The organism is Vibrio mediterranei, from assembly GCF_900088415.1.
In the GTDB taxonomy this organism is placed as follows: domain Bacteria; phylum Pseudomonadota; class Gammaproteobacteria; order Enterobacterales; family Vibrionaceae; genus Vibrio; species Vibrio mediterranei.
Genome location: NZ_FLLQ01000006.1, coordinates 1 through 115,343, shown reverse-complemented (window position 1 = coordinate 115,343; position 115,343 = coordinate 1). Strand labels below are relative to the sequence as shown.

Sequence of the window (115,343 nt, the reverse complement as noted above, 5' to 3'; positions counted from 1 at the left end):
TGTTTCATTGGCTAAAAAGCTTGTACCCAGTATGGGCAAATCTCGACGAAGAGATGATGAGTGTCGCTACAGAATTGGCACTTGTCGAGCTATTGCTCTCTGGCTGTACGACAGCCTCGGATCACCACTATTTAATCCCGACTGGCCTTGAACATGCGATAGACTTGCAAGTTGAAGCCGCGCAAAAGCTTGGAATAAGGGCCATATTTACTCGCGGTTCGATGAGTTTAGGGGAAGATGATGGCGGATTACCACCGCGTCACACAATACAAACGGAACAGACCATCGTTGATGACAGCTTACGCTTGATCAATACCTATCATCAACGTGAAGATGGAGCGATGACTCAAATCGCGCTCGCACCATGTTCGCCATTTTCTGTGACCACTGATTTAATGAAAGAAACGGCACGAATCGCCAAAAATGAATCGGTGATGACGCATACGCATCTCTGTGAAACGTTGGACGAAGAAGATTTCTGTCTTGAGAAGTTTGGTATGCGTCCGGTAGATTACCTAGAGGACGTAGGTTGGCTTAATGAGCGCACTTGGTTAGCTCACGGTATCCATTTTAACAGTGAAGAGATTCGCAGACTTGGTAAAGCAGAGGTAGGAATAAGTCACTGCCCTACTTCTAATATGATGCTAGCTTCTGGTATCTGTAAAAATAACGAGCTTGAGAAAGCTGGCGTGAAAGTAGGCTTGGGTGTAGACGGTTCAGCCTCCAATGACGGTTCAAACCTAATAGCTGAGGTTCGTATGGCGATGTATTTGCAACGCCTTCGCTATGGCTCTAACAACGTAACGCACTTTGACGCGCTTCGCTGGGCAACATCAGGATCAGCGCGCGCCATGGGTCGCACAGATATAGGCGAACTCGCCGTCGGCAAACAAGCAGATATTGCCATGTTTAAGCTCGATGACATTCGCTTCTCTGGCAGCCACGATCCACTCGCTGCTCTACTATTGTGCGGAGCTCAACAGGCAGACCGTGTGATGGTTGCTGGTCAATGGCGAGTTCACGATGGTGCCGTTATGGGCGTGGATATGCCACAGCTCATTGAGCGACATAAAGCCGCCGCACTCCGCTTAAGACAAGCAGCATTAAGTATGTAGCTTATTCATTGAGTTATCACGATAGCAAAGGGTCTCACTATTAGTGAGACCCTTTTTATTTACATCAATAACTTCTAACGAGATGTGATGCGTTAAATTTCTTGCATCAACTGAATATAGTTACCGCAGGTATCATCAAGTACTGCAATCATCACAGTGCCTGTTTCTCTTGGCGCAATGGAGAACTCAACACCAAGGGCAGACATTCTTTCGTATTCCGCAGCAATATCGTCAACAACAAACGACGTCCAAGGGATACCTGCCTCTTTAAGAGATTGTTGATACAACTTGGCAGGTTCAAATGCCATGGGTTCAAGTAGTAGTTCAACACCCGATTGTTCCTGTGGAGATACTACGGTTAACCATTTGTGCTCACCTACAGGTACTTCCGTCTTCTTCACAAAGCCCAACATGTTGGTGTAGAAGTCTAATGCTTTGTCCTGATCGTTGACAGGAACACTCGTTAAAGCAATTTTAATCATTCATATTTACCTTAGATGTAATGGAATAACTAAAAGATAGCCAAGAAGTCATAGGAAAACTTATTCTAGATTGCTTTTATTGCGCTTTTGAAACTCCCTTGGTGAATAACCCGTACACTTTTTAAACACCGAAGAAAACGTCGCTACGCTTTCGTACCCCACTTCAAAGCAGGTATAGGTAATCTGGTGCCCCTCTCGCAACAAGTCTTTCGCTTTGGCAATGCGCATATCCCTGAGATAGCTTCGGGGTGTGACACCATAAAGCTTTTTAAAGATGCGCACATAGTGAAAGCGCGACATCAACGCCGCTTTAGCTAAGTCGTTCAACTCAATATTCTCTGAGTGAAATTTTTCCATGAAGGCTTTGGATTGGCGAATGAGTAAATACTGCTTGGCCTTTATGGGAGGTTCACTGTAGAGACGGTCAATCTCTTGTTCATAGAATGTTTTGTTAGAAGGTGCCACTTGGACTCTGTCCCTTTCCAAAATACTCATCAAAGTCTAACACACGACTTGGCCTTAATTGCTAGGCAAACAAATCTCAATCGGTATGATTTATGAGTACGAGCAAGTGTGTATAATCGTCGGCAGACTCTTGCTGTCAGCATGAGAAAGACAGCGAACTAAAATGGATGGAAGATGAAATTACAAACTATCGATAAGCAGTTATACCGATCTCGTTTAAACATCGTCATAATCGCTTGTATCGCGACCTTAGCAATTTCAAGTTTAGCGATTTCACAAACCCTGATTTATCTCTTCCCTTCTCCTTCTGGCTCTCACTTTCACTGGAACCTTCTAGGCGTCATAGTTAGTGCTATTGGGCTTGTTATTGTTCTTCTAAAACTCAAAGCCCAACCCAAGATGAAAGAGGTCGTTTATGTTTGGGAACTGAAACAAGCACTGAATCTCATTTATCGCAAAAATCGCAAGCTGCTAGCCGCCGCCGAACAAGGCAACACTGATGCGATGTTAGCGCTGCAGTTCAGCTACGAAGGGTCGCGCCAACTTTGGCAACTTGATGACAACACCATCACCATAAGTAGCTTAAACACTGCACAGGAAAATCTTGACGAATGGATACAAAGGTACGGCGTAACAATTAATGTCAGCGACTATGACTCAGCAATATTGAAGCAATTCTAATATTCACCTAGCTACATACAAATATCATCATCAATTAAACATCGCCTTTAAATAATATATTTAATAGGCGATACTTTCTAAAGAAACACTCTGTTTCAATAACAAACAAATCCTCAGACTTTTATTAACCCCCCATAAACCAGTGCCAACCAACTAACACACCGGTCACTTTGAAATATAATCTAACCAATTAATACACAATGACCAAAATATTATATAACTCATTGATTTATATATGACATACTTAATTTTACTTTAAGTTAACCTTCAAGTAACATCTATTTTTATTTATCCACTTCATTGGCTCTTTGAAAGTAAACCCAACCCAGTACCCACAAAGAAACTATGGGATATATTAGTTTCAATATTAAAAGTTCCGTTAATTAGTTTCTAGCTGTGTGACTGTTTGTATCAATAGATTTCTGGCACATTGATATAACGAACTTATATAACTATATTCACAAACCATAATAACTATATAAATATTTGTGCACTGGTTAATAACCTTTGTTGAAGTCAAAGTCGTTATAATACTCAAGGAAATCTCATGATTGAAATCCATTGGTCGGTCGCGCTCGCAATGAGCTTTTGCAGCTTTCTAGGCATACTAAGAGTGTATGGAAGGCGTGTTGATCGATTTATGAAGCGTGTCTCTGCTCAGATGTTAAAAATTCTCAATGGCTCGATGAAAGCCTCTAACTATGCTCAACAGCGAACAGAAACAGAGTTGTATCAAATTGGTAGTCAGGAACGCAAATACGAATTTGGTGACTATATTCGCCAGCAAACCACTCGAAATAAAGACCTTTAGCGTATCTATCGGACACAGCTGCTTCTATTCCGCTCAACATTGATGGAGCAGCTGTATGTCACATCTACCTTGTAAAAGTGCACTTATACCCGACTCTTAACACCACAACCTTGTATAACTAACTTGGTGAGAAACGTCGCCGCTTGCTCATAATCTGCATCGTCTAATTCGGGTTTATCCAAAACACTGCAAATCTGCCAATTAAAGTCAGCGTAGGTCTGAGTCGCAGACCAAATTGCGAACATAAGATGATGCGGAGGTACTTCATCCATAAAACCTTGCTTCGACCAAGTAGCAAACTTGGAAATGATCATCTGCGACTGCTCAAAAAGCTTGTCTCGAATGGATTCTGGCAACACCTTTGCCCCAGACATTACCTCACTAGCGAATACACGAGAAGCATGGGGGTAATCACGGGAAATCGTCAGTTTGGTGCGAATGTATTGAGTTAACGCTTCGACGGGATCATCTAACTGTTCGATAGGCAATGACGCTGCAAGCAATGGCTGAGTGACGGTTTCGAGCACGGCATAGTAGAGTTTGTCTTTGGAACTAAAGTAGTAAAAGACGTTAGGCTTGGGAATATCTGCCGCTTTCGCTATATCGGCCATCTTGGTGGCAGCGTAACCATGCATAGCAAACTGTTCACTGGCAACCTCGATAATAAGGTCTTGGTTCTTTCGTCTGATTCGCGACATACTGTTCCCTGCTCTCATGTGCTACTTAGTTAATCTTAATGAAAACAAAGAATAAGTCCAAAACTTATGGGGAATACTGAGAGGTAAAAAATCCCAAAACCGATACAAACAGTGCCTGTTAATGTTGAAGTTAGAAGCCCTTTAACTCCAATAACTGCCTGCACGATTTCGGGAACGCGTATAAAAGGAGACAAAACTACGCGATTTATGCGGAAATCATGGCCCTAAGTAATCATTAATCGTTACGGATTGAATGATTAGAGCGAGCCTCTATTGCTTTAATTAGCGCAGAGTGGTCCCAGTTTTCACCCCCTAAGTCGGCACACTCACCAAACAGTGCTTGCGCGTTTTCAGTGTTGGGTAACGCGACCTCAAGTTCTTGAGCTCCAGTTAGCGCAAGGTTTAGATCTTTTTGGTGAAGCGCAATCTTAAAGCCAGGGGCAAATGTGCCTTCTACCATACGCTCGCCATGCACTTCTAAAATCTTAGAACTTGCAAAGCCTCCCAATAGCGCTTGTCTCACACGCGCTGGATCCGCACCGGCTTTCGATGCAAAAACAAGGGCTTCCGACACTGCCTCAATATTAAGTGCAACAATGATTTGGTTAGCGACTTTACATGTTTGGCCTGCGCCACTATCACCAACAAGCGTGATGTTTTTGCCTAGTTTCTCAAACAGTGGGCGAGCTTGATCAAATGCTTCTTGGTCGCCGCCTACCATAATGCTCAGTGTTGCATTAACAGCACCCACTTCACCACCTGACACCGGAGCATCTAGATACTGTGCACCACTTTCTTTAATGCGTTTAGCAAATGACTTAGTCGCGATTGGCGAAATTGAACTCATATCAATCACTAACTTATGAGACGTGCTTGCCGCTAACCCCTCTTCCACTCCGCTTGCTCCGAACAATACGTCTTCAACTTGTGGTGTATTTGGCACCATTAGAATGATAACGTCAGCGAGCTCAGTCGCTTCTTTCGGTGAGTGACATACTGTTGCGCCGCGAGTAACCAGTTCAGCCGGTGGAGCATTGAAGTGATCCGACAATACCAATTCGTAACCTGCCGCTTGCAGGTTTTTAGCCATTGGCTGACCCATAATTCCGGTACCGATGAATGCAATTTTCATGATGTGTTCTCCTTAACGTATCGAATTATTGAAAAGCGTTTAACCAAGAAAGACCTTCTTCAGTGGTCGTCTTCGGTTTGTATTCACAGCCCACCCAACCTTGGTAGCCCATTGCGTCAAGTTCTCTCAATACAAAGTCATAATTGATTTCACCGGTACCTGGCTCATGACGCCCCGGGTTGTCAGCCAATTGAATGTGAGAAATTTGCGATAAGTTATTGGTGATGGTCGGAATTAAGTCGCCTTCCATAATTTGCATGTGATAGATGTCGTATTGCACCGATAGGTTCGCACTGCCGACTTCTTCAATGATGGATTTCGCTTGTTCTGTGGTGTTCAAGAAGAAGCCTGGAATATCACGCGTATTGATCGCCTCAATCACCAGCTTGATGCCTGCCGCTTCCAGTTGCTGAGCAGCATAACGAAGGTTGATTACGAACGTCGTTCTCGCGTCTTGCTCAGTCACACTTGCCGGAACAATGCCTGCCAAGCAGTTGATTTGCTTACAGCCCAGAGTCTGGGCGTAGCTTATCGCTTGGCTCACCCCTTGTTGGAACTCTTCAATGCGACTTGGGTCGACCGCAATACCACGATCTCCCGCATTCCAGTCACCAGCAGGAAGGTTAAACAAAACCTGTTCTAGATTATTGTCATCCAACACCGACTTAATGGTTTCTGCCGTGAAATCGTAAGGAAACAGATACTCCACTCCGTGAAACCCGGCATTAGCTGCTTTTTCAAATCGACTCAGAAAGTCGACTTCATTAAATAGCATCGATAGATTGGCTGCGAATTTTGGCATAATCTTCTCCTTAGGACGGTGAGTTTGACGAATCTAGCGACGACAGTGCAGTTGGCGCATCCGTTGCATTTTCAGCTAGTGGTTCAAATTCATTGATAGCGTTGATTTCGACACCCATTGAGATGTTAGTGACACGTTCTAGAATAATTTCAACCACAACAGGGACCTTGTGTTTCGCCATCAGCTCTCTTGCCTGAACGAACGCATCTTGGATGTCTTCTGGCTGCGTTACACGAATCGCTTTACAGCCTAGCCCTTCCACCACTTTCACGTGGTCAACACCATACCCTTCAAGTTCTGGAGAGTTCTGATTGTCGAACGCAAGCTGCACGCAATAGTCGATGTCAAACTGACGTTGTGCCTGACGAATTAGGCCAAGATACGAGTTGTTAACGACTACGTGGATATACGGAAGATTAAACTGCGCACCCACAGCTAACTCTTCAATCATAAATTGGAAGTCATAGTCACCTGATATTGCGACAACATCACGGTTTGGATCCGCGGCTTTCACACCCAGCGCCGCGGGAGCAGTCCAGCCAAGAGGACCCGCTTGGCCACAGTTAATCCAGTGGCGTGGCTTGTATACATGAAGGAACTGAGCCGCCGCGATTTGCGATAGACCAATCGTGCTGACGTAACAAGTCTCACGACCAAATGCTTTGTTCATCTCTTCATAAACACGCATTGGTTTAATTGGCGTTTCCGTGAAGTGCGTTTTACGCAACATACTGGATTTACGCTGCTGGCATTCACCAACCCAAGACGCACGATTAGGTAGAGTGCCTTTTGATGAACGTTCGCGAGCAACATCGACTAACAGCTCCAACGCAGATTTGGCATCCGACACAATGCCAAGATCCGGGCAGAATACGCGTCCAATTTGAGTTGGCTCAATGTCTACGTGGACAAACTTGCGGCCTTCGGTATACACATCCAATGAACCGGTGTGACGGTTAGCAAAGCGGTTACCAATACCGAATACAAAATCAGAGTTCAAAAGCGTTTCGTTACCATAGCGGTGTGCTGTCTGAAGACCCACCATACCTGCCATCAACTCGTGATCATCAGGGATAGTACCCCAGCCCATCAGCGTTGGAATCACTGGCACACCAGTCAGTTCCGCAAACTGTTGTAGCAATTCTGATGCGCCTGCGTTGATAACACCGCCACCTGAAACAATGACCGGTTTTTCGGCAGCACACAGCATATCGAGTGCTTTTTCTGCCTGCTCGCGAGTTGCGGTTGGTTTGTATGCCGCAAGTGGCTCGTAGGTATCGATATCAAATTCGATTTCAGCTAGCTGTACGTCTAGTGGCAAATCGATAAGAACCGGGCCAGGCCTACCTGAACGCATTAAATGAAATGCTTTTTGAAGTGCGCGTGGCACTTGAGCGGGTTCTAGCACTGTGGTCGCCCACTTCGTTACTGGTTTGGCAATAGATTCTATATCTACCGCCTGAAAATCTTCTTTATGCAGTCTTGCTCGAGGCGCTTGCCCAGTAATACATAGAATCGGAATCGAGTCTGCCGACGCAGAATAGAGTCCCGTGATCATATCCGTTCCGGCGGGCCCCGATGTACCAATACAAACACCAATATTTCCTTGGTTAGTTCGCGTGTAACCTTCTGCCATGTGTGATGCGCCTTCAACGTGGCGGGCTAACACATGGTCAATACCACCTAGGTGTTTCATCGCCGCATACATGGGGTTGATTGCTGCGCCTGGAACACCAAACGCAATGTCTACTCCCTCTTTCTTTAGTACGGCTACAGCTGCTTCAATTGCCTTCATTTTCGCCATTCTAATATCCCTCTCAGATTGTATACAATTCAAATCCATATTGTGTACTATGAACCATATCCAGAGAATCGCAACCCCAAAATCAACATTTTTGCAACATAGAGTTAAAGCACTAAGTGACCACTTACGCCGTAGTTCCTAACAGATAATGCTTTATATAAAATATCTTTACGTAAAAATATTTTCAGAAAAACTCGATGATAAATTAATGTTAAATACCCTTTGATCATTTGTTTGTTTTCCAATATAAGTAAGTACACGTATACAGTTTTGTATACAAAATAAGAAAGTATTGTTTAAAGGAGACGAACAATGGCACTTAATGAAGTTATGGACGCAGCACAAGCAGATTGTCTTAAGGTAATTGGAGATACCCAGTCCACAGCTTATCAAGCGATCCTAAATTCCGACGCCCTAACCTTCCTAGAGACGTTAGTGGCGCACTTTGGCAGTCGACGCACTCAACTGCTACAAGACCGCGAAACCAAACAAGCCGCCTTTGATGCGGGCGAGCTGCCAGATTTTCGCAAGGACACCAAATCAATAAGAGATGACAAGAGTTGGAAGGTTAGCCCGCCACCAGCTCCGCTATTAGATCGTCGTGTTGAAATTACCGGTCCTGTTGACAGAAAGATGGTCATTAATGCACTGAATTCCGGCGCAAAAGTGTTTATGTGTTGCTTTGAGGATGCTTCCTCCCCGACCTGGCAAAACATGGTAGAGGGACAAATTAACTTACGTGACGCCAACCTTGGAACCATCAGTTATTACGACGACACCAAAGACAAGCAATACTCATTAAATAGCGACCCAGCACTATTAATTGCCCGACCTCGCGGACTTCATTTACCAGAAAAATCTATTCAATATCAGGGCCAGCCGATTGGTGGGTGTTTGATGGATTTTGCGTTGTATTTCTTCCACAACTATCAGTCTCGAGCAGACAAAGGCTTAGGTGTTTATTACTACATTCCAAAGTTGGAAAGCATGGAAGAAGCAAAATGGTGGGATGACGTCTTTGCCTTTACTGAACGCTACTTCGCGGTACCAACAGGAACAATTCGAGCGACAGTACTTATCGAAACGCTGCCTGCTGTATTCCAAATGGAAGAGATGTTGTATGCAATGAAGGACCACATTGTAGCCATGAACTGTGGCCGATGGGACTATATATTCAGCTACATTAAGACGTTAAAGAACCACAAAGACCGAATTTTGCCAGACCGACACGGCATCGGTATGGACCAAGAGTTCCTAAACGCCTATAGCCAGCTACTGGTTAAAACCTGTCATGCTCGTGGCGCACTTGCGATGGGCGGGATGTCGGCCTTCATTCCAGCAAAAGATCCTTTGGAAATGGAACGTGTAACGGCGAAAGTCATTGAAGATAAAAAACGCGAATCGAATAATGGTCACGACGGCACTTGGGTCGCGCACCCTGCACTGGTTGATCTTGCGATGTCGGTGTTTGACGAGCAGCTTCAGGGGAAAACCAACCAACTTGATTATGTCAGTCCATCGGAGAACATTACTGCCGAGACGCTACTAAAACCTTGCGAAGGTACTCGCGATGAGGCGGGTGTACGCAAAAATATTCGTATCGCTCTCTACTACATTGAGGCATGGATACAGGGGCACGGTTGCGTACCAATTTATGGACTGATGGAGGATGCCGCAACGGCTGAGATCTCTCGTGCCAACATCTGGCAGTGGATCCACCACGGTGTCACTCTGGATGATGGCCAAGTCTTTACATCATCACTCTTTCACACTTGGCTCTACCAAGAGCTAAAAACGATTAAACAGGAAGTTGGCGATGCACGTTATGCTGCAGGACGCTTTGATGAAACAGCTGACCTTTTTTATGAGCTTTCTACAGCAAAACAGTTCGCTAACTTCCTGACCCTTCCAAGCTATTCGTTACTTTAACCAAACTGTTGGCAAAGTACGCCTAAATCCTGCTGACTTAATCCGAATAAGTGCTTAAGGCAGCAGGTACGAATAGCGCAAGCTATGAGACGAGGAGATAACATGGGAAGTTTAACTCTACAACAAGCACTGACCATTATTGATGGCACATTTGAAGCTGGACTGTCTGACGACTGTGCGCCTTTGACTGTTGCCGTTCTTGATAATGGAGGAAAACTGATTTCTTTGCAGCGACAAGATGGGGCCAGCATGATGAGACCTGATATTGCAATTGCCAAAGCATGGGGCGCATTGGCGTTAGGTTGTTCCTCTCGAAAACTAGCGCAAGACGCTGATTCTCGTCCTGCATTTATCTCCGCAGTTAACGTACTTGCCCACGGTAACATGGTTCCCGTTCCGGGCGGACTGCTTATTCGAGACGAAGAGAAAAACGTGATTGGCGCTATTGGCGTGAGTGGCGATCTCTCTGATATTGATGAGCGCTGCGCTATTCAAGGGATTAACTGTGCCAACTTATACAGCGATGAGGTAGCCGCTTAACGTATAAGGCCCTAACGAATTAGGGCCTTAATGCTTATTCATATTGGCTTAACCAAGTTTTAAACAACTGATTTGCCTGTTTTTTCTGAGAAGCCGAAAGAGATTTAACCAGTCCATCTTGCACTTCGACGTGTTCTTCGATCATTTTATCAATCAGCACTAAGCCATCTTGAGTCAATTGCACCGTAACGCTTCGACGGTCCGCTTTGCTGTGCTCTCTCGAAATCAATCCTTTGGACTCCAACTTATCCAATCTATTGGTCATCGCTCCTGACGTAAGCATCATCGTGTTAATTAGCTCTGACGGCGTTAAGCGATAAGGCTTACCACTACGTCGCAAGGTTGCCAATACATCAAATTCACCAAGTTTTAAGTCGTATTTTTTATGTAAATCCGCCACTTTGGTTTCCATATATTTGGCAATGCGCATTAGCCGCCCCATCATGGCCATAGGTTCTGTGTCGAGCTCAGGCTTCTGTTTTGCCCACTGCTCTACTACGCGATCAATCGCATCCATGTCTTATTCATCCACTGGTTAATCGTCAAGAAAAATTAGTTTAACATAAAGATACTTTACAGGCAGCCAATTTGTCGTTAGAGTGTGCGCAAATATCTTAACGTAAAGATAAATTAGATGAACATACTTTTGGCAATGATCCCCGCCTTTTTCTGGGGTACAACTTATGCCGTAACCAAATTTACGCTACCAGACTGGCCGCCGATTTTGTTAGGGGCTCTGCGAGCGCTACCAGCAGGTTTATTACTACTGCTGGTTAAGCCGACTTTACCTAAAAAAGGTGAATGGCAAGTATTACTAACACTTGGTCTTATCAACATCGCCACCTTCTTTGGTTTGATATTTGTGATGGCGCAAACCTTGCCGTCTGCCATTTCTGGCGTAGGTATGGTTTCGGTGCCTGTTTTCGCAATGTTATATCAATGGCTGGTAAAAAAACACCGTCCGAGCTGGTCACAAGCATTAAGTGGTCTAGCACTGGTATCACTGGCATTTTTCTTGTTTTCGCCAGGTTCGATCAGCCTTAACCCAATAGGTTTAGGCGCAATGCTTGCAGCGATTATGTGTATTGTCGCGGGTAGTAGTATCACTAAGTCATTGGGCACTAGAATTCACTGGTGGACAATATTAACTTGGCAGCTAATCTTAGGCGGCGCAATCTTAGCGATTGCTTCTGGCTTTCACGCCGCAATTGCACCGGAAACTTATGTCTCGGTCATCGAGAACTTTGATGGTCGAAACCTGTTTGGTTTAAGTTGGGTCGTTGGTCTCAATACCGCACTAAGTTACGGCATGTACGTATGGCTGTTACAGCGGATGACAGTAGTAGATTTCACTTTCGGTGGTATCGCAAACCCAATAGCAGGCATTGTGTGTGGTCTAATGCTACTCGGTGAGTCGTTCACTCATAGTCAATACCTTCTGATGATGGGCATGATCATTACCTCACTGATTCCACAAATGATCATGGCAGTAAAACAGCATCGTGTAACGCGACTAGCCAACCGATAGTCTTCATTGCACTGCCCGATTTATTGGTTTTCAGGCAGTGCAACTTTCCCTACCTCTCTTCTTAAAACTCCAATAAAAGCAATTTATTAGCGAACCCATCAATTATTGACTATGTTGTAAGTTACCTTTGACAACTTGAGAACACGCATGGTCGCAAAAAACCTCAGTCCTATCGGCAACGCACAAAAACTAGAAGCCACGGATGCTTATCACGCTGGCGTTTATGTCCTAGCCAAACTCGAGTTTAGAGACGTCGAAAGTGTCGGGTTAGAAGATACAAATTTCCTCGAACGCAAAATCAAAGGCTTGTTAAGTACTGTTGAAGTATCAGCTAATGCAGCCCCTGGAGAAGAAGGCGACAAGTATAAGCTACAGCGAGTCACTTACTATGACAAAGCAAAAACAACGCTATCCTCTCTTAGTAAATCCAAAAAGAAATCCAAGAGCGACACACCAAAAGTGAAAGAGCACAAAACTATCCTGCAGAAAATAAAAGAAATTCTGAAGAAGATGTGCGATAAAATCCAAGATATTCTGTTCGGTCCCGCTGGTGATATGCTACTCAAGCGCTTTTGTAGCTGGCTAGTCGAGAAAGTCGCAAAGAATTTATTCAACTTAATCAAAAAGCACTCAAGTGAATCCAAAATCGCTGGGGTCGTCAAGGGGGTCACAAAAGCGGTTACTCAAACCGCTGATATGATCTATAACTGGCGTCTTGGCTGCGGAGTGACATTGTTGAAGTCTCCTGCCCAAGACATCTGCTCGGCACTTACCAAAGCACAAGGCCAACGTATTGTTGAAGGCATTGGCGAGTCAGTGGGGTCGGCTGCAATTATTGGAGCACAGATTGCGTCAGCGTCAGTAAATCCTGCTGGTCCCAAGTTTGTCGGTGCATTAGCCGGAATTTTGTCGAAGATATTTGGCGAAATCATTAAGTTCTTTGAGATGAGAAGAATCAAAACCGCTCTGACCGATGCTAAGACCATGTGGAAGGATATTCAAACTCGACGACAGCACTTAGCTACACAAAACCTTTCCTCACAAGAGTGGGTAAAAGGAGCGCAAAGTGGTGAATATCACATCATTCCAGTATGGCTTAGAGCCTCCCTTCTCTCCTCGCCAATCCTTGCTTCGATCCTAATGGCTAGTGGATATCTGTCTCACCCCTACCGGTTTGTACAGATGATCTCGCCTCTAGATAGTGTCATGCTTCAATCGGACTTTAACAAAAGCCGCCGATATATCGATAGGCTGAAAAAGGACGCCGGACTCAATATCAGAGTTATCAAAAAATCACGGGGCTTTGTCTTTACCAGCCAGGATCCTGCCGTGTCAGCGATGTTGTTAGGTGCGCTTAAAGGAAGCGATGCACATTTAACTACGTACGATAAGTTTAAGAACTGGATGTTTGCGTAACGGTCGAACTTTACAAACCAACGAAGAACCGTACTATAGGCGGCTGTTTTTACCAAAAGAGAATCCTTGTGAAACGATTAGTACTGTATGTCTCAGACAAATGCCCTCACTGTAAAGATGCTCAGCGTTATTTGGACAGCAAGGGTTATAAATACCGCCTGACCAATGCAAAGATGCAGCGTGGTCGCAAAGAGTTAGATGCGATTGGAGCTCGTTCTCTTCCTGTACTGAAAATTGGTGACCAATATATGGTTGGTTGGAACCCAAAGAATTTCGAACGTATGTACAAAAGCAATTAATGTATCATTTCCTATACTGCCTCTATCAATGTCGGGAGGCAGTATAGTATGAACAATTGGTGGGTATTTTTAATTGGATTCGTTACCGCTTTCAGTTATGGGGACAGTCTAGAAGTCTTGGATGAAGCGAGGATCATCAATCAACGACTGTATTTAGTTCATATTGGCAGTCAGCCTTCGCCGATACACACTTGTTTCGCCACCCAAATTGCCAACCAAACGTTAATCACACCGGCTCATTGTATCTACGATTATACCTCTCGCAGCTTCTATCCACTCAGAGATATTCGGCTAACCGCGCTATTTGGCCAAGATGAACGTTATGACTTTGCTCACGCGACTTCAGTAAAGACCGACCACCAGAACGTCGAAAAGATGACGGCGCGAGATGACTGGGCCATTCTGGAAGTCGGTTCTCAGTTAGGCTGTCACCAGGATATCGCTGCTCTTGTCGACACCTCTGCCATTCAGTGGGAAAACGAGCCGATTCAATTATTGGTTTATGATCAAGCTCGTGCAGCACTTGCCATTGAAACCTGTTTTGTTGACTCGTCTATTCTGAGCGACATGACCATAAGTCAATGCAGTGATATGACTCAGGTGTTTTCTGGCACACCTATTTATGTCCAAATAGGTACGAATATGGCTTTGATTGGTATGGTAACCATTAGACAACAAGACATAAGCCATTCGGTTTATTCCGCAACGTCTATCGGACAAGTGCTCACTCGGCTACCTGCATCTAGCACTTGCATCAAAGATGCTTCTTAACAAAGTCTATAAAAGTCCTATCAGCGCGCGATAAATACCCATCTTTACGCCACGCCAGAGCAAGGTCAACGAATACTGGCGGATCAAACGACAACCCCTTAAGTTCTGGTTCGTGCCCAGTGACTAATTCTAATAATGCCGTAATAGCAAACTCACGTTTTACTATAGATAAAATCATTGGGAGAAGATTAGTTTCAAACGAAAACTTAGCTTCGATATTGCGGCGTTCACACTCCTCATCAATAAAGTCGCGGTGGAAATATCCGGGTTTAAACATCACCAGTTCTTCATCGAAAAACTCGTCAAAATCTAATGATTGTTTATTTGCAAATGGGTGGTTTTGACTGACTACTGCGACCATTTCAGAGCGAAAGATTTGGTCGACTTCTAAATCATCGGGCACGTCCGTATTGCGAATTACACCTAGGTCTATATCCCCATGGAGTAACATCTTTCTGATGTCTTGTGTCCCTGCCTCGATGACCGTCATCTTGAGATTGGGATAGGCACTCTTAAATGCCATGACTATTTCTGGAAAAAAATAGGACCCCATCATACTTGGTGTCCCCAAACGAACTTCGCCCTTTAATAACCCTTTCATCTCATCAATGGCTAGGCTGGCATCATCAATTTGGCGCAGAACCTTCTGAGCGTGAGGCAATAACACTCGACCTTCCTGTGTCAACATAACTTGTTTATCGACGCGAGAAAAAAGCTGTACACCGAGCTGCTGCTCAAACTTCTTGATAGAAATGCTCAGTGCTGGCTGAGCAATGGCCACCGCTTGGGCTGCTCGGGTAAAGTTTTGGTGTTCTGCGACGGCAAGAAAGTGCTTTAGTTGTTTAATATCCATATTAATAAAATATATCGAAGTTATAGCTTTAATATATTTCATTAATCCAAATTGGAGTGCTAACTTGGTCACATAAGCATCGTTTAGTTATAGAGAATCAGGTTGTGATAGAGCTGCATACGAAACAATACCAACAGATAACTTGGGCATTAGCCCTCGGCTCCTTTTTGGTGTTTTGTAATCTATATATCTTCCAACCAATCCTACCGCAGCTCGCTATACACTTTTCAGTCTCAGAAACTGAAATAAACTGGGTGTTCGCTGCTTCAACGCTAGGTCTGTCAGTATGTTTAGTGCCTTGGGCTATTACTTCAGAGAGCTTGGGCCGACGGTTCGTAATGCTCGCAGGTTTATTTGCGATTCCTGTTATCGGTTATCTGATGTTGTTAACCGAAAACTTATCAACACTCGTGTTTCTGCGAGCTTGTATGGGAGTATCCTTAGCAGCATTTGCCTCAGTAGCCGTCGCTTATATGGTAGAGGAGTTATCCAGCGAAGCTTTTACGCGAGCTATCGGCGGCTATATCGCCGCCAACTCACTAGGTGGTATTGCCGGGCGTGTGGCTGGCGGAATACTCACAGGTTACTTTGATTGGCATACCGCGGTGCTAATTATCTCCAGTTTTACATTAGTTTGCGTCATCATTGTCGCCTTGCTATTACCGAAGCAGCAACATTTCAAACCGACGCGTGGCCTTTTCTTTCACCACAACCGAGCCCTGTTAACTCATCTTTCTACACCGATAGTTTGGCTTTCTACACCGATAGTTTGGGTTGCAATGATCATCGGCGGTATTAACTTTGCGCTCTTCGTTAATCTCTACTCTGTGATGGGGTTTAGATTGGTGGCGGATCCACATAATTTACCAGTCACGTTATCTGCGCTGATATTCCTTTGCTATCTAGCAGGAACGGTTTCTTCAAAATGGACCGGCAAATGGCGCGCTCATTTCTCGCCAATTATTGGAATGGTGCTAGGCACTACTCTAAGTTTACTCGGTATGCTAGTCGCAATAATAGAGAGCATTCCTGCTATGTTGGTTGGACTGCTTCTCATTAGCGGCGGCGCGTTTTTTACACATACATTGGCGTACGCATGGGTAAGTCAAAAAGCGACCACCGCCAAAGCCACGGCTACCGCACTTTATCTTGTGCATTATTACGTAGGCGGAAGTATTGGTGGTTTCTTCTTACTGTACTGTTGGCAACACGGTAAATGGACTTCTGTGGTTGAAGGTGGATTAGTCTTATACATCGCCCTGTTTGCATTATGTTGGAAACTTGCCAAGCTAGAGCGAGCAGAGCAAACTACGGTACTTGTCGCAGACTCTCGTTAAATCCTCTACTAAACTTTCCCTTACCGTTGAGCACCTACTAACCAACGGTAATCAATATTAATGTAAGTAACAAATAACGTTAATAACTTTTCTCGTTACAAACCTTAACTAATTGTTTAAGGTTTATTTACTTTGTGGCTATCCAACAACTCACAGAGTTATTAACGAACTACACCGTTAATATTAATGCTAACATTCTACACGAATCCGTGTATTAGCCCTCTAACAAACTTCCATGAAAAATTGTTAGAGGGCTCTTTTTAAAATGCAAAACCACAAGACCGATTAATTAAATATCATGTATAACAAGGACCATAAAAACTGTTCTCCACATAAGTTAAAAGTCGTTTAATAATATAATCACAATAACAGTAAAAGCACTTAATTAATCAACAAACCATGTCAGCCTGTATAATCAAAATTAACATAAAACAAAGATTTTATGAGAGGTAAACAATGGGACGCGCAACTGCACAACGCAAACCTTTCCAAATTCTAACCAACCCTGATATAGAGAACTTATTGGGCGAGAACGCCTCACCTCTTTTCCCCGACGGGACGCTATTCATAAACAGAAAAGTGAGTAAAGTGTATTGGTGTGTCGTATCTAACGGTGATTTGATGTCGTTTGGAGGGCATGTGGGACGGAGTAAGAAAGCCTCGTCGCATAAGCTGTTGACAAGGTTAAGTGGTGATTTTATTGGTGGTTGGTTCATGTGTCATGACATTAAGGTCATCTATACCGGGAATGTCTCTCAACACCAATCTATCACTGAGATAATTAAACATCGCAAGGTCTTTCGCAAAATGCGAGCCCCAGTAATGGAACCGACTATAAGAACCTTGAAAGATGTTAAATGTGCAAAAGACCTATGAACATCAATAATAAAGAAACCAAACATGACCAATAACAATATTCAAGTATTCTCTTTTTTCTCGTTATGCTTAGTTAACAATTGGCTAATGCGAGATCTACTATCTTACTTTTCTCTCAAAAGCACATTTAGGTATTAGCTATGAACACACTAACAATAAACGAACTATATGACCGTTTGAAAGAAAAGAAGGTTGAGTCTGTCTGTTCTCAATGTGGCTCTGAATATTGGCGAACACCAAAGTTCAATAGTCGCTATTCCAATATTTCGGCTCTACCAGATACTATCTATACGGTGACGATGGGCAACATTGAATATGTACATCTCTGTTGCGATAAATGCGGTTTCACTCGTTTTTTCTCAAAAGCGCTACTTTTTAGTCAGTAGCGGCATAAGAAGATGGATAAAGAAACGCTCGCTCTCATCCTACTTTTATTTTCTGCCTGCGCTGTCGCAACGACAACGTATTACTTGCTCAATGCTTGTTGATATGGCGCGTATAGTTAAGTTTTTAGACCACCCGCTCACAAAGACCCTACTCAAGGTCTGCACTACTGACTGTGTTGAGCGTCTGGCCATTGCGATGATGTGGCTCTGCTTTCTTCTTTTGATAGCTCCAGCGTTTCTCACTCTCATGGAATTACTCACTTAAGGATTTTTTGTTTTTAAGCGATTACAAGTGTCAATCAAACAAAGACAAACAAGGAGGAAGTACCTATGAAAAAACTGCTATTTCTAGCGCTATCACTAGCTGCTCCGCTAGCCTTCGCTTACACAGTCAAGTACGACTATGAGTTTAAGAATGGTGATCATCGTATTTGCCATTACGATGACAACGGTCGTGACTACGTCGTTGAAGTCCCACTGGCGAAGTCTTGTCCTGCGGAGGTAGAAAGAAAATCCGATTAACGATAAAAGCCATCTTATACAAGATGGCTTTCTACTTTGTTGACTCAAAGAAATACTTCGAATTCTATGCTGTAAGTGTTAATTACGCTCTTTGGTGATATCTAGGTGTAAGCCCAATTGGTTAGCCATACTAAGTTCGTTTCGTTCAACAATCTCTTCGATTATTTTGCCTTCATTATTGAAACGGAAATAGGTAAGGCTAGTCCATGTCACATCTTTTCCTGACACATCAAAACCCATCCACGTGTTTGAATTTTCAGCCTTATGCGTTAACGCCACGACTATTTCGCCCTCAGTCTCGATGACTCTTTGAAACGTTGTTTTCACACTTTCGTACCGTTCAGTAACGCAAGATTTGAGCTTAGCTTCAAATTCTTCAAGCCCCCGTAATGTTGTTCCGCAATCCGGTCTATGGATCAAGGCATCAGCCGCAAAATATTCACCCACACGCTCTGTTGCCTTTCCATCAACACAAAATTCAAAATAGTCTTTAATTGTTTGAACTTGTTTACTTGTCATCTTTACTCTCCTTTATTTTACCTTTGTTTTTATTGTTATTTTATTAACATCGATAGATTTGAATAGACTTTAAAAGGTGGATAGGATGTCAACAATTAGTACACAATAAGAAGAATCATGAATCTACTTACACTTATGCGCTCGTTTATCAGTACCGTTGAAGAAGGCAGCTTCACTGGTGCTTCAAAGCAATTAGGCGTATCCAAATCACTGGTTAGCAGGAACATTCGAGATCTAGAAAATCATCTAGGTACGCGGTTAATGAATCGTTCAACGAAAACACTGTCTTTAACTGATGCAGGTAAACACTACTACCTTGAGTCAAATATTTTAGTGACTAAGTTGGATACGCTGAACGACAGCATTAGGCACGATAGCGTTGCAATGTCGGGTACGCTGAACGTTCTCGCACCGAATGGTCTTACCGAGATCATGTTAATGCCATTCATCTGCGAATTTTGTACTAGGTATCCAGAAGTTAAAGTTAACCTACTCCTTGATGACGGAGTAAACGACATATCTTCGCAAGGCTATGACGTCGCCATCCGCTCAGGTAACTTAGTCAAACAAGACCTAGATCTTGTTGCTACGAAACTCACTGAAAACCAATGCATTGTCTGCGTGTCACCACAATATTTGCAAAATCATGAGCCGATTCTACATCCAACAGACTTATTGTCTCATCGGGTAGTTGAAGACCCAAATCTTAAAAACTATTCTCTATGGCGTTTTCGCAAGGGCGTGGAAGAGCACGATATTGAGGTTTCGCCTTCGATCTCGGTCAATAGTGTTCAAGCCATTAAAGCGGCACTACTCAACCACTTTGGTGTCGCTATGCTCCCAAGACAGTTGGCTAAAAAAGAAATCAGTGATGGCAAACTCATCGAAGTGCTCAGCCACTACCAATTACAAAACCGGGCAGTGTACGCACTCTATCGAGAACGAGTTAATACACCTCGAAAAGTCAGAACGTTTATTGAGGAACTTAGAGCTTTCTTAAAGCATTGACTATGATTGACAGTGATCCAAAAGAGTTTCAAATCCGCCTCAACTGCATTAGCATGTGGCGAACTGACGCTTTAACCAAATAGATGCGAGCATCATCTAACTTCAGCTGTAGGATTCTTGATGTCTCGGCTTAAGCAACTGAATAGCAACAATGTGTTGATTACGAATATATATGAAAGAAATTAGACCCTTACGTGAAGAAGTAGTAAAGATCGAGCAGCAAGTTCAACAGTGGTTGAAAGATGTGGTTATTGGTTTAAACCTTTGCCCTTTTGCCGCTAAACCTGAAAGAAACAAGCAAATCAAAACCTTTGTTAGTCTGGCCGATAATGAAGAAGGTCTTTTAGAAGATATTCTGGGCGAACTGATGTTATTGGAGCAAACCGAAGTGAGTGATCTCGAGACCACGTTGGTTGTAGTTCCGAATATGCTTGAAGACTTTATGGACTATAACTTCTTTATTGATTGGGTCGAAGCACTTATCAAACAAAATGATTGGGAAGGTATTTACCAAGTCGCGACATTCCACCCAGATTACTGCTTTGGTGGTGCAGAGCCAGAAGACCCAGAAAATCTGACCAATCGTTCTCCCTACCCTATCTTCCACCTTATTCGAGAAGAAAGTATGGAGCGAGTGCTAAAGCACTACCCGAATCCGGAAGCGATCCCAGATAATAATATTGATCGCGTCAGCGCCCTAAATGAATCGGAAAGAAAACAATTGTTCCCATATCTATTTGGTCACTGATCAAATTCAAGCTCTGCTCAAGTCAACCTTACATTGCGATTTTAGTCATATCGAAACCGTTAACTCAGTGGTAGTTTCACCTTAATTGATTTGATGAGACTACTACCATGAAACCTTGGATTAAATTTATCCCTTTGATTCTGCTTGTCACCTATTTTGTGACCTACGACATCATGGATCAAATGGGACATGACAACGCAGCCCAAACTACGGCTCAAGTAGAGTCAACGAAGTGATTAGTCTGCCCACTATGCTGTTAGTTTAGTGGGCGAACTTTTCCACGTATAAATGCCATACAATTCTGACAAGTCTTTGCTTTGTAGTATTCATGCCTACTGATACACTACAGCCATCCTTAAGACTCTATTCATTCAGCATTTTAATATGAGTTTATCTCTAACTATCTACAATACTGTTGGAGAAACAGGCATCGAACTTGCCACTTTTTCTAACGCTTGCTCCGAGAGTATTCTCGCCCAATGGAATGCCATATCAACAGCAAACCAAGTCACGCCTCACTACCTCGTGCTTTTAGATGACAAAGATCATTTGAATAGTAAGTTTATTACTCAAAGAGAGGTGTATCAGTTACTAGAACTGTGGGGCAACTTCGATGACTTCTATACGGAACTGCCTAGTGGCAGATGACATTTTCAACGCAAACCTGTTGTGTCTAGGTAACACCCGTTTTACTGCTCTATTGCGTACAAAATGTTAAAAGGCCACCTCGAAAGGTGGCCTTTAAGTACGACGACTCGGGACCCTAATTCCGAAACGACGTTTTCCAAAAAGTACGTGTACTTTCTGAAACTGTAGACCAACCCGTTCTCGTATACATGACACCGATTAGTCGAAATTCACAGCTTGTTTTGGAGGTCGAAATAATTCTAATAACAATCATGATCTTATTCAATCTTACAGTGATTAGATCGTGAACAAAGTGTACACACAAATTAGCAATAGTGATAAATCAATCACACTTATATCTACAAGACGCATATATCGCATTGCTAGCGAAAAGCCATGGTGTTTGATAGGATCGTAAAACCTATACCAAAAGACAGAAATCGATGAAATTAACCAAACTTACCCAAGAGATTTTCGATCACCTTTATCGTGATATCACTGAGTTCCGTACTACATTTGACCTACCAGTAAATGACCCTAATTCTCTAGATGATGCAGCGGATACTTTGCATAGCTCTCTTGCTATCGAAGAAATGACTGAGTTGGCGGAAGCTGACAGCAAAGTCGAACAAGCGGACGCGATCATCGATTCTGTTTATGTCTTAATGGGTCGCTTAGTGCACCTTGGCGACAGCAAAGTAGAAGATAACGTGGCTATCAGTTACCTTATTGAGCTTCTACTGCATGTAGCAGCCAACCGCGATATCGACTTCATCAAATGCTGGGATGAAATCCACTCTAGTAACATGAGCAAAGTATGCCGCAACGAGCAAGAGTATGCGGAAACTGAAGCGCACTACGCGAAGCAAGGCATTGCCCTAATGGCCGTTCAAAAAGGCGAATACATCATCGCAAAATGTGCTGAAGATTTCGTTTCTGAAGCAAAAACAATTCGTAAAGGCAAAGTACTTAAATCCGTCTATTACCGCCCAGCAGATCTAACTCCTTTGGTATAGACCGAGCGACTTGCTTTAAAATGGCTATCCTTGTGATAGCCATTTTTGTTTCCCTTAGAATCATTCACTCCTTCGCTTTATTTCTACCTATCAAAACTGCAAGTTATGATTGAGCATCTATGCACATAACGAGATGAGCGTACAATGCCAGCCATTCGATACCAAGGCAAAAAACCTAATGCAAGTTTATAAAAACTGGCGCTAGTTTAATACCTTAGTGCTATCGAATAACTCTTGTCGGCGCTCTCCCAAGCGTCACAGCTATACGCAGACTGATTGAGGCATCTTTGCCTTCTTGAGGTCAACACAGCATTGGTCACGGCATGTAAGTAATTACACGATTACTCACTGCGATTAGGTATCGTCCCAGATATCTGGTTGTGACTACAAAATCCCAAAAATGAACGCTCGGCGACAGCCGAAACAAAAAGAACTTAGGTTCTAAACGACAAATTCGTACTTGCGCTCGCGCGAAACGAAGTTGGCTTTTTACAATTTGATAATTAGGACAGAACTCATTTATATGGCAGTTTTTAGTAAAGAAGAGTGGTTTAGTAACATCAGCAACGATCTCTTAGCAGGTATTGTTGTTGCCCTAGCATTGATTCCAGAGGCTATTGCCTTTTCGATTATTGCAGGATTAGATCCTAAAGTAGGCTTGTATGCCTCGTTTAGTATCTGTGTCGTCATTGCTTTTACTGGCGCAAGACCTGGCATGGTCTCAGCGGCTACTGGAGCCATGGCTTTATTGATGACCTCTTTGGTTAAAAACCACGGATTGGATTACCTTTTGGCAGCAACCCTGTTAACCGGAGTGATTCAATATGTAATCGGTTGGCTTAAACTGGGCAATCTGATGCGATTTATCGCCAAATCGATCATTACTGGGTTTATCAATGCGCTAGCCATTTTGATCTTCATGGCACAATTGCCTGAGTTGACCGATGTGACATGGCACGTGTACGCACTAACACTAGCAGGATTAGGCATCATTTATTTGCTTCCTTTAATCCCTAAAATTGGCAAGGCGTTACCCTCTCCTTTAGTGTGTATTGTCGCGATTACCCTAATCAGTACCTACCTGGGTTTTGACGTCAGAACCGTTGGTGATATGGGTGAACTGCCTAATACTTTACCAGTCTTCCTTTTACCTGATATTCCATTCAATTTAGAAACGCTGCAAATCATCTTCCCTTATTCACTTGCCTTAGCAGTTGTTGGCGTGTTGGAGTCACTAATGACGGCGACCATCATTGATGATTACACCGATTCAACCAGTGATAAGAACAAAGAGTGCAAAGGTCAAGGTGTTGCTAATATTGTTGCAGGATTACTGGGCGGCATGGCTGGTTGTGCCATGATTGGTCAGTCTATGGTTAACATGAAATCAGGAGGAAGAACTCGACTGTCCACCTTATTTGCCGGCGTAGCATTGCTGGTAATGGTAGTTTTTCTTGGCGACTTCTTAAAGCAAATCCCAATGGCTGCACTTGTCGCTGTGATGATTATGGTTTCCATCTCCACCTTCTCTTGGAAATCGCTGGTCGAGATAAAACATCACCCACTCCAATCCAATGTCATCATGCTAGCAACGGTGGTATCCGTGGTTATGACACATAATCTCGCCATCGGCGTGCTAGTTGGCGTACTTTTGGCTTCCGTATTTTACGCCAATGCCAGTATCTCTATCATGGATGTGGTCGACGAAGTTATTGTTGATGGGGAGCATATTACTCATAAGGTTCATGGGCAGATTTTCTTTGCATCAGCCTACGACTTCGTTGATATGTTTAGTTATGACAATGAGCACCCTGTGGTCACAATCGATTTATCAGATGCTCACTTTTGGGATATTACCGCGGTTGATGCCTTAGATAGAGTGGTTTTACGTTTTTCCAAACTTGGTAATCAAGTTGAAGTCATCGGGATGAATCCTCAAACCGAAGCTCTGGTCAAAAAATACGGTAAATATGACAACCCTAACTTCTTAACTATGACATTCGGTCACTAATCACCAATAGGAGAACCAACAATGAGCTTACGTTATGACGAAGAACTCGCTGCCTATTTTGGTGATGAAGATATGAAGTTAGATCGGCTTTTGTATCTACTGGAGCAAACGCGGAGATATGAATCAAGATTATACTGGATGAAATTGAAAGTGATGATTATTGGGATCGCAATTCCATCCATTTTGTCTGTTATTGCGATTTTCGTGGCTCTCAACCACTAATGTTAATCCTTCAGTTCAATCATTAAGCTAAGCATAGGTTAGCTGAACAAAGCTAACCTATTACGACGATGAGGCTGTTTGTCCAAATGCCCTGGTCATTCCATTAACGGCATCATTAATCTTCAAAAATAAGATAGGCTCTGCCGTTATGTTCGAGCTTTTGCACATTGGTCCTGTAAACCGAGTTGATGTTCTCAACTGTCAGAACATGCTGGCTACTCCCTACCGCTTCGAGTACACCATTGCTTAATAGCACAACATTGTCCGCCCTTCTCAAAGTCACGTTAAGATCGTGATTCGCCACAACGACAGTTGTACCCTGCCCAGTGACAAGATCTATGAGTCTATGAAGGTATTTTTCCTGGCCAATATCAAGTGGAGCCGCTGGTTCGTCCAGAATTAGATATTTGGCTAATGGGTTGATAGGTTTCCAAACTTGAAGACAACAAGCCGCTAACCGCACTCGCTGCCACTCCCCACCAGATAAATGATGGACGGTACGACTCAACATGGTATCCAGATTAAGCAGTTCGACAATAGATAAAATAGCTCGATTTACCTCTTCGCTGTCATCTCTGCAATTTGCAGGAATGGATAACGAAAGAAACTGGTAAACAGGCATATTGAACGCTGGGCGAGCGGATTGACTGAGATAGGCTCGCGTTAATGCAATATCTGGAAGAGATAAGGTCGACAGCACAGTACCTTCAATAACAATGTCACCTTGGTAGTCAATCACACCAGCCAAAGCTGCTAGTAAAGTGCTTTTGCCACTACCGTTCGGACCAATAACATGCGTTAGTTGTCCCGTTGGGATATCGATCGTCAATGGCAGTAACCTAGTGCCAATAGTTAGGTTATGAACTTGAATCATGACTCTTCACCAGCATCCAAATAAAGATCGGCGCTCCTATTGTCGTGGTCATCACTCCAACGGGTAGCTCAGCAGAATCCAGTACTAGTCGCGCAAGTATGTCAGAGATCACCAACAATGTTGCTCCCGTTACCGCAGACAATGGCAACAAATAACGGTTTTCAGTGCCGAAAGCCAAACGAAGTAGATGCGGGACAACTAATCCAACGAAGCTAATCACACCACCTAAAGCAACCGAGCCACCTACCAACAGCGATACACAAAGGATGAGTTGCCAACGGACGCGGTTTACATCCACACCCAATTGCTTAGCGTGCACTTCGCCTACCATCAACTTATCCAAAACCTTACCTTGAAGGCATAGCCAGATGCCTATTGGAATCATTAACACCGTGAGAACATGCTGATACCAACTTACCCCACCGACGCTTCCCATCAACCAGTACATTAACTGGCGAAGACTAAGCTCGTCACTGAAGTAGAACGCCCAAGTCACCACAGCGCTAGATAGAATTCCAAGTGCGACACCAACTAACAGCAGTCGAGTTGTTGTCAATCTCATGGTTTTGGCCATACTCACCAATATCAAGGTGAAGCCAAGTGCCCCAACCACCCCGGATAACATAAAACCCAGTGGCGTCGCAGCTGCGGGAAAAGCAAACAAAATGATCACCATCCCTAGACTGGCACCGCCTGAAATACCAAGGACACCAGGTTCTGCGAGTACATTACCTAACAACACTTGCAGTGAAGCACCAGAGAGCGCGAGCGCAGCTCCAATGGCAGCGGCAGCAAGCAGTCTTGGTAAACGCAAATCATAGAGAAGACGAGACTCAAGTGCGGTCTGAGGTGAGAACGGATTAATAAAAAGCTCTCCAACCGATAGGTGGAGTAACGCGAAAATAACTAAGACGCCAGTCATCGCAATAATCAATTTGCGCCAGCGTCTTTGGTTTTGATTCAGTAACTGATTGAATTCCATTTGAGAAGCATAACAGCGGCGATGCAGAACGCCACTGTTTTTCGATCAATCGTAGACCAGTTGGTCATCCTCATAGCGGGTTGCCACTTTAACCACCATCAAGGCAGCACGTTGCCCAACCACCACTTTGCGGTTCGGAAAAACAATGGCTTCATGATCGTTCTTTGCCATTAATGGTTTATCACCGTCATGGCCAAAGACTTCACCGTGTTTAAACTCTGTGAAGTTCTCGACATCATCGTCAAACAAGAAGCCAAAATCATCGTGGTGACGAACCACAGTGCGTGACACACGATAAATGACTGGCTGCTTCGCTAAATGCTCTGGTGTTTCTTCAGACAATAGATCTCGAGTAGCAATATCAAACGCAAGCAATTTTTCCAGATCGTTTTCGCCAATTCGCGCTACACGCCCAAGCTCCATTGTTAACGCTTGCGCGCCATAGTTCTCGGCGGAGAACCAACTAAACGTGCTCGACGGCGCATTGGATAACAGCACCGCATCCATATGCGCGCTCGCGACGTAATCAAACAGAGCCTTGCTTCTTACCGCATGTCGAGAGCGAGGGCTAACGACAAAAGAGTAGTGTTTTGATTCACGAATCGCACAGTGCAAATCCAAGTGCCAGCGACTTACCTCTTCTGTTCCTTGATAAAATTTGTCGACTAACAATCTCAAGTGCTTAGCAATCGCCACCTCACGATTTACCGCATGTTCTTTACTACCGAATAATCGATTTAGATTCTCATCAATAAAACGCGTATGTCGGTTGGTAGCCTCTGGATGAGCAATGATAAACAGACAACGAGCATTCAGCTTCAAAAAGCCCGATTCTATGTCTTCCACCATTTTGCTGACCAGTTCCATCGGCGCTGTTTCGTCACCGTGGATGCCACATGAAATTATGATGTGTTTACTGTCTTTATCTAGATGTTTTGGGGTAACTTCTAGTACCCCACGATAACTCAGTTCCATTTTCACTCCATCTGGAGTGTTCAGCGATTTTGCAGTGAACTCAGTTTCGGTTTCCAATGTATCTTTCAGAAATGACTGGCGAAAAAGCGATTTCGTCATGCGCTGCTCCCTATCTAACAGCGGTATGGTAATGAAACATTCAATAAATTTATACGGATATGATCGCGTTTATCGAAGTAAGTCTCGTAACTTTAAGGCAAAACACCTATTTTACCGAAAAATCAATGTTGAGCACTACGCATGTGGTGACATAACTACTCTATCACCACATACGTTTCAGGCTTTCTTAACTTTCTAGGCTATCAAGCAAAGATTCAAATTCATCCACTTTCAACGCCAACTTAGCCATTCCTTCATTCCAAAATGAGGCTTGAGTGAGGTCTTTACCCATGTGCTTCAACACAACCTCTTCAGCTAAATAAGACCCTGTATCTCGTAACAAGGAAACATAGTCAGGGAAGAATGCCTCTCCTTTGGTTGTACGCTGTGCATAAACACCCTGGCTAAATAGATAACCAAATAAATATGGATAGTTGTAGAAACTCAGTTCAGAGATGCTGAAATGCAGCTTGCTCGCCCAGAAATATGGATCGGTTCCTGACATGGAATCACCATACCAATCATTCCATGTTGTCGACATAAGTTCGCACAGTTGCCTAGCGTCCAACTCACTTGTTTCTCGGGCTTCATAGAAGGCTTTTTCAAACTCATAGCGCACTGGAATATTGATGGTCAGAGCGTAGGCAGAAGATAACTCCTCCCACAGCATTTCTAGCTTCTCTTCCGTGGTTTGCGCTTGATCTAACAAGTAATCTCGAACGATATTTTCAGCAAAAATAGAGGCCGTTTCTGCCAAAGTCATCGGGTAATGAGTACGACACAAAGGCAAGTCACGCATCACCCAGTTGTGAAAAGCATGTCCTAGCTCGTGGGCTAACGTTAGCAAATCTGAGCGGCTACCACCCCAAGTCATGAAGACCAATGGCGTGCGTGTCGCAGCAAGCTTGGTACAATACGCACCTAAACGGCGGTTGTTTGACGGCTCCGCATCAATCCAACCATTATCAACCATGGTTTGAACAAACTCCGCCATGGACGGGTCGACCTGTTCGAATGCGGCTTTAATGACAGCGATGCCTTCTTCAAAAGAATAGACTTGTGCTTCGCCACTGTTTAATGGTGGCATCGCAGCAAGGTGGTTCCAAGGTGTCATCGCATCAAGTCCATGAACGCGAGCCATTAATCTTCCCGCTTTCTGACCTATTGCTTTACTCTCATTAGCAGCAGACATCATCGCATCCAGTGTTTCTCGTTGAATACGATTCTCGCGCAAGCTAGAGTCTAAGAAATGTTCTTGCTTCGCTTTTGAACGCTTTTTACCTTCATTGTGTCGCCAACCGGCTAAGGCATTCACGATGGCAGCAAACGACGTTTCATTGGCTTTCATGGCTGATTGAATGCCTTCCCAAGCAGCTTGCTGCTTAGCAAATTCACCACCATACAAGAGACTCGCCGCTGTTGAAAATCCTACGGTTTCAGAGCCGGAATCCGTTTTGATATCAATGGTCAGTGAGCCAGTAATATTATCGTATAACCTGCCCCATGCATCGCGTCCGTCCACTTGCATCGCTGAAAGCAGTTGCTCTTCCTCAATGCTCAGCTGAGTTTCGGCTTTGCGCTGCAATAACTCAATTTGAAAACCTTGCCCGGAGACTGAAGGATTATCATGATTTAAAACTTGTTCTATGAATGACACTTCCGCCAACGCTAGGGTATTTTCATACGGCGTAAACGCCTGCTCCAGCTCTGAGTTGAGCTGAGCAATACGTCCAATTAACTGTTTGGCTTGTGTATTTTTCGCATCTGTAGAGGCATAGCAATTTGCCAAGGTATTTACGGTAGCCAACAAAGTACCAGCCGCCTCCATGGTTTGAATCGCATTTTGCATCGCTGACACGTTTTGACGTTCACCACTATGGCTGTTCAACAATTCAATAGAACGTTGAATCAAAGCAATGTCTTGCTCTACTTTTGGATCATCAAGGTTTTGATAAGCTATTGATAGATCCCAAACGGCTTTGTTCATTGCGATATTTCCTTGTATTAGTGTTTCGCGAAACCTAAACATCATTGATTCCACGAGACCTAGTTAACGGTGCTGACAGCCTTCGAAGAGGCACAGCTACCGTAACTCACTGTTATAACTTAAAAGAATGTAGAGAGGCCCCAACCGTTTTCACTTTTGCATGCGCAGGGAACTCGGAATTAAACTGTAAATGGGTGATAGAGGCATTGCCAATATCAAGCGTTGAGTAGAGCTTTGGATTGGCCCAATCTAAACCAAGAACTTCGGCTAAAATCAATCGAATTACACCACCATGAACAACTACCAATGTTGTTTTATTGGGCTGACTAAGTAACGCAAGAAGGCTGTGCCAACCGTGAAGAACACGAGCTCTAAATTGACTCAGTGACTCGGCTTGTGGAAGAGGATGGTTCACCGGGTCACTCCAAAACGGCTCGACGCTCAACCAATCTTGTTTGCTCATCTTATCAAATGGGACACCATCAAAGGTGCCAAAGTTCATTTCAGCCAATTCATCGACGTGCGCTACATCGATATTCATCGTTTGACTTACCATTTGCGCTAGCGTGGCACAGCGCTTTAAAGGAGAAGAGTAGATGTTTTGAATATCAATTTGTGTGGCGGCCAAAGCTGAGACAATGTCCAGGTTGGTATTCTTAGCAACTTCAACATCGGTTACGCCGTATAAAGCTGGAGGCGCCGATACTTTGCCGTGACGCATCAGTAAAATGTTCTGCATTACCTTCCCTTGTTACTCCGCTCCGCAGTTACTTCAAAACTAACGGTAAACCAGCGGCGACAAACACAACTTTCTCTGCAATCTTTGCGATTTGTTGGTTCATACGCCCGCCATTATCCACAAAAAGGCGAGACACTTCGCCCATAGGCACAACCCCTAAGCCAACCTCGTTCGACACGACAATTACATGCGCATCACATTGTGCTAAGGCCTTGACTAAGGTTTCAATTTCCTTCATTAAACCCAGATCATCACAGTCGTCACCCAAATGGAAAATGTGGTTGTTCAGCCACAACGTGAGGCAGTCAATAAGTACGACATCCGACGATGAGAAGGTCGATAATTGCTTCGCCAGTGTCAATGGGCACTCCCACTCTCGCCAGCCAAGTCCACGTTGGCGACGGTGATGTTCAATACGAGCGCGCATTTCGTTATCAATCGGCTCAGAAGTTGCTACATAATGCTTGGTAAGCCCCTCGCTAGCGTCAATTAATTCCGACACTCTATGTTCTGCAAAGCTTGATTTGCCTGAGCGAGCACCGCCTATTATCAATTCTACTGGCACAGACTTCTCCTATGGCACAGTGTATGCGAGCAAGATAAGGTAAACCGACAGCTCCACAATTTGTTGCGCAGCGCCAAGGCAGTCACCTGTGAATCCACCTAGTCTCGCCATAAGCCAACGCTTAAACCCTATTCGAAACAACAATGCCCAAATCACTAAAGTAATAGTGATTTGCATCCCCCAATAAACCGCAGGAAGCAGAGCACACAAGGCTAGAAAAATAAGCTCTTTTTGTGTTTGTTGATTAGCTAGCGGTTTGCTTTTGCTTCCCTCTGGATCAGACACATACGGCATCGTCGATATCAACGACGCCGCGACGGCACGACTAAAAACATACGCCAGAATAATAGCGGCAATGAACTGGTTGTGGTTAGCAAGCTCTACAAGGGTGACAAACTTTAACAGTAACACCATCACGAGCGTGCTGACGCCATAGGTTCCAAGTCGGCTATCTTTCATGATAAGCAGTCGTTTTTCGACCGTCATTCCACCGCCAATGCCGTCTGCCATATCTGCGAGGCCATCTTCATGAAACGCCCCCGTTAATAGCAAACTAAACACCATTGTTATAACGACGGCGACAGAGACAGGAAGCACAGTACTCACAGCAACAAATACCAGAGCACACAGTACCGCTATCACAAAGCCCACTACCGCAAAATAACGACCGGAGCGATTCATCCGCTCAGTGGAATATGGCGTGCTTTTAGGTATTGGTAAACGTGAAAAAAAACTCAATGCAAGGCAAAACAGTTGCCATTGATAACGCCACCAACTGCGAGAGGTTTCGTTACTCACACTGTTACTCCAGCACTCTCGAAGCTTGCCATTGAGTTATAGAACTCAGCCGCACATTTAATAAGTGGATACGCAAGTGCCGCTCCAGTCCCTTCACCTAATCTTAACGACAAGTCTAGAAGCGGCTTCGCATTAAATTGTTCCAACACATAACGATGCGCTGCTTCTTGAGAGGTATGAGAGAACAGTAAAACATCTTCTACGCTTGGTTCTAACTTAGCGGCGATAAGCGCTGCAACGGAAACGATAAAGCCATCCACCAATACTGGAACGCGTCGTTTTGCTGCTTCTAGAAAACCACCCACCATATGAACAATTTCAAAACCACCCAGCTCGGATAAGATTTCTATAACTGATTTGCTCTGCGCTCTATCGACACCTTGTTGAACTAATGCCATCTTTAATGCAAGTTGCTCGGCATTAATTCCAGTCCCAAGCCCTACACTTTGTGCTACTGGTAGTTCGGTGCTTGCAGAAAGCAACGCTGATGCCGAGCTAGTATTGCCAATACCCATTTCGCCAAACATGAGTATGTTTGCGCCGCTTTCTATCTTTGATGCGACGATATTCCGTCCCGCTTCGATACCTTGTGCAGCTTGTTCTAGTGTCATTGCAGGATGTGTGGAGAAATCATCCGTTCCACATCCTAAACGACTCAAAACTAAGGTAGCTGAACTATCTGGAACTGGCTCAAGCATTCCGCAGTCTACAACGTTGAAAGCTATCGCATTAGCACGGCAGAAACAGTTAATTGCAGCGCCACCGGCAAGAAAGTTCATCACCATTTGCTGAGTTACCGCACTTGGCGCAATGCTCACTCCTCGCTCGGCCACACCATGGTCGCCAGCAAATACGATGACATGCGGATTTGATACATCGATACTATTTGCTACATAACCTAAAGAGAGGCTTTGAATCTTTGCTAACTGGAAAGCGATGCCCTCAAGCTTTCCTAATGCACCTAATGGCTTGGTCTTTTGGTCTATTCGGTTTTGAATAGATTGATCAAATGTATTCGCTAGCATGACGTCCTTTCTTTATGGTTCCACTTACTCTAACTCCCTGCAAAACGGTCAAAATTTGCATTAGAGCTTATGAGCTATACTTAGGGTTCACCTAGTGTACTTATTACGAGATCACAAACCAACTTTAGATCTCACCCAAATCTTGGAAGCATAACGTGAAGGACAGCCTTGTATTGCCAAGATCGTATCAACAAACGTACATTGAGAAGAAGGAATTGAGTTAAATCGGACTAGGTGTTGAAAATAACAGCAAAAACAAAAAAGTGAGGAGGCAATTATGCTTACCAATCAAAGAGCTCCGTCTAAAAAAGGACCGCAAAATAGTAACAAGAAACGTTCTAATGTCCCTTTATCGCTGACGTGACCAAATCACTTAACTGTAAGTAAAATAGTAAAGCCCCCTACAATGCTGTAGAGGGCTTTTTAGTGTCCGTCATTTTAGAGGGAAAGTTGGCTTGCTAAGTGTCAATCGGCTGCTGAAGTTCAGAAAATAGTTGTGCAAGGCCATCGTCTGAGATCACTGGTGTAGTTTTGTGGCAAGTAGAACAATTACTCGGCTTTCCATCGCACATTTGGCGCATCATAATATCGTCTAAATTGCGCGTACCTTGCTTACAATCATGCTCAATCGTTTTAAATACGTGACATTTATCTGAGTTAGGTATATCGACTAACCCAACTATAGAAACTCCTTGCATCCGCGCAAGCACAAGAAGCTCTTCTATCTTCTGTTTTAATTCTTGATTCATATTATTATCCCGACTCTGGCGGTCTTTACCTGTCTATTTATACTAAAGTCTAATGTACTTATTAAATCCGACAACCTTTAACACTTAAATTGATACATTTGTCATATTTCTAAACTATCGTTCTATTTTTATAAAACGCATCACAAATGGCAGCGCTTTGTAACATGCTGGTAAATATATAGCTTACCGGAATATAAAATGGGTTAAATATCACACAATTGAGCCGCTATTTGTAATACGATGCATCATACTAACTCCTACCCAAAAAGTAGGCTTATTGCACTGAAAAGTTCTCACACGATCGAGCATTAATCTACAAAACAATCAATAATAAAGAATTTTCACACCATGAAGAGTGGAATTTATACAACTGTAAACAAAATCAACTTTAGTTAGGTAAACATCATGGGTGTTAGGTAAATTTGCTCTACATGATAAAAAAAGTGGACAATTTTTATCATATTAATCATAAGGTTAATTTACCACCGTGATACGGCATACATTCAAAGCACATTGATACAAATGATGTTTATTCTCAAATGGATACCAATGACAAATGGAACGGAGAATAAATGTTGTAACCATGTATCCATTTTATTAAATGAACATTGTATTCCGATTTTAAAATATAGTAATTTATGACGGAGAAACCAATTTCATAGCTGAACAATATAATCAGAAAAAGAAAGACACATTTATTACAAGCAGTTGGGAAGGGATGAATATGAGAGCAGTCAAGGAAAAGAGCAGCCATACAACTTCAGGCAAAGATGAATCCCTAAATATTGGTGCAACGTATTTCAAAGAAGTCGCAGGACACGATCTTCTTAGCGCCGAAGATGAAAGACACATTGCAAGAAAAGCGCGAGCTGGAGATACATTAGCGCGACAGCACTTAATCAACTCTAACCTTAGATTAGTGATTAGAACAGCGAAGCGCTATTCAAACAGAGGGCTTGATTTCTATGATCTAATCAATGAGGGAAACATAGGACTCATTCAAGCCGTTGATAAGTTTGACCCAGAGTTAGGTTATCGCTTTTCAACGTATGCAGTTTGGTGGATTCAGCAAGCGATTGACCGAGCGATTATGAACCAAGGCCGAACCATTCGTGTTCCCGTCCACGTTACAAAGCAAATACGCGAATGTAGCAAAGCAGCTCATGAGCTTCGCAAAGAAGGTAATCATGAGCCTACGTCTTCAGAAATAGCAGAGCGTACAGGCCGTGCACCTGAAGAAGTAAGCAAACTACTCAAGCTCTCTGAACAGTCCTTATCACTAGATAATGGCTGGGATGAAGAAGGCGATAAGAAAGATCACTTGCAAACCATCGATGATGACGATGTATTTGAGCTTCCAGAACAAGATATCGTGACCCAGAATCTAAATAAAGCTCTCATTGATTTGGTGGACAGTTTACCTGACAAACAACGCGTTATTCTACATCACCGTTTTGGATTACTTGACGATGATCCCAAGACATTAGAACAAGTGGGAGAAATTGTCGGCGTCACCCGAGAAAGAGTGCGTCAGATACAAAAAAGTGCCATGGAGACGCTTCGAGATAAACTTAAACGACAAAATCTAACTCGAGCAGAAATTGATTAATTTCGCTTCTATCACAGCACGTTAGCTCAACATTTACTATAGTCCCACTTACCATCGGTTAGTGGGACTTTTCTTTATGTCATCAAGTTACAATGCCATCATCGCTGGCGCATCTGGGTTAGTGGGAAGCAAACTGCTCACACTGTTAGAGCGAACCGATCACATTGAAACGGTTTACGCGCTATGTCGCTCGCCTCTAGATACACACGCATCAAAAACGATCCAACTAATGGATGGGGCGCTCAGAGTTACAAACTGGGAAGACTCCTCGCCTACCCCTACTCTTGGATTTATCTGTCTCGGTACTACCCTTAAACAAGCTGGCAGCAAAGCGGCGTTGGAAAAAGTAGATTACGACCTTGTCTGTGATGTTGCTCAAACCATGAAGATGATTGGTGTAACGCGTATTGCGGTAGTTTCAAGCTTAGGAGCCTCTCCAAGATCTCTTTCCCATTATCTCAAGTGCAAAGGGCGCGTTGAACGTCGTATCGAAGGCATGGGATTCGACCAAGTTGTCTTTGTTCGACCTGGACCACTCGCAGGTAGAGAAAAACAGATCCGATCAGACGAAGTCGCTGTTCAAAAGATATTCAGCTTCCTATCACCACTCATGCTCGGCCCGCTTAGATCATACGCCCCTATCCCCGCAGAGTCTGTTGCTCAAGCGATGCTCTATAGCGTAATTGAACATCATGATGCGAATTGCGTCGCATATAATTCTGCAAACATGTTGGATATGCTTTCTAGTTATCAAAACTAGCTCGAATATATATTAAACGGCATATAACAAATTGCTCTAACTAATGACATTAATTTATTGTTAACGATTACAACAGATCGGTACTTTAGCCATCTACACTTCTAATTACCTTATACTAAATAAGGTTTATACGTCAGATGGATAAAAGGAGACTTCAATGTCAATTGCGGTTGTCGCAGCGCTAGCGATATTTTTAGGCATACTCTATTTTTTGTATGGACAGCAACAAAAGAAACACACCCTTTCACGTCTTGTTTTATTCGGTTTGGTTTTAGGTAGTGCTTTCGGACTCGGACTACAATTACTACTAGGTGAAGGTCACGCAGCTATTTCCGAAACCCTTGAATGGGTTAACGTTGTGGGCAGAGGCTATGTCGGTCTTCTAAAAATGATCATCATGCCTTTAGTTTTAGTTTCTATGATTGCCGCTGTGGTAAAACTGGAAAAAGGCGGCTCTTTAGGCAAAATTAGTGGTCTGACTATTTCTGTACTACTTGCTACGACTGCCGTATCTGCGCTTATCGGTATTGCAGTCACTCAAGCATTTGGTTTAAGTGCTGAAGGGCTCACTGAAGGTGCACGTGAAACGGCTCGTATCGCGATACTAGAAAGTCGCGTCGACCGTGTAAGCGATCTCACAATTCCACAAATGCTGGTTAGCTTCATTCCAACCAATCCATTTGCTGACCTAACCGGTGCCCGCTCTACTTCTATTATCGCTGTAGTTATTTTTGGTGTCCTTACCGGTATCGCAGCACGAAAAGTGATGGCCGAAAAAGAAGAGCTTGAGTCACCGATCCGCACTTTTGTCGATGCAACGCAATCTGTTGTTATGCGCCTGGTAAAAATGATTATGGCGTTAACGCCTTATGGCATTGCCGCTCTGATGGCGAAAGTTGTCGCGACTTCAAGTGCAGGTGACATCTTAAATCTACTTGGTTTTATCGTTGCGTCTTACTTAGCCATTTTCTTAATGTTCTTGGTTCACGGTTTCTTGGTCTCACTTGTTGGCGTAAGTCCGAAAGAATATTTCCAGAAGATTTGGCCAGTACTAACTTTTGCGTTCTCATCTCGAAGCTCTGCTGCGACCATTCCATTGAACGTAGAAGCACAGGTTACCAAACTCAACGTACCACCAGCTATTGCTAACTTATCAGCATCATTTGGGGCGACAATTGGACAAAACGGTTGTGCCGGTATCTATCCTGCAATGTTAGCCGTAATGGTTGCACCAACTGTCGGTATTGACCCAATGGACTTTAACTTCATCCTGTCGTTAGTTGCCATTATTACTATTAGCTCTTTTGGTATCGCGGGTGTCGGTGGCGGCGCAACATTTGCTGCTCTTATCGTACTGCCAGCAATGGGGTTGCCGGTCACTATCGCTGCGCTACTTATCTCCATTGAACCTTTAATCGACATGGCGCGTACCGCACTGAATGTCTCTGGCGCGATGACCGCAGGTACTATTACTAGTCGTCTGCTCAAGAAGAAACAACCTGAGCTCGAGCAAGCTAACGCATAATAACTAGCTCAAGTCATTCTAGCGAAGCGGCCTTCATGGCCGCTTTTTTTATTATTAATTTCAGTGCATTAAAATTTATTTCGATATTTATCGAAATATTTATTGATCTCAATCCAAATAGTTCTATAATTCCAAACATATCGAATCATTAGGACTAACTAATATGAACGCTGAATTTTTAGAAATGGCTAAAGAAACTGCAAACATGTTTGCCTTTCTAGCCACTGAACTTATCATCCTTTTCTTAGCAATAAGTTACATTGTTGGGGTATTGCAGGAGTTCCTAACACCTGAAAAAATCCAATCTATTCTGAGTTCCAAAAATGGCAAAGGTTACTTTATTGCTGCCCTTCTTGGCTCAATTACACCGTTTTGCTCATGCTCAACCATCCCTTTCTTAAAAGGTTTGCTGAGAGCGAGAGCGGGGTTTGGCCCAATGATGGTTTTCTTGTTCGCTAGCCCATTACTTAACCCTGTAATCATCGGCTTGTTCGTGGTGACATTTGGTATCAAAGTCGCAGTGTTCTATTTCTCTATCGCAATGTTCGTTGCCGTCACTGCTGGCTATGTTCTAGAGAAACTAGGATTTGAACGCTACGTAAAACCTGAAGCATACCAAACCAACTCAGCAGCGAGCTCATGTGGTACATCATGTGGTGATACTGAACCTGCAAAAGTTGAAACTTCTTCTTGCGGCACATCTAGCGGCTGTGGCACTTCTGCAAAACCGGTTGTAACGCAGGCAAAAGAGTCGTCATGCTGTGCACCTGTAGCTGCGAAAACAAGCTGCTGCTCTAGCGAGGAACCAACCATTACCGACATCAACACCGATGGTAGTGCATGTTGTGGCACCACTTCAGCAGTAACAAAAGAAGATAGCCGCTGGCTACGTATTTGGAAATCGACTTGGAGCGACTTCAAACAAGTATTCCCATATCTAATGATTGGTATCTTGTTAGGTTCATTTATTTACGGGTTTATACCAACTGACCTTATCGCAGAATATGCTGGTGAAGGAGTATGGTATGCGATTCCGATTGCAGCTGTTATTGGTATTCCACTATACATTCGTGCAGAGGCCGTTATTCCGCTAAGTGCAGCTTTGGTTCAAAAAGGTATGGCTTTAGGATCTGTGATGGCACTTATCATTGGCAGTGCTGGTGCCAGCTTAACAGAGGTTATCTTGTTGAAATCTATCTTCAAGAACCAAATGATTGCCGCTTTCTTAGTCGTTATCTTAGGCATGGCAATTAGCGCGGGTTACCTCTACAGCTACCTATTTGGTTAATACAACTTAGTAAACTTCAAAGCGCTGCTCGGCAGCGCTTTTTTCTTTAATTTTCAATAGTTATCGTCAAAATTACCACGCAAAACTTCATTTAATGTCTATAGTTTCTTATGAGTTGGTATCTTCAACGTAAGGGATTATGAACGACAAGGCCAAATTCGCGACAAAGGTAGCACTCAGTCTTACCCTCGCTTACCTCATTCCATTTGCATTAGGTTGGCCTCAGGCTTCTACTGCGGCTACCACTGTTATGCTCATCGCATCAACAGGAAGCCAACGTGAATCATTAGAGAAAGGAACCTTAAGAGTACTTGGAACCATAGTTGGTGCCGTTATTGGATTGTTGCTAGTCGGTATGTTCGCCCAAGATCGACTGCTATACATGCTGAGTGTTTCTGTTGTGGCATCCTTTATCTTCTATTTTAAAAATGCTTATCTAAAAGATCCGACGTTATTCATGTTAACAGGCGTCATGACTTTAATGATGTCAAACGGAGGAGATGCAGAAGGTGCATTCTTATATGGCGTTGACCGTGCTCACATGACCGTGTTTGGTGTCATTATTTATACTTTGGTAGGCACCTACCTGTTCCCAAACAAAACAGAACAGAATCTTCGCCGTATGACCCACGACGTCGTTTCGCTCCAAAAACAGATCCTCGAACGCCTCTCGCCACCAATCAACACAACATCTCATATAACGGATTCGGAAAAGGTGTCTGAATCATCGTCAGACGATAGTCAGTCCCCCAGTCTAAATGACTTAATTGAGAAGTTGTACGCGAGTCAAACCGCCTTAGAAACTCGCTTTTCTACCGAAAGTAAAGAATGCAGCGATGTGTCCGCTTACCTTCAAGAGTGGCAGCTCACGCTTCACTACACCAAACAGATAACCAATCTGCTGATAGCAACTTCTAGTTCGAACTTTCTGCAGGGTGAGCCTCAGAAATTTATCACCAATTACGATGAGTTTGTCGCCGATATTCAGCAATTATTCGAACAGTGTGAACACTACCTCCAAGCATCAGACGAGGGGTTAGAGTATCGTTGGCAAGAGCGAAAAGTCGCCTTAGACCTAGACTCTCTCAGTAATCATCCTCATCTCTCTAAGAGTTCTGCCATTACCTTGGGGTATGTGCTCAACCGCCTTCATACCAGTATTTCTCGGCTGACCGAAACCGTTAGTTGTATCGATTCCATTACCAAATCAGTGTCATTTGACGAAAAGCCTCGGAAAAGTGCCGGAGCTTTCCTATGGTGGGACGCAGAAAACTTTAAGACATCGATTAAAGTCTTGGTGACCTACTGGGTAGCCGCTTTTATCTGGATCTTTTTCAATCCTCCGGGTGGGTATAGCTTCGTCATTTTCTCCACCATTTTTGTTTCTTTACTCTCTTTCCTACCCGTGCATCCTAAATTACTCGGCTTTCTATTTACGTTCGGGTTTATCTTTGCCGTTCCCGCATACGTTTTTGTTCTTCCCACACTGGAACTTGGCATCGAACTCGCCCTTTTCCTTTTTGCGTATACCTTTATAGGCTTCTATCTATTTAAAGGCCCCATCACAATCTTCTTTATGATCGGCCTTTTTATTCTCGGTATCGACAACGTCATGAATTACCATTTTGGCATTCTCCTTACCATCATGATGTTGTTCTATCTTGTGGTTTTAATGCTTGTGTTCGCCCATTACTTCCCTTTCTCAAGTAAAGCCGAACGCCTATTCTTATTGGTAAGACAAAGACTTTTCACTCATGTTTATCAATTAGTTGTTAAGCTTCAAATGCTAAACCGCTCAACCCTGACTAACTTTACAATTCAATTACATCTAAAAACGGCCAATGTTGCAGCTAAGAAACTTGCATTGTGGGCAAGTAAGATCGATCTCAACTACTTTGACAAGAACGATCACCAATCACTGACTGCCTACACAAAGCAGTGTCGTAATTTAATAAATCATTTAAATACACTCGTCATCGCACAAACTCATCTGAAAAATAACCCATTGATTACTAAGCTTAGAAACGAGTACACGGACGAAAGCTTACTAACGTTAATCCGTACTCATAACCGTGTTCAAAGAGAGCGTGTACAAACGCTTAAAGATGTGCAATGCGAATACGCTAAAACAGAGGCTATTCTCGATGTGTTTTTTCAGCAGTTAGATCCTGAGCAGTACGCTCAAAAAGACATTGCAGAGTTCTATATCTTCCTCAGCTTAAAACGAAGTGTTTTTGAGTCTCTGATAAAAGTGGAAGAAGCGGTTCAGAATGTCGACCTCAATAATCTCAAAATGCATCGATTTTAGGAAAGGTAGTAATGATCTCTAATCTCACAAAGTCCTGTTTTATCGCGTTAGCCACGTTGTCTATGACAGCGTGTACTACGCTTGGTCCAGATTTTACACCGAGTCAAGAAACCCAACTTCCGTCATCGTGGAACGATTCAGACACACAAGCTAGCATGGACTCAACCGTAAAATGGTGGGAACAGTTTAACGACCCGACTTTGAACAAACTGGTTGATATTGCCTCTCAACAGAATTTAGATGTGGAAGCAGCCGGTTTTAGAATCTTGCAAGCGCGTTCAGTTCTGGGTATCGCCGATGGATTGCAATATCCTCAGCTACAATCCATATCTGGCAACCTAGCCAAAGCTTACGCCAATGAAAGTTCATTCAACAATGCAACCTTGAGCTTTGATGCGGGTTGGGAAATGGATGTTTGGGGAAAATATGCACGCGGAATTGAGTCAGCCCAAGCGGGTTATTACGCCTCCATCGCTTCCTACAACGATATTTTGGTGACCATCACCTCTGAAGTGGCAAGAAACTATATTAATTACCGAACATTCCAAGAACGCATACTGCTTTCACAGCGCAATATCGAGATTCAAGAGCGAGTAGTCAACATTACGCGAGTGCAGTTTGAGTCAGGCAATGTCACCGAACTCGACGTTCAACAGGCGCGCAATCAACTATTCACCACCAAAGCAGCCCTACCAGGACTAACAGTGGCGATGTTGCAAGCCAAAAATGCCTTGGCGGTCCTGCTGGGCACGTTGCCTGAAGAAATAGAACCCATTCTTAAGTCAGACATGGAGCAGAAACTGGTTCAATTTGAGCAGCGTTTTAAAGCTTCTGGATCAAAAAGCACTATTTCGGAAAAGGGAGATGGCTCTATCGTTCCAGAAACCCCAGTATTAGCCAATCTTGTTGACGCTAGTTTGGTGATGCGCAGACCAGACTTACAAGTCGCAGAGCTTCAAGCTCATGCCCAAAGCGCTCAAATCGGTGTAGCTGAAACGGCGTTGTACCCGAGCTTCTCCCTCTTTGGATCCATAGGCATTAACAGCTCTGTACCTTCAGGCAGTAGTTTCAGCTTCAACGATTCGCTGACTTTAGTGGCCGGACCCGCAATGAGCTGGAACATTTTTCAATATGGAAGAGTGAAGAACAATATCCGTTTTGAAGACGCGAAATTCCAAGAAACCCTGACCAATTACAACAAAAAAGTACTACAAGCGGTTCAAGAGGTAACGAATGCAATGGAAGCCTACGATTTGTATCGAGAACAAAAATCCCTGCGATTAGAGTCAGTAAACGCCTCAGTTCGCGCGTTTAATATCTCGCTCACCCAGTATGAGAACGGACAAATCTCATTTGAGCGTTTATTGAACTCCGTCGAAAAAATGACCCGAAGCGAAGACAGTTACGCGCAAATTAAAGGAAACGTCGCTAACCAAGTTGTCGCCTTGTACAAGTCACTAGGTGGCGGTTGGCAAATTAACTCAGGAAAAGCGTTTGTGTCTCCAGAGCATGTCGGACAGATGAACAAGCGCACCGATTGGAGTGACCAATTACAGCAAGAAAATGTTGCTCTACCTTCATTAACGCTACGCACAGGTGCCAAACCACCAGCAACGGACAAGGAGGATAAATAGATGCCACATGAAATGTCGTGGGGAGATATTTACTTTTCTCCTTTGGTGTTAGTCCTGATTCTCGCGCTCATTGCGACTTGGATAACCGTCGTGATGCTAAACAAGGTGAAGCTATCAAGATTCATCGCCTTCCCTTCGCCCACATTCTTAGCAATCCTAGTGTTGTATGTCATTGCTATCGACCATTTCTATTTAAGGTTTTAGGAGCTCGTCACTATGAAAAAATCTCTCATTATTATCCTAAACCTGATTATCCTTAGTGGCGCTGGGTGGTTTGGGTATCAGAAATACCAAGACTACTTCAACAACCCTTGGACACGCGATGGACAAGTTAGAGCCAATATCATCAAGGTTGCCCCAAGAGTCTCAGGCCCGATTGTCAACGTAGCTATTGTTGACAACCAACAAGTCAAACGAGGCGACTTGTTATTTGAAATCGACCCTGAAACCTATCAAGTTGCCCTCTCACAAGCCGAAGTGGCTTTGCAACGCGCCATCATCAGCTCAAAGGGAAAGAAAATCGAGTACGACCGTTTGCTCGACATTCGTAAAAAAGACAAAGGAGCAGTCTCTCATAAGGATCTCATTCGACGCGAAATTGCCTATCAAGAGTCACTGCTGCAAATCAAAGCCTCAGAGGAACAATTAAAGTCCGCTCGCCTCAATCATAGCTATACGCGCGTTGTCGCCTCGGTGGATGGCTATGTCTCCAACCTTGATATCCGTGAAGGAACACAGGCCGTCGCTAACCAACCTCTTGTCGCCTTGATTGATGAAAACAGTTTCTGGGTATTTGGCTTCTTTAGAGAAAACCAACTACCAAGAATACACCCTGGTAGCCAAGCAAGAGTGACTTTGATGTCACATCCAGATGAACCTATTAATGCCACTGTCGATTCTATCGGCTGGGGTATCGCGCCCAAAGATGGCACAGTTGGCTATAACCTGTTGCCCAACGTCAATCCTGTCTTCCAATGGATTCGCCTCGCCCAGAGAATCCCAGTTCGTGTGTCGCTACATGAACTCCCTGAAGGAGTGCATCTGCGCTTTGGATTATCAGCGTCGATCATGGTGATGGAACAAAATGAAGACTAGGGAGAAACAATGATGGAAATGGGGAATCGGTTAAAAAAAATCAATGAAGACAATAATTTCTTCTATCTTACGGTGTCGCTCATCGCGTTACTGATCAGCTCAGCATTGGCCGAAATCGTTGGACAAGGTGTAATAGATCATGTTCTTCAACTGTTTATCATCGTCACTTTCATTGTTTGCTTGGCCAGTCTGCGATTCGATAAAGGATGGACGCGATTTTTGATAACGCTGGTATGCCTATGGATCTTAGCGACGTTGGCAAAAATTGTCTTCGAGCTCCGTGAAATGGACTTCGTTATGCTCGCCCTCACCTTCTCATTCTTCTTTGGTACCTTTAAGTCGACAGCTAAACAGGTGCTCTTCCACGGCAAGGTCAACACCAACAAAGTCATTGGTTCAGTAGCATTATTTTTACTACTCGGCTTAATGTGGGCTATCGTTTACTTAATTATTATCGAATATTCCCCACAAGCCTTTACGGGGCTCGAAGCCATTACGTGGGGAGAGAATTTCTCTAACGCAGCGTATTTCAGCTTCGTTACTTTAACAACGTTAGGTTATGGCGACATCAGTCCAATTACTCCGCTAGCACAAGTTGTCGTGTATTTGGAAGCCATTGTCGGAGTGTTCTATATGGCAATAGTCGTATCAAGTTTGGTAAGTGCAAATATTGAAAACAGGGAAAACAACAATGGATAGACAGACTGAACAGCGTCAAAGCAAGCTCTTTGTCAATAATATGGTGGAATCGGCCATTCGAATTGGTTTATTGGTGATATTGCTGATCTTCACCTACGATATCATCAAACCTTTTATCATCCCCGTCCTCTGGGGCTCAATCATAGCCGTCGCCTTGTTGCCACTGACCAAAAAGTTAGAGCGCTCATTAGGTGGCAAACGGGGATTAGCCGCTACTCTGGTCTCCTTAATCGGTATTTCTTTGTTGGTGATCCCTTTCGTCATGGTTTCTGGTTCAATTTACGAGGGCGTCGCTCATACCACTGAAGTAATACAAAGTGGCGAGATAAAAATCCCGGGGCCCACCTCTAAGGTCGCCGACATCCCTGTCGTTGGTGACAAGCTGTATAGCATTTGGAACCTATTCGCCACTAACATGGAAAAAGCTATACAGCAGTTTTTGCCTGAGATTAAAGGCTTTCTCGGTACTGTCGCCTCCATATTAGGCGGTGCATTAACAAGCTTGATTATGTTCATCATTTCCCTCGCGATTGCCGGTGGATTTATGGCACATGCAGAGAAAATTTCAGGAGCGTTAGAAACCGTCGCAGTAAGAGCTGTTGGGAAAAAAGCTGAACAGTGGGCTAACTTGATGGCAGCAACTATTCGCAGTGTATTACTAGGTGTTGTTGGTGTGGCGTTTATTCAAGCGGCAATCATCGGTGCTGCGATGTTTGTGTTTAAAGTTCCGGCTGCTGGTTTGCTGACACTCGCAACATTGATCCTTTGTATCGCTCAGTTACCTGCTCTACTTATCGTTGCACCGGTAATTTTCTACGTTTATTCCACAGGAGACGGAACTAGTACGACACTGTTTACTATTTGGGCATTAGCGGGGGGATTATCTGATAACATTCTCAAGCCTATGTTGATGGGACGTGGCGTTGATGTGCCGATGCCTATTATCTTAATCGGTGCCATCGGTGGGATGTTGTTCGCAGGTATTATTGGTCTATTCCTCGGCGCTATTATTCTCGCCATTTGGTATGAATTGTTCTTATTCTGGATTAATTACGAAGAGCAGACCGAGTTGTCAGAAGACGACGTTGAGGCAACATCAGAAAGTAATACGAAAGCCGAAAACAGCTAATACGATGAGCAACGGATAAGAAACAGCCGATAAAGTCACTATACTTTATCGGCTGTTTTTTTAAGGGGCTGCGGAACGTTACTGGTGTTCGCTTAGGACATTTGCGAGCACATCCACTGCTTTTACAAGCTCTTCAGGCGTTGAGTTAGTGAAGTTCAAGCGAAGTGCCGAAGGCTGCCCGTTTGCCTCTGGATAAAATACAGGGCTAGGAACCACGGCAACACCTTTTGACAACAGTGCCTTAGCTAATTCAAACGTATCGCACGAAGGAATCCCAACCCAAATAAACATACCGCCATCAACAGAGTTCAACGTACAACTCTCAGGTAACTTAGCTTCTAATGCTTCAAATAGCGTTTGATAACGCGCCTTATAAATCCCTTTTACTGTATCTAGGTGGGCGTCAAAGTCATCATGTTTTAGCAAGCCCAGTAGCGCAGCTTGCATTGGAATGCTGGAGTGCAGATCGGCACCTTGTTTGATCTTAATAATCGGCTCAATATAGCTCTTCTTGCCAGTGACCACACCAATGCGAAGGCCTGGAGAAGCAATTTTAGAGAACGAACGAAATACAATGGAGTTGTCTGGACAAAAGGTCGAGACCATTGGCAACGCCTCTCCGGTAAATCGGAGTTCGCGGTACGGAGCATCTTCAATAAATGCCACATTGTATTGAATGCAAAGCTCCGCGACTTTTTGACGCGTTTCCAGTGTCCAACAAACACCTGTCGGATTGTGGAAATCTGGCACTGCATAAAACATTTTTGGCGAGTTGATTTTAAAGCACGTTTCAAGTTGTTCTAGATTAGGGCCGGAAGCCACTTGTGACACCGTCACGATATTCGCCCCGACTAAGCCGAACACTTGCATAGCCCCCAGATAACTAGGCGCTTCCATTACGACCGTATCACCCGGATTAATGTAAGCTCTTGCCACCAAATCCAGACCTTGCTGAGATCCTGTACAAACAACCGCACTGTGATTGCTTGGTAGTTGGTAATAGTCCGATAGGAAATCGAGTAACGGCGTATACCCTGCCGTGGTTCCGTACTGGAATACCTCTGGCTTATCACATAACCCTTCAAACGTGGAGCGCATTAGCTCGATGGGGAATGTATCCGGATCTGGCAATCCTCCAGCCAGTGAAATGACGCTTGGATCGCTGGCTGCACTCAGAATTTCACGAATATAAGACGAAGGGACATTTTGAAGAGAGCGAGCGATTTCCATATATTTCCTTACCAATACAACTAATAGCGGGGCATTATTTTAGATTAAGAACAATTAATGATGTGTATAGAGAGATTTAAACTACCCCGCCATAACGAAAAATCAGCTTACACGCTATTGCAAGCTTCATGTTGTCCATTTATGCTTATAAACATGTCCATTTATGCGATTTTGATTGTGAATGCCCGTCATCTAACTCGAATCAACGACGTCCTGTTCTATATCCACAGTGATATAAGTAAAGAGCTTTCCGGAAAAGAGCTCGCTGCTATTGGGGCCTATTCCGAACAGCATTTCCATCGAGTATTTAAGGAAGTCGTTGGTGAATCACTGCATCAATATATCCGCCGCACAAGAATGGAATACGCCGCAAATCAATTAATGTTCGATACCAAATCTAGTATTCAGCAGATAGCAAATAAGAGTGGTTTTAGCTCAATATCATCATTTTCGCGTGCGTTCAAAGACGTGTTCAGACTCTCACCCGGTCAGTGGCGAAAACACGACCCTCAAGTGTCACACAAGCCTTATTTAGCGGACCCTGACGTTGCTGCGGGTTATGCCCGAGCTGTGGATCGTCCTATTCCCGCCCCCAAAATTATCGACGCGCCGCCGCGTCGCGTCGCATATATCCGTCACATTGGTTACAACCGCTCTATAGGTAAGCCATGGCAAATGCTCAAAGCATGGGCAAGCGCTGAAAAACGAGATTTTTCGGTACAGTTTGGGTTACATCATTCGAACCCCGCTTGGGTTGAACTAGATAAGTGTCGCTATGTCGCATGCCTAGAAATTGATGCTCCGATCAAACTTCGAGGTACCGTAAACCAAATGACCATTCCGGGTGGTTTACACGCCGTCTTCCGTCTTCAAGGTGTTTACGGTGAGTTGCTTCCGCAAATAAGTCGAATCCAAGAGAAATGGTTACCGCAGTCTGGCTTCAAAGCCAGTGCAACCCCAGCTTACGTGCATTATCATCGCAATCATTTCTTGGCGCCTGACGAAGTTTTTGAACTGGATTTTTATCTGCCTATCAGTTTTTATTGACCAGTTGCCTCTCCCTTTGCATTTGTTTTGTAACAAAGCACAAACGTGTGCCCTGTTTTCATCAATTGGTACGGTAATTTACTCGTGTCCACGGTAAGCTTGTGCCACTATCCAACCTACTCAACGTCTTATCAATTTGGAGCTTTGGCGATGAAAACAATCTTGGTAACTGGTGCAACAAGTGGTATCGGCTATGAACTAGCAAAAGAACTAAGCCATAAAGGCCACCAAGTAGTAGCAACGGGCCGTAATCCTGAAAAACTGGCACAGCTAGAGCAAGAAGCGAACTGTCATACCATCGCTGCCGACTTAACCGATCCTAATCAGACTGTCGAACTATTCCAAAAGGCGCTCGATAAGCTAGGTAGGCTGGACGTTCTAATTAATAACGCGGGTATGAACTCGCGCAAATGCGCTATTGAAGAGTTCACCTTAGAAGAGTTTGACCAACAGTATGCCGTCAACCTTCGTGCACCTGCGTTGTTGTGTAGAGAAGCCTTAAAGGTCATGAAACCGGCTAAATCAGGACAAATTATTAATGTGGTAAGCACAGTTGCTAAACGCTCTAATGAAACCATGAGTGTCTACACGGCGATGAAACAGGGCTTTGCGGGCTTTAGTGCAATCTTGATGAAAGAAGCTCAGCCTCATGGAATAAAAGTGACTTCTTTGTTCCCTGGCGGCGCAGACACCAGCTTTAGAGAAGCAGACCGCCCTGAGTATATGCACCCAGCAAGCGTTGCATCCACCATTTCTCTATTACTTGAACTGCCTAGTGATGTCGTCATGCATGAGATGACGTTTAGACCGCCGGTTGAAATTGAGTAGACATCTCCTTTGTAACAGTTGGTATGGGTGCTTGTTGAACGCCACAAAAGTGGTTAATTTAGGAACAGTACCCATTTCAAACACTACACAGAGGGAGCGATGAATGTGTCGTTGGCTGGCTTATCAGGGAACCGCAACTTATCTAGATGAACTAATTTATGTACCTGAACACTCACTGATTAACCAGAGTTTAGAGGCAAGAAAAGGTGCCACTCGAATAAACGCTGACGGTTTTGGGTTAGGTTGGTACACGCAACGTGATATCCCCGGTCAATTCCACGAAGTCATGCCTGCCTGGAGTGACGATAATCTTCGTTCTCTGACGCATCACATTCGCTCCCATCGATTTATGGCACATGTTCGCTCTTCAACGGGAACGAGCGTATCACGCTCTAACTGCCATCCTTTCGTAGTCGACAATTGGATGTTCATGCATAACGGACAAATCGATGAATTTGAAAAGCTGCGCTTCCAACTAGAACGTCTGCTGCCTGAATCGCTTTATCACTATCGAAAAGGAACGACCGACAGCGAGCTTATCTTCTTATTGATGATGAAAAATGGCCTGTCGAGCAATGTAAACAACGCCATTATTGAAACCATCAAAGATATCGAAAACGCCAAATCAGAAAGAGAGGTAGCCCTGCCATTTAAAGCCTCTATTTGCCTCTCCGACGGCGAACAGTTTTGGGTCGTACGATATAGTAGTGACCAAGAACCACCGACTGTTTTTATTAAAGCAGAAGGAGAAAATGTCAGTGTTGCGTCCGAACCTCTCGAAAAAAGCAAAGAATGGAAACTACTCAAACCACAAACAATTACCCATATACATGGTTTGAGCCTTACGACGACGCAAATACGTCTCGATATATAACGGCTGAGTTCTACCCTGAAGCTCTCGGCCTATAAACCCTGTTGAATGACACTAAAGTTGTTGAACTATTAGAGTGGTACTCGCAAGCATACGAGAAACGTACGCGTCAAAATACGAGTAATTAATAAAGCACAACATACTCGCGTAACAAGTTTAAGAGGGTCCATACTTAGCATGGACCTTTTCTGGGTTGCTTCAATCGCTAATCTATCAATCTACCCTGTTCATCGAAAAATGGATGAGGACCATCACTGTCTTCAATGTAGCTAATATGGGACACCACCGAATCATTCTCAAATTTGAGCAGTTGAATGGCTCTTGGCTCTAATGAAAAAGATGACGGTGCGTTAGGATCGAGGTCAAGCGTCACCGAATGGCTGTGTGACGGTCCAACCCAAACAGGAATTGAACGCCAAGTCGCGGTGATAGGACGGTGTAAGTGGCCAGCGCAAAGTCCGCGTACGTTATCAAACTGACTTAACACTTCATATAAGCTGTCTGCATTTTTCAGGTTTTGCACATCCATATGCCCTAATCCGACATGCATTGGCGGATGGTGCAGAAAAATAAGCACAGACTTATTAGATAAACGGGCTAGCTGACTTTGCAACCACTCAAGTGTTTGTGAAGATAAAAAGCCATAAGGTTTGCCAATGACAGACGAGTCTAAACCCAATAAAACTTGTTCATCCTGCTCAACGACAAAGTTGCAAAACTCTGGGTGGTCAAAATCGACTAACTGTTGCAGCCCCACTCGCAAATTATCACGGTGATCGTGGTTACCCGGAACGACCCGAAGTGGTATTTGCAGTTTCTCTAGTTCTTGCCTGATGATTTGGTATTCCTGTTCCGTACCAAAGTCGCCAAGATCACCGGTAACAACGACATAATCTGGTCTGGGGTTAAGGTGGTTGATATGTTGTACAGCATTCTGTAGGCATCGCAACGTATCCACCTTGCGATACGCGGGTTTGCCATCTTGTTTGATATGCAAATCGGTAAGTTGGGCAATTAACATAACTTTACTTCTTCAAAGGAATTAAACGACTAGGTTCAAAGGACACAGTCACAACTTGACCCGCCTGATATTCAGTGCGCTCAAAACAGTCAACCATGAGTTGAGACTCCTTTTGTACTCCAGACAAAGTGACACGGGTTCTGTCCCCTAAAAACACTGTACTCACTACGACGCCAGTTAAAGCATCACAATCATCGCTGATGTCCTTCAAGATAATATCTTCTGGTCTTAGCATGACGCTCAATGAGTCATTTTTAGCAGAGATTTCCGTGTCTATATGCTCCGGCAGTTTCAGGTACTTACCGGTGTCCAACAGCAACTTCCCTGCTTCTACCACTCCTTCAAATCGATTCATTTGCCCGATAAAATCGGCAACAAAGCTGTTACTTGGTTGCAGATAGATATCCTTTGCTGAACCAATCTGGGCAATTTCACCATGGTCGAGAACGGCAATTCTGTCGCCCATCGCCATAGCTTCTTCTTGGTCATGAGTCACATACACTGCAGTGATGCCTAATTCTTTTAACAACGAGCGAATATCACTTCTCAAACGTTGTTTTAGCAAAGCATCCAAAGCTGAAAGCGGCTCATCAAGCAGCAATACATCGGGTTCGGTTATGATGGCGCGAGCTAACGCCACACGTTGACGTTGACCACCAGATAATTGATGGACGCCTCTTTGAGCATACTTTTCTAGGTCGAACATAGTCAGCATCTGCTTAAGCTTTTGAGCTCGTACCGAAGGATCCACACCACGAACTTTCAGGCCATAAGTGATATTTTCGCTAACGTTCATATTAGGAAACAGCGCATATGATTGGAACACCATCCCGACTTTTCTTTGCTCAATAGGGAGCGCGGTAACCTCTTGATCACCAAAAGTTATTTGTCCGCCATTTTCATCAGCAAACTCCAATCCAGCAATAAGACGCAAGGTTGTCGTTTTCCCGCAACCAGAAGGGCCCAGTAATACTAAAATCTCTCCCGCTTCTATTTTTAGGTCAGTCGGTTTTAGTGCCAAGGTTCCATCTGGGAAAGTCTTAGTAATATCTTTCAGCGTGATTTCTACGCCAGTCATTGTTTGTTCTAACATTGAGTTCAATCTTAATTGCTTGTAACCGGTTTTCTGTTCAGCATCTGAGCCAGAACCAGCAACGGTAAAATGAGACAAAGGAAAATTAAGGTATAAGCAGAGCTAATCTCTAAACGCATGGAGGCGTACGAGTCAGCCAAACCAACAGGCAAGGTTTTGGTTAGTGGCGTGTGAAGCATCCAAGTCAGGTTAAACTCGCCAATAGAGAGAGTGAGGGTCATCAACATACCAGCGACAATACCTGCCTTGCAGTTAGGGACAATGACATCAAAGAAACGCTGCCAAAAGCTTGCTCCCAAGCTCGCCGCTCCCTCTTCCAACACATTGAAATTAATACTTTGCAGTACCGCCAACACTGACTTAACCATAAACGGCAAAGTGAAGATAACGTGACCCACTAAGATAAACGTCCAGTTAGAACGAAAATCACTAAAGTCACCGTAAGCGAGGATTAAACCAAGCGAAATTGCCATACCGGGAATGGCAATCGGCAGGGTTAAGATCTCATCAAACAACGATGCCCAGCGGCTTTTGCTTTTCGCCAACACATAAGCACAAGGTACGCCCACCAGCACATTAATAATGGTGGTCGCGATAGCGATTTGTAATGTTAGCCAAATCGTGTCTGAATAGAGTGCCCATACCTGCTCAACCCAACGAAGGGTCAATCCACTTTTTACACCAACAAAATAGTTGTTCGTTAGTCCAGCAACAATCGACATAAAAACAGGAACAATCAGAAACGCACAGACCAATAAAGTGAACCCTAGCTGGATATAAAAGTATTTATCTTTCTTCATTGATTAGCCTCCCATTGCCATAGACGAATTACCCTGACGCTTCGCTAACATCAAACACAACCAAGTCACTAGACCAAGGATTAAGCTCAAAGCAGCCGCCATAGCGAAGTTAGCATTGAGCGTGAACTCTGTATAAATCGTCATTGGTAACACGTTAATGTTGGTTGCCAGAGTAAACGCCGTGCCAAACGCGCCCATTGAGGTAGCGAAACAGATCGAACCCGATGAGATTAATCCTGGCTTTAACGCAGGTAGCGTTACGTCTTTGAAAATTTGCCAACGATTTGCGCCTAACGAACGCCCCGCTTCAAGTAGGTTTTGGTCGAGTTTTTCTGCGGCACCCATAACCGTGAGTACCACTCGAGGTATTGAGAAGTACAAGTAACCCAAAAACAATCCCGCGATTGAGTAAGCAAACATCCAGCGTTCCCCAGTAAGCAATAACCCTGCTTGGGCAAACAAACCTTGACGTCCTACAAGCATAATGACGAAGAAACCAATCACCACTCCTGGAAATGCAAGCGGAAAGCTCAACATAGCAACCAGCAACTGCTTCCCCTTAAACTCATAACGCGTCAAAAACAGCCCACTGATCGTAGCCACCGCTAAACTCACAACTGTGACTAGGACAGAAAGCGCTACGGTTGAAAAAAGACTCTTCAAGTACAAAGGTCGGGTTAAAATTTGTATGTAGCTCTGCGCACCGCCATCAACTAACGAGAGCTGCAACAGTTGCACCACTGGTAACAAGAAAAATGCGCAGCTCACTATTACAGCAGGCAGAATAAGCAAAATAGATAGATGATTCTTTTTCATAAAAACAATGGCGGAAATCTTGTCCGCCATCCATGGTCCGGTGAGGTTTAGTTGACTTCTCTTAGGTACAGGTCAGCGAATGCGGCTTGATTTTCAGACATCTTTGCAAAGTTAACTGAACCAACGCGCTGATATTCAGAGTCAGGTAGGAACTTACTCTTCGCATCCTCATCCATCACCCCACCAATAACTGGTCGTAAATACGCCTTTGCCCAAACTTGTTGGCCTTTTTCGGATAACACAAAATCCAAGATTTTTTTTGCGTTGTCAGGGTGTGGTGAGTCCTTCACCATGCTCATTACATAAGGAACAGCAATAGAGCCCTCCTTCGGAATGACAAATTCCACATTAGAGAAGTCGTTATATTTGGCGCGATACGCATTAAAGTCATAATCCAATAAGATTGGAATCTCACCCGAAATTACACGTGCATACGAAGTTTGCTTTGGGACAATCGGGCGATTTTTCGCAAGTTTGCGGAAGTACTCAATAGCAGGTGTGAAGTCATTGATATCGCCCCCCATTGCCTCATTTACCGCTACCGCGCTTGCGTAGCCCACAAACGCACTGGTTGGGTCAAGATAACCAACCATGCCACGATATTCTGGTTTTAGAAGATCTTCCCAACTCTGCGGGACCGGCGCTCCATCTAAAGCATCAACGTTAACGAAGAAGCCAATGGTTCCCGAATGAATTGCAAACCAATTACCGTTTGGATCTTTCATCCCTTCTGGAATTTGGTCCCAATTCTTCGGTTTGTATGGTTCTACCACCCCTTGGTTAGTCGCGTTGATGCCAAATGACACGCCATAATAAACAACGTCTGCTACTGGATTGTTTTTCTCCGCAACTAACTGAGACAAAGACTGACCGGAATTTTTGTTGTCCATCGGAACTCGAATTCCAAGTTCTTTATTTATCAGCTGTAATTGCCCTCCCCAGTTCGCCCACTCTGGAGGGCAGTTATAGCAAATTGCGCTAGATGCCTGCGCTTGAAATGAAGCGCAAGCCAAACCAAATAGCATTCCCGCTAGTTTTTTTGTTTTAGAGCCTAGTGTAAAAGTCATTATATTCTCCAATATGTGACTATTCGTTGTTTTGTAAGTGCGGCACCACGTCAAGTGAGCCATTCATTTGCAATTGATAATCCAGAGCAAGTTGAGTCGATACGCTCGCTCCTGCTTTGGCGTTAAATAAAATATCTACAGCGACTTGCCCCATTTTTAGATGTGGTACCGCAACCGTTGCGAGAGTCGGGGTGATAAGCTGAGCTAAACTCATGCCGTCAAAACCGATAATTGAGATGTCCGAAGGTACATGTAGACCGTTGGCTTTCACGGCATTTATCGCCTTCAATGCCAGCAAATCGTTACTACAAAACCACACTGTAGGCGCCTGTTCTCTCTGGATAACACTCATCTCTTGGTCACCAAATGGATCAAGCTTGTTTTGGTCTACTTCTAGTAGCTCAGTTAATTCCAATCCATTGTCATTAAGACCTTTTTTAAACCCTTTATAGCGCTGCTCAGCACGATCAGATGAGACAAATCGCCCCGTTAACATGCCAACTCTTCGGTGTCCTAATTCCACGACTCGCTGAGCTACATCAATACCGGCTTGATAGTTATCAACAAAAACGCAAGGTTCTTGCTCATCTGAACGGTTGTGCAATAAACAGTAGGGAAACTTAAAGTCTCTCAGAAGCTTCAATGCTTCATTTTCAGAGGTATCTGCGATCGTCAAAATGACACCTTCGACACGCTGCCTTATCAGGTCGATAACCGCTTGCTGCTCTTGGCCACTGTCATATTGAGTGTCAACAACCACAACCGAGTACCCAAAGTGCCTCGCTCTTTGCTGGATGCCGGTAACTACCTCTGAAAACACAGGGTTAATTAAACTTGGAATCACCACTCCGAGAGTTGGATTTTTATTGAATTCAATTTGGTCATGTCGTTGCTCAACACTGTATCCAGTGAGAGTAATGACTTTCTCAATTCTCTTGCTCGTGGCATGCGCTACAGATTGAGGCTGATTTAGATAACGAGAGATAGTTGCAGGTGACACTCCTGCAAGTTCTGCTACATCTTTGATATTCATCGCCTCTCCTCCGTTGTTGAACGCAAGATTAAAGAGGACACATTACAGTTTTATTAAGGAAAAAATGAAGAAGCGTCAATTTAGCCGCCATATCGATGCATGTTTGCGACATATATCGACAACATAATTCATGAAACACTTTCATTTCATTGAATTTAACGGAAGCAAATTAAATTGTAGAGTAATGTGAAATAACGATTAATGTCACAGAAACTGGGGGAAATATGAGTGGTCGCCGAAAGGATCACGATAATTAAGCTGAAATGCAGCGAAAGAGATTAAGCGCTCTGGCTCATTTCTCATACTAAATGTTAATCGCCATCCTTTCGGAAGAATTTACTGAGTTGTGTGGCTATTGGCCTTTGTAAGTGTTATCGCTCTCATTGAGATTCTTAATCAACCTAGCGGGTGTTCCACCATATAACGAGTCGGGCGGTACGTCACTGTTCACAACGGAATTAGCGGCAATCACGGAACGCGCTCCAATGGTAACACCTTGATTGATAACCACATTACCTCCAATCCATACATCGTCTTCCACCGTAATCGGTCCACAGATCGTTTCCCAGTTGCGACGCTTGAGGTAGTTTAAGTCGTGGCTAGCGCAATAGAACTGTGTATTTGGCCCTATCAACACGTTGTTACCAATCATGATTTTGGCACCATCTAGCATGGTGACATTCATATTAATAAAGGTCTTTTCGCCAATCGAAATCGTCTTACCAAACTCACAATAGAATGGAGAACGTACAATGCTGGAATCTGCAATATTCCCCATTAACTGTTGAAACAGCTCACCACGTTGAATGTCATCAGTATTTTTATTTATTGCCTGTAACAGAAGGGAGGCGTTTTCGCGGATTTGGTTAATGCTTTCGGCGCCGCCATCGAACTCTTCACCAGCAAGCATTTTCTCGAACTCAGTCATGTTGTCTCTCAACTCGGGTCTTTATTTTTTTCGGCTAAATTGTATCACCAACGCGTCATTCGAGCAGTGGATTAGTGCTTATACCTAAAGGTATTACTGTCATCGATAATCTCAATTTTTACCGATGCTATTCCTTTATTGATATCGCCAATTTGTTCAAATGACTTACGAGATAAGTCAATAATTCGACCTTTTACAAACGGGCCTCTATCATTGATTTTGACGTCCACTGTTTTACCATTAGCGGTATTTGTCACTCTCACGATCGTTCCAAAAGGTAACGTTTTATGAGCCGCGGTATAAGCCCTCATGTTATAGCGCTCACCACTCGCAGTGCGTCGTCCGTGGTATTTATTCCCATACCAAGACGCTTGACCTACAAGTTCATGGGATTTTGCATAACTTCGAGTTTTGGAACTATCAATTGAAGCGGTTGAAGAGCAACCAGCTAGAAAAGAGAACATTAATGCAACAAAGATGAAATTGATCTTCTTGATACTATTTGGAAACTGAAATTTATTCATGTCGTGTTTATCTATTCTTGAACTGTTGACGCTTTAGCAATAAAGCTCATAAAAACAATCGAATGGGACAAAAGCCAACATTCGATATCAATGGCCAATTTTTCCACGACCTCGATGCCACTCGGTCATGCCCAAGAAAGATTTTAGACATGAAAATACCAAAGTTCACTGCCTTTGAGATCCGTGCCAAATTACATCGTTATTTTGACTTCATAAACGTATCATAAGGCTTTTCACCAAACAGCTTTTGGTACCGCTCAGAATATCGACTCCATCCATCAACCCCTGATAATACCGTAGCTTCTAGTACTGAAGAGCACTTCCCTTGAATCAAAATATTTCGAAATTTAAATAGGTTAACGAGCAAATAGAATCGCTTGGGTGCAATGAACAAATACTCTTTGAAAAAGAGGTTGATGCTTTTGGTGCTAATATCTAATTCATTAGCTATCTGCTTCAGCGACATCGCTCGCGTCGTTTTCTGTTCCATCATTTTCACTATTTTTGTCATCAGGTGCTTTCTAGGCCTGCGACTTGGTCCATGCAGCGATTGAGGGCGCAGTGGAGGGAGTTCATCCAAAAGAACGGTGATCAAATCAAGGACAGCTTTCGTCCCACCATGCCCTTGTTTCTCAGTCGGCTGTTCAAAGACAAACTTACCTACCGCCTTAAATTTGTCTAAGTTCCTTTTCGAAACAGCAACCGGAACAAGGGAATCACTGAAACTCTTCAATTTTCTAGAGGGCTCAGCTATTTCACTTAAGATAACCGTGGTGTTCTGGGGAATAAATAATGCAAAGGGAACTTCAGAACGACTTGAGACTATCGCAACTTGGTCAGTGTTAATCCAACTACCATTAAAACACACGGACTGACTTTCCATTGTGGTTATCATCAGGGTAATTTCTGGTGAATGTAATCGAGTTTGCAAAGCACACTCAGGCTTAAATAGAGCGGAGTAAAGTGTCAGTGCATGAGGAGTTGTGAATGCTGTATAACGAACCGTTGGACGATCAATTTGTAAAAATCCATACTGACGCTCGGTAACATGATTTGGTTCATTGGGAAAATCAAACAGGACCTTGCAGTTTGCTATCGCAGTTATCTCACTAGATAACTGCTCGAAAGTGAGTATTTTTTTACTATTAGTGACTGCCATTCAGCCCTCTTACCTTCACTTATACCCTTAAAGGCTAGCAACCACCGCAATGCTTTCTGGTCAGCCCAAAAGCATTGCGGGTTCCAAATCACTACGCTATCAATTTGGGTAAATCACTTTCCAGTCATTCTTCATATCTGCGATAGTCCAGCCTTCTTTCTTGGCTTCGTCTAGTCCCTTATCTAGGCGGCCAACCGAAGAATTACGATCATACTTCCACTCTCGCCCTTCATCAGTATGATGCACATAGAGTCCGAACGTGACACCTTCTTGTTGGGTCGTCCATTGCATCATCTGCAAATCACCGTCAGAATTACCAAAAGCCGCAATAGGTTGGCGACCTAGTCTCTTGTGAATACCAATGACCTTACCTGCTTTGTCATTAATATGAGCGACGTTTGGCAAGCGTTGAATCTCAATACCATTACTAGTGTAAGCGAACTCTGTCTCTATTTCGCTGCCAATAACGTACTCAGGAGAAATACCATACACTTCCTCTGTCCAAGGACGCATAAAGTCTGCTCCTCCACCAGAAACTATGTAGGTTTTGAAATCATTATCACGAAGAAAGTCGAGCACTTCCAACATCGGTTGATAAATCATCTCCGTTAGAGGCCTTTTAGTGATTGGGTGTTTAGCGTTCTTCACCCAAGCTTGCACCATTTCCTCAAATTCCACAGAGTTCATACCGGCATGCGTCGCCATAACCATTTTCAGCAATCCTTCCTCACCATGAGACAGGGCTGCTTTTATGTCGCCTTTCAAAACAGACGCAAACGGCTCTTCGGTTTTCCACTCAGGGTGCTTCGGAGCAAGCTCTTTAATACGGTCCAAGGTAAAGAATAATTGAAAATACATCGGCTTCTCGGCCCATAACGTACCATCGTTATCAAATACCGCGATACGATCTTCCGCTGGGACGTAATTATCAGAGCCTTTTGTGGTGACAGTCTCAACAAACTCAACAATAGCAGATTTAGTAGCGCCATCGTTCCAAGAAGGCAAAGGATCAGGATGTTGCGCTGCAAAAACAGGAGTAGATAGAACAGCTAAGCAGACAAGGCTTTTGAAATGCATTTTCATAATTTGCTCTCAGTAATGTAAGTGTATTCATTGACGTTTGGCATCAGTAAGATGGCTAACCTGAACTGAGAGAATTATGCATTGCACGATCTAAAAATAATCTGCAAAAACGGAAAAGTTAAAAAAACGCTATGCCTAAAAGACATAGCGTTCAATACACTATCGAATGGTGATTTCCTATCGCCCTTCAATGTTACTCATTTAAATCCAATTCATTATGAATCAGAGTTACGCATTGAGAAGCAAACAACATCTTAGGACCAAGGCTGATTTTCTCAGTACCTAGACGCTTTAAACTATTAAAGCTCTTCTTCGGCATTGGAATATGGTCGGTAAGAAGAAAACAGGAATTACCGACAAACTGTTGTTCTCGAATGAAGGTGCCTTTCTTATCCATCATGTAGAGCTGATAATCTTCAGCCAGTTCTTGAACCAGCTTTTCGAAGCTAATGGTTCGTACATTAATACCCGCTTCAACTTCACGTTCTTGCTCTTTACCCATACCTTGGGATACGTCCAAGGCTCTGGCAACTTTATCGAGCAACACTTTCTCATGAAAGCCACCAACGTTACTGATGTCGTTTGAGCTAAAGCGTATAGTGCGAGAGTAATCTTTAGTACTTTCTAGGACGAGGTAAACCACCACATCTTCACGATGAGACTGCGCGACAAAGATCGTGTTCATCAACGTGTGAGCTAAAATTTCAGTGTGAGCCTCCTGACCAACGGAAGCGAGAAGTTGCTGGCTTTCGGTAGGGGCCGAACGAGCTCGAAGTACAAAGGCGCGCATAGATGTAAAATCCTACTTAATGAATATAACGAATAACTTAACCAAGATGTTCTATCGCCAATAAGGCAATAGTCACGTGGGTTGCCATTATCACAGTTTTGCTTGATGAAGTAACGGCAATAATTTAGCTATTTACAGAAATAGTCTTCAGCAGGGTGTGCTTTGAACAAAAGTATTTAAGTCAAACTGATAACTTGTTGAGGTTGCCAGACGTTTCACTGATTTGAACTAATCGCTTATGGTAGCATCGACAATCATCGACACGGATCCACACTATCATAATGCACTCACGTCTTTTTGCCCTACCCTCTGCTGAACGAGAATACATAAATCGCTTGTGCGACGTGCTTCAGTTAGTCGCAAGTACTAATATCGTTGGTATCTACTTACTTGGCTCAGCAAGTCAGGGGAGTTATGTTGCGGGTGAAAGTGATTTAGACGTCCAAATGGTGGTAGCTCAACCCCTTTGCGACGCTCAAAAGCAGGCTATCATAGAGGCGCTATCGCACTCTCACCTACCCTGCCCAGCAACCAAATTGGAGTTCGTGGTATATCACAAAGCCCAACTGCGCACAGCACAATCGCTGCACTACACTATTAATTTCAATACGGGTCGCACCTTAAAGAAAGACTACGTTTCGTTTGACCATAAAAATGATCCCAGGCATTGGTTCCTACTCGACATTGCAATGGCTGGCAATTGGGCGATAACGTTATTCGGTGAATCGTTTAATCGCATATTTCCCAGCATTGAACCATCTCTTTTGTTGCAAGCAATGCACGAGTGTCTTACTTGGTTTAACAAACATTATCCGGACAGCAAAGATTGCTATCAGTGCGCTTGCCGCATTCATAGCTATCTATTACGGGGAGTGATGGTCAGCAAAAGGCAGTCATTATCAGAGGTGGCTTTAACGGAACAATGGAAGAGTTTACCTGCTCAGGAGTTTGTGGAATCAGTGCTTCAGCAGTTAGATGCGAAGATTGCACACCAATAACCAAGTTGGAAGTGGCACGACGCTATTATGTTCGCGCCACATACTCAAACTTATTGACACCTATTTATGAAGCACGACTAGTCACAGGACCTGCTTGTGGAATATGTCGTTCTACATTATAAGATGAACAGTTAAGCTTATTTCCCTATTACTAGACTCACTAGAAATAAAGTACTAGTAATAATAAGCAATATCATTTCTTTTTTACGCATATATTATTCTCCTTCGATTTTTAACGAACGACTAAACTTCAGAACACTTAAAATGGAACTTATAATTTAATGAGCTATCAAAAAGAGGAGCATTGACTCTATAAACTATATTACCTTCCACTCTAATTAAGGTAAATATGAAAATAACATCAAATATAAATTTATCTCGATAGTTAAAGCCATACCACAAAAATACAATTAACAATCAAATATAACGCTGAATTACAAAACGAAATATGTCGAAATACTTTCCTTTCCATGAAAAGTAGACCCAATGGACGATGATCGTTACAGGTTATTTTTCTCTTCGCCACATCTTATAACCACTAGCGTGCATACTTTTTCCCAACAAGTGCGTCGCAACCGGTGCCGTCAGCAAAATAAATAACATGGTGCCTAGTACACGTGAGGTTACTGTAATATCCGGAATCCCAACAGCTACAGCGGCCAACAACGCTGTTAATCCCATTGTATTAGCTTTGGTTGATGCATGCATTCGAGTATAAAGATCCGGCATTCTTACCACACCAATACTAGCAACGATAACAAAAAAGGTACCGATACAGAGCAAAATTCCCGTTATGATTTCCATTACTCTTCCTCCTCTAATGTTCTCTTCGCTATAAAGCTTGAGAAAGCAATCGTGCCCAAAAATGCTACCAGACCTAGCGTTATCGCAACGTCTAATAATGATTTTTGCCCACTATCTAAAGTATGTACTGCAATAAATCCAACGGTAATGAATGCAATCAAATCGAGTGCAACCACTCTATCTGCCAAGGTCGGTCCTAATATTAACCTGATAAACACCATCACCAAGCTAAATAATAATCCAGCGTAAGAAATGGTAATAGTAAACTGTAACCAACTATCCACGAGTCACCTCCAAAATACGCTTTTCCATCCCTTGCTTAATAGTTTGAATAACCTCTTCATGTTTAGGTGCGAACATAGCGTGAACGACCAAGTGTTTTTTATCTTCTGTGACATCCAAACTTAGACTGCCTGGCGTTAGTGACACCATATTAGCCAGTAGCGTAATTTCTAAGTCTGTCGTCACATCCAGAGGCACATAAACAATATCCGGGTCACTCAAGTGTGTTGGCGTCACCACATCCCAAACCACTTGAGCTGCGGAAATCACCATCTCATAGCAGAAGCACAGAAATAGCTTAATCACCGCACTGAAACGTGTGAAATAAGTAGATTTCATTCCAAATGGCTGACTTAGTCTCAAAGCAAAGAAGCCAACCGTAAACCCAACCACGAAATTTAGACCACTGTATTCGCCGTTGATCAGCATCCAAGCACCTGCTAGGAAAACATTGAGGAAAAAGTAATTCATGCTCCACCTCCTAAGACCGCATTGATGTAGGCGCTCGGGTCTAGTAACTGCTCTGCTGCTCCCATGGCTAGCTGGAAAAAAGGCTCTGCAATGAATCCAAACAACAGCGCCATTGATGTCAGGCTGATGATAGGTGCGTAATACAACACCTTGGTTTTCTTACACAGTTTTTTCGCCGGCTTATTTTCTGGTTGTGGCTTCCAAAACGCTTCGCTCCAAATTTTGGTCATCGAAAACAGTGTCAGTAGCCCAACAAATAGAGCTGTACCCGCTAACCAATAATACTCAACGTGTAGACTGTCTCGAATAACCAGAAACTTACCCCAGAAACCTGACAAAGGAGGAAAACCTGCAAGTGAAAAGGCTGGGATCAGGAACAGAAACGCCAGCAATGGTGTCGATTTGTATACCCCGCCTAAGTGGCGCAATTCACTCGTGCCATACTTGCGTTCTAATACCCCACCAATCAGAAACAGATTCGACTTCACGATAATATGGTGGACGATGTAGAAGATCGTTCCAGCAAGCGCTAACGGTGTCGCGATGGCTAGACCCATTGCCATATAACCAAGCTGGCTAATACTGTGGAACGACAAGATCTTCTTTACGTTGAACTGACTCGCCGCACCTAAAACACCAGCCAACATAGTTAACCCAGCAATCCATAACATTAATGGTTGCCAACCACTGTCCGACAAAGGAAACACAAGGGTGAACATCCGCATAAGCGCATAGATGCCAACTTTAGTCAGTAGTGCAGCAAACAGTGCAACAACACCACTTGGTAACGTATGGTATGACGCTGGTAACCAGGCAAACAGTGGAAATAATGCCGACTTAATGGCGAACGCAAACAAAAATAGCACCGCCACCGTTGACTGAGTTTGCGGGTGAATGGATGCGACTTTCCCATGCAAGTCAGCAAGATTCAAAGTGCCCGTTGCCCCATAAAGCAAACCAATCGCCAGCAAGAACATTAGCGTTGAGATCAAATTCAACATTACGTACTTAACGGCTCCATCTACCTGTTCACGAGTGGCATCCAGAACCATTAATCCGAACGACGCAATCAGCATCACTTCAAACCAGACATATAGGTTGAATATATCCCCTGTTAAGAACGCCCCGTAAACACCTGCCAAAAGAATATGGATTAATGAATGGAACAAGCTATACGATGGTTTAGGTCGTAAATCTGCCATGGCATAGAATACGATGATTACCCCAATGAAAGCAGTCATGACTACCATGCCTGCACTCAGCATATCGGCGACAAATACGATACCAAATGGCGCCGCCCACTGACCAAACGCGACCGCTTGTGGGCCCAAAGTAGTGACATCGGCAAACAGCATTACGCTGGCGAGCAAGGTGATTAGCGCACTAACACCACTAATCCACTCAACGTATCTCACACGATTGCGACTAAAGAAAACTAAAGCCGAAGTAAGAACTGAGAGAACGACAGGTAACGTTAACCAAAGCGACATTACTGCTCCTCCTCTGAATACGTCATTTGATCAATATCCGCTGTTAAGGACTCTTGATAGGCTCGATAAAACAGCACAAGCGTAAATACCAATAAACCAAACCCAATAACAATCGCCGTTAAAATCAATGCTTGAGGTAATGGGTTTGCAGCACCTAAAGGCGGCACAACTGCATTAGCATCAATCAATGGTGGCTCACCCACTGTCAGCCTACCCGCTGTAAATATCGCCATATTGACAGCACTACTCAGCATAATTAAGCCAAATAGAACGCGTAACAAATGGCGCTCGAGCATCAGATAGATCCCAGCGGCAACAAACACCCCTACGACCACACTCCATAAAATTTCCATTAGTTAAGCTCCTCACTGACGTGCAGTACCATTCCCATAACACCACCAATAACACCCAGATAAATACCAATATCAAAGATCAATGGTGTGCCGAGCGGAAGTACATCTTTCCACCACAACCCGGTCAAGAAAGGTAAGTTGAATAACAAGCTGATAACGCCTGCGATAAAGCTCAGCAATACGCCAAACATGGCAATACTGAATGGCGCGAAGTGCAATCGCTCACGCACATACTTGGGAGACTCTGCAAACATCAGTAGTGATAAACCAATCACTGCGATAAGCGCACCGATAAAGCCACCACCAGGCGAGTTGTGTCCTCGCATCAGGAGATAAAGTGAGAACACCAACATCAAAGCAGCAACGATATGCGAAGCAGTACCAAAGATCAGCGACTGAATGTTCTTGTAGGTCACACTGCCCGGCTTCAGTAGACTGACTGCACATAGCCCAGCCATTACCACCACAACCACTTCACCAAAGGTATCGAACGCACGGAAGTCCACTAGAATTACGTTCACAATATTGCGCCCGTGACCGCCAGGAACGCTGTTGTTAGAGAAGAACTCTGCCACACTGGTATCCATTGGCTGTGAAGTAATGTTGATAAGAAGCATCGTGATGGCAAAACCAATCACACTAGCAACCACCGCGTGTAGTGTTTTTCGTTTTATTGAATGTTGACGAACCGTGGCCAGCTTAGGCACATGACGCATCAGCAGGACCAAAAACACCACCATTAGCGTTTCTACCAAAAGTTGCGTCTTAGCCACATCAGGAGCGCTGTAGATCATAAACACCAAAGTTGTCATGAAGCCGATCATTCCTAACGCCGCAACCGCAAGAAGTTTCGTCTTAGAAACAATGACGACAACTGTGGAGACAATAAGCAGTAGTGCTACTGCAAACTCGTAGAACTTAACGTCAACAAGTTGATTGAGCATAACGTTCGAAGAAATATGAACTTGAGATACTAGCAGTACTGCCAACGCTGAAAATGAAATCAACCCATAAAAACTCATGCGCTTCTGCTGCATCAGATTAGTTTGCCAAGACGCAAATGCCATCATTCCTTTTAGCAAACCATCAAACACCTTGTTCGCATTAGGCAAAGTGATAGATAACCGTGTCCACTGAGCGAGTAGCCAAGGGTAAATCTTATACACTGAGACACCTAGCAAGAGCGTCACCGCACTTAACACCAGAGGCAGATTAATGCCATGCCATAACTTGAGTGGCTCTGGCTCAGATATCGGAGCAATCGAGGTTACGCCGGGTAAAATCACTTGTTCGTTAAGCCAGCCAAGCCCCAGTACCGTCGCGAGTACACTTACTAACGCAAGCGTAATTGGAGGAAGCCACAGCCCCTTATTTACCTCAATGGGTTTGGCTGGTGTTGGTTCACCCTGGTATTTCCGTGAGAAGGGCTTTATCAGAAGAGCAAGCACCAACGTAACGGTCAGCGCATTGACCACCAGCATCAACAGTACCGCTAACGAGCTAACTTCCAAGCCAGCTTTGTACATATACTCTTTACTCAAAAAGCCTGGTAGCGGCGGAACGCCCGATGTAGATAGCGCCGCGATAAACGCAGCCACAAAGCTGATTTGTAATACCGGACGTAATCCACGAAGCACCCCAACCTCACGAGTACCTGTCGCCTTATCGATGTTGCCAATCACCATGAACAAGCCCGCTTTATACATCGAGTGAGCAACGATCAACATTAACGCAGACTTAAGCGCCAAATCGGTACCAATACCTAACAAAAACGTCAGCTTGCCGAGAACGACTGTTGTACTGTAGGCAAGCATTAGTTTTAGGTCGGTCTGTTTTAAAGCTAGAACAGCACACCAAAGCGCCGTGAAACCACCCACGGTTGTTAGTGTATAAAACCAAACCTCACTGTGGGCGTAAATGGGCGAAAGCAGAGCTAATAAAAAGATCCCGGCTTTCACCATCGTTGCCGAATGCAGATAAGCACTCACAGGCGTTGGTGCCGCCATCGCATTAGGTAACCAAAAATGAAACGGGAACTGCGCTGACTTGGTAAATGCACCCAATATAATGAGTAACAATGATGGAACAAACAGTGCGTGGTCATGAATGACCGACGCCTGCTGTAAAATAGTCGTCAATTGATAGCTTTCGGCCATGTTCCCTAAAAGAATCAGACCCGCTAGCATCGCTAAACCACCAGCGCCAGTAATAAGTAAAGACTGCAATGCGTTCTTTCTAGAAGTTGGGTTCTCGTGGTTAAAGCCAATCAGCAAATAAGACGTAATGGTTGTTAGTTCCCAAAAAACAAATAGTAATAACACGTTATTACTGAGCACTACGCCCAGCATCGCTAACATAAATGCCGTTAAGTAAAAGTGAAATTTGAGACGGTTTGGATATTCACGCAAATAAGCCAACGCGTATATTTGCACTAAAGTACCTATACCGCTAATCAAACAGGCAAATAGAAATGATAAACCGTCGAGCCTAAAGCTGAGATCTAAGCCTAAGCTTGGAACCCACGATGCAGTCCACGCTACGCCTTCAGGGCTATACAAGTATAAGATTGAAAGAAATATCGACAGAGGAAACACAGCAAACAACGCGAATAGCTGTGAGCTATGCAGGTTTACACGCTCACCTTGTTTGCCGAGTTTATTGGACGTCAATGCAGCCTTTTCGATGTTCAAGTTAATACTCACCTTTATCTACTATATCCCAAGTGAATTCCCGCTAAATACCAAATTGCAGAAATAGCAAAACGGTCACTTACCATTGCAGCAACCTTATTCGATTAGTTCCATATACCCGAAGCAGTGCTTGTTTTAGATGAAGAGTTTTCTGATAGCCAACATGAAGAAGTGAATAGCTAATTTAATACCAGAACAATCATTGAGCTGATTTATTAATCAATCTTTACATCCTAAACGATATAAATTCTATCCTTGGCGAGTATTTTAGTACCAGAATACAATTGTAAAGAGTCGTTGATTAGTCGTAATTCTAATTTCTGAATGTATAAGAAAGCCAATTTTCTAATATATTTATTAAAAACATCTGGAATAGATGACAGTTTGTAACGAACAGTGTCAGAAGGGATAAGTAGGATTAATGGCACTGAGATTTAAAAATAACACTTAATTATTAGTGACTTAGAGTAAAAAAACAAACCATCAACAAAGTAAAGAGGGTTATCAATATGATATTAGTCCTCCTTTAGTAAAAATGGTTCAACACCAGAAACTCGAAAATACCGAATAATAACTTATGTTTTTTCAAACGATATATCAGATAGAATTAAAAGCAAGTAATAAATTGCAATTATTCCTTTCAAGATCACGTTTATAACTTAAGCAAATTCAAGCTTACTTTAGTCATTTACTAAACTTAGGAATTGGAATAGTTGATTAACCTGAGAGACCAATATGACGCCACAACATTCGGTATGGTCACCCCTTCTATGGTGTAGAGACATCAATAAAAGGTCTGCTTGGGTGACGATACGAATGATAGAGGGGTGTCTATTGCTACTTTGCGCCTTTCTGTTCGCGCATTTCTTCTAATCCACCCGCGTTGTGGACATTACTAAAACCAACAGAGGTCAAATAGTCCATTGCTTTACCTGAACGGTTACCACTTCGGCAATACACAACGATCGGTGTAGACTTATCGACATTAGCAAAGTACTTATCAATATCAGATAACGGATAGTTCACTGCATTCGCCAAATGACCATCAGCGAACTCATCAGGAGTGCGCACGTCCACAACCATTGCACCTTGTTCTATCATTTGCCAACCTTGTTCTGCACGTTCAGATGCCATCACGCTGGCACTAGTCAATGCGACACAAAGTACCGACAAGGACAGTATTTTCTTCATAAATCCTCCTAAGTAATAAGGTGTTATATTAATCAAGGAGCTAGCGCAGCCTTTCAAAAACTATCGTCTGATCTAACTCTTCATGATAAGGTTGGTAGTCAAAGCCTTTATCGAAAATATAGCTGGTCACAAGAGAACGCACACACGCAATAAGCTCTTCAGCATTCCAAGGCTTCTCAAAATAGTGACTAACGCCTGCCATATTTATCGCCGTAATAGTATCGGAATGCGTGGCCTGCCCCGTTAGCAACACTTTTTTGGTTTCTTTAAATCGGCTATCTCTGGAGACTTCCGTCAGCAATTCAACCCCCGTCATCCCCGGCATGACGTGGTCAGACACGATTACTGCAACGCACTCCCCGTCAGCGTCAAGATCTTCCATTAAGTCGAGAACCTCTTCTCCGGATTCGCAATCTTCAATGTTTAACCAATTAGCTAAAGGCTCCAAATCTTGAATAACCGCGCTCAATACTTCGCGTTGGTCATCGACACAAATGACGTTAAGCTTCTCCATATGCTTCTCCTACTGGTAATTTGACTCGGAAAATAGTGCTCTCCTTATCGCTTTTCACGACAATCGTGCCACCATTTTCACTAACGATTCGTTTAACGATGGATAACCCTAGCCCCAAGCCAAACGATAGGCCGCCCTTCTTAGTCGTGAAATTGGGCTGGAATATTTTTCGGCGGGTAGGCTCATCGATTTCTGGCCCATTGTTGGCAATGGTGACCAAAATTCTTTGATTCGATAACTTTGTTTGAATATCAATTTGAGGTGATTCAGTTTGCAACATGGCATCGCAAGCATTTTTAACGATATTACTCCATATCTGTACATACTCAGTGGATGCCCCTTTGATTAAAGGCAGCGTTGCGGGACGCAGTCGAACAGAAACGCGTCGTAAATCACTTTGTAATAGAGCAAGGGCTTTATTGATTGTGTCGTTGATATCAAGTAATTCATCAGGCTCTCCGTCAGTACGTCCCAGTTGCTTCACAGATTTGACGATACCCACTGTATGTTTGGCCGCGACTCGTAAATCATGAAGATCGCGCCCCATTCCCCAGTACTTTAGTGCTTGCTCAGGGGCTGCTAACCAAGAATCAGGAATCGTGTGGCTTGCAGTGGCTCTAGCTAGACGTTTCGCGAGATTTCGTTCCAATCGATATTGTGACTGTATTTGCTTGGTAAGCTGTCTTACTTCACTTGATGACGCACTTTGTCCTTGCATCAGCCCCACATCGAAGAACTGACTTGCTTCTGGATGCACCTCTTCTAGAAGTTGAATTAAATCTTGCTGTAACCGTTCTGTTTTACTGCTCACCACACCAATAGCGTTGTTGAGTTCATGCGCAATGCCGGCAGCGAGTTGTCCAAGCGTCGTCATTTGCTCCGCTGTGTGTAGACGCTGCAGGGCTTTCTCTTTTGCTAATGCTTCTTGAGTCGCACGACGCTGACGTCGCGACAGTTCGTTGACCATTACTGGCATAAACTGCGCGTTGAGTGGTCCTAACGTTTCCGGAGAAACGGCAGGCGTATGCCTATCAATCCACGCTAATGTGACTTCGGTTTTGGCTATGACTGTTGACGACGCAGTCCAAGTCCCTGAAAAGAAACTATGGACCCCAATAAATGCACCAGCCGACGCCGTGAAAAGTTTGGTAAGCTTGCCGTCCTCATCACTTTCAAAGTAACCTTCCAGCTCACCTCGCAATACAAGATAAAGACGGTCATTTTGACCGCTTTGACGCAGCACGACCTCATCGGCAGACAAGGTTACCTGCCGATCACTTTGCGAGAAATAATGTCGTACTAATTGCTCCATAAACTCTACCCAATATGTCCCACGGCATGTAATAGCCAAACCAATACGAAGCTAAGCAATACACCAACCACACCAAGAATCACGCCTACTTTGGCCATCTGGTTACTTTGCACATGTCCCGTTGCGTGTGCCAGTGCGTTAGGTGGCGTACTGATTGGCAGCGACATACCCAATGACGCAGCGAACGTGACGACGAGTATCAGCGTAATTTCGCCGCCCAGTGGTGTCAGCGACGCCATAGACGTGCCTAACGCCGCCATAATTGGCATCAATAAGTTAGCGGTTGCGGTGTGCGACATAAAGTTTGCCATCACCAAACACAAGAAAGCAGCCCCAAACAGGACCACATATGGTGAAAAAGCATCAAATGGAATGCTATGTACAACAAGTCTTGCAAGGCCCGTTTTGTCCAAAGCTAGTCCAAGCGCGATACCACCTGACACCAGCCACAACACGTCCCAAGAGATCTTCTTGAGATCTTCTTTGTTGATAATGCCTGTAAGCGAGAAGATTGCGACTGGAATCAGTGCGACGGTATACGAGTTCATTCCGTGGCTGGAACCCATCAGCCAAAGTACGATAGTCAATGTGAACGTAATGTAGACCATGATGGCTTTCGGTGTTTTAAGAAACTTACCTTTGATTGAAAGCTCAATTTTCTTTTGATCGGCACTATAAAGGAAGTTAATTAGCATCCAAGCTAAGGCCATCATGACCACTACAAACGGCACACCAAACGCCATCCATTCACCAAAACTGATGTAGTTATCACCCACGAGATATTTAAGAGCAATTGCATTGGGAGGCGTACCAATTGGCGTACCGATCCCTCCAATATTAGCTGCGACGGGGATACATAATGCAAACGCAATTCGTCCAGGATCTTTGGGACCAAAAACAGCAATAACAGGCGTTAAGATAGAGAGCATCATCGCCGTAGTCGCGGTATTCGACATAAACATGGAGAAGATGCCGGTTATTAACATCAAACCTAACATGACAAATTTGGGGTCACTGCCAAATGGCTTGAGTAACACTCGCGCTAAGTTAACATCAAGGCGATATTTTGTTGCAGCCATCGCTAAAAAGAAGCCACCAAGAAAAAGCATGATGATTGGACTAGCAAAAGTTGCCATGATTTCGTTATAACTAAGTAGCTCACCAAAATGAGGCTGTCCTTCATTCAACCTAAACAGGTAAAGCCCTTTATTCGATACCAGTAACAGCTCAAGCACAATAATCACCACAGAGGTGGCGTAGATAGGGATAGGTTCGAACACCCAACACAAGGCGGCGAGAAGGAAAATCGCAATAACGCGCTGCTGGATAATGGTCAATCCGTCGAAAGGAAATGCCGATAATGGCAAGAGCAAAACGATTAATGGGATAGATATCGGAATGATATACTTTAAATATTTTTGCATGGTACTGCTCGTCCTGAGAAATATTATACTGTGAGCAGTATCACGCCGCTATGTGTGGAGCTACTTAGCGTAGGATCAAAGTTTTTGCATATTTATCATGAAGTTTCTTGGAGTGTGAATTGGGTAACAATTTGTTATTGTTACTCACATCAGTGATTACACTTATATAAATAACACCATAACGGTTTAGCTGTAGGAAACCAGACAATGAATCCACTCACCATTCTAGATGGCGGTATGGGAAGAGAGCTCAAGCGCATGGGCGCACCATTTTCTCAACCCTACTGGAGCGCACAAGCCTTAATAGAAGCGCCGCATTTTGTAGAACAGGCTCATCAGCAGTTTATTGATTCGGGTGCCGATATCATCACGACCAACAGCTATGCCTGTGTACCTTTCCATTTGGGTGATGTTCTCTATCATGAGCGAGGAACAGAGCTCGCAGGTTTGGCAGCGAAGCTGGCTAAAAATGCGGTATCACACAGTAACCGCGCAGTCACTATCGCAGGCTCCCTGCCCCCGGCATTTGGTTCTTACCGTCCAGACCTGTTCATGGCAGAGCGAGGGGCGCAGGTTTGGCAAGACTTAATGCAGGCTCAGGATGCGTATGTCGATATTTGGTTGGTCGAAACACTCTCCAGTATTGAAGAAGCACGGGTGGTATCTCAGGTACTTGCTGAGTCGACAAAGCCTAAATATTACGCGTACACCTTGTTAGATGATGTTAGCCAACTGGGTAAGCTGCGCTCAGGTGAAACAGTAGTCGATGCGGTGCAGTCTCTACTAAAACACAACCCAGATGGCATCTTATTCAACTGCTCTATCCCAGAAGTTATTGAAGCAGCTTTAGCAGCAACGGCAAAGGTGTTAGAAAGTCACCACTCTTTAATTTGCTTGGGAGCATTCGCCAATAGCTTTACGCCAATTCAGTCTGGGCATAAAGCAAATGATGCAGTACAAGAGTTACGAGAAGTCTCTCCACAAGAGTATTTGCAGTTTGCTAAAAAGTGGCAGCAGCACGGGGCGAATATTATTGGAGGCTGTTGCGGTATTGGGCCAGAACACATTGAAGTGTTGGCTAAGTGGAAAGCAAGCGTGAAATAACGCCAAGTCAATAATACAGATATGAAAAAGCCAGGCGATGAATTGTCTGGCTTTTAAGTCGGTTACTTGCGATGGCCTAATCGCACGGTTCCCTGAGTCGAAAACCAAAGCGCTTCCGAGCGGCGGCGGCCTAATAAGATAGGACCATCATCGTAAAACAGGAAGTTCTTCCAATACTTTTTAAACACCGACCATTTAGTTTCAATCACGTTGTACTTCTCATAACAGAAATACACTGTGACGTCGTCTTGCCAATCGATAAACTGATTCACGGCTTCAGGAAGCTCGTTCTCATCGGCTTCCCACGCAGCCATCCAATCAACATCATCTTGCCAATTGCTGTCTTTCATTGGCCAATCTTGTGAGCTTAGACGTTCTGCATCTGGGCTTTGGGCGCTGATATTTTCTTTCCAAAACTGTGCTGCACGCGCTTGAGTCATGGGTTTAATCTGTGGCCAATCTTGCTCAGGAACAGGCATTGATTGATGAGTAAAAATCCATTTTCTTTGGTATTCATCCAAAGTTGTGTAAGACATTCAGTCTCCTAATTTCTTAACCAGCCATTTTCTGTAGCTTCTTCTATCAGCAATTTTGCTTTATCCCAAAGCACTTGTGAACCTTTTTCTATACGTTGGTTCACTTGCATCACTTGTTGTTTGCTAACATTGTTTTCGATCCAGCTTTGACCATCATTATGGTAGTTCAATAACATCGGGATAAGTCTATCTAACGCCTTAGCAAATCTGGCCTCTGCCGATTCTGCTGCCTCAAACTCGCGCCAAACCGAAAATAATGCCTCTCCTTGGTCATCGGGCAGCATACCAAACAAACGCTTGGCGGCTTCAAGTTCAGTTTGCTGCTGTGTTTCATATGCGGCGGTATCGTAAACAAAAGTATCGCCAGCATCGATTTCAACCATGTCGTGTAACAAAAGCATTTTGACGACTTTTGCAATATCGACAGGTTCGTTAGCATGCTCTTGCAACAGCAACGCCATCATGGCGACGTGCCAACTGTGCTCGGCGCTATTTTCGAAGCGACCATCCGCACATCGAACTCGAGTTCGGCGCAAAACGGCTTTTAACTTATCAAGCTCCATCAATAAGTTGAGTTGCTGCTCAAGTCTAGTCATTAGGATGGCTTCCAATTAGGGTTAATCAACGACGTTAACACGTGATCTTCCCATTTATCATCGATTAAAAGATAGTCTTTAGCAAAACCTTCCCTTGTGAAGCCCATCGCGTTTAATACGGCTTCACTGCGAACATTTCTAGGCATATATGATGCGGCAATACGATGCATGTTTTGCACATCGAACATATACGGTATCGCTAACTTCAACGCACGGCGCATATAGCCATGGCCTTGTGCATTTTCTGCTAAAGAGTAACCGAGGTTGCATGAGTGAAATGGAAAACGTATCAAGCTGCTAAACGAGATCGTCCCCTGCATCTGGTTCGTTTCCGCATCAAAAATTAAGCAGTAATACGCCAGCCCCAAACGGTGCAACTCTTCTAACTTCACCAATTTGGCTGCCCACGAGTCGACTTTATAAAAGTCGGCATCTCGTTTTGGTTCCCAAGGTTTGAGAAAGGTCTCGTTATCCCGAAAATACTGAGCAATCGTGTAAGCATCAGAGGGCTTAGCCGTTCTCACTAGAACATTCCCTTCGCGACGGTGCAGCTGCACCGCCGAGCTAAGATCTTCCATTAATTCTTCCTGATATTGTAATCACGCAGCTTATTGGCAATGGAGGTATGTGACACATTAAGACGCTTAGCTAGCTTACGACTTGATGGGAAGGACTGATAGAGTTTTTCAAGTACACGTGACTCATAGTCCTTCATGATGTCATCAAGAGAGCCATCGATGTTTAGATTAACAGAGCCAGAGTTCACACTTTCCAACTTAGGCAAATTAAAGTCTTCTAGCTCCAATGTTGACCCCGTTACCTGTGTCAACGCACGCAACACCATATTGTCTAGCTGACGCATATTGCCTGGCCATGGATAGTTGCTGAGAGACTTCACGAGTTCCTCATCAATATCAGGCTTGGCGATGCCTAGCTTATTGCTATGTTTTGCGACAAACAAATCCAATAGCGGTGCGATATCACTAGCTCTCTCGCGCAGGGGAGGAATAGTAAGCGTCAAAACATTTAATCGGTAATAGAGATCTTCTCGGAATGCACCTTGCTCTGCCAGATCCGCCAGATTATAGCGAGTCGATGCAATAATACGCACATCAACGTGTACTTCGTGCTCTTCCCCTACGCGTCTAAAGGTGCCATCTTGTAAGAAACGCAGCAATTTGATTTGTAAGTGAGGGCTCATTTCACCGATTTCATCCAATAGCACAGTACCGCCATTAGCTTGCTCGAAAATACCTTTGTGACCATGTTCATGATTAAATGAACCAGGAGCGTGACCAAACAGTTCCGTTTCTGCAACATCATCAGGCATCGATGCGCAGCTCAGTACCAAAAAGGGATTAGAAGCACGATTAGAACGATTATGGCAAGCTTTCGCTAGCATTTCTTTACCGGTACCCGTTTCGCCTTCAATCAGTAGTGGTTGGTCTAACATAGCTAGCTTTTTCGCTTGACTCATCAAAGCCTTGTGGCGGTTCGATACACCAACAAAGTGCTCAAATCCCAGCGAATTGCTGTCTGCAAGTACCTCGGGCGCACTTGAGGTAGTAGTTGGGTGGATACTCATAACCGCACTGGCTAATAACGTTTCATTCGATTCGCCAGTAATGTAAACCGGTAGAATTTCCATGGTGTAATCTAAACCATCAATAACAATGGCTTGTTTCTGTCGGGAGATCTCACCTTCAATCCACTTGGTGAAGTTAAAGCTTGGTAATAGATGAGAGATTAACTGACCAATGGCTTCTTCTTCACTTTTCGCAAGTAATTTCAAAGCAGCATGGTTTGCCATATCAATCGCCCCTTTAAGGTCAATTGACAATACCGGATAAGGTAAATTGGTGAGCAGTGACACGAGTTCTGTATTGTGTCGTTCACTAGGCATAAACTGGATTTTTCGAACGTCTTTCACCCCTGAAATTCGGCGAATTTCGGCCATTAAGTCCCTAAACGTCTCGAAATCAATATCTGGGCAGTTCAAGTAGATAATCCCAGATATATCAATTTCAATACCACGCAAATCAATACTATTGGACGCAAGAATGTCCAATAGCTCGCGTGTGAGCCCCAGTCTATCTTCGCAAAAAACCTCTAAACGCACTTTGTCTTCCTATAGAAAGTGTCACGAAATGTTGACAGTAAGTGTGTATGACAAGCGGTTTCGCGTCAACAAAAACAGCATGTTGGCCTTACGATTTGACTTATTTTTGTACGTTATACAAGCAAAGTGATAACTAGTTCGCAGTTATCGCTTGTTCAAGGTCGGGATAGACGGTAACTAACTGATCTACTTTGGTAACTTTTAGCAATTGGAGAACAGGTACACTCTCAGTGATAAGGCAAATGGTGTCACATTGATGGGTTTTTCGCAGCGCCATCAGCGCTCCTAACGCACTGCTGTCCATAAACGTCACACTGGTTAAGTCCAATAACATGCACCGATTTAATGAATCATCTAAACCATCGATACATTGTCGAAAACTCGGGACAGTTTTAGCATCAAAGTGCGGCGCGTCTACTTCGATAACGGTGTGAGTTTCATTACTATAGGCAATGAACGACATCACTTTCTCCTTTTCGGATATTACTTACTCTAGATATGAATATAGTAGCATTTGCAAACTAATCCCAAATATTGCTGCAAACGTTAAGGGTGAAGGCAATCACCATCAAATCAGTAATTCTATTTATCAGATATATCAATAATTCCGCTCGGTTCTACTATGGTCTATCCGGCAAAAATAGCGCAGAATGAGCAAAAAAAAGAGTCCACTTTATGCACGTCAAATATCGCGCTGAATTTATTCTGGTCTTTACCACATTGCTTGCAGGGGCTGGATGGGTGTTTTCGAAAGAAGCCATTCAGGGTCTTCCGCCATTCGGCTTTATTGGTTTGCGGTTTATCTTTGCGTCGTTAATTTTACTTCCATTCTGTATGCGAGCGCTTAAAGCAGCCTCATTAGGAGACTGTCTTCGAGCTATGAGTGTAGGTTGTTTCTTAGGAAGCGCTATCTTTTGCTGGATTCATGCAATTTCTATCAGTGATACCTTAGGCGAAGGCGCATTCATCATGAGCCTGTCGATGCTGTTTGTCCCAATAGTCGCTTGGGTACTATTTAAAACAAAACCAATCCGTGCTTTTTGGCTGTCGCTTCCGATTGCGGCCGCAGGATTGTTTCTGTTGTCTTGGAAAGGAAGTTGGCAAACCGACCCTAGCCAGCTTTGGTTTTTGGCGTCCGCTGTTGGATTGGCGCTCCACTTTAACTTCAATAGCAAGTATTCAGCACAGTTGTCACCTATGCTGCTGACAACCTTGCAGCTGTTTTCAACTGGTTGTATAGGTATTATTCTTTCACTCAGTGTCGAAACTTGGCCTGAACATATTTCGTTGATCACTTGGAAGTGGTTTGCACTGAGCGTTTTACTTGCAACTAGCTTACGGTACTTAATGCAAACAACGGGTCAGAAACTAGCTAATCCGACAAATGCAGCACTATTGATGCTTCTAGAACCAGTGTGGACGTTAATTCTAAGTGTGCTTATCTATTCCGAGCCGATGCCCATTAACAAAGTATTCGGCTGTTTATTGTTACTTGCTTCATTAGTTTTTTATCGCCTAAGTTCGATGGTTTCGTTTCGAAAGGCCAAACGACTTGACCAATAACGGAACAGCGCCCTTACTCAAGGGCGCTGTTCGTTTAGAGCGATCAATGGTGAATCTTATAAAAGACTAGCTAACACGTTTAAGATTCACACCATTCTTTTTTGCAAGTGATGCGCCGAGATAATCGCTAAGTTGTTCGACTTGCTCCGCTTCAAACTCTAAACCGAGCTTGCTTCGCCTCCAAAGCACATCGTCTACTGATACGGCCCATTCTTGCTGCACTAAGTAATCAACCTCTGCTTGATACAGGCCGTGTCCAAAATCCGTACCCAGCTCATCAACACTAGATTTACCTTCAAGGAACTGACTAATACGTGTACCGTATGCTCTGACCCATCGCTTTATAATGCCACTGTCTAGCCATGAGTACTGAGAAGCGAGCTGCTGCTCTAAATGATCACGATTAGAGAAATTACCACCAGGTAGAATTGCTTCACGAGTCCAAGCCTGCCCCATATGAGGGAAGAATGGAGCAAGTTTATCCACCGCTGCCTGACCAAGTTTGCGATACGTTGTCAGCTTGCCACCAAAAATAGATAAGAGCGGAGCATCGTCCATTTGATCATCAAGCTCGATCGTATAATCACGTGTTACTGCTTGCGGGTCGTCAGATTCATCATCACATAGAGGACGAACACCAGACCAATCAGAAATCACATCTTCAGGTGAAATTTTAGTCGTAAAATGTTGGTTAACGATATCGCACAAGTAAGCAATTTCGTTATCATCAATTTTAACTTTGCTTGGGTCACCTTGATACTCTACATCTGTGGTACCTACCACTGAGTAGTTATCCATGTAAGGAATCACAAACACAATTCGTTTATCTTCGTTTTGCAGAATAAATGCATGATTACCATCGTACATCTTAGGAACCACTATATGGCTTCCTTTTACTAGACGAATACCTCTCGGCGATGGCATAGCCAATTGACTGCCGAAGAAACGGTCAACCCAAGGACCTGCGGCATTCACAAGTGCTTTGGTTTGTATTGAATTCACTTCACCTGTCAGCGTGTTCTCGATATCCACACGCCATGCTTCACCAGAGCGTTCGGCTTTAACACATTTTGAGCGAGTGAAAATATCCGCACCTTTCTCTTCAGCTAACTTGGCATTAGTGACAACCAAACGCGCATCGTCAACGGCACAATCCGAATACTCGAAGCCTACTTTCATTTCTGGTAATAACGGACTTTGCTCGCCCTTAAACTTCACACTATGACTACCAGGCAAAGAAACACGTTTGCCCAAGTTATCGTATAGGAACAACCCAGTTCTTATCATCCAGGCTGGACGCAAATGAGGTCGGTGGGGTAATTGGAAACGAAGTGGAGAAACAAGGTGCGGTGCATTTTTGAGCAAGACTTCACGTTCTGCAAGAGCTTCCGAAACTAAACGAAACTCATAATGCTCAAGATACCGTAAGCCACCATGAATGAGTTTACTACTTGCCGAAGACGTAGCCGAAGCCAAATCGTTCATTTCATAAAGTGCGACTTTCAAGCCACGCCCTGCTGCATCAGCTGCAACTGCGACGCCGTTAATGCCGCCTCCTATTACGACTAAATCATACACTTTATTGGTTACACTCATAGTTTCCTCGTCCAGCTCTTTATTCGCAAATGCGCGCTTATGTTCGTTTAGATACAATATAATCATCATAAACGAAAAGATCGAGTATTTTTTACACCTTTCACGAAAGTTTCATTGAACCAAGATAAATCAAGGAATGAGAACTCAACCTTTGCAATACGCCGGAAAGTTCATTAACATTAATTTCATGTATATTTGACATTTCGAACACTACAGTGTGCGGAAACGAACATTTCGCGATGACAGCGAAAAAGCATAAAGAAATAACGAGAAAGATATGGAAAGTAAGAAGAAAGTCGTCGTCGCACTAGATCAAGGAACGACTAGCTCCCGAGCTATTATTTTTGATCATGACGCGAATACGATCAGTGCTGCTCAGCGCGAATTCACTCAAATTTATCCTAAGCCCGGTTGGGTAGAACATGACCCGATGGAAATCTGGGCCACACAGCGCTCTTCCCTTACTGAAGTATTAGCTCAGTCTGACATTGCTAACGAAGAAGTCGCTGCGATTGGTATCACCAACCAGCGTGAGACCACCATTGTATGGGAAAAAGAGACGGGTCATCCTGTCTACAATGCTATTGTCTGGCAGTGCCGCCGTACGGCCGATTTTTGTGAAAAGTTAAAAGCCGACGGCCATGAAGACTACATTCGTGACACGACAGGTTTAGTGGTAGATGCTTATTTTTCTGGTTCTAAGATTGCATGGATTCTCGACAATGTTGAAGGTGCACGAGAACGCGCAGAGAAAGGCGAATTACTATTCGGCACTGTGGATACTTGGTTAATCTGGAAACTGACCCACGGTAAGTCTCACGTTACAGACGTAAGTAATGCATCACGCAGTATGCTGTTCAATATCCATACCCTTGAATGGGATGAGAAACTACTCGATATCTTCAACATTCCAAAATCTATGTTACCTGAAGTTAAATCGAGCAGCGAAGTCTATGGTTACGCCCATATTGGCGGAGGGACTGAAGACATTCCTATCAGTGGTATCGCAGGAGACCAACAAGCCGCCCTATTTGGTCAGCAGTGCTTTAAGAAAGGCATGGTCAAAAACACCTATGGCACTGGCTGTTTCTTACTTATGAACACTGGCGACAAGCCCATCGCTTCGAAACACGGTTTGCTCACTACCATCGGATATAAAGTTGGCAATGAGATCACTTATGCGCTCGAAGGTAGTGTGTTCATGGGTGGCGCAACGATTCAATGGCTGCGTGATGAGCTAGGACTCATCCAAGATGCTCAAGATACTCAGTACTTTGCAGAGAAAGTCGATGACTCCAACGGCGTGTATCTTGTACCTGCATTTGTTGGTCTAGGTGCGCCTTATTGGGACCCACACGCACGTGGCACTTTGACGGGATTAACACGCGGCACGAACCGCAACCACATTATCCGCGCAGCTCTTGAGTCCATCGCTTATCAAAGTCGGGATGTCTTACTTGCCATGGAAGAGGACTCAGGTATCAAGCTAAGCCAAATTCGCGTTGACGGCGGCGCCGTTGCTAACGATTTCCTGATGCAGTTCCAGTCCGATATTATGGGTAGCAAAGTCGTTCGTCCGGTTGTCAGAGAATCGACCGCTTTAGGTGCGGCAATGCTAGCTGGTCTCGCAGTTGGTTTTTGGCAAAACCAAGAAGAGCTTGCTGACAAGAAAGAAATCGAGCGTACCTTTAGTCCGCAAATAGAGCGAAATGAAAGAGAAACGTTGTACGCTGGTTGGTTAGACGCGATCAAGCGAACTAAATCACACTAAGGTATAGTTCTTCATAAACTTATTAAACCCGTATTCGAATAAACGAGTGCGGGTTTTTATTAGGTGCGACGCGTAAAGCGGCTATAAATCAACCCTACTGCCAAGCCAAGTAAGGTTGAGCTAATGCCTAAGAAGCTAACGCCCGAAAGGGTAATCAAGAAAGTCAATAATGCCGCCTCTCGGTACTCTTCCGTCATAAATGCCGAGTGTAAACACATCAATAACGTTCCCAACAAGGCAAAACTGGCTAACATACTGGTAATATCAGCTGGCAGTGCGATAAAAAGAGCAACCACAGACGTCGCGAACAAACCGGCAGCGAGATAAAACACACCGGCCCATATTACCGCTTTATACCGCTGATTCTTGTCGGCATCCACTGAGTCGTTCATGCAGATAGCCGCTGAAATCGCTGCCAAGTTAGCACTAAAACCACCGAAAGGAGCGAAAATCATATTTGCAACACCAGTGGTAATTAACGACGACTTCACTGGTGTTTGATAGTGATAACTCTTCATCATCGCAACACCAGGCAAGTTTTGAGAAATCATAGTGATAAGATAAAGCGGTAGCGCAAGATTGAGTAACGCGGATACATCAAAAGTTACCGGCATCCAAACAGGCTTAGCCATCGCTATTTGAAACTCGACAGCGTCATGCGGCGTAACAAACCATGCACAGATTAATGCTACCGAAAGAAGGAGCAGCATGGCATACCTGGGAACAAAGTGCTTTGCCAGCAGATACGTCAGGAACATGATGATAAACAAGATTGGTGACGTCTGAAGTGGTTCAAAGCCTTTAAGACAGAAAGGTAACAGAATGGCCGCCAACATTGCAGTGCCAAGTGATGAAGGAATACGCTTTAAGGCTTCACTAAGGGGACCAATCAGCCCTGTCACGGTAATCATTAAACCAGAAACCACAAACGCACCTATCGCCTCACTTAACTGGTACTCCCCTGCTGACACAACTAACATCGCAGCCCCTGGTGTCGACCACGCGGTGAGGATAGGCATTTTGTAAAACCATGACAGACCTATTGAGGTTAGCCCCATCATTACGCCTAGAACCAACAGCCAGCTTTCGATTTGAATTGGGCTTGCACCAGATTGAGTCGCAGCTTGAATGATGATGACCACAGAACTGGTATAGCCAACTAATACCGCAGTAAAGCCCGCAGAGACATGACTCAAACTAAAGATTCCTTTCATGTTAGTTCCTTATTTCATCAATAGTGCTATTCTTGTGCGTGATAACGCACAAACCTAAGAGTACCACTGTGCGTTATAACGCACAATAAGAGAACCCTATGAACGACACCGTTTTTAAATCGCAAATCGCGGCGCACTTAAAGCAAATCAGAAAACACAAAGGATTGAGCTTAGACGCAACTGCCAAGCTAACTGGCGTCTCCAAAGCTATGCTGGGACAGATAGAAAGGGGGGAATCAAGCCCTACAATTTCGACGCTATGGAAGATTTCTAGTGGTTTGGAGGCGTCCTTTTCTGGGTTCTTCGCAAACGACCCTGTGCTACGTGACAGTGAAATGACGTTCCCAGAAGATGAAAACATGCTGGTCAATACCCTATTTCCCTATACCAGCGACACCAACATGGAAATGTTTGAAATTACGCTAGCGCAGTACCATTGCCAACTGTCTTCACCTCACAGCGTAGGCGTCATTGAGCATATCATTGTGTTGGAAGGCAACCTCGAGGTTTTTTTTGAAGATAGGTGGCATGCTGTCGCACAGGGTGAAAGTTTACGCTTTTATAGCGATCAGCCACACGGTTATAAAGCCGTAACCGAGAGGGCGGTGTTTCAGAATATTGTCTGCTATCCAAGGTAATTAGATCCCCAAGCTATAACCTATAAATCCGCACACGATTAAAAAATGCGGCAATAGTTGCAATTGCAACTATTGCCGCGTAAACTAAATTCGAAACGAATGAATCAACTCTATGAGGTTTTATTATGCGCACTTCCCTCTCTATGCTTCACCGAACCGCAGCGATCATTGCTTTTGCTTTGATTTTGTCATTCTTCACCAGCAGCGTTTTAGTCGAGCTGTTCGGCAATGAGCAAGCTGTGACTTCAGTGAAAACTGCTATTTTCTTTGCCGTATGGGTTTTGATCCCTTGTATGGCAATCGCTGGTATTACTGGTTCAAAGCTCGCGCCAGAAGCAAATAAGGGAGAATTTGGAGCAAAGAAAAAGCGGATGCCATTTATTGCAGCGAATGGCATGTTGGTGCTGCTACCTTGTGCGATCTATCTTCACACCCTTGCCTCTAAGGGCCAATTTGACCACACCTTTTATTGGATTCAAGGCGTAGAGTTCGTAGCAGGTTTTATCAACTTAACGCTTATGGGATTAAATATTCGCGATGGCCTGAGATTGAAAAATAAACGATCACCGCGTTTAAGTACCGAAAACTAATACCTGTGCGTCCATACTTTGTATTTGTTCGATTGTCACTGGCGTTTTCATTACAAAAACGTTAACGTCGGTGCTACTTCACTGCTGTTTCTTCGCATAGCGATTACCTCATTTTCTGACATTGCAGAAATAGCAGTTTCCCTATTCATCACGGAAGTTCGAATATGACAGTCAACACCGCCTCTTTCATCGATTCAGGTTTACGGTTTACCCCTCACAACTTTATTGTTCCATTGGATTATCAGCATCCAGATAAAGGTAATATCAATGTCTTTGCGCGAGAAGTAACTCTTGTCGATGACACGGCAGACAAGCCGTGGCTAGTCTACTTTCAGGGAGGTCCCGGGTTCCCTTCACCCCGTCCGAATGGCAATAGTGGTTGGTTAAAACGCGCTTTACAGGATTACAAAGTACTTTTACTGGACCAAAGAGGCACCGGAAACAGCACCGTAATCAGCCATCAAACCTTGGCAAGTCAAACACCACAGCAGCAAGCCGACTACCTCAGCCATTTTAGAGCCGACAATATTGTTCGCGATGCAGAGTCTATTCGTAAACAGTTTGGTGTTAAGCAATGGGCAATTCTCGGTCAAAGCTTTGGTGGTTTTTGTTCATTAACCTACCTCTCTCTATTTCCAGAAAGCTTATCGCGTTCATTTATCACTGGTGGTGTACCATCAATTTCGCGTCATCCAGACGACGTTTATCAAGCGACATTTAAGCGTACCAGAGAGAAAAATCAGGCATTCTTTCGTCAGTTCCCTCATGCACAAGCACTCTGTAAGAACATTGCCAATCACCTAATGAACAATGAGGTTTACTTGCCTAATGGCCAGCGTTTCACTGTTGAGCAATTTCAACAGATTGGCATTAATTTTGGTATGAGTGATACCTTCCTACCGACTTATTACAACTTAGAAAACGCTCTGGTTGAGGTCAACGGTGAGACTATTATGCGTTATGAGTTCCTTAATGAAATGTTGATGCAACAGGGTTTTCAAACTAACCCTATCTACGCCTTGCTGCACGAATCCATTTATTGCCAAGGCTTTAGCTCGAATTGGTCTGCACATCGAGTACGTCAAGAGCATAGTGAATTCAACTATTCTGGCGAAGAAAGCGAATTCTACTTTACTGGCGAAATGGTCTTCCCTTGGATGTTTGAACAATACGAGTGCCTAAAACCACTGAAAGAAGCCGCAGATCTACTGGCAGAGAAATCAGATTGGGGCAAACTGTATGATGCCGAAACACTCGCCAATAACTCAGTTCCAGTAAGTTGCGCTGTTTATGCCGACGATATGTTCGTAGAAATGGATATCAGTCGCGAGACCCTTGCACTGATGCCTAATGCTAAAGCTTGGATTACCAATGAATACGAACACAATGGACTGCGGGCGGATGGTGAGCGCATTCTTAACAACCTGATTACCATGGGTAATCATACTTATCATTGCCAACAGGCTTAATGCTCTCGCTCACCTCAGCTGTGCACGGTGAGGTGAGCCTTTTATCTCACTTTACTGTACTTGTTCTTGCAGCCAACTCTTAAACAGTCGCGTATAAGGATTGTCAGTATGGGTGATGACAAAATATCCGGCATTCGCCGCCATCTTATCAAATGGTGCAACTAGCCTCCCTTGCGCGACTTCTTCTCCTAGTAAGGCTGTCCGAGCCAGAGCAATACCAACTCCAGCCTCGGCAGCCGACATCGCCATATCTGTACGATTGAAGAAATGCCCTTGGTTAGTGTCAAAATCCAGACTCTGTTGAGATGCCCAGTACAGCCATTCATAATCTTTAGGTGCACCTTCCCACGGCATAAGATCATGCAATAGTGTCACTTGTTCCCACGCTCTATTGCTGGTTGCCAAATCAGGGTGACGCTGCCAGTAGTCATGACTCATTACCGGAATCAGTGATTCTTCTAACAGTAATTCTGCATCGGAGCGTTTATAAGGTATCGGTCCATAATCTATCGCAACATCAAAATCGCGGCTGTCACTATCAACAAGTGCGCCTTCAGCGAAAGTGTGTATCTGAACATCGGGATAACGGCGATAGAAGTCCTCCAATCGAGGCACTAACCACTTAAAGGCAAACGACGGGGTGAGTTTTAATCGTATCTGTTTGCGCTCAGACACCCGTGTTAGTTGAAACACCGCTTCTTCAATGGACAATAGATGATGACCCGCCGCTTCTACCAGTTTGTTGCCACGTTCGGTAAGCCGAATTCCCCGAGCATGGCGTTCAAATACAGTAAAACCTAAGCGTTGTTCAATCTGATGTAGTTGCTGACTCACCGCACCGACCGTCAAATTCAACTCCTTTGCCGCACTGGTAATGCTGGTGTGGCGCGCGACGATACAAATTAGATTGATACCATGAAGTACAGCAGATTTCATACCCAGCCTTTAGTTTTACTAAAATCCATTGTCAATTTATATCGATTGTTAATCAGATGTAAACCGTTCATTATTGCTGAAAATAAAAAATGTGAGAGTTGAATGTGAAAGTCGTCGTATTAGGAAGTGGAGTCATTGGATTAACCAGTGCATGGTATCTGTCTCAAGCTGGCTTTGAGGTGACTGTCGTCGACCGTCAATCCAGAGCTGCAGAAGAGACAAGCTTCGCCAATGCGGGACAAATTTCCTACGGCTACTCCTCTCCATGGGCAGCACCAGGAATTCCCACAAAAGCACTCAAATGGCTTTTTGAGCAGCACGCACCGTTAAAAATAAAGCCTAGCTTAAGCCCTGAACTGATTCACTGGGCGAGCCAGATGATGTTGAATTGCCAACTTAGTCATTACAAAACCAATAAAGCTCGCATGTTGACCATTGCTAATCGCAGTAGAGACTGTTTAGCCCAGCTTAATAGACAATACCAACTGCAATATCAAGGACGGAGGCAAGGTACACTGCAGATTTTTCGTAAACACGAGCAATTGAATTCTGTAGAAAAAGATATGGCGCTACTCAGAGAAAGTGGTACTCAGTTTCAACTACTCGATAGACAGCAGTGCTTACAACAAGAGCCTGGACTAGAAAATATGAACGGTAAACTAGTCGGCGGCCTTTATCTACCGGATGATGAGACCGGTGACTGCTATTTGTTTTGCCAGCAACTACAAACCTTGGCGGAGCAAGCAGGTGTCAAGTTCCTATTTGATACCAATATCAATGAACTAAAGGTTGATAAGCAGTGCATCAGGGGGGTTAACACGCCACAAGGCACAATAACAGGTGATAGATTCGTCGTCGCACTAGGAAGCTACTCCAAATCTTTGTTAGCGCCTCTTGGCATTGACCTACCGATCTATCCGGTAAAAGGCTATTCATTAACACTTCCGGTGATCGATGATGAGCAAGCACCTACCTCTACCATTATGGACGAAACCTACAAAGTCGCGGTGACTCGATTTGATGAGCGCATCCGCGTCGCTGGAACAGCGGAGCTCGCAGGGTTTGATGCAACACTTCCTGACAAGAGACTTGCCACACTCAATCATGTCGTCAGCAACCTCTTTCCTAAGGGCGCAGACCTTACTCAAGCGGAATACTGGAGCGGGTTTAGACCAATGACCCCAGATGGTACTCCGATTATTGGCAAGACGCCGATCAAAAACCTTTACACCAATACAGGGCACGGAACCTTAGGCTGGACGATGGCATGTGGTTCGGCGGATATTCTAACCGAGTTAATGGCTTCAGATGGTCGTCTAGAACTAGCAGAACTGAGCGTTGAGAGGTACCAGTAGAAGTACTGAAAATGTACGGCAGGTGTGTTTAACACACCTGCAAATCTACCTCATTATGTTCAAGAATATCTACTAATTCTTGAGGGGGCATCGCGTCAGTGTAAAATGCATCTACTTGAGAAATATGACCAAGGTTGACCATAGCACCTCGGTTAATTTTGGTGCTATCTGCCGCAAGTATAGTTTGCCCTGAACAAGCAATTATCGCTTGCGCAATACGAACTTCAGAAAAATCAAAATCGAGAAGACTGCCATCTTCGTGTATACCAGAGATACCGATGATGCCGTAATCGAGTCGGAACTGCTCTATGAACTCTTTCGCCGCCTCTCCGATAATACCGCCGTCTTTATTACGAATCTGTCCACCAGCAACGATCACTGTGAAGTCATCTTTGACTCGTAATATGTTGGCAACGTTAATATTGTTGGTAACAATCTTAAGATCTTTATGCTCAAGCAGTGCCGTCGCTACCGCTTCTGTTGTCGTGCCGATGTCAATAAACAAAGAGGATGAGTTTGGTATACGCTTTACCAGTTCGTTGGCAATGCGGTTTTTTTCGTCTTGATACCGCACTTTACGTGAAGAGTAGGCTTCGTTTTCAGTACTAGAGTGAAGCGATGCGCCCCCGTGATGACGAGTGACAAGCCCTTGCTTCGCCAAATCATTTAAATCTCGGCGAATGGTTTGTGGGCTTACGCCAAACACATCCACGAACTCTTCAGTGTTCAAAAAGCCCTTTTCTGAAAGCATGGCAAGTATTTGTCTGTGGCGTTGGGTTTGCTTCAAAACATCACTCCAGTTCGAGTTCTTTTAAAATCTACTTAATAGTATAACTATCTGAAAGTTCACGGTATACCTCAAATAACGAAGTTCTAGTTTTCGCATTCAGAGCTTTCACATCTTCACAAGGCGAGACGAGATCGGGAATTTGGTAAGTATGCATAGAGGCCGCAACAGCAGCTTTGACGCCGTTGTTCGAATCTTCAAATGCTAAACATGTCTCTGATTCAACCCCAAGTCTTTGCGCCGCCAAATGATAAATCTCTGGGTCAGGCTTGCCTCTAGTCACCTCACAACCCGTTGCTAAACAGTCGAAGTACTTATCTAAGCCTGCCAATTTCAGTTTAGCTTCAGCGACATTTCGGTGAGTCGATGTCGCCACAGCGAGAGGAATATTTTTTGATTTCAAGAAATCCAGTAGTTCAATTACACCATGCTTTTTCGGAATAGCTTGATGGAACACAACCGAATCATAGCTTTTTCGCCACTCATCATTAATTACCTTGTAATCAATAATATCCTGATACGCCTCACCGAGTTTGCTATGAATGGTCTTTGAATTGCATCCAATAATAGATAAATAGCTCTGCTCTAAGAAAGGTACACCGAGCGTTTGGCATGCCTTTTCAAAAATGCCTTTACAGACATTTTCTGTATCGAGAAGCAATCCATCCATATCGAAAACTGCTGCTTTAAAGTTCATGAACTACCTTACTTACCTTCAAAAAACGCCGAGTATAGCAGATTCCCGACTAAGAAAGGTCGAGCAGCCCTTTAATAGCTTATCCTTTTATTTTCCACCTAATGACGCTTTGTAAGCTTGAAGGATAGCGCTCATCTTCTCAAAGTCATAATGTCCGAGCGCCACTTTTAAATCATTAATTACTTCCTCCGCGAGTCCGGCTTGAGACAAATAATCAACATCGCTCAATAACTCTGATACTTGCATATCAAAGTCCTCTGACAGAACAATCAACTCATTAATTCGCTGCAGTTGCGGTTCGCTAAATGGAATCTCGAACTCTTGGGGTTCAGGGACACTCATTGATAAAGTGCTTTGGATTAAGCTCTCAACTGTACGTTCAAGTTGAGTGTTGAGCATTGTAACTTCTTGTTCAACCGAACCGCCTTGCTTTAGCTGCCTTTCTATTTGGTCACAAATTTCAGCAATATCAGCCAACCCCAAGTTGCCAGCAGCACCTTTTAAAGTATGAACCTCAAACATTGTAGCTTCGCTGGTTTGCTCTTCTGAAGTACCTATTCTCATTCCGGAGTATTGTTCGATAAATCGTTGAATGAGTTTTTGATGCAGTGCCTCATTACCACCAGCTAAGCGCAGTCCTATTTCAGATCCAGCCACTCTTTCAATATCGAGATGATCAACTAAAGACTGTTTGCTTGGCTGAATCCATTTGGCCATCACTTGGAACATTTCTTCAAGAATAATCGGCTTACCAATCACATCATTCATTCCACACGCCAACGCCTTTTCTTTATCATCGACCATCACACTAGCTGTCATAGCTATTACAGGAAGCTCAACTAGACCAAGTTCTTTTCGAATATTCCTCGTGGCTTCATAACCGTCCATGATCGGCATTTGACAGTCCATCAGTACCCCATCATAGATTTCCGTTCGCAAGGAGGTCACTGCCTCTTGTCCGTTTTCCACCACATCAACGGAAAGTCCTTTCGATTGCAGTAACTCTCTTGCTACCTCCTGATTGATCGTATTATCTTCCACCAATAGAACTTTAGCGCCTTGTAATGATGCTAGTGCTCGCTTTAGTTCTTCGCTATGGCTTCGATAATGGCCTACACGTGGCGACTCATTCAATGCAGCTGCAATCAAAGCATCGTGCAATGTCGATGCAGTAAACGGCTTTTCCAAAACACTAGCGACTTGAATATCAGTCTCTTCTAACGCTTCAATGATATCTTGTCGAGAATCAGAGCACAGAATGATCAGTTTTGCGGTTAAGACTTGGGGCGCACGTTCTCGCATGGACAAGATCGTTTCTATGTTATCGGACACTTCATTTCGCCACCCATAAAGAACAACATTGGGAATAGTTTTCCCTTGATTAAGCGCTGACTCGAGTTGCTCTAAATCGCGATAGCTGTCCACCTTGCATTGGATTCTTTCCAGCTGACTTAGCACCACTTGTTCTGATTCTTTCGAGCTATCTATCAATGCTAATTTCTGACTCCGCAACTGAGCTGGATAAAACACCGTTGCGTTACTCTCTGAAACACCTAATACCAGTGAAAAGCTAAAGCGAGCACCTTCGCCTAACCGACTCTCAACACTGACTTTACCTCCCATTAGCTCAACTAGATTTTTGGTAATGGAAAGACCCAACCCCGTCCCACCATATTTGCGAGTCGTGGATGAGTCTGCTTGAGAAAATGACTGGAATAGTGAGTCTATCTGCTCGCGAGTCATTCCAATACCCGTATCTTTAACCGCGAAATTAATTTTGCACTCTCGCTCCCTCATCATCACAGTCGATACCTTAACGCGTACTTCACCTGTCTCAGTAAATTTCACAGCATTGGAAGTCAAGTTCGTTAACACTTGTTTAATTCGCAATGGGTCGCCGATGAGTTGGTCGGGCACATCCGAAGCGACATCAATAATAAGTGATAGCTTTTTCTGTTTAGCACTGTCATCAATCAGGCTAATCACCTCCTCCAACACACTGTCTAAAGAGAAATTAATTGATTCAATTTCTACTTTTCCTGCTTCGATCTTCGAGAAATCAAGAATATCATTAATGATACCTAACAAGGCTTGAGCGGAGCTATTAACCTTGCTGATGTAATGACGCTGTTTGTTATCAAGTTTGGTCTCTAAAGCAAGGTGACTCATACCAATAATGGCATTCATCGGTGTGCGAATCTCATGACTCATATTGGCCAAGAAGTCGGATTTTGCCTGGCTTGCATTTTGAGTTTGGATATTACTTTCTTCCAACTCTTCGGTGACGATATGAAGCTCACGCTGTGATTTTCGAATCAGATAAGCAAGAAGAAGAATGGCCAAAGCAAACAAAATGCCGCCATAGGTTGTCATATTCGCAAGGCCCCTAGCTTCAGACATCTCATTAAATCGGCGATTTCTTATATCCAGAATGGCACCGTCGATATCAATAGCGGAATCCACCATCTGCTGTGCGATAGTACCTATATGACTCGACACTATTCGCAATTCTCCAAATCGCTCAAGGTAATTTTTAATTGCCGGTTCAAGTTCCTCAAACAGCACTTTTTCATCTAACTCTATTAATGAACCACGCAGTATGGAGGTGGTTTGCAGTCCCCTTTCTAAAACCATCACCACATTTTGAGCATGAATGGTTTTTGCTTCGGAAGACAAGGCCAGCGAAAAATCTCTATCGGTTTGCCTAGCACTGTCTAATTCTTGTATTAATTCAGTCACACTCTTCGATAGGTCCAGTCGTCGAGCCATCAAATTTTGAATGGCCGCTACTTTTGACTGAGCTCGCTCAAACACCAAGGTCTCGTTATTCCGTAGGTCCAACGCAGATTGTGCTAGGTCGAACGCAACACGACTTAAATCTGCCAAAGCGGGGTCATCTAGTCGAATTCCTTTCTTAACCTTATCACTTCGAAACACAGTCAAATTCTCATAATAAGCGCGCTCTAGTTGCTCCAACTCAACCAATAACTCCCGACTACGAGTGTCTTTGATTCGATCTTCCAAAAAATCCAAATAGCGCGATATTTTCTTCAATTCTCCTTTGCTAAGGTGATATTCCTTTAAATTACCTGATACTAAAAAGTCCTTCGCATGGTTGCGTGCCGATTCGACAGCAACGGAAAGCTGGAAAGAGGCCGTTGAGTTACGGGAAATATCACTCATTGATTGGCGCAAGCTATCCACCAAGCGCTTATCTTTCTCAATATATTTTATCTGTAAGCTATGAAGAGAATCGGCGATAGAACTCGCTCGTTGAGCCGCCTCAACCATCTGTTCTCTTTTTTCGACCGACTCCCAAGACAACGCCACGTATCTTTGAAAATCTGCTCGATATTGATTAATTTGACGGACTAGTTCTTTGGTCCCTGAACTATCTTCATGCCTTTCTAAATGAAACGTTTCTGACAGTTTCAATGCTTCTGTCATATGAGAAAGCGCGACTTCCGATTCTCTCTCCGATAAGTCTCGGGTAAAGGAAAGCTCATGCAGTCTTGCTCTATCTAATGTAAGAAGCAGCTGCCCCGCACCTTCATACCGATCGACAGAACGAAACAACTTGTCTAAGCTGAACCACGCTGCTAAGCCGACACTGAGGAGCAGTACTAACACCACGAGAAAGCCAGCTGCAATTTTATTTGAAGTTACGATGGAATGTTTAACGCTTTCAGAATTCATGTTTGGTGGTTACATCCTGTAATAGTGACTAGCAAAGTTAATCAGCAAATGTGCGTTTGATTTGTTCTATCTCCGGCTCCATACCAACAAAAGCCGCAACTAAGTCTGGCTGAAAATGAGAACCTGATTCTTGCCGAAGGTATTCGAAGGCGTCCTCAGTCTTCCATGCTTGTTTGTAGGGGCGTTCGCTAGTTAACGCATCAAACACGTCAGCTATAGCAACGATTCTTGCGCTAAGAGGAATATTCTCTCCAGAAAGTCCTGACGGATAACCGCTACCATCCCATTTCTCATGATGGCATTGAGCTATCTCTTTCGCTAAATCCAACAATGGTGACCGGTATGGACCCAGAATTGCGACACCATATTCCACATGCCGCTGCATCTCTTTCCATTCATGTTCGTCTAGTTTTTCAGGCTTCAATAACACATCATCAGCAATGCCAATTTTGCCAATATCGTGCATAGGTGCCGCTTCAAACAATAACTCGACCCATTTAGGATCAGCGCCAATGTGCGTCGCTAACATTCGGCTGTAATGACTCATTCGTACAACGTGCATTCCGGTTTCGTTATCTTTAAATTCCGCCGCTCTTCCCAAACAGCTAATAATTTCTCTTTGAGTATCTTTGATGACTTGGGTGCGTTTCTGAACTAGCTTCTCAAGCTGTCGTTTTTGATGATGAAGTGATAAATGTGTTGCAACACGTGCTCTCACGATAGGAGGACTAACGGGTTTGATAATGTAATCCACAGCACCAAGCTCAAACCCTTTTGTTTCATCAGAAACTTCACCTTTTGCCGTCACAAATATCACAGGAATATCACTGGTTAAAGGATTTGCTTTGAGCTGCTCGCACACTTGATAGCCATCCATTTCTGGCATCATTACATCAAGCAAAACAATGTCTGGCCTGGGGACTTTTTGCGCAATTTTCAGAGCAATTCTGCCGCTAATCGCAACCTTTACTTTATAGGAATCTGTTAGAATCCCGTTCAGTACATCTAGGTTTTCTGGTGTGTCATCGACGACCAACACCGTAAACGGCTCTGTACTTTGCTCTACCTTACTCATCTCAGTCCAACCACTGTTATTATTATCAATAAAGTATTGTTTAGTTTGGATATATTGCAAATCTGAGTAGCATCAAATTCTGTAAATCGATGTCTTGAATTCCTGAAATCGCGTACAATCGTGTGAATTCATTTAACCGGCATGTTGTACATGGAAGTATTAAAAACCATCTTGGTAGGACTTATCGGGGCACTTCTTGGCGGTGTGTTACCGATACCGCTCGGTGAGCTATTTTCCGCGGCTCTCTTTGTTGTAATGTATCTGCGTTTAACCAAAACAGACGTAAGATTACCCAGTGCGATCCTCACTACGATTCAGATTATTCTTGGCCTGAGTATTGGTATCACTGTGCATACAAGTGAACTTATTGACTCTTTTTCACTGCCTTTATTTATGGGCTTGATTCTATGCATGTTGTCACAAACCACCGTCAACTTTTTCTGGCTCTATAAGCAAGAAAAATGGACGCCTTTTGAGTCCTTACTTGGCGCTATTCCCGGAGCAATGGCAGCAATTCTGGTAATCAGTGAAGAACAAGAAAAACCATCTCCCAAAATCATCTTTTCGCATTCAATCCGCTTACTTCTGCTAGTTGTCTTGGCGGGAATTGTTGCAACAACCGAGGAAGGAACGTCTCAGCTCAGCCAAACGGTTTCATTAGCACAAATCCCTTATCTTATTCTGCTTACTGTGCTGAGTTTTGTGTTTGGTAAGATCGTTGGAAAGATCGGTATCCCAGCCCCTTACCTGTTAACCAATCTGATTGTTGCTGCGATGTTTAACGCTCAATTTTCGTCACTTCATTTGGTAGTACCTGAGCTATTTATTATGTTTGCAACAGCAATTCTAGGCGTGCTAATTGGCACCCGTTTGGCTCCTACATCATTAAAAGACGCCGTTGAATATTCTAGAGCTGGATTTATTGTAACTGCGCTGGGCGTCACCGTAACCGTAGTCTACGCCCTGATATTTAGTTACTTGACCAGCACAGATTGGGAAGTGTTATTGCTTGCTTGGGTACCTGGCAGCGTTGAAGCGATGACCGCAGTAGCTCTATTATTGGGTTTGGAACCCGCATTTGTTGCGATAAATCATGTGATGCGATTAATGATGTTGTATATGATGCCTGTGGTATTAAAATCGCCACTGCAAAGACTAAGTAGGATGTAAACAATGGCTAGGCCTAAAAAACAGCGTCGTATCTGCGGCCGTGCTCCCTTTGAATGTTTCAAACCTAATGGTGTACCACTTTCTGAGCTCGATAAGATAGCATTGTTACCCGATGAATTAGAGGCATTAAGGCTGGCAGATCTCAATGGTATGAACCAGATTGATGCAGCGAAAGAGATGCAAGTATCGAGGCAGACTTTTGCCAACATAGTAAAGTCTGCCCGTTTGAAAGTCGCGACTTGCCTAATTAACGGTCAAGCACTCGTTATTGAATAAGAACCCGTTAAAGATTAGTGCTTTCTAGGCTCTTGTATTTGATACAAGGTTTTATGAGTTGTCGCACACTTATCTTTGCAGTCACATTCGCCATCGATGCCAGCACTCGCAAGTCCACCACAACTACCTTGAATGGCTTTTCGCTTAAACATCACACCAATAGCCATTAACGCAATTGCCGCCAAAAACGCAATAATAGCGAACAGTACTTCCATAATGTTACCCCGTCACTTAATCGATTTGAGATTCATTTTAATATGATGGACCGTACTAGGCGCGAGTTTATTTCGTTTCGGTTCGTGGCCAGAACAGCAAGTATTGTGTTTTGGCTTATTCACCCGGCCATAATCAAGTGATTCCACCTTATTTAGGGTATCAAAGTCGATATCGTCAATATGTGTTCTGACAGGTGCAGACCTGACATTGACGCCCGAATTGAACAAAGCTCCAAGCATTTTTTTGCCTATATTTCGAACCACGACGGTCTCTACGTCATATTGTTTGATGATGTCGAGCCAGTGTTTTTTGTTCCCGCAGCCACCTTGAGAAGCGTCAGGTAAGGTCAACCTATGCTGACTATTTTTCGAAGTATCAACCAACAAAATTTGAGGTGCTTTGGCGAAATGAGACGATATAGAATCATTATTGAATGGGATAGCAACGATCATAAGAGTTCCTCCATTTGAACAATGGTGCTTAAATTACTCCTATAATTAGCATATGCCAATAACTAAATTTGCAATATTAACATCTGTAAAATGAGAAACAGCGTTTTCCCAAGATCAAAAAGTCCCACCCTAGCAAATGAGCCTAACTAGGGCGGGGCTTGAATATAGAGACGAAGCTAGAAACTATTAAGCTTCACAATACGACTTAGCAATAGCGGCACCAAGACGAGCATTGTTTAAGACCAACTGAATGTTTGAATCAAGGCTGTTCCCACCTGTTAGTTCACAAACTCGAGCTAACAAGAATGGTGTCGATTCTTTACCAGCGATACCTTGCTCATCCGCTTCTGCCAACGCTTGTTCGATCGCAGAATTGATAGTTTCCACTGGCATCGCGTATTCTACAGGGATTGGGTTGGCAATCACTGCACCACCAGCAAGTTTCATCTCCCACTTCGCTTTCAGTGCAATCGCGATCTCTTTTGCTGAGTCTAGGCGGTAGTCGATGCCATGCTCACTTTCACGGGTATAGAACGCTGGCAGACTATCGGTTTGATAACCAATAACAGGTACACCTTGCGTTTCCAAGTATTCACGAGTAAGTGCTAAGTCTAGAATTGACTTCGCGCCTGCACACACTACAGCAACATCTGTATTTGCAAGCTCTTGAAGGTCAGCAGAGATATCAAATGTTTCTTGAGCACCACGATGAACACCACCGATGCCACCTGTAGCAAATACACGAATCCCTGCCATTTCTGCCAAAATCATTGTCGCTGCTACTGTTGTCGCACCGTCTTTTTCGCCTGCCACCATAAAAGGAATGTCACGGCGGCTGACTTTGGTCACGCTAGTACCGGCTTTACCCAAATATTCGATCTGTTCTTTATCTAAACCAACTTTTAGGCGGCCTTTTATGATAGCAATAGTCGCTGGAATAGCGCCTGATTCACGGATTGTTTCTTCAACTAAAAGCGCGGTCTCTACATTGCGTGGATAAGGCATACCGTGAGAAATGATCGTTGATTCCAGTGCCACGACAGGTTTGTTTTCAGCCAATGCTTGCGCAACTTCAGGTTGAATATCTAGATACTTCTCTAACATGTTGATTCCTCTATTAAACGAGAGACTGCCTTTTCAGACATAATTGAATTAATTGTTGAACTGGATTGGAGTGCTAATCGGGCTGCACCAAGTGCAAACTCCACGCTCTGCTGCCAATCCCAGTTTTGTAGATAACCATGAGCAAGACCCGCCATCAGCGCATCACCCGCTCCGGTGACATTGTTTACTAGTGTTTTCGAAGCCGGAATAAACTCACCTTGACCCTCAACACTCGAATAGGCGCCCTCTTTACCAAGGCTGATTAGCAGACGCTTAACACCCAATGCGTGCAATTTGTTAGCAACGTCTGGCAACTGATCCGGATGCTCAATCTTACAATCCGCCAAAAGTTCGGCTTCAGAAAGGTTTGGTTTTAAGGTGTGCACATATTCCAAATAAGGCGTTATTTTTCCTGCTTTAACTGATGACACAGGGTCAACAAAAATAGCTTTATCCGCATGCGCGTGGAATAAATAATCCAGTGCCGACTCACTTAAGTTTGCGTCGAGCACAATGGCCGATGAGCGATTAAATACTGCAGCGCGTTTAGAAAGTTGCTCAACATTAAGCTCATCAATTAACGCCATATCGTTTAGTGCAAGCTGAAGCTCACCGCTCTGGTCGTGAATCGACAAATAAGTGCTGGTCGCTTTACCTGGAACGGTTAAACAATGGTCAACACCAACGCCTGCGTTTCGGCAAGAATCTAACAGCTGCTCGCCCCAAAGATCATCACCGATTGCACCAATAAACTGCACCTTACTGCCTAGTCGAGACAAGTTATCAGCAATGTTACGTGCAACACCTCCAGCTCCTGAAGTTAGTACACCAGGGTTAGAATCCCCCATCACCAAATCAGAACTTGAACGGCCACAAAGATCCATATTGGCACCGCCTATGACAGCGCTGAATCGTTCTGGAGCAATGACATAACCTTTGCCCTCAATGAAGCCTTTTTTAGTCAGGTTCATTATGTGGCCTGCAACGGCACTTCGACTTAAATCCAACATATCCGCAAGAGTATGCTGGGCTATCATTGGGTCTTGTTTGATTAACTCTAAAATCTGCTGCTCACGCTCAGTCATAAACATTTGTCCGGTTGTTCAAACTTTTGTTTGGATAATAATTTGTCAAATTACTCGAAGCAAACGTTTTCTACGCTCAAAGATTCAACTTGATAGCGTGATCACAGATCATTGCCACTAGGCGCATATTCACTCCTTTACACTTTCAATCGTGAAATCCGTCACTTGAAGAAGTCTCCTAGTAGTAGCTACTATTACAATAACCATATAAAAACTAATGATAAGAAACGTATGGATTATATTGATTGTATTGCCAGCACCAACCGAGCGTTAAGTTGTCGAAACGGCATTGATGAGCTCTTCAAAAGCCTCAGAAAAAAACACCCTTTTCTGTCGAGATTGTGTGTGTCCGTTACCAGTCACGACCATCTCGAAAACTTCCATGTCATTGACCATCAAGACACCAGCGATTACTTCGATGTCATTTCAATCCATGCAGAGCATTGCCAACCACTGACAAAAATCATAGATAATCAAGAAATTCGCGTAGTTGCAGACCTCAACGAGCTTAGCCCAAACACGAGAAATGAGCGGCTAAGGAAACTAGGACACCGAAGTAGCTTCACGATGGGATTAAAAATAGATGAGCGCCATGGGGCGGTGCTTTTCTTTAATGCTACTAAAGCCGACTATTTTAGCGACGGCGAGCTGCATGCGGACTTATTGTTTGTAAAAGAGGTGATCACAAGCTTACTTTGTCATGATAGGTACAAACATCAAATGTTTTTGCAGGCGTTGCAATTGGCACTTCGCATTAGTCATAAACGCGACCCCGAAACTGCGGACCATCTGCAACGTATGAGCCTTTACAGCAAGCTGCTGGCCGAATTATTAGCAGTAAAGTTACCTGTCGATCACCGTTTTATTCAATGGATTGAGCTCTATTCCCCTTTTCATGATATCGGCAAATATCGTATTCCTGACCATATTTTGTTTAGCCCTCATCGTTACACCCCTGAAGAAAAAGCCATCATGGATAAACACGTCGATTATGGTGTCGATATTATTGATGAAGTGTTGAACAACATTGATGTCATGACCGCCTCCAGCGCGGAGGTCGCATTTCTTAAGAATATTATTTACTGCCACCACGAACGATTCGATGGCAATGGTTATCCTTGCAAAATTATGGGGAATGACATTCCACTCGAAGCTCGCATCATCACTATCGCAGACGTGTTTGACGCCTTATTGAGCAAGCGTAGCTATAAGCACGCTTGGACAATGGACGATACTCAAAACTATATTCGCCAAGAAGCAGGAAGCTTGTTTGACCCTATCATTGTGCAAATGTTAATGGATAACATCGATAAGTTTAGAGCTATCTATGAGCGATTTCCGCCAGAGCCTTTGACATCAGGTCAAGTGGCTTAACTTACTCCTGAAGCCGAACCGAATATACGGTCAAAATAGCTAAGTGGCGCAACGCGGGCTCCGGCCTTCCGTTGCCATTTAGTACTGTTAGCCACTAGCCATTTTTGCTGCGAGCCGGCAATAATCGCTTGGCTGACAGAGGCTTCACGAAGCTGATGTTCCATGGCGTACTCTTCTTGTTTTAACTCTAGTGGTGAAATGTCGGCGCTCAATGAGACACTGGATGCGAGACTCACCGACGCACAACTCACTATCCCGATATCCGCGGAAAATTGGCCAAAGAAATGACCGATACTGTCACCCACAACATCACCATCGTTGGTTCTCAGTCGACCGCCTGGTATCCAAGTCTCTATATGGTCGTACTGAGACAATATATGAGCAGCCTGGAAGTTATTGGTCACAACTCTTAGCTCTTTCTGATTACCTAACTTTTCCGCGATGGCGGCTATGGTGGTGCCAATGCCAAGAAACAAAGTACAGCCGTCCGGTATTAACTCAACCACTTGTTTTGCAATAATCTGTTTTTCACTCAAATTCGTTGCGCTGCGAGAGGCAAAGCTTCGGTTCGTTAATGTTGTGGGTAAACTGACGCCACCGTGATGACGTCTTGCCAGACCTAACGCACAAAGTTCGTTGATATCACGCCGAATGGTTTGTGTCGTGACATTAAAGTAAGCCGAAAGCTCTTCAATTGTGCAATATTCCTGATGCTGAATAAGTTCGATAACGTTTTGCTGCCGCAGGCTTAAATTATGCATTGTTTTTGGTTCTACTTTTTCAATATGTGTTGCCCGTAATCCTAATGACTAAAAATAATCAAAATCATATTAAGTTTTTAAATATGAATACCTTGGATGCTTTTTAGTGCACTTTATTTACTTTGACAACAATCACTCTGACAACTAGTGTATCTATTAGTTGTCAATTTATGAGGTTTGGTTGTGAATACAAAAAAACTAAATGAGCTTTCTTTATTAAAAACTGCACTGTCAGTCGAATACTCTAACTACCTAGCGCTTGCTGCTGAATCCTCAGTCTCCCCAAGATTTATACAATCAACATTGAATCCTTATGCAGCTTACTGCTACTTGGTTAAACAAGGTAACTACAGTGCATTGGAAATACTGAATGATTCAAGCTCACTTAATGCACACTTCCAGTCGCTCATTGGCTTTGTTTATAACTATGATGATACCACTATCAATCATAGATATAATATTGGTAATCAACTCAAAATCCTTTTCCGCTACATTGCGCAAGATAAGCATCTTACCCTTAATGAAGTAAACCTTTCGCATTCAACAATCACAGAAGACGCTTCGGCCTGTCTAGCTCAGTTCAGAGAGCTTAATATAGATAAATCAAAATCTGACTACCTTAATGGTTGGCAGGTGCTATCAAAAGAAGGCAAGGAACATGAGGCGCACCTGGATACGCTTTATGTTAATTTTGGCGAGGCGTTTACAAACAAGGTTCATCTAGCCCTTAAAAATTATGCTTTTACACAAAAATCATCATCTTTGAGCAGGGCATTAAATGAACTCAAAAGACTCTTTGTGGGCATCGCCACGGTTTATAACGACCGAGACGGACTAACAATAGAAACCCTTCTAAGTCGTAATTATGTACAGCTACTTTTCCATAAGGTGTTTAAAGTGCTATTTGTGCGCTCTCAAGCAGCCCATAACTGCCCAAAAGGTTTTCATGCTAAGTGGAAAGCTACCATTAACTATTATACCGAGTGCTTTATCAACACGGGTGTTTTTGCTGAGCCTCACAAACCATTCATCGTTCCAGACTGGAAAGACCCAAAAGATGAAGCACCCACCTTTTCAATTGGCGGCAATGCTACGCAGCCAGAAAACCTTCGATGGTTTGCTAACATTCCACTCAAAATTAAAAATGAAGAGGCTGTTTCAATTATTAAGCAACGTGTAGATGGAGACATGGAGCATATCAGGCATGTGTGTCTCTTGAAATTTTATGAGCTTTTAGAGCAAGAGAAGAGAAATAAAGCATTTCAGAGCACAGGTTCAGTCAAACCACTGAGTAGTAATAGCAATAACCCTCAATACCACAACCTTGTCGGTGCAGATAAGTTAGACAATACAGTAGCAACCTTTTATGCACATGGCATCGCTGCAAAAGACATTGGCTATTTAAACTTTTTGGGGTTTCACGGTGATGCTCGCCAGCTCAACACAGAGTTAAATTTGCCAACCAAATCAACGTTGAATGTTCTTTTGACGCTTCTTGTGATGGAGCATCCTCTAATAACCCCTTCTTGGTTAGCAGAATGGGACTTATTTGATGTAAATGGCAATATGGTGGGTTATAAGCAAGTTGGTAATCAGCACATTGCGGTCAGTTACAAATCACGCAAAGGTTCTACCAATGCGCAGCAAGAAGTAGTGCTCAATGAGTTTTCTAAATCTATAGTTGAGTTCCTGATACAGCATACTCGTATGAGCCGTGAATACCTGAAGCAAAAAGGGAATGTGAATTGGCGAAAGATGATTTTGACTGCAACCGCTACCAATGTGATACGTCCAAGCAATCTCAATAACACTCTTCATGCAGCAAATGATTTTTATAATTGGCTTCAAAGTGAAACACTCTTTGATAAGAGCAGCGACATAACCTTGGAAGATGCCCAAGCCATTTCCGATATCCATTCGTTACGTTCCATTAGACGACACCGAGGCTTTCAAATTTATTTGGAAACACGTTCAATGGATGCTGTTGCCGAGGCGCTTGGTCATGAAAAGAAGGATGCAAACCTACTGACATCTTACATTCCTAAGCCGTTAATGGACTTCTTTAATGCACGTTGGATACGTCAGTTCCAGAACGCTATTTTACTTGAAGCCATGAAAGATTCAGTGCATCGACTTGATGCTGTGAACATGAGCGCTCAAGACATTGAGGAGTTCTTGAGTAATCACGGCATAAGCAACATTCCAGAGCACTTCGATCATGGTTTTACTCAGCAGACGACTGCTGACAGTGAAGTTTCAGAATCGTTAGGGTTTAACCAGTTAACATACACTATATCGACATCACTTTTGCAGTTGTTGATGGCGATACGCTTTGTTGTTGAGAGTAGCGATGATGAGGAATCTTTTTTAGATATTGTTGCTCACTGGTATCAATCAGCGGTGTTTGTTTTAGATACCCTGAGTTCAGGCAAGCATAGTGCGGATGATGATTTGATGGAAATGCTTGATATTGCAACCAATAACACACTAGATACTAACTCGATTAAGGGGGCGCTGCTATGTTAAGTGTTGCTATCGACAATTCCTCTATTGCTGACCTCATTGAAAAGATCGTGGAAGACCATTCAGTTCTAAATGGTTTAAATGCTGAGACTCTTGAAGATATTATCAATTTTTCAGTAGCAAATGATGACTATCGAGCATTAGATATTATCACGAATATCCATACTGGCATCTACGGTTACGATGACCGACAGCCCGAATGGTTAGAATCCAGCTTTTCTGAAAACAAGTGGGTACTAACATTTGGCAAAAAACCAAAAACGATACATTGGGACACGGTGTACTTAGATGACGGTAAGAAACTCACGGATAAAAAACACCAAAAGCTGTTAAACAGCTTTAAATACTGGATTACGGCAGCAGATAATCCACTTGAAAACGGTGGGAAGATTATCAGTCCAATAACGGCTTATCAAAAAGTTAACAAAGTTATCGCTCTCATCAATGCGGTCTTACTACACTCGAAAGAGTTGAAGTTAGCAAAATATCACCTTCTTAATGTGAATGATGACTTCTGGTTGAACATCTTGACGAAATTCGCCAAGCACGGAAGTTTTCAAGGTGTGTATGAAATTGATAAACATACTAATGTATTACTTAATAACGCTTCTCAAAGCATTTCTGATACGGACGCACAAACATTTAAAGAAAATTTCCCCTACGTTACACAAGACATTACGCAAGATGAAAGTTTCTTATTTCTAGCAGAGAGAGAGAAGGCGTGCGCTTGGCTTTTTGAACAAGGTTATTATCAAAGTGGAGGTGCCAGAAAATACACTGGCAGCGGTGCTGTGCTGGGTGAGCTGTTGTTTAAAGGTAAGATGCTTTACCACGACATCAATATTCCCAACTACGCAGAACTTCACCTCAAAGCGCCAAGGCGAAACTCAGAGTATCGAGCTGTTGAGAATAAAGACACCTCAACAGGCACGAATCAAAAGACTATCTCAGTATATATTGAAGCAATTCGATTGATTCATACCAACCTTGAGCGTGAAGATACGGCAAACCCTTCAATCTTGTTCGAGCGTGTCAGTTCAGGTCACATTAGCCAGTTAGTTAGCTTTAAAAAAGCAGGGCGCACTCGCACCTTGCCGCCTACTTTTGTGTTTAATTTAATTCGTCAGTGCTATGAGTTTGCCAAAGAGCATCTACCTATAGAGGAAGGCGCTGTTACTTTATTGGATGAAACATTAACACTGCTATCTAAAGCAAGAAGTAAATCTGCGGCAAAAAACTCCAACACACTCCGCCCCCATCAACACACTCTAACTTGGAATGAAGAGTTGCATCGAGAGATGTCTACTTCGGAGCAAGGGTACTGGTTTCAAGCGGAGGCAATCAACTGTCTGAGTAGTGAATACCTTAAAAAAGGAGTAAAGCAGATTCAAGCCTTTGCAGAAAGTGTGGAAAGCCGCTTTGAGCGGATTCGAGCTAATGAGAGCTTGTTTGATTTGTTCTCTGTACTGCAAGGCGCAATACAAGTCTTAGTGGGTGCAATCATGGCTCGAAGACAAGATGAATTAATCAAGTTGAAGTCACATGGCAACCTTTCACCTAATGTAAGTCCCTTTTCAGAAGCGGGTGCAAAAACAGAGTACAACCTGATATTTAAGGTAAAAAAAACGGGCTCAAAAGGGGTGAACGCAACAATAGAAAGACCAATTCCCTTATCTATCGCAAGGTTCATTTGGCAACTGGAGCAATTTAACATCAAAGCGAGTGAGTTGGAGTTATGCAAAGGAAAGTTATCTTTGTTTAACAACCTTAATTCAAATCGCTCGCAGTTAAGTCAGGTTGCTCACATGACATATAATGCGCACCTTGATTCTTTATGCGATTACTTAGAAACGGACTTGGTGGAGTACGACAACGGTGAGTTTCGCCGTAATTATGTCCGTCAGCACCAATTGAGACGCTTTTTTTCTATGGTGTTCTTCTGGTCTAAGGGATTTGATGGCATGGATGCTCTGCGCTGGATGCTCGGACATTCAGACATGGAACATCTATATCACTATATATCTGAATCGGAAACTGGGGCGGTACTAAATGGGGCTAAAGCTAGCGTGATTGTTCGTGGTGTGGTCGATTTCACTTCTGAGCTTGCCAAGCTCGACGGAATAGAAGAGGTTCGTAAAATCATTGCAGAACGCCTGACAGGTGATAGCTCAATACCAGTCACTATAGAATCAGTGAGTGAGGCAGCAGAAGATTACGATGATGAGTCTTATCTAACCGTCCCTCATATTAACCAACTTCAAAAAGAGCAGGACATTGAAACAGAGGTTATTCAGCTTTTAGAAGAAGGTCGAATCACGCTTGAGCCAGAGTTCTTTACCATTGAAGATGCTGATGGAAATACAACTCAAACCTTTAATCTAATTTTAAAAATCAAAGACCTTGATTGAGGAGTGGGACAATGAAAGTTTTAGAGAAAAACCAAACGAAAATACTTGAAACAGAAAAGCTGTTGAAGGAAATCATCACAGCCCCAACTGAGTTTAAAAATGACGAAGAACTATTAAAGGCGCTCAAGTCTCAATCTGGTATCGCTAAATACCAGAATCAAGAGCGTAATATCGCATCATGCTCATTAAACACGGTCAAAAGCATCTCAGAATCACTTCTGGAAAGAGGCTTCTTATCATTAGATGAACTTCGTATAAATGCAAAACTGGCGATAGAGGCTGCACGTCTCGATGAGAAAGCTTCCAAAGGCAACAAGCAAACCGTCGTGGGTTTAAAGCACAAAGTTTCTGAGCTTGAATTGGAACTGGATGCAGCGCAGCGCAGCAATTCTTTACTGACCGTTATGGTTTCAGAGTTGCGTTCTAGATTAAAGCAACTAGCGAATCATGAAGGTACAGTAGAAGAACGACAGGAGCTTTATCGAGAGCACAATAGGAAGATTGAAGCGCAGATGAACTTCACTTTGAATGGAGAGCTATGATGGCGGTTCGTAAGCTTAAAAACTTTGAGCAATGGAGTCATCTTGGGTTTGATGGGAAGCTTGTCTTTCGTAAGCCACTGGATATTCCTTTCGTAACCTACAGTAATCATACTCCTTGCTATGAGGCCAATGCCTACATCCACAGTTTGATTGTGAGAAACTTAAAAAGTGACACTATTCGAGGATATGCCCACGATATCATCCACTTGGTTCACTTTATTGAAAAACAGCCATTATTGAGCCAATTTAGTCAACTTACTGATGCAACATTCACTCTTTTCGTTCAATCATTACAGGCGGAGAGAACACCACTTGGCGAACTAAAACGCAAGAATAACTCCGTTATAAAGATTGCGCATACCTGTTTGGATTTTTTGCAGTTTATCCAAGAGTTTCATGATTTGAGTGCTTTCATTGGCAAAGATAAAAGTAACTCAATTCAGATACTTGAGAAGCATTACAAACGCAAACAGGAAGGCTATAAAGGGTTCATTGAAGGCACTAAAATTACGCATTCTGCTGTACCAACTAAAGACGAGATAAAGAAACGTCACCCTGTTTCAGAAGATGATGCCTTGCGTGTTTGGGAGTTTATAAAGACCCAGAAAAATAAAGATAAGCGCAGAAGGGATATGGCGTTATATACAGCAATGGAGCAATTAGGTGCTCGTGTATCGGAGCTTCATTTAATCAAATTGACTGATTACGAGGAAGCTAGGCGCACAGGTATGCTCACGCTTACCACTTTAAAACGTAAAGACGACAATGCCACTCGAAAGATACCTGTTCCACATCTTTTGTTATCTGTGATAGCGGATTACATTAAAGTTCGTAAGAAAGTCCTGAGAAAGAAGAAAGGTCAGCATGACTACCTATTTGTCAGCTTAAAAACAGGTCTACGCTTGTCCGCAGATTCATGGACAACGTACATGAACTCATGGAAAAGAGAGCTTGGTATCGAGGGAGAGTTACACCCGCACTTATGGAGACACGCATTTATAACAGATAAGCTCAAAGAGCTTATTCTTGCAACTAAAGAAGTGAATGATAAGGACGATTTCCGAAAGCACTTACTTCACACACAAACGTTTAAAATGCAGCTTCAGCAGTGGACAGGTCATACGAATCTTAGCTCTTTAGATACTTATATTGATCTCGCATTTGCAGATATTCACGGCTACACAGAGGTTTATAATGCAGTATCTCTAAAGTCGAGTGTTGATTTGGCAAAGCGTCAGATTGAGTTGTTAGAAGAGCAGATAGCAAGGAAGGAGTTAACGCCTACCGCAGCACTCGGTGAGATGAAGAAACTATTGGGAGCTTTTCAATCTGATATAGATAAAAGCATTGTATCTTCGTCACAGTAAAAGCCCATCACCAAGCGGTCATGTAACTCGTTTCTGGACAAAAATCAGTTTCATCGATTATTTTCCATTTGCATATTTAGTCATAGAAATTGAGGAATCCGAGTAAAGAATTCCTCAAATAACTACAGGTATCTCCGTTTAATTTGAAATTAACGCTTGGATCTGCTGGCGAACATCTCGGCCTTGCCCGTCTTGTTCAACAGCCATAATGAACAGGCATTTCCCATTGCTCAGTTCTGCCCATTTATCACCAATGGCACGCTTTTCTGCTGAGTCATCGTTAGTTACATAAGCTTCACCTTTGTACTCAACAACTAGCATCCGACCATCGTTAAGCTCACATACAAAGTCTGGGTAAAACTTGTTATGTGCCAGCGGTAACCAGAATGAAGCTTGATCTCGGCGTACTAAGTTGCGAATCCAATGTTTTACCTCCGGTAGGCCATCTATGGCTTTGGCACACTCGTATTCCTCACCAGTAGCTTTCAGATCCTCAATAAGATTCTGCGGAAAGTAATGTTTCTGGAATTTGTAGCGACCAGAATAATAAGGCGGACGAGATGGGTAGTGGCTCGGCTCGAAGTGGTACATGAATTCATCGGATACACACGCTGTACTTTCAGCACCGAACAAACACGCTTGATATCCAGCTCGCTGAGCTTGCTTTCGGTACAAACGGATAAGATCTCGTATAGCACGGGCCAATGGGAACTTATTGCGGACCAAAGCTGTAAGGGTCAAGTTAGGCTTTTGAAGCAAATTTTTGACTAGACGACCCAAGAAGCCAACAAGTTGATGCTGAAGAACATCTGGTTGTCGCAACTCCCTGTCTAGCCAGCGGACGAGATCTTGCTCTGTAACGTCAATAAAGCCTTGGTTGAAAGCGATGACTTCCTTTTGATCGGCAACCTTATAAGTGAGAGACTTACCGTCCATGTCAATCGCAAAACTATTGCTAGTCTCGTTCATTACAAAGTTGGTTAACTCTGCTGGGTAGTCGAGCAGATTCCAGCTGTGCGCATGAAGAAAAACTTCTGATTCAACCAGCTCCAGCTCTCCTTGCTCCAGCATACATAGATAAGGAAGTGAGCCGAACTTTTCACCACGTTCTGATGGTGCTTTCGTAGCTTCGATTGCCTGATTGTGCACTCGAACATCACGTTCAAAGGCTTGACGCTTCTTCCCCGCTTTTACGTGCTTCGTTAGCACTTTTTGTATGCTTGGTGAGACTTCGCCTGTTACTTTGACTACCGCAGTGTCAGTTTGCTCATCACGAGTCATCGTGATCTGCTTCTTCTCTGACTCAGAAAGTTCTGTTAGATCGGGTAAATCCTCAACCTCTACAACAATAGCAGGAGGTGGTGTCGGTTTTACTTGAGGTTGCTCCGGCTCACCACCGAATAGATCCCCTTGACCACCCGTCGGAGCTTGCTCACGTAAAAATGCGGCGATCTCCATTTCCTCAAAACCCATAGCGATGAGCTTATCCGTCAGCTCTTGAGCTGCTTTTGCAAACTTCGACGTCGCAAGATGCGCATAAGCACGGTTCAAATCTTCAATGGTTCGACGGCGGGCGTAAGGCATACGCAGTACACGGCCAAGTAACTGTTCAGCATCTTTACTGGAAGATACTTGCTTCACCGAGCAAAATACGTAGGCAAAGGAACAGTCCCAACCCTCTTTAAGTGCTTCGATGGTAATGATGTATTCAATCGGGCAGTTTTGATCGAACAGGTTAATTCCATCTAGCTCTCGCTGGCTACCTGTTGCGACCGCAATCTTATCTTCATCAATGTTAAGCTGATTTATAAGATGATCTCTAAGTAACTCGACAGTCACCTCGCCATTTTTGTTTTCAGCTTGGAACAAGGCTATGGGGCGGATGTAGTCTTCGTCTTTTTGAGCATCCGTCTGAAGTTTGTTACGAGTGATCACAGCATCCTGAACAGCATCTTGCCAATTCTGATGTTCCGTCAAAACAATCGGCAATTTAATCATCTCTTCGGCTTTCAGTTCGGAAGCTGAAACATGAAACAGAACGTTACTACCGTTTGCGCTAGTGGTGTTTGGTGTAGCGGTAAACTCAATGACAGCGGCAGGATGGACTCGTCTCAACGTATCAAAGGTTAAGCTGGTACGAGCATTATGAGCTTCATCCACGATCACAACTGGCCGATATAGAGCTAATAGGTTGGCAAAAGAGAATTTGATATTACCAATTTCACGACTGCTCAAACCGTTCTCTTGTACATCAGCCTCAGAAACCCTCTCCAGCAACGGCAAGGATGGGTGGTTTGCAGGAATCTTGGCAAAGTGCGGCTCAAAGTTTTCGTGATAAGCGTAAACTTTGCGTCCAGAGGTGTCGGAAACTCTCAAGTTAGCTAAAGTCGATACCACTACAATCGCCTTGCTACCTAAGTCTTGTGGACGTATTTGAGTCACTTCATCAATATCGAGCACCAGAACTTGTCGATTGAAAGCAGCATCAAGCTTTTCACGATAAGGATGACCCGGCGTTTTTAACGCTTCTACTGTTTGCTCGCGAATCGTGATGCTTGGGACTAGCCATAGAGCAATAGGAGCTTCGGTCTCTAGATAATGACGAGCAGCAACTTCAATAGCATATGAGCCAAGAACTGTTTTACCACCGCCCGTTGGAATACGCATACAAAAGTACGGGACTTGCTCGAAACCATAATCACGGTAAGCGTGTGAAGGGAGTTCTTGTTCTTCCAGAGCTAACTTATACGCATTTTCAACACTTTCACTGCTGAGGCAGTGAGATAGGAAAGATTGCATCACATCAACGGCACGTTGTTGATAACCTTTTAACTTAAACATTCTGTGGGTTCCTTATCAAAGAGTGCCGACGTCGTATGGGATCTGCTTGAACGTGATGTTCGCTTGTTTCAAGCGAGCCTCACCTAAACGGCTTGATTCACCATAGATCACGATGCGTTCATGTTTGTCGATGTCTGGTAAGTTGTTGAGTACTTTGCTTGTTAGTACATTGCCACCTGCTGGTCGGCGATCACCTAAGATACCGTTATAGAGCAAGTAGTATGCGGTATCGTTATGAACACCCAGCAATGGGGTATCCGTTTTATTACCGAGTGGTGTTTTGGTCTCCAAATACCAGATATGTGATGCTAATGTTGGAAACTTAATATCGGTATTGAGGCAACCATATTCGTCAAATACAGCTTCACCTAATTGGTAAAATCGAAAGCCACTTCCACCTTGCCACTGACGAGCCTCTGTTATTCCAATATTGTCTTTTCCATCAGTGACTTTGCACAATCTAGGGACAATATGACTTCTAGCATGATCACCAATCTCAACCATAATCCATCTCCGCCCCATTTTCTGAGCTGTTGCCCCCGTCGTCCCGGAACCAGCAAATGAATCCAATACTAGATCGCCTTTCTGGCTTGCTATATGAATAATTCTCTCAAGTAACTTCTCGGGCTTAGGGGTTGAAAATGGAGCGTCAGGATTTAGTTTTAGTACTTCTCTTTTTGCATCTTGGTTATGACCAACATCTTGCCATAACCAAATAGATTGATGACTAGAAGTATTGTCTATTGTTGATAAAAAACGTTTAAACCTAGGAGTGTTATTCTTTCCATCTTTGCCCCACCAAATAAGACCTTCTTTTTGATGAACGAGATGAGTATCTTTGTTGTATCTCCATACTGCTGTTTTCGAAGGCCATATTTCTTCACCCGTATTTGGGTTTGTTATTGGATAATATAAATTTGGACGCTCTTCCGAGTTTTTATTACATTTATAATTATCAGATTGCCATAACCCTCTAGGGTCATTATCAGGATTCTTGTAAGCCTTGTTAGATTCCTCATTTCTCTTCAACCTGTTAGGAACCCAATTTTTCTTATTCTTTGCATAAACCAATATGTGATCATGATCTTCACTAAGTGTTTTAGCATCATTGGATGGAGCATATTTTTTTTGCCAAACAGAGTTTGATATAAAGTTTGCCCTCCCAAAGACTTCATCACAAATAACTTTCAAATAGTGTGATTCATTGTCATCAATGGAGATCCATAAACTGCCATCTTCTGACAAAAGTTCCCGCAACAATTCTAGTCGCGGGTATATCATTGATAACCACTTGCTATGTTCTAAATTGTCATCATAGTACTCAAAAGCACTCTTAGTGTTGTATGGTGGGTCAATAAATATACATTTCACTTTGCCTGCATAATGAGGGATCAAAGCTTTAAGAGCTTCAAGGTTATCACCTTGAATCAGCAAGTTTTCATTATCGGTATCACCGTAAGAAAGTTCTGGTACTTCTTCCAGTAGCCTGTAGGTGCATTTTTTAGACGTTGTTACTGCTTCGTCTTTGTTAAGCCAATTCAAAATGGGCATCTTAGATCCTCAAATCTTGTCTACGTCTAGGCCAGCGTGTTTCAATCGTCCGGTAAGGTTTCTCATTTTGCTAAATTCGGTGCCATAGCTGGGCTTGAGGCCGACCTCTTCGCAAAACTCTTTTGCTGTGATGTCTTGAAGCTCATCAGCGTATTTAATCGACTGTAAGTGCAACTCAGCCATAAACCCGTTCCGTGGAGCTGAAGCAAGTGCTTTCTTAATTTCTTCTCTAATCATTTTGTCCATAATGTACTCAATATGATTCATAGTGCGCGCTGGAGCACTTTAGCAAAATTAGCTAAAAAAGCTAATTAATCTCCGAAGAATTATTGCCTATGAATAGTTATGCTGATTTGTAAGAAAAAAAAGCCGAGTTGAAGCTAATAATGGGGCAATGATTGGTTAGAAATCATCGACGGTGAAGGCTCTGAGTCAGCCCTTTCCTTGCTTTCGGAACAATCAATTCGGTCTGTCTCGCTTCTGTGCAGTGTTAGTCACTAGTATGTATGTGAAGTGGCATCGTAGATTGATAAAAGCGAGCTCTCTGGTCACAAAAAACTTCCCGATAATCCTCTTGAGAATCAGCAACAAAAACCACTCTCAGGTTTTTGGTGGCTCTCACGGCTAACTTAGAACGTAACCAACCTGAAAAACGGGAGTTTCTTAAAGCACCCATACCGTAAATCCATAAGAACTTTGGATATTCACTTTCCTCAATCAACTTATTGAGAGTCTCTGATGTCGTAAAGTCATGTTTGTAGTCATTTAAATCAATGCTCTTTACTGTGACCCCCAAAGTTTCATTAGCTCTGTTGATCTCTTGAACGAATGAATCTGAAAGCTTTGCACGAAACACATGTTGTATATACATATGTAGGGCCCATGTGCACCTAACAGAACGTTCTATACCAGGATCAAAGTTATTATAATCCGCCCCCAACTTATCGAGCTTTTTCAAATTCACTGAAGTTTGAATCCTTATCATTTAATTTAGAAAGTGCTTCTGCATGTTAATGATCACATACCATGGTGGACTAATAAATTTATGGCGCACTGAGTTACTAGCCATAACGTAAGGTTTGCCCTAGAAACCAAGTCAACCATGAGAAAACCTGTTCTACACTGGACATCTTATATCAACCTAACCACATTGTTCTTTCCGTCAAAATCAGCGTTGTTATCAAGAAAGTGCTTTGGCTGACCATCAAGAAGCAAGACATAAAGCTTGCGTTCAAGAAAAACTCCAACCATGTAATGATTTTTCGGTATCTGATAACTTGGTACTAGCGCCTGTTCATCGTCGCAGAGGTAGCGGATATGGAGTAGCTTTACCCTTTTCAGGCCAACTAAATTACTACCTTCAATAAAGCCACCGAAGGGAACGGCAAACGTTTTGCCGTTCTTGAGCAAAGCTTCTACCGTTCCGTCATTATGTCGATTGTGCCCAATCGGTCCATGTTCGTTTATCCTGTCGACGCGATAGGATCTAACTATGTGAATTGACTTATACATACACTTAAAACTGGTTATATATACAGTTTAATTATAATCCAATAGCCACGGAAGAGCCATGCTGAGCGGAGCAGTTTACTAATCTTGGCCGACGTCACACAAGGTCATACTTTTTCCAAACTAATTTTGTTAGATAGCCTGATAGATTGGTTCTCATGTATACGAAACTACTACTACTGTCGCTGGTCAATACGGCGGAGTTGGTCTCGAACCAACAACTCCCCCCGCTTTTTGCGCTTTTGCGAAAAGCTATCAAAAAGTACGAATCTGATGAAATAGATTGGCACCTGGTCAATGGGCTCTCTGATCTCGACATTCTGTTTTTGATTGCAATGGCTGACACGGATCTGTCGGTGAACTTTGATACTACAGTCTTGGAGGAAGCTGTGCGTTTCGTCGAGTGGGTGCATAAGATGGAGACGGAGCAGGTTTATCATTAGGGTTGGTGTGCTGACTGTTGGTTGAGGTATATTGTGTACAACTTCGAATCAGCAACACTTTAACTACGCTCAAAGGTGGAAGAAAACTACTACCACGTGATGTGATGTCTTTTCGGACACTGTATTAACAAGACGATTAGCGGGTTGCATTTGAGTCTCAACGATAAAGCGCAAACTAAATAGCACACATTTATCCATTATTAAGCTGTTTGAAACGCTGAAATGATGCGCTGTTTGAACCCGCTAAACTTAACCTCATAAGCGAGACTAGCAGCACCATTTACCATACTACCAAGGTCAGCAGCACCATTCCATCTCAAGTCAACATTGCTGCTTATGAGACCAATATTGAGGTCTTTAGCAACTTCCTTTAGTCCTGATTCACTTGCTGCGAAAGTTCCAGGAAGGCCTGCCTTAGTGAACATACAAGATTCTGGAATATCTTGTTCTATCCTCTCGGCAAACTCTATCAAGCTTTGCTCTGCGAACGTGAATAACCAAGCCTGTTGGTGCGAGGCATCACTCACTCGTAGAATCCGCCCCAGCACTTGCCTAAAGTAGAGCTCTGTCTTAATCGAGCTGATATGGCAACAAACTTGAAGCCTTGGTATATCCGTACCCTCACTAATCATCCCAACACTGACTATCCACTGAGTACTATTCTTCCGAAAACGTTCAATCTCAGCTAAAGGGGCCTCATGACGGTAGGTCACGATAGAAACAGTTTGTTGATACTTATGCAAAAGTATCTTTTTAATCTCTTGGGCATGTTGAACAGAAGAAGCAACGACTAGCCCTCCGGCATTCTGATTTTGAGTACGTATCTTCGCTAGCTTTCTACAACCAAGTCCAAGCAGATATTCCATAGCTTCTTCATTTTGAATTACGCTCCGATAAGGAGCTTTAGTCTGCTTTAACATCTCTAGAATCGATGAAAACGATTCTTCTTTTCCGTCGCTAGTTATCGACAAGTGTTCATTATCTACGAGTACAATTCGTGGTGCTCTACATACATGGTCAGCGACGGCTTGTTTGAGAGTGTATTGATAGTCGACCAAGATCTGCCCATCGGGGTCGCTATACCGCGCTATCACTATCGGTAATGCATCTGAACGCCAAGGTGTACCTGAAAGCGCTAATGTATAGGTAGCCAGCCCCTGAATCTTGGTAAGGATCTGTTGTCCCCAAACGTTCGCTTTCTCATACTCGGAGCCAGAGCAATGGTGTATCTCATCAAACACAACAAATACTCGATAGTTACGTAGTGTCTGCCAAAACTCTTTGCTGATAAATTGAATAGATTGGTAAGTAAGCGACTGCCCAATCGAACCCAACCCACCATTAAAGGTGCAATTGAGGACTGCTGAAAAGGTTCTTTTTATCGCATCTGATACCGTTAGCGAAGGTGAAAAACACAAAACAAGATCAACCATGTCATCCTTCAACAATCTGGAAGCAATATGTGCCGCCAATACTGTTTTCCCTGCTCCTGGAGTGGCTTGGCAAAAAAAGTGGTGTTGCATGTTTTTGTAGTTTTGTAACGCTCTTTCAGAGCATTCTTGCTGCCATTTCCTCAACATTCGGCAACATCCGAAAAGATGATGTTAATCACGTTGGTTAGTACGTTAACTCTACCAAATAGATGTGCTGAGCGATCTCTCGCTTGCTGCAACATTGGATTGAGCCTCTGTTCCAGTTCAGGGAAACGACGATTGAGCGATTGGTACTCATCGATCTCACCCAGAACAATCTCTAACTCAGCTTTGTACTGGTTTCGCTCATGGCGCAATACCGAGTAATCTAAAGTGGGTTTAGCTGGAGAGGAGGCATTCTTCCGTTCTCCTTTGGGTTTCACATTAAGAGAGCGAAACAAATCCGTTTGAAAGTATCTTTTATCTCGTCCTTCTCCCTCACTTTCAAGCCAACCGTTACTCACAAAACGAAGGATTTGTCTGTAGAGTATTTTTCTTGCCTCATCAGGCACCTTCCTAAGATCACAAACAGAAAGAGAGGCGTCGCGTAGTTCAATAACCGAAAAACCATCCATACCTTTTTCAATCAATAATTTGTGCATAATCGCACTGATTTTCGTCGAACGTTTCATTTACAACTCTTGTAGAACAAAAAACTAAGGATTGCTTAGTATACAGAAATCGATAAAACTAAGAAAATCTTAGTTACTGTAGGTTTTCACACATGAACCGAAAATGTCATTTACTAACCCAATCCCAGCGCGACTCAAAGAAGCGCGTAAAAAAGCTAAACTCTCCCAGAAATCCTTGGGAGTGAGAATAGGTATGGATGAGGGTTCGGCAAGTGCCAGAATGAATCAGTATGAGAAAGGCAAACACGCTCCTGACATACAGACTCTAAAGCTCATTGCTGACGAGCTTGGCGTCCCTTTGAATTATTTCTTTTGTGAGGAAGAAAGCTCTGCCAAGTTAGCTTGCTTGATTGCAAAATTGAGTGAAGAGGAGAGGAAAGAGCTTATTAATAAGTTGAGCGGTTCCGAAGATAATTAGGTCGGCAGCTCATATTCGATCTTATGCCCGCTGGTCGGTCGCGACTAGAATGTGCCAAGCGACCAGTGATTAATGTCATTACTGAGGGAACCTGACGGGATAAATACCAGCCGATTCTGTCATGCCTTTTATATTCTAGTAGCCATATAGTTAGACTGCCTCACACATCGATATTCATCGATTGGGATTGCTTGATTCTC

At 43.6% G+C, this 115,343-nt stretch carries 114 protein-coding genes (1 of these 114 running past the window's edge); 50 read left to right on the top strand and 64 right to left on the bottom strand.

The genetic code is table 11. The features are described 5' to 3' along the window. Positions 1-1,115, top strand: partial view of an 8-oxoguanine deaminase gene (locus VME0621_RS17485; RefSeq protein ID WP_062460119.1) — the 3' portion only. Its footprint begins 247 nt before the window's first position; the window shows 1,115 of its 1,362 coding nt (coding positions 248-1,362); its start codon lies beyond the left edge, outside the window; its stop codon occupies positions 1,113-1,115. A gap of 92 nt (positions 1,116-1,207) precedes the next feature. Here VME0621_RS17485 and VME0621_RS17480 read toward each other — a convergent pair whose 3' ends face one another. Further along, on the bottom strand, positions 1,208-1,597 hold the full coding sequence (locus VME0621_RS17480; protein ID WP_031494100.1) for a VOC family protein: 390 nt from the start codon (positions 1,595-1,597) through the stop codon (positions 1,208-1,210). Positions 1,598-1,657: 60 nt separating this feature from the next. Continuing rightward, entirely contained in the window at positions 1,658-2,092 is a 435-nt protein-coding gene (locus tag VME0621_RS17475) for a helix-turn-helix transcriptional regulator (RefSeq protein ID WP_062460117.1), read from the bottom strand. Between the two features lie 144 nt (positions 2,093-2,236). Here VME0621_RS17475 and VME0621_RS17470 point away from each other — a divergent pair, with 144 nt between their 5' ends. Together VME0621_RS17470 and VME0621_RS17465 are read left to right on the top strand one after the other, a co-directional pair. Further along, complete coding sequence (locus VME0621_RS17470) at positions 2,237-2,743, top strand: DUF3087 domain-containing protein (protein WP_062460115.1); 507 nt, start codon at positions 2,237-2,239, stop codon at positions 2,741-2,743. Between the two features lie 547 nt (positions 2,744-3,290). Beyond that, the gene (locus VME0621_RS17465; RefSeq protein WP_038228374.1) at positions 3,291-3,554 is read left to right on the top strand and encodes a hypothetical protein; all 264 of its coding nucleotides are present in this window, start codon (positions 3,291-3,293) and stop codon (positions 3,552-3,554) included. 83 nt (positions 3,555-3,637) lie between these two features. Here the strand turns inward: VME0621_RS17465 and VME0621_RS17460 are convergent, their stop codons facing one another. From VME0621_RS17460 to gcl, 4 genes are all read right to left on the bottom strand, one after another. After that, a complete protein-coding gene (locus tag VME0621_RS17460; RefSeq protein ID WP_038228372.1) occupies positions 3,638-4,252 on the bottom strand; it encodes a TetR/AcrR family transcriptional regulator in 615 nt (204 codons plus the stop codon). 235 nt (positions 4,253-4,487) lie between these two features. Beyond that, positions 4,488-5,387, bottom strand: coding sequence for a 2-hydroxy-3-oxopropionate reductase (locus tag VME0621_RS17455; protein ID WP_174522832.1), 900 nt, complete (start codon positions 5,385-5,387; stop codon positions 4,488-4,490). A gap of 22 nt (positions 5,388-5,409) precedes the next feature. Further along, positions 5,410-6,186: a hydroxypyruvate isomerase gene (gene hyi / locus VME0621_RS17450; protein ID WP_038228368.1), complete on the bottom strand. Its 777-nt coding sequence runs from the start codon at positions 6,184-6,186 to the stop codon at positions 5,410-5,412. Between the two features lie 10 nt (positions 6,187-6,196). Then, a complete protein-coding gene (gene gcl, locus VME0621_RS17445) occupies positions 6,197-7,990 on the bottom strand; it encodes a glyoxylate carboligase (RefSeq protein ID WP_062460111.1) in 1,794 nt (597 codons plus the stop codon). 330 nt (positions 7,991-8,320) lie between these two features. Here gcl and aceB point away from each other — a divergent pair, with 330 nt between their 5' ends. Together aceB and VME0621_RS17435 are read left to right on the top strand one after the other, a co-directional pair. Next, positions 8,321-9,919, top strand: a complete 1,599-nt coding sequence (gene aceB, locus VME0621_RS17440; RefSeq protein ID WP_370736778.1) for a malate synthase A — start codon at positions 8,321-8,323, stop codon at positions 9,917-9,919. Positions 9,920-10,021: 102 nt separating this feature from the next. Then, positions 10,022-10,459 carry a GlcG/HbpS family heme-binding protein gene (locus tag VME0621_RS17435; RefSeq protein WP_062460107.1) on the top strand — a complete coding sequence of 146 codons (438 nt, stop codon included), beginning with the start codon at positions 10,022-10,024 and terminating at the stop codon, positions 10,457-10,459. 34 nt (positions 10,460-10,493) lie between these two features. On the opposite strand, the gene VME0621_RS17430 is transcribed toward VME0621_RS17435, so the two are convergent. Further along, positions 10,494-10,976: a MarR family winged helix-turn-helix transcriptional regulator gene (locus tag VME0621_RS17430; protein ID WP_006070592.1), complete on the bottom strand. Its 483-nt coding sequence runs from the start codon at positions 10,974-10,976 to the stop codon at positions 10,494-10,496. A 117-nt stretch (positions 10,977-11,093) separates the two neighbouring features. On the opposite strand from VME0621_RS17430, the gene VME0621_RS17425 reads away from it, so the two are divergent. The 4 genes from VME0621_RS17425 to VME0621_RS17410 all read left to right on the top strand — a co-directional run bounded on the left by VME0621_RS17425 (position 11,094) and on the right by VME0621_RS17410 (position 14,473). Continuing rightward, positions 11,094-11,987 carry a DMT family transporter gene (locus VME0621_RS17425; RefSeq protein WP_006070591.1) on the top strand — a complete coding sequence of 298 codons (894 nt, stop codon included), beginning with the start codon at positions 11,094-11,096 and terminating at the stop codon, positions 11,985-11,987. A gap of 147 nt (positions 11,988-12,134) precedes the next feature. Then, positions 12,135-13,403, top strand: a complete 1,269-nt coding sequence (locus VME0621_RS17420; protein WP_062460105.1) for a hypothetical protein — start codon at positions 12,135-12,137, stop codon at positions 13,401-13,403. A 68-nt stretch (positions 13,404-13,471) separates the two neighbouring features. Then, on the top strand, positions 13,472-13,702 hold the full coding sequence (locus VME0621_RS17415) for a glutaredoxin family protein (RefSeq protein ID WP_006070589.1): 231 nt from the start codon (positions 13,472-13,474) through the stop codon (positions 13,700-13,702). Between the two features lie 48 nt (positions 13,703-13,750). Then, positions 13,751-14,473 (top strand): hypothetical protein, encoded by a 723-nt coding sequence (locus VME0621_RS17410; RefSeq protein WP_062460103.1) that lies wholly within the window; start codon positions 13,751-13,753, stop codon positions 14,471-14,473. On the opposite strand, the gene VME0621_RS17405 is transcribed toward VME0621_RS17410, so the two are convergent. Then, positions 14,457-15,326, bottom strand: coding sequence for a LysR family transcriptional regulator (locus tag VME0621_RS17405; RefSeq protein WP_062460266.1), 870 nt, complete (start codon positions 15,324-15,326; stop codon positions 14,457-14,459). The genes VME0621_RS17410 and VME0621_RS17405 overlap by 17 nt on opposite strands. A 104-nt stretch (positions 15,327-15,430) precedes the next feature. Here VME0621_RS17405 and VME0621_RS17400 point away from each other — a divergent pair, with 104 nt between their 5' ends. The 4 genes from VME0621_RS17400 to VME0621_RS17390 all read left to right on the top strand — a co-directional run bounded on the left by VME0621_RS17400 (position 15,431) and on the right by VME0621_RS17390 (position 18,447). After that, positions 15,431-16,663 carry an MFS transporter gene (locus VME0621_RS17400; protein WP_065311719.1) on the top strand — a complete coding sequence of 411 codons (1,233 nt, stop codon included), beginning with the start codon at positions 15,431-15,433 and terminating at the stop codon, positions 16,661-16,663. A gap of 456 nt (positions 16,664-17,119) precedes the next feature. After that, complete coding sequence (locus tag VME0621_RS17395; protein ID WP_062460099.1) at positions 17,120-17,539, top strand: hypothetical protein; 420 nt, start codon at positions 17,120-17,122, stop codon at positions 17,537-17,539. A 140-nt stretch (positions 17,540-17,679) separates the two neighbouring features. Continuing rightward, a complete protein-coding gene (locus VME0621_RS26675; protein ID WP_106008732.1) occupies positions 17,680-17,925 on the top strand; it encodes a hypothetical protein in 246 nt (81 codons plus the stop codon). Between the two features lie 330 nt (positions 17,926-18,255). Further along, positions 18,256-18,447 carry a hypothetical protein gene (locus VME0621_RS17390; RefSeq protein WP_006070584.1) on the top strand — a complete coding sequence of 64 codons (192 nt, stop codon included), beginning with the start codon at positions 18,256-18,258 and terminating at the stop codon, positions 18,445-18,447. A 78-nt stretch (positions 18,448-18,525) separates the two neighbouring features. Here VME0621_RS17390 and VME0621_RS17385 read toward each other — a convergent pair whose 3' ends face one another. Then, positions 18,526-18,966 carry an ester cyclase gene (locus VME0621_RS17385; RefSeq protein ID WP_062460097.1) on the bottom strand — a complete coding sequence of 147 codons (441 nt, stop codon included), beginning with the start codon at positions 18,964-18,966 and terminating at the stop codon, positions 18,526-18,528. A gap of 117 nt (positions 18,967-19,083) precedes the next feature. Between VME0621_RS17385 and VME0621_RS17380 the strand changes: the two genes are divergently transcribed. From VME0621_RS17380 to VME0621_RS17355, 7 genes are all read left to right on the top strand, one after another. Further along, complete coding sequence (locus tag VME0621_RS17380) at positions 19,084-19,974, top strand: LysR family transcriptional regulator (RefSeq protein ID WP_062460095.1); 891 nt, start codon at positions 19,084-19,086, stop codon at positions 19,972-19,974. Between the two features lie 172 nt (positions 19,975-20,146). Continuing rightward, positions 20,147-20,722, top strand: a complete 576-nt coding sequence (locus tag VME0621_RS17375; protein ID WP_062460093.1) for a DUF1415 domain-containing protein — start codon at positions 20,147-20,149, stop codon at positions 20,720-20,722. 107 nt (positions 20,723-20,829) lie between these two features. Further along, positions 20,830-20,958, top strand: coding sequence for a hypothetical protein (locus VME0621_RS27005; RefSeq protein WP_256200718.1), 129 nt, complete (start codon positions 20,830-20,832; stop codon positions 20,956-20,958). A 148-nt stretch (positions 20,959-21,106) separates the two neighbouring features. Then, a complete protein-coding gene (locus VME0621_RS17370; protein WP_062460092.1) occupies positions 21,107-21,370 on the top strand; it encodes a hypothetical protein in 264 nt (87 codons plus the stop codon). A gap of 422 nt (positions 21,371-21,792) precedes the next feature. Continuing rightward, positions 21,793-22,365: a nucleoside triphosphate pyrophosphohydrolase family protein gene (locus VME0621_RS17365; protein WP_062460090.1), complete on the top strand. Its 573-nt coding sequence runs from the start codon at positions 21,793-21,795 to the stop codon at positions 22,363-22,365. A gap of 523 nt (positions 22,366-22,888) precedes the next feature. Further along, positions 22,889-24,376 carry a SulP family inorganic anion transporter gene (locus VME0621_RS17360; RefSeq protein ID WP_062460088.1) on the top strand — a complete coding sequence of 496 codons (1,488 nt, stop codon included), beginning with the start codon at positions 22,889-22,891 and terminating at the stop codon, positions 24,374-24,376. A gap of 21 nt (positions 24,377-24,397) precedes the next feature. Further along, positions 24,398-24,598, top strand: a complete 201-nt coding sequence (locus tag VME0621_RS17355) for a hypothetical protein (protein WP_062460086.1) — start codon at positions 24,398-24,400, stop codon at positions 24,596-24,598. A 115-nt stretch (positions 24,599-24,713) separates the two neighbouring features. Here VME0621_RS17355 and btuD read toward each other — a convergent pair whose 3' ends face one another. The 9 genes from btuD to VME0621_RS17310 form a co-directional block, all read right to left on the bottom strand. After that, positions 24,714-25,472, bottom strand: coding sequence for a vitamin B12 ABC transporter ATP-binding protein BtuD (btuD, locus tag VME0621_RS17350; protein ID WP_062460084.1), 759 nt, complete (start codon positions 25,470-25,472; stop codon positions 24,714-24,716). Further along, positions 25,456-26,454, bottom strand: coding sequence for a vitamin B12 ABC transporter permease BtuC (gene btuC, locus VME0621_RS17345; protein ID WP_006070574.1), 999 nt, complete (start codon positions 26,452-26,454; stop codon positions 25,456-25,458). Before btuC ends, btuD begins: the two co-directional genes overlap by 17 nt. A gap of 45 nt (positions 26,455-26,499) precedes the next feature. After that, positions 26,500-27,528, bottom strand: coding sequence for a succinylglutamate desuccinylase (locus VME0621_RS17340; RefSeq protein ID WP_062460082.1), 1,029 nt, complete (start codon positions 27,526-27,528; stop codon positions 26,500-26,502). A 187-nt stretch (positions 27,529-27,715) separates the two neighbouring features. Then, complete coding sequence (locus tag VME0621_RS17335; RefSeq protein ID WP_062460080.1) at positions 27,716-29,515, bottom strand: M3 family oligoendopeptidase; 1,800 nt, start codon at positions 29,513-29,515, stop codon at positions 27,716-27,718. Positions 29,516-29,627: 112 nt separating this feature from the next. After that, positions 29,628-30,254 (bottom strand): histidine phosphatase family protein, encoded by a 627-nt coding sequence (locus tag VME0621_RS17330; RefSeq protein ID WP_062460079.1) that lies wholly within the window; start codon positions 30,252-30,254, stop codon positions 29,628-29,630. Between the two features lie 28 nt (positions 30,255-30,282). Then, on the bottom strand, positions 30,283-30,819 hold the full coding sequence (gene cobU, locus VME0621_RS17325) for a bifunctional adenosylcobinamide kinase/adenosylcobinamide-phosphate guanylyltransferase (RefSeq protein ID WP_062460077.1): 537 nt from the start codon (positions 30,817-30,819) through the stop codon (positions 30,283-30,285). 9 nt (positions 30,820-30,828) lie between these two features. After that, a complete protein-coding gene (locus VME0621_RS17320; protein WP_062460075.1) occupies positions 30,829-31,617 on the bottom strand; it encodes an adenosylcobinamide-GDP ribazoletransferase in 789 nt (262 codons plus the stop codon). Then, positions 31,614-32,642 (bottom strand): nicotinate-nucleotide--dimethylbenzimidazole phosphoribosyltransferase, encoded by a 1,029-nt coding sequence (gene cobT / locus VME0621_RS17315; protein WP_062460073.1) that lies wholly within the window; start codon positions 32,640-32,642, stop codon positions 31,614-31,616. The genes VME0621_RS17320 and cobT overlap by 4 nt, the downstream gene beginning before the upstream one ends. 458 nt (positions 32,643-33,100) lie before the next feature. Continuing rightward, on the bottom strand, positions 33,101-33,391 hold the full coding sequence (locus tag VME0621_RS17310) for a hypothetical protein (RefSeq protein WP_062460071.1): 291 nt from the start codon (positions 33,389-33,391) through the stop codon (positions 33,101-33,103). Positions 33,392-34,115: 724 nt separating this feature from the next. Here VME0621_RS17310 and VME0621_RS17305 point away from each other — a divergent pair. The 10 genes from VME0621_RS17305 to VME0621_RS17260 all read left to right on the top strand — a co-directional run bounded on the left by VME0621_RS17305 (position 34,116) and on the right by VME0621_RS17260 (position 45,438). Next, entirely contained in the window at positions 34,116-35,000 is an 885-nt protein-coding gene (locus VME0621_RS17305; protein ID WP_038222111.1) for a sigma-70 family RNA polymerase sigma factor, read from the top strand. Positions 35,001-35,076: 76 nt separating this feature from the next. Next, entirely contained in the window at positions 35,077-35,760 is a 684-nt protein-coding gene (locus tag VME0621_RS17300; protein ID WP_062460069.1) for an NAD(P)H-binding protein, read from the top strand. Between the two features lie 157 nt (positions 35,761-35,917). Next, positions 35,918-37,285 (top strand): L-cystine transporter, encoded by a 1,368-nt coding sequence (locus tag VME0621_RS17295; RefSeq protein WP_038228325.1) that lies wholly within the window; start codon positions 35,918-35,920, stop codon positions 37,283-37,285. A 163-nt stretch (positions 37,286-37,448) separates the two neighbouring features. Then, complete coding sequence (locus VME0621_RS17290; protein ID WP_038228320.1) at positions 37,449-38,573, top strand: permease; 1,125 nt, start codon at positions 37,449-37,451, stop codon at positions 38,571-38,573. A 139-nt stretch (positions 38,574-38,712) separates the two neighbouring features. After that, on the top strand, positions 38,713-40,881 hold the full coding sequence (locus tag VME0621_RS17285; RefSeq protein WP_062460067.1) for an FUSC family protein: 2,169 nt from the start codon (positions 38,713-38,715) through the stop codon (positions 40,879-40,881). Positions 40,882-40,892: 11 nt separating this feature from the next. Then, on the top strand, positions 40,893-42,515 hold the full coding sequence (locus VME0621_RS17280; protein ID WP_062460065.1) for a TolC family protein: 1,623 nt from the start codon (positions 40,893-40,895) through the stop codon (positions 42,513-42,515). Further along, the gene (locus tag VME0621_RS17275) at positions 42,516-42,719 is read left to right on the top strand and encodes a DUF1656 domain-containing protein (RefSeq protein ID WP_062460063.1); all 204 of its coding nucleotides are present in this window, start codon (positions 42,516-42,518) and stop codon (positions 42,717-42,719) included. 12 nt (positions 42,720-42,731) lie between these two features. Next, on the top strand, positions 42,732-43,610 hold the full coding sequence (locus tag VME0621_RS17270) for an HlyD family secretion protein (RefSeq protein ID WP_062460061.1): 879 nt from the start codon (positions 42,732-42,734) through the stop codon (positions 43,608-43,610). 12 nt (positions 43,611-43,622) lie between these two features. Beyond that, positions 43,623-44,309 carry a potassium channel family protein gene (locus VME0621_RS17265; RefSeq protein ID WP_062460265.1) on the top strand — a complete coding sequence of 229 codons (687 nt, stop codon included), beginning with the start codon at positions 43,623-43,625 and terminating at the stop codon, positions 44,307-44,309. After that, complete coding sequence (locus tag VME0621_RS17260) at positions 44,302-45,438, top strand: AI-2E family transporter (protein WP_062460059.1); 1,137 nt, start codon at positions 44,302-44,304, stop codon at positions 45,436-45,438. Before VME0621_RS17265 ends, VME0621_RS17260 begins: the two co-directional genes overlap by 8 nt. 78 nt (positions 45,439-45,516) lie before the next feature. Here VME0621_RS17260 and VME0621_RS17255 read toward each other — a convergent pair whose 3' ends face one another. Beyond that, complete coding sequence (locus VME0621_RS17255) at positions 45,517-46,668, bottom strand: aminotransferase-like domain-containing protein (RefSeq protein WP_062460058.1); 1,152 nt, start codon at positions 46,666-46,668, stop codon at positions 45,517-45,519. Positions 46,669-46,821: 153 nt separating this feature from the next. On the opposite strand from VME0621_RS17255, the gene VME0621_RS17250 reads away from it, so the two are divergent. The 3 genes from VME0621_RS17250 to VME0621_RS17240 all read left to right on the top strand — a co-directional run bounded on the left by VME0621_RS17250 (position 46,822) and on the right by VME0621_RS17240 (position 49,417). Further along, entirely contained in the window at positions 46,822-47,715 is an 894-nt protein-coding gene (locus VME0621_RS17250) for an AraC family transcriptional regulator (RefSeq protein ID WP_216613674.1), read from the top strand. Between the two features lie 150 nt (positions 47,716-47,865). Beyond that, complete coding sequence (locus VME0621_RS17245) at positions 47,866-48,543, top strand: SDR family oxidoreductase (RefSeq protein WP_062460055.1); 678 nt, start codon at positions 47,866-47,868, stop codon at positions 48,541-48,543. Between the two features lie 103 nt (positions 48,544-48,646). Next, positions 48,647-49,417 (top strand): class II glutamine amidotransferase, encoded by a 771-nt coding sequence (locus tag VME0621_RS17240; protein WP_006072333.1) that lies wholly within the window; start codon positions 48,647-48,649, stop codon positions 49,415-49,417. 202 nt (positions 49,418-49,619) lie between these two features. Here VME0621_RS17240 and VME0621_RS17235 read toward each other — a convergent pair whose 3' ends face one another. The 11 genes from VME0621_RS17235 to trmY all read right to left on the bottom strand — a co-directional run bounded on the left by VME0621_RS17235 (position 49,620) and on the right by trmY (position 59,728). Further along, entirely contained in the window at positions 49,620-50,435 is an 816-nt protein-coding gene (locus VME0621_RS17235) for a phosphodiesterase (RefSeq protein WP_062460053.1), read from the bottom strand. A 4-nt stretch (positions 50,436-50,439) separates the two neighbouring features. Beyond that, positions 50,440-51,528 (bottom strand): ABC transporter ATP-binding protein, encoded by a 1,089-nt coding sequence (locus VME0621_RS17230; protein WP_062460051.1) that lies wholly within the window; start codon positions 51,526-51,528, stop codon positions 50,440-50,442. An 11-nt stretch (positions 51,529-51,539) separates the two neighbouring features. After that, positions 51,540-52,328, bottom strand: a complete 789-nt coding sequence (locus VME0621_RS17225) for an ABC transporter permease (RefSeq protein WP_062460049.1) — start codon at positions 52,326-52,328, stop codon at positions 51,540-51,542. Positions 52,329-52,331: 3 nt separating this feature from the next. Next, positions 52,332-53,174: an ABC transporter permease gene (locus tag VME0621_RS17220; RefSeq protein ID WP_370736777.1), complete on the bottom strand. Its 843-nt coding sequence runs from the start codon at positions 53,172-53,174 to the stop codon at positions 52,332-52,334. Between the two features lie 17 nt (positions 53,175-53,191). Next, entirely contained in the window at positions 53,192-54,211 is a 1,020-nt protein-coding gene (locus VME0621_RS17215; RefSeq protein WP_062460047.1) for an ABC transporter substrate-binding protein, read from the bottom strand. A 19-nt stretch (positions 54,212-54,230) separates the two neighbouring features. Beyond that, on the bottom strand, positions 54,231-55,244 hold the full coding sequence (locus VME0621_RS17210) for a substrate-binding domain-containing protein (RefSeq protein WP_031495695.1): 1,014 nt from the start codon (positions 55,242-55,244) through the stop codon (positions 54,231-54,233). Positions 55,245-55,596: 352 nt separating this feature from the next. Next, on the bottom strand, positions 55,597-56,172 hold the full coding sequence (locus VME0621_RS17205; RefSeq protein WP_031495696.1) for a sugar O-acetyltransferase: 576 nt from the start codon (positions 56,170-56,172) through the stop codon (positions 55,597-55,599). Positions 56,173-56,243: 71 nt separating this feature from the next. Further along, a complete protein-coding gene (locus VME0621_RS17200; protein WP_096441291.1) occupies positions 56,244-56,696 on the bottom strand; it encodes a septal ring lytic transglycosylase RlpA family protein in 453 nt (150 codons plus the stop codon). A gap of 199 nt (positions 56,697-56,895) precedes the next feature. After that, complete coding sequence (locus tag VME0621_RS17195) at positions 56,896-57,855, bottom strand: hypothetical protein (RefSeq protein ID WP_062460045.1); 960 nt, start codon at positions 57,853-57,855, stop codon at positions 56,896-56,898. 99 nt (positions 57,856-57,954) lie between these two features. Then, positions 57,955-58,938: an HAD family hydrolase gene (locus VME0621_RS17190; RefSeq protein WP_062460043.1), complete on the bottom strand. Its 984-nt coding sequence runs from the start codon at positions 58,936-58,938 to the stop codon at positions 57,955-57,957. A 193-nt stretch (positions 58,939-59,131) separates the two neighbouring features. Next, positions 59,132-59,728, bottom strand: a complete 597-nt coding sequence (trmY, locus tag VME0621_RS17185; RefSeq protein ID WP_062460041.1) for a tRNA (pseudouridine(54)-N(1))-methyltransferase TrmY — start codon at positions 59,726-59,728, stop codon at positions 59,132-59,134. Between the two features lie 281 nt (positions 59,729-60,009). Between trmY and VME0621_RS17180 the strand changes: the two genes are divergently transcribed. Continuing rightward, positions 60,010-60,726, top strand: a complete 717-nt coding sequence (locus VME0621_RS17180; protein ID WP_062460039.1) for a nucleotidyltransferase domain-containing protein — start codon at positions 60,010-60,012, stop codon at positions 60,724-60,726. Positions 60,727-61,233: 507 nt separating this feature from the next. On the opposite strand, the gene mnhG is transcribed toward VME0621_RS17180, so the two are convergent. The 10 genes from mnhG to VME0621_RS17130 all read right to left on the bottom strand — a co-directional run bounded on the left by mnhG (position 61,234) and on the right by VME0621_RS17130 (position 71,257). Then, complete coding sequence (mnhG, locus tag VME0621_RS17175; protein ID WP_031494385.1) at positions 61,234-61,530, bottom strand: monovalent cation/H(+) antiporter subunit G; 297 nt, start codon at positions 61,528-61,530, stop codon at positions 61,234-61,236. Further along, complete coding sequence (locus VME0621_RS17170) at positions 61,530-61,814, bottom strand: cation:proton antiporter (RefSeq protein WP_006072309.1); 285 nt, start codon at positions 61,812-61,814, stop codon at positions 61,530-61,532. Before VME0621_RS17170 ends, mnhG begins: the two co-directional genes overlap by 1 nt. Further along, positions 61,807-62,283, bottom strand: coding sequence for a Na+/H+ antiporter subunit E (locus VME0621_RS17165; protein WP_006072307.1), 477 nt, complete (start codon positions 62,281-62,283; stop codon positions 61,807-61,809). The genes VME0621_RS17170 and VME0621_RS17165 overlap by 8 nt, the downstream gene beginning before the upstream one ends. After that, positions 62,280-63,773, bottom strand: coding sequence for a proton-conducting transporter transmembrane domain-containing protein (locus VME0621_RS17160; RefSeq protein ID WP_062460037.1), 1,494 nt, complete (start codon positions 63,771-63,773; stop codon positions 62,280-62,282). The genes VME0621_RS17165 and VME0621_RS17160 overlap by 4 nt, the downstream gene beginning before the upstream one ends. Further along, positions 63,773-64,126 carry a Na+/H+ antiporter subunit C gene (locus VME0621_RS17155; protein WP_062460035.1) on the bottom strand — a complete coding sequence of 118 codons (354 nt, stop codon included), beginning with the start codon at positions 64,124-64,126 and terminating at the stop codon, positions 63,773-63,775. Before VME0621_RS17155 ends, VME0621_RS17160 begins: the two co-directional genes overlap by 1 nt. Further along, on the bottom strand, positions 64,126-66,753 hold the full coding sequence (gene mbhE, locus VME0621_RS17150; protein ID WP_062460259.1) for a hydrogen gas-evolving membrane-bound hydrogenase subunit E: 2,628 nt from the start codon (positions 66,751-66,753) through the stop codon (positions 64,126-64,128). Before mbhE ends, VME0621_RS17155 begins: the two co-directional genes overlap by 1 nt. A 900-nt stretch (positions 66,754-67,653) precedes the next feature. Beyond that, positions 67,654-68,007: a rhodanese-like domain-containing protein gene (locus tag VME0621_RS17145; protein WP_006072300.1), complete on the bottom strand. Its 354-nt coding sequence runs from the start codon at positions 68,005-68,007 to the stop codon at positions 67,654-67,656. Between the two features lie 40 nt (positions 68,008-68,047). Next, entirely contained in the window at positions 68,048-68,521 is a 474-nt protein-coding gene (locus tag VME0621_RS17140; protein WP_062460033.1) for a response regulator, read from the bottom strand. Beyond that, positions 68,508-69,833: an ATP-binding protein gene (locus VME0621_RS17135; RefSeq protein WP_062460031.1), complete on the bottom strand. Its 1,326-nt coding sequence runs from the start codon at positions 69,831-69,833 to the stop codon at positions 68,508-68,510. The genes VME0621_RS17140 and VME0621_RS17135 overlap by 14 nt, the downstream gene beginning before the upstream one ends. A 5-nt stretch (positions 69,834-69,838) precedes the next feature. After that, positions 69,839-71,257: an SLC13 family permease gene (locus tag VME0621_RS17130; protein ID WP_006072295.1), complete on the bottom strand. Its 1,419-nt coding sequence runs from the start codon at positions 71,255-71,257 to the stop codon at positions 69,839-69,841. A gap of 207 nt (positions 71,258-71,464) precedes the next feature. Between VME0621_RS17130 and VME0621_RS17125 the strand changes: the two genes are divergently transcribed. Beyond that, entirely contained in the window at positions 71,465-72,361 is an 897-nt protein-coding gene (locus VME0621_RS17125) for a homocysteine S-methyltransferase family protein (RefSeq protein ID WP_062460029.1), read from the top strand. 62 nt (positions 72,362-72,423) lie between these two features. Here the strand turns inward: VME0621_RS17125 and VME0621_RS17120 are convergent, their stop codons facing one another. From VME0621_RS17120 to VME0621_RS17100, 5 genes are all read right to left on the bottom strand, one after another. Next, complete coding sequence (locus VME0621_RS17120) at positions 72,424-72,897, bottom strand: DUF2947 domain-containing protein (protein ID WP_006072292.1); 474 nt, start codon at positions 72,895-72,897, stop codon at positions 72,424-72,426. Positions 72,898-72,905: 8 nt separating this feature from the next. After that, complete coding sequence (locus VME0621_RS17115; protein ID WP_062460027.1) at positions 72,906-73,493, bottom strand: HD domain-containing protein; 588 nt, start codon at positions 73,491-73,493, stop codon at positions 72,906-72,908. Further along, a complete protein-coding gene (gene rimJ, locus VME0621_RS17110) occupies positions 73,493-74,071 on the bottom strand; it encodes a ribosomal protein S5-alanine N-acetyltransferase (RefSeq protein ID WP_062460025.1) in 579 nt (192 codons plus the stop codon). Before rimJ ends, VME0621_RS17115 begins: the two co-directional genes overlap by 1 nt. After that, on the bottom strand, positions 74,071-75,612 hold the full coding sequence (gene tyrR, locus VME0621_RS17105) for a transcriptional regulator TyrR (protein WP_038228270.1): 1,542 nt from the start codon (positions 75,610-75,612) through the stop codon (positions 74,071-74,073). Before tyrR ends, rimJ begins: the two co-directional genes overlap by 1 nt. Before the next feature lie 133 nt (positions 75,613-75,745). Next, positions 75,746-76,075, bottom strand: a complete 330-nt coding sequence (locus VME0621_RS17100) for an STAS domain-containing protein (protein ID WP_006072285.1) — start codon at positions 76,073-76,075, stop codon at positions 75,746-75,748. Between the two features lie 212 nt (positions 76,076-76,287). On the opposite strand from VME0621_RS17100, the gene VME0621_RS17095 reads away from it, so the two are divergent. Beyond that, on the top strand, positions 76,288-77,175 hold the full coding sequence (locus VME0621_RS17095; protein WP_062460023.1) for a DMT family transporter: 888 nt from the start codon (positions 76,288-76,290) through the stop codon (positions 77,173-77,175). Between the two features lie 66 nt (positions 77,176-77,241). Here VME0621_RS17095 and glpD read toward each other — a convergent pair whose 3' ends face one another. Beyond that, on the bottom strand, positions 77,242-78,771 hold the full coding sequence (gene glpD, locus VME0621_RS17090) for a glycerol-3-phosphate dehydrogenase (RefSeq protein WP_062460257.1): 1,530 nt from the start codon (positions 78,769-78,771) through the stop codon (positions 77,242-77,244). A 277-nt stretch (positions 78,772-79,048) separates the two neighbouring features. Between glpD and glpK the strand changes: the two genes are divergently transcribed. After that, positions 79,049-80,542, top strand: a complete 1,494-nt coding sequence (glpK, locus tag VME0621_RS17085; RefSeq protein WP_062460022.1) for a glycerol kinase GlpK — start codon at positions 79,049-79,051, stop codon at positions 80,540-80,542. Between the two features lie 59 nt (positions 80,543-80,601). Here glpK and VME0621_RS17080 read toward each other — a convergent pair whose 3' ends face one another. Continuing rightward, entirely contained in the window at positions 80,602-81,756 is a 1,155-nt protein-coding gene (locus VME0621_RS17080; protein ID WP_062460020.1) for a benzoate/H(+) symporter BenE family transporter, read from the bottom strand. A gap of 98 nt (positions 81,757-81,854) precedes the next feature. On the opposite strand from VME0621_RS17080, the gene VME0621_RS17075 reads away from it, so the two are divergent. The 3 genes from VME0621_RS17075 to VME0621_RS17065 all read left to right on the top strand — a co-directional run bounded on the left by VME0621_RS17075 (position 81,855) and on the right by VME0621_RS17065 (position 84,453). Then, the gene (locus tag VME0621_RS17075; protein WP_062460018.1) at positions 81,855-82,394 is read left to right on the top strand and encodes a helix-turn-helix domain-containing protein; all 540 of its coding nucleotides are present in this window, start codon (positions 81,855-81,857) and stop codon (positions 82,392-82,394) included. Between the two features lie 125 nt (positions 82,395-82,519). Continuing rightward, positions 82,520-82,984, top strand: a complete 465-nt coding sequence (locus VME0621_RS17070) for a hypothetical protein (protein WP_062460016.1) — start codon at positions 82,520-82,522, stop codon at positions 82,982-82,984. 164 nt (positions 82,985-83,148) lie between these two features. After that, a complete protein-coding gene (locus VME0621_RS17065) occupies positions 83,149-84,453 on the top strand; it encodes an alpha/beta fold hydrolase (protein ID WP_062460013.1) in 1,305 nt (434 codons plus the stop codon). A gap of 51 nt (positions 84,454-84,504) precedes the next feature. Here the strand turns inward: VME0621_RS17065 and VME0621_RS17060 are convergent, their stop codons facing one another. Then, positions 84,505-85,389: a LysR substrate-binding domain-containing protein gene (locus VME0621_RS17060; protein ID WP_062460011.1), complete on the bottom strand. Its 885-nt coding sequence runs from the start codon at positions 85,387-85,389 to the stop codon at positions 84,505-84,507. A 104-nt stretch (positions 85,390-85,493) separates the two neighbouring features. On the opposite strand from VME0621_RS17060, the gene VME0621_RS17055 reads away from it, so the two are divergent. After that, entirely contained in the window at positions 85,494-86,744 is a 1,251-nt protein-coding gene (locus tag VME0621_RS17055; RefSeq protein ID WP_062460009.1) for a D-amino acid dehydrogenase, read from the top strand. A 28-nt stretch (positions 86,745-86,772) separates the two neighbouring features. Here VME0621_RS17055 and VME0621_RS17050 read toward each other — a convergent pair whose 3' ends face one another. The 4 genes from VME0621_RS17050 to VME0621_RS17035 form a co-directional block, all read right to left on the bottom strand. Beyond that, positions 86,773-87,531 carry a DeoR/GlpR family transcriptional regulator gene (locus tag VME0621_RS17050; protein WP_038222536.1) on the bottom strand — a complete coding sequence of 253 codons (759 nt, stop codon included), beginning with the start codon at positions 87,529-87,531 and terminating at the stop codon, positions 86,773-86,775. A gap of 31 nt (positions 87,532-87,562) precedes the next feature. Next, positions 87,563-88,228 (bottom strand): HAD family hydrolase, encoded by a 666-nt coding sequence (locus VME0621_RS17045; protein ID WP_006072262.1) that lies wholly within the window; start codon positions 88,226-88,228, stop codon positions 87,563-87,565. Between the two features lie 87 nt (positions 88,229-88,315). Further along, a complete protein-coding gene (locus VME0621_RS17040) occupies positions 88,316-91,924 on the bottom strand; it encodes an ATP-binding protein (protein ID WP_062460007.1) in 3,609 nt (1,202 codons plus the stop codon). A 37-nt stretch (positions 91,925-91,961) separates the two neighbouring features. Beyond that, complete coding sequence (locus tag VME0621_RS17035; protein WP_062460005.1) at positions 91,962-92,999, bottom strand: HD-GYP domain-containing protein; 1,038 nt, start codon at positions 92,997-92,999, stop codon at positions 91,962-91,964. A 150-nt stretch (positions 93,000-93,149) separates the two neighbouring features. On the opposite strand from VME0621_RS17035, the gene VME0621_RS17030 reads away from it, so the two are divergent. Then, positions 93,150-94,169: an AbrB family transcriptional regulator gene (locus VME0621_RS17030; protein WP_062460003.1), complete on the top strand. Its 1,020-nt coding sequence runs from the start codon at positions 93,150-93,152 to the stop codon at positions 94,167-94,169. A gap of 3 nt (positions 94,170-94,172) precedes the next feature. Beyond that, positions 94,173-94,445: a DUF134 domain-containing protein gene (locus tag VME0621_RS26670; RefSeq protein WP_062460000.1), complete on the top strand. Its 273-nt coding sequence runs from the start codon at positions 94,173-94,175 to the stop codon at positions 94,443-94,445. Between the two features lie 14 nt (positions 94,446-94,459). Here VME0621_RS26670 and nqrM read toward each other — a convergent pair whose 3' ends face one another. The 4 genes from nqrM to VME0621_RS17005 form a co-directional block, all read right to left on the bottom strand. Continuing rightward, positions 94,460-94,660 (bottom strand): (Na+)-NQR maturation NqrM, encoded by a 201-nt coding sequence (nqrM, locus tag VME0621_RS17020; RefSeq protein WP_006072254.1) that lies wholly within the window; start codon positions 94,658-94,660, stop codon positions 94,460-94,462. A 12-nt stretch (positions 94,661-94,672) separates the two neighbouring features. After that, positions 94,673-95,113 carry a NifB/NifX family molybdenum-iron cluster-binding protein gene (locus VME0621_RS17015; protein ID WP_062459999.1) on the bottom strand — a complete coding sequence of 147 codons (441 nt, stop codon included), beginning with the start codon at positions 95,111-95,113 and terminating at the stop codon, positions 94,673-94,675. 186 nt (positions 95,114-95,299) lie between these two features. Further along, positions 95,300-96,217 carry a pseudouridine-5'-phosphate glycosidase gene (locus VME0621_RS17010; RefSeq protein WP_038228244.1) on the bottom strand — a complete coding sequence of 306 codons (918 nt, stop codon included), beginning with the start codon at positions 96,215-96,217 and terminating at the stop codon, positions 95,300-95,302. After that, positions 96,211-97,302, bottom strand: coding sequence for a PfkB family carbohydrate kinase (locus VME0621_RS17005; RefSeq protein WP_062460255.1), 1,092 nt, complete (start codon positions 97,300-97,302; stop codon positions 96,211-96,213). Before VME0621_RS17005 ends, VME0621_RS17010 begins: the two co-directional genes overlap by 7 nt. 231 nt (positions 97,303-97,533) lie before the next feature. On the opposite strand from VME0621_RS17005, the gene VME0621_RS17000 reads away from it, so the two are divergent. After that, on the top strand, positions 97,534-98,676 hold the full coding sequence (locus VME0621_RS17000; RefSeq protein WP_006072246.1) for an HD-GYP domain-containing protein: 1,143 nt from the start codon (positions 97,534-97,536) through the stop codon (positions 98,674-98,676). Here the strand turns inward: VME0621_RS17000 and VME0621_RS16995 are convergent. Beyond that, positions 98,673-99,437 (bottom strand): DeoR/GlpR family DNA-binding transcription regulator, encoded by a 765-nt coding sequence (locus VME0621_RS16995; protein ID WP_062460253.1) that lies wholly within the window; start codon positions 99,435-99,437, stop codon positions 98,673-98,675. The genes VME0621_RS17000 and VME0621_RS16995 overlap by 4 nt on opposite strands. 183 nt (positions 99,438-99,620) lie before the next feature. Here VME0621_RS16995 and VME0621_RS16990 point away from each other — a divergent pair, with 183 nt between their 5' ends. Genes VME0621_RS16990 through VME0621_RS16975 form a run of 4 tightly spaced genes read left to right on the top strand, consistent with a single transcriptional unit; the run spans position 99,621 to position 106,277 of the window. Continuing rightward, positions 99,621-101,963 (top strand): hypothetical protein, encoded by a 2,343-nt coding sequence (locus VME0621_RS16990; protein WP_062463793.1) that lies wholly within the window; start codon positions 99,621-99,623, stop codon positions 101,961-101,963. Beyond that, positions 101,957-104,368, top strand: a complete 2,412-nt coding sequence (locus VME0621_RS16985) for a hypothetical protein (protein ID WP_062463791.1) — start codon at positions 101,957-101,959, stop codon at positions 104,366-104,368. The genes VME0621_RS16990 and VME0621_RS16985 overlap by 7 nt, the downstream gene beginning before the upstream one ends. A gap of 11 nt (positions 104,369-104,379) precedes the next feature. Continuing rightward, positions 104,380-104,910, top strand: a complete 531-nt coding sequence (locus tag VME0621_RS16980) for a hypothetical protein (protein WP_062463790.1) — start codon at positions 104,380-104,382, stop codon at positions 104,908-104,910. Then, the gene (locus VME0621_RS16975; RefSeq protein WP_062463788.1) at positions 104,910-106,277 is read left to right on the top strand and encodes a site-specific integrase; all 1,368 of its coding nucleotides are present in this window, start codon (positions 104,910-104,912) and stop codon (positions 106,275-106,277) included. Before VME0621_RS16980 ends, VME0621_RS16975 begins: the two co-directional genes overlap by 1 nt. A gap of 138 nt (positions 106,278-106,415) precedes the next feature. Here the strand turns inward: VME0621_RS16975 and VME0621_RS16970 are convergent, their stop codons facing one another. The 5 genes from VME0621_RS16970 to VME0621_RS16950 form a co-directional block, all read right to left on the bottom strand. Further along, positions 106,416-109,118 (bottom strand): DEAD/DEAH box helicase, encoded by a 2,703-nt coding sequence (locus VME0621_RS16970; protein ID WP_062463786.1) that lies wholly within the window; start codon positions 109,116-109,118, stop codon positions 106,416-106,418. 15 nt (positions 109,119-109,133) lie between these two features. After that, positions 109,134-110,669, bottom strand: a complete 1,536-nt coding sequence (locus VME0621_RS16965; protein ID WP_062463784.1) for a site-specific DNA-methyltransferase — start codon at positions 110,667-110,669, stop codon at positions 109,134-109,136. Between the two features lie 9 nt (positions 110,670-110,678). Beyond that, a complete protein-coding gene (locus VME0621_RS16960; protein ID WP_231892965.1) occupies positions 110,679-110,936 on the bottom strand; it encodes an HTH-like domain-containing protein in 258 nt (85 codons plus the stop codon). A 223-nt stretch (positions 110,937-111,159) separates the two neighbouring features. Next, complete coding sequence (locus tag VME0621_RS16955) at positions 111,160-111,633, bottom strand: hypothetical protein (protein ID WP_062463783.1); 474 nt, start codon at positions 111,631-111,633, stop codon at positions 111,160-111,162. Positions 111,634-111,800: 167 nt separating this feature from the next. Further along, complete coding sequence (locus VME0621_RS16950; RefSeq protein WP_062463781.1) at positions 111,801-112,181, bottom strand: hypothetical protein; 381 nt, start codon at positions 112,179-112,181, stop codon at positions 111,801-111,803. 155 nt (positions 112,182-112,336) lie between these two features. Here VME0621_RS16950 and VME0621_RS16945 point away from each other — a divergent pair, with 155 nt between their 5' ends. Then, positions 112,337-112,621: a hypothetical protein gene (locus VME0621_RS16945; protein ID WP_062463779.1), complete on the top strand. Its 285-nt coding sequence runs from the start codon at positions 112,337-112,339 to the stop codon at positions 112,619-112,621. A gap of 200 nt (positions 112,622-112,821) precedes the next feature. Here the strand turns inward: VME0621_RS16945 and VME0621_RS16940 are convergent, their stop codons facing one another. Beyond that, on the bottom strand, positions 112,822-114,201 hold the full coding sequence (locus VME0621_RS16940; protein ID WP_062463777.1) for a DEAD/DEAH box helicase: 1,380 nt from the start codon (positions 114,199-114,201) through the stop codon (positions 112,822-112,824). After that, a complete protein-coding gene (locus VME0621_RS16935; protein ID WP_062463775.1) occupies positions 114,195-114,725 on the bottom strand; it encodes a VspR family transcription factor in 531 nt (176 codons plus the stop codon). Before VME0621_RS16935 ends, VME0621_RS16940 begins: the two co-directional genes overlap by 7 nt. Before the next feature lie 103 nt (positions 114,726-114,828). Between VME0621_RS16935 and VME0621_RS16930 the strand changes: the two genes are divergently transcribed. Continuing rightward, positions 114,829-115,143: a helix-turn-helix domain-containing protein gene (locus tag VME0621_RS16930; RefSeq protein WP_062463773.1), complete on the top strand. Its 315-nt coding sequence runs from the start codon at positions 114,829-114,831 to the stop codon at positions 115,141-115,143. The last annotated feature ends 200 nt before the right edge of the window (positions 115,144-115,343 follow it).

Excerpts from the sequence above, each read along its gene's own strand:
- VME0621_RS17480 (WP_031494100.1), bottom strand. The coding sequence starts at position 1,597 with ATGATTAAAATTGCTTTAACGAGTGTTCCTGTCAACGATCAGGACAAA.
- VME0621_RS17475 (WP_062460117.1), bottom strand. The coding sequence starts at position 2,092 with ATGAGTATTTTGGAAAGGGACAGAGTCCAAGTGGCACCTTCTAACAAA.
- VME0621_RS17470 (WP_062460115.1), top strand. The coding sequence starts at position 2,237 with ATGAAATTACAAACTATCGATAAGCAGTTATACCGATCTCGTTTAAAC.
- VME0621_RS17465 (WP_038228374.1), top strand. The coding sequence starts at position 3,291 with ATGATTGAAATCCATTGGTCGGTCGCGCTCGCAATGAGCTTTTGCAGC.
- VME0621_RS17460 (WP_038228372.1), bottom strand. The coding sequence starts at position 4,252 with ATGTCGCGAATCAGACGAAAGAACCAAGACCTTATTATCGAGGTTGCC.
- hyi (WP_038228368.1), bottom strand. The coding sequence starts at position 6,186 with ATGCCAAAATTCGCAGCCAATCTATCGATGCTATTTAATGAAGTCGAC.
- gcl (WP_062460111.1), bottom strand. The coding sequence starts at position 7,990 with ATGGCGAAAATGAAGGCAATTGAAGCAGCTGTAGCCGTACTAAAGAAA.
- aceB (WP_370736778.1), top strand. The coding sequence starts at position 8,321 with ATGGACGCAGCACAAGCAGATTGTCTTAAGGTAATTGGAGATACCCAG.
- VME0621_RS17435 (WP_062460107.1), top strand. The coding sequence starts at position 10,022 with ATGGGAAGTTTAACTCTACAACAAGCACTGACCATTATTGATGGCACA.
- VME0621_RS17430 (WP_006070592.1), bottom strand. The coding sequence starts at position 10,976 with ATGGATGCGATTGATCGCGTAGTAGAGCAGTGGGCAAAACAGAAGCCT.
- VME0621_RS17425 (WP_006070591.1), top strand. The coding sequence starts at position 11,094 with ATGAACATACTTTTGGCAATGATCCCCGCCTTTTTCTGGGGTACAACT.
- VME0621_RS17420 (WP_062460105.1), top strand. The coding sequence starts at position 12,135 with ATGGTCGCAAAAAACCTCAGTCCTATCGGCAACGCACAAAAACTAGAA.
- VME0621_RS17410 (WP_062460103.1), top strand. The coding sequence starts at position 13,751 with ATGAACAATTGGTGGGTATTTTTAATTGGATTCGTTACCGCTTTCAGT.
- VME0621_RS17405 (WP_062460266.1), bottom strand. The coding sequence starts at position 15,326 with ATGGATATTAAACAACTAAAGCACTTTCTTGCCGTCGCAGAACACCAA.
- VME0621_RS17395 (WP_062460099.1), top strand. The coding sequence starts at position 17,120 with ATGGGACGCGCAACTGCACAACGCAAACCTTTCCAAATTCTAACCAAC.
- VME0621_RS26675 (WP_106008732.1), top strand. The coding sequence starts at position 17,680 with ATGAACACACTAACAATAAACGAACTATATGACCGTTTGAAAGAAAAG.
- VME0621_RS17390 (WP_006070584.1), top strand. The coding sequence starts at position 18,256 with ATGAAAAAACTGCTATTTCTAGCGCTATCACTAGCTGCTCCGCTAGCC.
- VME0621_RS17385 (WP_062460097.1), bottom strand. The coding sequence starts at position 18,966 with ATGACAAGTAAACAAGTTCAAACAATTAAAGACTATTTTGAATTTTGT.
- VME0621_RS17380 (WP_062460095.1), top strand. The coding sequence starts at position 19,084 with ATGAATCTACTTACACTTATGCGCTCGTTTATCAGTACCGTTGAAGAA.
- VME0621_RS17375 (WP_062460093.1), top strand. The coding sequence starts at position 20,147 with ATGAAAGAAATTAGACCCTTACGTGAAGAAGTAGTAAAGATCGAGCAG.
- VME0621_RS27005 (WP_256200718.1), top strand. The coding sequence starts at position 20,830 with ATGAAACCTTGGATTAAATTTATCCCTTTGATTCTGCTTGTCACCTAT.
- VME0621_RS17370 (WP_062460092.1), top strand. The coding sequence starts at position 21,107 with ATGAGTTTATCTCTAACTATCTACAATACTGTTGGAGAAACAGGCATC.
- VME0621_RS17365 (WP_062460090.1), top strand. The coding sequence starts at position 21,793 with ATGAAATTAACCAAACTTACCCAAGAGATTTTCGATCACCTTTATCGT.
- VME0621_RS17360 (WP_062460088.1), top strand. The coding sequence starts at position 22,889 with ATGGCAGTTTTTAGTAAAGAAGAGTGGTTTAGTAACATCAGCAACGAT.
- VME0621_RS17355 (WP_062460086.1), top strand. The coding sequence starts at position 24,398 with ATGAGCTTACGTTATGACGAAGAACTCGCTGCCTATTTTGGTGATGAA.
- btuD (WP_062460084.1), bottom strand. The coding sequence starts at position 25,472 with ATGATTCAAGTTCATAACCTAACTATTGGCACTAGGTTACTGCCATTG.
- btuC (WP_006070574.1), bottom strand. The coding sequence starts at position 26,454 with ATGGAATTCAATCAGTTACTGAATCAAAACCAAAGACGCTGGCGCAAA.
- VME0621_RS17340 (WP_062460082.1), bottom strand. The coding sequence starts at position 27,528 with ATGACGAAATCGCTTTTTCGCCAGTCATTTCTGAAAGATACATTGGAA.
- VME0621_RS17335 (WP_062460080.1), bottom strand. The coding sequence starts at position 29,515 with ATGAACAAAGCCGTTTGGGATCTATCAATAGCTTATCAAAACCTTGAT.
- VME0621_RS17330 (WP_062460079.1), bottom strand. The coding sequence starts at position 30,254 with ATGCAGAACATTTTACTGATGCGTCACGGCAAAGTATCGGCGCCTCCA.
- cobT (WP_062460073.1), bottom strand. The coding sequence starts at position 32,642 with ATGCTAGCGAATACATTTGATCAATCTATTCAAAACCGAATAGACCAA.
- VME0621_RS17310 (WP_062460071.1), bottom strand. The coding sequence starts at position 33,391 with ATGAATCAAGAATTAAAACAGAAGATAGAAGAGCTTCTTGTGCTTGCG.
- VME0621_RS17305 (WP_038222111.1), top strand. The coding sequence starts at position 34,116 with ATGAGAGCAGTCAAGGAAAAGAGCAGCCATACAACTTCAGGCAAAGAT.
- VME0621_RS17300 (WP_062460069.1), top strand. The coding sequence starts at position 35,077 with ATGTCATCAAGTTACAATGCCATCATCGCTGGCGCATCTGGGTTAGTG.
- VME0621_RS17295 (WP_038228325.1), top strand. The coding sequence starts at position 35,918 with ATGTCAATTGCGGTTGTCGCAGCGCTAGCGATATTTTTAGGCATACTC.
- VME0621_RS17290 (WP_038228320.1), top strand. The coding sequence starts at position 37,449 with ATGAACGCTGAATTTTTAGAAATGGCTAAAGAAACTGCAAACATGTTT.
- VME0621_RS17285 (WP_062460067.1), top strand. The coding sequence starts at position 38,713 with ATGAACGACAAGGCCAAATTCGCGACAAAGGTAGCACTCAGTCTTACC.
- VME0621_RS17280 (WP_062460065.1), top strand. The coding sequence starts at position 40,893 with ATGATCTCTAATCTCACAAAGTCCTGTTTTATCGCGTTAGCCACGTTG.
- VME0621_RS17275 (WP_062460063.1), top strand. The coding sequence starts at position 42,516 with ATGCCACATGAAATGTCGTGGGGAGATATTTACTTTTCTCCTTTGGTG.
- VME0621_RS17270 (WP_062460061.1), top strand. The coding sequence starts at position 42,732 with ATGAAAAAATCTCTCATTATTATCCTAAACCTGATTATCCTTAGTGGC.
- VME0621_RS17265 (WP_062460265.1), top strand. The coding sequence starts at position 43,623 with ATGGAAATGGGGAATCGGTTAAAAAAAATCAATGAAGACAATAATTTC.
- VME0621_RS17260 (WP_062460059.1), top strand. The coding sequence starts at position 44,302 with ATGGATAGACAGACTGAACAGCGTCAAAGCAAGCTCTTTGTCAATAAT.
- VME0621_RS17255 (WP_062460058.1), bottom strand. The coding sequence starts at position 46,668 with ATGGAAATCGCTCGCTCTCTTCAAAATGTCCCTTCGTCTTATATTCGT.
- VME0621_RS17250 (WP_216613674.1), top strand. The coding sequence starts at position 46,822 with ATGTCCATTTATGCGATTTTGATTGTGAATGCCCGTCATCTAACTCGA.
- VME0621_RS17245 (WP_062460055.1), top strand. The coding sequence starts at position 47,866 with ATGAAAACAATCTTGGTAACTGGTGCAACAAGTGGTATCGGCTATGAA.
- VME0621_RS17240 (WP_006072333.1), top strand. The coding sequence starts at position 48,647 with ATGTGTCGTTGGCTGGCTTATCAGGGAACCGCAACTTATCTAGATGAA.
- VME0621_RS17235 (WP_062460053.1), bottom strand. The coding sequence starts at position 50,435 with ATGTTAATTGCCCAACTTACCGATTTGCATATCAAACAAGATGGCAAA.
- VME0621_RS17230 (WP_062460051.1), bottom strand. The coding sequence starts at position 51,528 with ATGTTAGAACAAACAATGACTGGCGTAGAAATCACGCTGAAAGATATT.
- VME0621_RS17225 (WP_062460049.1), bottom strand. The coding sequence starts at position 52,328 with ATGAAGAAAGATAAATACTTTTATATCCAGCTAGGGTTCACTTTATTG.
- VME0621_RS17220 (WP_370736777.1), bottom strand. The coding sequence starts at position 53,174 with ATGGCGGACAAGATTTCCGCCATTGTTTTTATGAAAAAGAATCATCTA.
- VME0621_RS17215 (WP_062460047.1), bottom strand. The coding sequence starts at position 54,211 with ATGACTTTTACACTAGGCTCTAAAACAAAAAAACTAGCGGGAATGCTA.
- VME0621_RS17210 (WP_031495695.1), bottom strand. The coding sequence starts at position 55,244 with ATGAATATCAAAGATGTAGCAGAACTTGCAGGAGTGTCACCTGCAACT.
- VME0621_RS17205 (WP_031495696.1), bottom strand. The coding sequence starts at position 56,172 with ATGACTGAGTTCGAGAAAATGCTTGCTGGTGAAGAGTTCGATGGCGGC.
- VME0621_RS17200 (WP_096441291.1), bottom strand. The coding sequence starts at position 56,696 with ATGAATAAATTTCAGTTTCCAAATAGTATCAAGAAGATCAATTTCATC.
- VME0621_RS17195 (WP_062460045.1), bottom strand. The coding sequence starts at position 57,855 with ATGGCAGTCACTAATAGTAAAAAAATACTCACTTTCGAGCAGTTATCT.
- VME0621_RS17190 (WP_062460043.1), bottom strand. The coding sequence starts at position 58,938 with ATGAAAATGCATTTCAAAAGCCTTGTCTGCTTAGCTGTTCTATCTACT.
- trmY (WP_062460041.1), bottom strand. The coding sequence starts at position 59,728 with ATGCGCGCCTTTGTACTTCGAGCTCGTTCGGCCCCTACCGAAAGCCAG.
- VME0621_RS17180 (WP_062460039.1), top strand. The coding sequence starts at position 60,010 with ATGCACTCACGTCTTTTTGCCCTACCCTCTGCTGAACGAGAATACATA.
- mnhG (WP_031494385.1), bottom strand. The coding sequence starts at position 61,530 with ATGGAAATCATAACGGGAATTTTGCTCTGTATCGGTACCTTTTTTGTT.
- VME0621_RS17165 (WP_006072307.1), bottom strand. The coding sequence starts at position 62,283 with ATGAATTACTTTTTCCTCAATGTTTTCCTAGCAGGTGCTTGGATGCTG.
- VME0621_RS17160 (WP_062460037.1), bottom strand. The coding sequence starts at position 63,773 with ATGTCGCTTTGGTTAACGTTACCTGTCGTTCTCTCAGTTCTTACTTCG.
- VME0621_RS17155 (WP_062460035.1), bottom strand. The coding sequence starts at position 64,126 with ATGGAAATTTTATGGAGTGTGGTCGTAGGGGTGTTTGTTGCCGCTGGG.
- VME0621_RS17145 (WP_006072300.1), bottom strand. The coding sequence starts at position 68,007 with ATGAAGAAAATACTGTCCTTGTCGGTACTTTGTGTCGCATTGACTAGT.
- VME0621_RS17140 (WP_062460033.1), bottom strand. The coding sequence starts at position 68,521 with ATGGAGAAGCTTAACGTCATTTGTGTCGATGACCAACGCGAAGTATTG.
- VME0621_RS17135 (WP_062460031.1), bottom strand. The coding sequence starts at position 69,833 with ATGGAGCAATTAGTACGACATTATTTCTCGCAAAGTGATCGGCAGGTA.
- VME0621_RS17130 (WP_006072295.1), bottom strand. The coding sequence starts at position 71,257 with ATGCAAAAATATTTAAAGTATATCATTCCGATATCTATCCCATTAATC.
- VME0621_RS17125 (WP_062460029.1), top strand. The coding sequence starts at position 71,465 with ATGAATCCACTCACCATTCTAGATGGCGGTATGGGAAGAGAGCTCAAG.
- VME0621_RS17120 (WP_006072292.1), bottom strand. The coding sequence starts at position 72,897 with ATGTCTTACACAACTTTGGATGAATACCAAAGAAAATGGATTTTTACT.
- VME0621_RS17115 (WP_062460027.1), bottom strand. The coding sequence starts at position 73,493 with ATGACTAGACTTGAGCAGCAACTCAACTTATTGATGGAGCTTGATAAG.
- rimJ (WP_062460025.1), bottom strand. The coding sequence starts at position 74,071 with ATGGAAGATCTTAGCTCGGCGGTGCAGCTGCACCGTCGCGAAGGGAAT.
- VME0621_RS17100 (WP_006072285.1), bottom strand. The coding sequence starts at position 76,075 with ATGTCGTTCATTGCCTATAGTAATGAAACTCACACCGTTATCGAAGTA.
- VME0621_RS17095 (WP_062460023.1), top strand. The coding sequence starts at position 76,288 with ATGCACGTCAAATATCGCGCTGAATTTATTCTGGTCTTTACCACATTG.
- glpD (WP_062460257.1), bottom strand. The coding sequence starts at position 78,771 with ATGAGTGTAACCAATAAAGTGTATGATTTAGTCGTAATAGGAGGCGGC.
- glpK (WP_062460022.1), top strand. The coding sequence starts at position 79,049 with ATGGAAAGTAAGAAGAAAGTCGTCGTCGCACTAGATCAAGGAACGACT.
- VME0621_RS17080 (WP_062460020.1), bottom strand. The coding sequence starts at position 81,756 with ATGAAAGGAATCTTTAGTTTGAGTCATGTCTCTGCGGGCTTTACTGCG.
- VME0621_RS17075 (WP_062460018.1), top strand. The coding sequence starts at position 81,855 with ATGAACGACACCGTTTTTAAATCGCAAATCGCGGCGCACTTAAAGCAA.
- VME0621_RS17070 (WP_062460016.1), top strand. The coding sequence starts at position 82,520 with ATGCGCACTTCCCTCTCTATGCTTCACCGAACCGCAGCGATCATTGCT.
- VME0621_RS17065 (WP_062460013.1), top strand. The coding sequence starts at position 83,149 with ATGACAGTCAACACCGCCTCTTTCATCGATTCAGGTTTACGGTTTACC.
- VME0621_RS17060 (WP_062460011.1), bottom strand. The coding sequence starts at position 85,389 with ATGAAATCTGCTGTACTTCATGGTATCAATCTAATTTGTATCGTCGCG.
- VME0621_RS17045 (WP_006072262.1), bottom strand. The coding sequence starts at position 88,228 with ATGAACTTTAAAGCAGCAGTTTTCGATATGGATGGATTGCTTCTCGAT.
- VME0621_RS17040 (WP_062460007.1), bottom strand. The coding sequence starts at position 91,924 with ATGAATTCTGAAAGCGTTAAACATTCCATCGTAACTTCAAATAAAATT.
- VME0621_RS17035 (WP_062460005.1), bottom strand. The coding sequence starts at position 92,999 with ATGAGTAAGGTAGAGCAAAGTACAGAGCCGTTTACGGTGTTGGTCGTC.
- VME0621_RS17030 (WP_062460003.1), top strand. The coding sequence starts at position 93,150 with ATGGAAGTATTAAAAACCATCTTGGTAGGACTTATCGGGGCACTTCTT.
- VME0621_RS26670 (WP_062460000.1), top strand. The coding sequence starts at position 94,173 with ATGGCTAGGCCTAAAAAACAGCGTCGTATCTGCGGCCGTGCTCCCTTT.
- nqrM (WP_006072254.1), bottom strand. The coding sequence starts at position 94,660 with ATGGAAGTACTGTTCGCTATTATTGCGTTTTTGGCGGCAATTGCGTTA.
- VME0621_RS17015 (WP_062459999.1), bottom strand. The coding sequence starts at position 95,113 with ATGATCGTTGCTATCCCATTCAATAATGATTCTATATCGTCTCATTTC.
- VME0621_RS17010 (WP_038228244.1), bottom strand. The coding sequence starts at position 96,217 with ATGTTAGAGAAGTATCTAGATATTCAACCTGAAGTTGCGCAAGCATTG.
- VME0621_RS17005 (WP_062460255.1), bottom strand. The coding sequence starts at position 97,302 with ATGACTGAGCGTGAGCAGCAGATTTTAGAGTTAATCAAACAAGACCCA.
- VME0621_RS17000 (WP_006072246.1), top strand. The coding sequence starts at position 97,534 with ATGGATTATATTGATTGTATTGCCAGCACCAACCGAGCGTTAAGTTGT.
- VME0621_RS16995 (WP_062460253.1), bottom strand. The coding sequence starts at position 99,437 with ATGCATAATTTAAGCCTGCGGCAGCAAAACGTTATCGAACTTATTCAG.
- VME0621_RS16985 (WP_062463791.1), top strand. The coding sequence starts at position 101,957 with ATGTTAAGTGTTGCTATCGACAATTCCTCTATTGCTGACCTCATTGAA.
- VME0621_RS16980 (WP_062463790.1), top strand. The coding sequence starts at position 104,380 with ATGAAAGTTTTAGAGAAAAACCAAACGAAAATACTTGAAACAGAAAAG.
- VME0621_RS16975 (WP_062463788.1), top strand. The coding sequence starts at position 104,910 with ATGGCGGTTCGTAAGCTTAAAAACTTTGAGCAATGGAGTCATCTTGGG.
- VME0621_RS16970 (WP_062463786.1), bottom strand. The coding sequence starts at position 109,118 with ATGTTTAAGTTAAAAGGTTATCAACAACGTGCCGTTGATGTGATGCAA.
- VME0621_RS16965 (WP_062463784.1), bottom strand. The coding sequence starts at position 110,669 with ATGCCCATTTTGAATTGGCTTAACAAAGACGAAGCAGTAACAACGTCT.
- VME0621_RS16960 (WP_231892965.1), bottom strand. The coding sequence starts at position 110,936 with ATGAATCATATTGAGTACATTATGGACAAAATGATTAGAGAAGAAATT.
- VME0621_RS16950 (WP_062463781.1), bottom strand. The coding sequence starts at position 112,181 with ATGTATAAGTCAATTCACATAGTTAGATCCTATCGCGTCGACAGGATA.
- VME0621_RS16945 (WP_062463779.1), top strand. The coding sequence starts at position 112,337 with ATGTATACGAAACTACTACTACTGTCGCTGGTCAATACGGCGGAGTTG.
- VME0621_RS16940 (WP_062463777.1), bottom strand. The coding sequence starts at position 114,201 with ATGTTGAGGAAATGGCAGCAAGAATGCTCTGAAAGAGCGTTACAAAAC.
- VME0621_RS16935 (WP_062463775.1), bottom strand. The coding sequence starts at position 114,725 with ATGAAACGTTCGACGAAAATCAGTGCGATTATGCACAAATTATTGATT.
- VME0621_RS16930 (WP_062463773.1), top strand. The coding sequence starts at position 114,829 with ATGTCATTTACTAACCCAATCCCAGCGCGACTCAAAGAAGCGCGTAAA.